General features: G+C 70.5%; 88 protein-coding genes, 3 pseudogenes and 1 riboswitch (2 of these 92 running past the window's edge). Of the genes and pseudogenes, 48 read left to right on the top strand and 43 right to left on the bottom strand.

All coding sequences use genetic code 11. From position 1 onward, the window contains the following. Window positions 1-842, top strand: partial view of an FHA domain-containing protein gene (locus tag AB0C66_RS14560; RefSeq protein WP_362437159.1) — the final stretch only. Its footprint begins 1,783 nt before the window's first position; 842 of the gene's 2,625 nt are visible here — the last part of the coding sequence; its start codon lies beyond the left edge, outside the window; its stop codon occupies window positions 840-842. Window positions 843-931: 89 nt separating this feature from the next. Here the strand turns inward: AB0C66_RS14560 and AB0C66_RS14565 are convergent, their stop codons facing one another. Beyond that, window positions 932-4,453 (bottom strand): cytochrome b5 domain-containing protein, encoded by a 3,522-nt coding sequence (locus tag AB0C66_RS14565; RefSeq protein WP_362437161.1) that lies wholly within the window; start codon window positions 4,451-4,453, stop codon window positions 932-934. Window positions 4,454-5,054: 601 nt separating this feature from the next. Further along, complete coding sequence (locus AB0C66_RS14570) at window positions 5,055-5,213, bottom strand: hypothetical protein (protein WP_362437163.1); 159 nt, start codon at window positions 5,211-5,213, stop codon at window positions 5,055-5,057. Between the two features lie 83 nt (window positions 5,214-5,296). On the opposite strand from AB0C66_RS14570, the gene AB0C66_RS14575 reads away from it, so the two are divergent. Together AB0C66_RS14575 and rox are read left to right on the top strand one after the other, a co-directional pair. After that, entirely contained in the window at window positions 5,297-5,914 is a 618-nt protein-coding gene (locus AB0C66_RS14575) for a TOPRIM nucleotidyl transferase/hydrolase domain-containing protein (protein ID WP_362437165.1), read from the top strand. A gap of 231 nt (window positions 5,915-6,145) precedes the next feature. Then, window positions 6,146-7,573, top strand: a complete 1,428-nt coding sequence (rox, locus tag AB0C66_RS14580; RefSeq protein WP_362437167.1) for a rifampin monooxygenase — start codon at window positions 6,146-6,148, stop codon at window positions 7,571-7,573. 40 nt (window positions 7,574-7,613) lie between these two features. On the opposite strand, the gene AB0C66_RS14585 is transcribed toward rox, so the two are convergent. Then, the gene (locus AB0C66_RS14585) at window positions 7,614-7,883 is read right to left on the bottom strand and encodes an Atu4866 domain-containing protein (RefSeq protein WP_362437169.1); all 270 of its coding nucleotides are present in this window, start codon (window positions 7,881-7,883) and stop codon (window positions 7,614-7,616) included. Between the two features lie 356 nt (window positions 7,884-8,239). Here AB0C66_RS14585 and AB0C66_RS14590 point away from each other — a divergent pair, with 356 nt between their 5' ends. The 5 genes from AB0C66_RS14590 (at window position 8,240) to AB0C66_RS14610 (ending at window position 14,605) form a co-directional block, all read left to right on the top strand. After that, entirely contained in the window at window positions 8,240-9,133 is an 894-nt protein-coding gene (locus AB0C66_RS14590) for an AraC family transcriptional regulator (protein WP_362437171.1), read from the top strand. A gap of 102 nt (window positions 9,134-9,235) precedes the next feature. Continuing rightward, window positions 9,236-10,075 (top strand): MBL fold metallo-hydrolase, encoded by an 840-nt coding sequence (locus tag AB0C66_RS14595; protein WP_362437173.1) that lies wholly within the window; start codon window positions 9,236-9,238, stop codon window positions 10,073-10,075. Between the two features lie 764 nt (window positions 10,076-10,839). Continuing rightward, window positions 10,840-12,252, top strand: coding sequence for a family 2B encapsulin nanocompartment shell protein (locus tag AB0C66_RS14600; protein ID WP_362437175.1), 1,413 nt, complete (start codon window positions 10,840-10,842; stop codon window positions 12,250-12,252). 104 nt (window positions 12,253-12,356) lie between these two features. Continuing rightward, window positions 12,357-13,691 (top strand): family 2 encapsulin nanocompartment cargo protein terpene cyclase, encoded by a 1,335-nt coding sequence (locus AB0C66_RS14605; RefSeq protein ID WP_362437177.1) that lies wholly within the window; start codon window positions 12,357-12,359, stop codon window positions 13,689-13,691. Window positions 13,692-13,708: 17 nt separating this feature from the next. Beyond that, window positions 13,709-14,605 (top strand): geranyl diphosphate 2-C-methyltransferase, encoded by an 897-nt coding sequence (locus AB0C66_RS14610; RefSeq protein ID WP_362437179.1) that lies wholly within the window; start codon window positions 13,709-13,711, stop codon window positions 14,603-14,605. 91 nt (window positions 14,606-14,696) lie between these two features. Here AB0C66_RS14610 and AB0C66_RS14615 read toward each other — a convergent pair whose 3' ends face one another. The 10 genes from AB0C66_RS14615 to AB0C66_RS14660 all read right to left on the bottom strand — a co-directional run bounded on the left by AB0C66_RS14615 (window position 14,697) and on the right by AB0C66_RS14660 (window position 27,598). After that, window positions 14,697-16,061 carry a carotenoid oxygenase family protein gene (locus AB0C66_RS14615; protein ID WP_362437181.1) on the bottom strand — a complete coding sequence of 455 codons (1,365 nt, stop codon included), beginning with the start codon at window positions 16,059-16,061 and terminating at the stop codon, window positions 14,697-14,699. A 51-nt stretch (window positions 16,062-16,112) separates the two neighbouring features. Next, the gene (locus AB0C66_RS14620; RefSeq protein WP_362437183.1) at window positions 16,113-16,553 is read right to left on the bottom strand and encodes an SRPBCC family protein; all 441 of its coding nucleotides are present in this window, start codon (window positions 16,551-16,553) and stop codon (window positions 16,113-16,115) included. Between the two features lie 71 nt (window positions 16,554-16,624). Continuing rightward, window positions 16,625-18,118, bottom strand: a complete 1,494-nt coding sequence (locus AB0C66_RS14625; RefSeq protein WP_362437185.1) for an MFS transporter — start codon at window positions 18,116-18,118, stop codon at window positions 16,625-16,627. Between the two features lie 184 nt (window positions 18,119-18,302). Next, window positions 18,303-20,327: an ATP-binding protein gene (locus tag AB0C66_RS14630; RefSeq protein WP_362437187.1), complete on the bottom strand. Its 2,025-nt coding sequence runs from the start codon at window positions 20,325-20,327 to the stop codon at window positions 18,303-18,305. A 68-nt stretch (window positions 20,328-20,395) separates the two neighbouring features. Beyond that, a complete protein-coding gene (locus tag AB0C66_RS14635) occupies window positions 20,396-21,142 on the bottom strand; it encodes a rhomboid-like protein (protein ID WP_362437189.1) in 747 nt (248 codons plus the stop codon). After that, window positions 21,142-21,960: a serine protease gene (locus AB0C66_RS14640; protein WP_362437191.1), complete on the bottom strand. Its 819-nt coding sequence runs from the start codon at window positions 21,958-21,960 to the stop codon at window positions 21,142-21,144. The genes AB0C66_RS14635 and AB0C66_RS14640 overlap by 1 nt, the downstream gene beginning before the upstream one ends. Before the next feature lie 198 nt (window positions 21,961-22,158). Continuing rightward, complete coding sequence (locus tag AB0C66_RS14645; protein WP_362437193.1) at window positions 22,159-23,943, bottom strand: FAD-binding dehydrogenase; 1,785 nt, start codon at window positions 23,941-23,943, stop codon at window positions 22,159-22,161. A 186-nt stretch (window positions 23,944-24,129) separates the two neighbouring features. Beyond that, window positions 24,130-24,723 carry a hypothetical protein gene (locus AB0C66_RS14650; RefSeq protein WP_362437195.1) on the bottom strand — a complete coding sequence of 198 codons (594 nt, stop codon included), beginning with the start codon at window positions 24,721-24,723 and terminating at the stop codon, window positions 24,130-24,132. A 14-nt stretch (window positions 24,724-24,737) separates the two neighbouring features. Next, window positions 24,738-27,086, bottom strand: a complete 2,349-nt coding sequence (locus AB0C66_RS14655) for a hypothetical protein (protein ID WP_362437197.1) — start codon at window positions 27,084-27,086, stop codon at window positions 24,738-24,740. A gap of 11 nt (window positions 27,087-27,097) precedes the next feature. Continuing rightward, window positions 27,098-27,598 carry a WXG100 family type VII secretion target gene (locus AB0C66_RS14660; protein WP_362437199.1) on the bottom strand — a complete coding sequence of 167 codons (501 nt, stop codon included), beginning with the start codon at window positions 27,596-27,598 and terminating at the stop codon, window positions 27,098-27,100. Window positions 27,599-27,748: 150 nt separating this feature from the next. Here AB0C66_RS14660 and AB0C66_RS14665 point away from each other — a divergent pair, with 150 nt between their 5' ends. Further along, window positions 27,749-28,291, top strand: a complete 543-nt coding sequence (locus AB0C66_RS14665; RefSeq protein ID WP_362437201.1) for an RNA 2'-phosphotransferase — start codon at window positions 27,749-27,751, stop codon at window positions 28,289-28,291. A gap of 112 nt (window positions 28,292-28,403) precedes the next feature. On the opposite strand, the gene AB0C66_RS14670 is transcribed toward AB0C66_RS14665, so the two are convergent. Beyond that, complete coding sequence (locus AB0C66_RS14670; protein ID WP_362437202.1) at window positions 28,404-29,552, bottom strand: hypothetical protein; 1,149 nt, start codon at window positions 29,550-29,552, stop codon at window positions 28,404-28,406. Between the two features lie 289 nt (window positions 29,553-29,841). Here AB0C66_RS14670 and AB0C66_RS14675 point away from each other — a divergent pair, with 289 nt between their 5' ends. Together AB0C66_RS14675 and AB0C66_RS14680 are read left to right on the top strand one after the other, a co-directional pair. Continuing rightward, window positions 29,842-33,681 carry a DNA-binding protein gene (locus AB0C66_RS14675; RefSeq protein WP_362437204.1) on the top strand — a complete coding sequence of 1,280 codons (3,840 nt, stop codon included), beginning with the start codon at window positions 29,842-29,844 and terminating at the stop codon, window positions 33,679-33,681. Between the two features lie 122 nt (window positions 33,682-33,803). Then, complete coding sequence (locus AB0C66_RS14680) at window positions 33,804-35,627, top strand: hypothetical protein (RefSeq protein ID WP_362437389.1); 1,824 nt, start codon at window positions 33,804-33,806, stop codon at window positions 35,625-35,627. A gap of 12 nt (window positions 35,628-35,639) precedes the next feature. Here AB0C66_RS14680 and AB0C66_RS14685 read toward each other — a convergent pair whose 3' ends face one another. Continuing rightward, on the bottom strand, window positions 35,640-38,069 hold the full coding sequence (locus AB0C66_RS14685) for a tetratricopeptide repeat protein (protein ID WP_362437206.1): 2,430 nt from the start codon (window positions 38,067-38,069) through the stop codon (window positions 35,640-35,642). Window positions 38,070-38,141: 72 nt separating this feature from the next. After that, window positions 38,142-39,593 carry an amidase gene (locus tag AB0C66_RS14690; RefSeq protein ID WP_362437208.1) on the bottom strand — a complete coding sequence of 484 codons (1,452 nt, stop codon included), beginning with the start codon at window positions 39,591-39,593 and terminating at the stop codon, window positions 38,142-38,144. Window positions 39,594-39,884: 291 nt separating this feature from the next. Here AB0C66_RS14690 and AB0C66_RS14695 point away from each other — a divergent pair, with 291 nt between their 5' ends. The 22 genes and pseudogenes from AB0C66_RS14695 (at window position 39,885) to AB0C66_RS14800 (ending at window position 68,305) form a co-directional block, all read left to right on the top strand. Beyond that, window positions 39,885-40,229 (top strand): hypothetical protein, encoded by a 345-nt coding sequence (locus AB0C66_RS14695; RefSeq protein WP_362437210.1) that lies wholly within the window; start codon window positions 39,885-39,887, stop codon window positions 40,227-40,229. 510 nt (window positions 40,230-40,739) lie between these two features. Next, window positions 40,740-42,218, top strand: coding sequence for a sugar transferase (locus AB0C66_RS14700; protein WP_362437212.1), 1,479 nt, complete (start codon window positions 40,740-40,742; stop codon window positions 42,216-42,218). Window positions 42,219-42,300: 82 nt separating this feature from the next. Next, window positions 42,301-43,626, top strand: coding sequence for a nucleotide sugar dehydrogenase (locus AB0C66_RS14705; RefSeq protein ID WP_362437214.1), 1,326 nt, complete (start codon window positions 42,301-42,303; stop codon window positions 43,624-43,626). Next, window positions 43,616-44,896 (top strand): glycosyltransferase family 4 protein, encoded by a 1,281-nt coding sequence (locus AB0C66_RS14710; protein WP_362437216.1) that lies wholly within the window; start codon window positions 43,616-43,618, stop codon window positions 44,894-44,896. Before AB0C66_RS14705 ends, AB0C66_RS14710 begins: the two co-directional genes overlap by 11 nt. After that, complete coding sequence (locus AB0C66_RS14715) at window positions 44,893-46,290, top strand: Wzz/FepE/Etk N-terminal domain-containing protein (protein WP_362437218.1); 1,398 nt, start codon at window positions 44,893-44,895, stop codon at window positions 46,288-46,290. Before AB0C66_RS14710 ends, AB0C66_RS14715 begins: the two co-directional genes overlap by 4 nt. Next, entirely contained in the window at window positions 46,287-47,813 is a 1,527-nt protein-coding gene (locus tag AB0C66_RS14720) for a Wzz/FepE/Etk N-terminal domain-containing protein (protein ID WP_362437220.1), read from the top strand. Before AB0C66_RS14715 ends, AB0C66_RS14720 begins: the two co-directional genes overlap by 4 nt. 3 nt (window positions 47,814-47,816) lie before the next feature. Further along, complete coding sequence (gene asnB, locus AB0C66_RS14725; RefSeq protein WP_362437222.1) at window positions 47,817-49,751, top strand: asparagine synthase (glutamine-hydrolyzing); 1,935 nt, start codon at window positions 47,817-47,819, stop codon at window positions 49,749-49,751. Between the two features lie 16 nt (window positions 49,752-49,767). Further along, window positions 49,768-51,948: a bi-domain-containing oxidoreductase gene (locus AB0C66_RS14730; RefSeq protein ID WP_362437224.1), complete on the top strand. Its 2,181-nt coding sequence runs from the start codon at window positions 49,768-49,770 to the stop codon at window positions 51,946-51,948. A gap of 2 nt (window positions 51,949-51,950) precedes the next feature. Next, complete coding sequence (locus AB0C66_RS14735; protein ID WP_362437226.1) at window positions 51,951-53,921, top strand: alginate lyase family protein; 1,971 nt, start codon at window positions 51,951-51,953, stop codon at window positions 53,919-53,921. Window positions 53,922-53,930: 9 nt separating this feature from the next. Then, the gene (locus AB0C66_RS14740) at window positions 53,931-55,451 is read left to right on the top strand and encodes a right-handed parallel beta-helix repeat-containing protein (protein WP_362437228.1); all 1,521 of its coding nucleotides are present in this window, start codon (window positions 53,931-53,933) and stop codon (window positions 55,449-55,451) included. A 1-nt stretch (window position 55,452) separates the two neighbouring features. Continuing rightward, complete coding sequence (locus tag AB0C66_RS14745) at window positions 55,453-56,703, top strand: O-antigen ligase domain-containing protein (protein WP_362437230.1); 1,251 nt, start codon at window positions 55,453-55,455, stop codon at window positions 56,701-56,703. Window positions 56,704-56,705: 2 nt separating this feature from the next. Further along, window positions 56,706-57,986, top strand: a pseudogene (locus AB0C66_RS14750) (glycosyltransferase). Next, window positions 57,983-59,218, top strand: a complete 1,236-nt coding sequence (locus AB0C66_RS14755) for a class I SAM-dependent methyltransferase (protein ID WP_362437232.1) — start codon at window positions 57,983-57,985, stop codon at window positions 59,216-59,218. Before AB0C66_RS14750 ends, AB0C66_RS14755 begins: the two are co-directional and overlap by 4 nt. Beyond that, window positions 59,215-60,009, top strand: coding sequence for a glucose-1-phosphate cytidylyltransferase (locus AB0C66_RS14760; protein ID WP_362437234.1), 795 nt, complete (start codon window positions 59,215-59,217; stop codon window positions 60,007-60,009). Before AB0C66_RS14755 ends, AB0C66_RS14760 begins: the two co-directional genes overlap by 4 nt. Then, window positions 60,006-60,653 (top strand): PIG-L family deacetylase, encoded by a 648-nt coding sequence (locus AB0C66_RS14765; protein WP_362437235.1) that lies wholly within the window; start codon window positions 60,006-60,008, stop codon window positions 60,651-60,653. Before AB0C66_RS14760 ends, AB0C66_RS14765 begins: the two co-directional genes overlap by 4 nt. Window positions 60,654-60,656: 3 nt before the next feature. Beyond that, complete coding sequence (locus AB0C66_RS14770) at window positions 60,657-61,682, top strand: SDR family oxidoreductase (RefSeq protein WP_362437237.1); 1,026 nt, start codon at window positions 60,657-60,659, stop codon at window positions 61,680-61,682. Then, entirely contained in the window at window positions 61,670-62,953 is a 1,284-nt protein-coding gene (locus tag AB0C66_RS14775; protein WP_362437239.1) for a DUF4910 domain-containing protein, read from the top strand. Before AB0C66_RS14770 ends, AB0C66_RS14775 begins: the two co-directional genes overlap by 13 nt. Beyond that, window positions 62,950-64,257, top strand: coding sequence for a hypothetical protein (locus AB0C66_RS14780; protein WP_362437241.1), 1,308 nt, complete (start codon window positions 62,950-62,952; stop codon window positions 64,255-64,257). Before AB0C66_RS14775 ends, AB0C66_RS14780 begins: the two co-directional genes overlap by 4 nt. Continuing rightward, window positions 64,254-65,201, top strand: a complete 948-nt coding sequence (locus AB0C66_RS14785; RefSeq protein ID WP_362437243.1) for a glycosyltransferase family 2 protein — start codon at window positions 64,254-64,256, stop codon at window positions 65,199-65,201. The genes AB0C66_RS14780 and AB0C66_RS14785 overlap by 4 nt, the downstream gene beginning before the upstream one ends. Then, complete coding sequence (locus AB0C66_RS14790; protein WP_362437245.1) at window positions 65,198-66,424, top strand: polysaccharide pyruvyl transferase family protein; 1,227 nt, start codon at window positions 65,198-65,200, stop codon at window positions 66,422-66,424. Before AB0C66_RS14785 ends, AB0C66_RS14790 begins: the two co-directional genes overlap by 4 nt. After that, on the top strand, window positions 66,421-66,972 hold the full coding sequence (rfbC, locus tag AB0C66_RS14795; RefSeq protein ID WP_362437247.1) for a dTDP-4-dehydrorhamnose 3,5-epimerase: 552 nt from the start codon (window positions 66,421-66,423) through the stop codon (window positions 66,970-66,972). The genes AB0C66_RS14790 and rfbC overlap by 4 nt, the downstream gene beginning before the upstream one ends. A 7-nt stretch (window positions 66,973-66,979) precedes the next feature. Further along, window positions 66,980-68,305, top strand: a complete 1,326-nt coding sequence (locus tag AB0C66_RS14800; protein ID WP_362437391.1) for a glutamate-1-semialdehyde 2,1-aminomutase — start codon at window positions 66,980-66,982, stop codon at window positions 68,303-68,305. Between the two features lie 12 nt (window positions 68,306-68,317). Here the strand turns inward: AB0C66_RS14800 and AB0C66_RS14805 are convergent, their stop codons facing one another. Next, on the bottom strand, window positions 68,318-68,953 hold the full coding sequence (locus AB0C66_RS14805) for a phosphatase PAP2 family protein (protein ID WP_362437249.1): 636 nt from the start codon (window positions 68,951-68,953) through the stop codon (window positions 68,318-68,320). Between the two features lie 362 nt (window positions 68,954-69,315). Continuing rightward, entirely contained in the window at window positions 69,316-69,849 is a 534-nt protein-coding gene (locus AB0C66_RS14810; RefSeq protein ID WP_362437251.1) for a CAP domain-containing protein, read from the bottom strand. A gap of 331 nt (window positions 69,850-70,180) precedes the next feature. Here AB0C66_RS14810 and AB0C66_RS14815 point away from each other — a divergent pair, with 331 nt between their 5' ends. After that, window positions 70,181-70,726, top strand: a complete 546-nt coding sequence (locus AB0C66_RS14815; protein ID WP_362437253.1) for an AAA family ATPase — start codon at window positions 70,181-70,183, stop codon at window positions 70,724-70,726. 127 nt (window positions 70,727-70,853) lie between these two features. Here AB0C66_RS14815 and AB0C66_RS14820 read toward each other — a convergent pair whose 3' ends face one another. The 6 genes from AB0C66_RS14820 to AB0C66_RS14845 all read right to left on the bottom strand — a co-directional run bounded on the left by AB0C66_RS14820 (window position 70,854) and on the right by AB0C66_RS14845 (window position 77,584). Then, complete coding sequence (locus AB0C66_RS14820; RefSeq protein ID WP_362437255.1) at window positions 70,854-71,645, bottom strand: enoyl-CoA hydratase; 792 nt, start codon at window positions 71,643-71,645, stop codon at window positions 70,854-70,856. Continuing rightward, window positions 71,642-72,538 (bottom strand): 3-hydroxyisobutyrate dehydrogenase, encoded by an 897-nt coding sequence (mmsB, locus tag AB0C66_RS14825; RefSeq protein WP_362437257.1) that lies wholly within the window; start codon window positions 72,536-72,538, stop codon window positions 71,642-71,644. Before mmsB ends, AB0C66_RS14820 begins: the two co-directional genes overlap by 4 nt. Next, window positions 72,535-73,611, bottom strand: a complete 1,077-nt coding sequence (locus AB0C66_RS14830; RefSeq protein WP_362437259.1) for an enoyl-CoA hydratase/isomerase family protein — start codon at window positions 73,609-73,611, stop codon at window positions 72,535-72,537. The genes mmsB and AB0C66_RS14830 overlap by 4 nt, the downstream gene beginning before the upstream one ends. After that, on the bottom strand, window positions 73,608-74,756 hold the full coding sequence (locus tag AB0C66_RS14835) for an acyl-CoA dehydrogenase family protein (protein WP_362437261.1): 1,149 nt from the start codon (window positions 74,754-74,756) through the stop codon (window positions 73,608-73,610). The genes AB0C66_RS14830 and AB0C66_RS14835 overlap by 4 nt, the downstream gene beginning before the upstream one ends. A gap of 5 nt (window positions 74,757-74,761) precedes the next feature. Continuing rightward, a complete protein-coding gene (locus AB0C66_RS14840; RefSeq protein ID WP_362437263.1) occupies window positions 74,762-76,285 on the bottom strand; it encodes a CoA-acylating methylmalonate-semialdehyde dehydrogenase in 1,524 nt (507 codons plus the stop codon). Between the two features lie 225 nt (window positions 76,286-76,510). Then, window positions 76,511-76,685, bottom strand: a riboswitch (cobalamin riboswitch). Between the two features lie 59 nt (window positions 76,686-76,744). Continuing rightward, window positions 76,745-77,584, bottom strand: coding sequence for an NAD(P)H-binding protein (locus AB0C66_RS14845; protein ID WP_362437265.1), 840 nt, complete (start codon window positions 77,582-77,584; stop codon window positions 76,745-76,747). A 115-nt stretch (window positions 77,585-77,699) separates the two neighbouring features. Here AB0C66_RS14845 and AB0C66_RS14850 point away from each other — a divergent pair, with 115 nt between their 5' ends. Continuing rightward, window positions 77,700-78,668, top strand: coding sequence for an AraC family transcriptional regulator (locus AB0C66_RS14850; RefSeq protein ID WP_362437267.1), 969 nt, complete (start codon window positions 77,700-77,702; stop codon window positions 78,666-78,668). A 14-nt stretch (window positions 78,669-78,682) separates the two neighbouring features. Here AB0C66_RS14850 and AB0C66_RS14855 read toward each other — a convergent pair whose 3' ends face one another. After that, a complete protein-coding gene (locus tag AB0C66_RS14855; RefSeq protein WP_362437269.1) occupies window positions 78,683-79,501 on the bottom strand; it encodes an AraC family transcriptional regulator in 819 nt (272 codons plus the stop codon). A gap of 312 nt (window positions 79,502-79,813) precedes the next feature. On the opposite strand from AB0C66_RS14855, the gene AB0C66_RS14860 reads away from it, so the two are divergent. The 3 genes from AB0C66_RS14860 (at window position 79,814) to AB0C66_RS14870 (ending at window position 83,089) form a co-directional block, all read left to right on the top strand. After that, window positions 79,814-80,188 (top strand): nuclear transport factor 2 family protein, encoded by a 375-nt coding sequence (locus AB0C66_RS14860; RefSeq protein WP_362437271.1) that lies wholly within the window; start codon window positions 79,814-79,816, stop codon window positions 80,186-80,188. 181 nt (window positions 80,189-80,369) lie between these two features. Further along, window positions 80,370-80,903, top strand: a complete 534-nt coding sequence (locus AB0C66_RS14865) for a GNAT family N-acetyltransferase (RefSeq protein ID WP_362437273.1) — start codon at window positions 80,370-80,372, stop codon at window positions 80,901-80,903. 119 nt (window positions 80,904-81,022) lie between these two features. Next, window positions 81,023-83,089 carry a discoidin domain-containing protein gene (locus AB0C66_RS14870; RefSeq protein ID WP_362437275.1) on the top strand — a complete coding sequence of 689 codons (2,067 nt, stop codon included), beginning with the start codon at window positions 81,023-81,025 and terminating at the stop codon, window positions 83,087-83,089. 76 nt (window positions 83,090-83,165) lie between these two features. Here the strand turns inward: AB0C66_RS14870 and AB0C66_RS14875 are convergent, their stop codons facing one another. Then, window positions 83,166-83,813, bottom strand: a complete 648-nt coding sequence (locus AB0C66_RS14875; protein WP_362437277.1) for a TetR/AcrR family transcriptional regulator — start codon at window positions 83,811-83,813, stop codon at window positions 83,166-83,168. A 60-nt stretch (window positions 83,814-83,873) separates the two neighbouring features. On the opposite strand from AB0C66_RS14875, the gene AB0C66_RS14880 reads away from it, so the two are divergent. From AB0C66_RS14880 to AB0C66_RS14890, 3 genes are all read left to right on the top strand, one after another. Beyond that, entirely contained in the window at window positions 83,874-85,211 is a 1,338-nt protein-coding gene (locus AB0C66_RS14880; protein ID WP_362437393.1) for a GH1 family beta-glucosidase, read from the top strand. Window positions 85,212-85,319: 108 nt separating this feature from the next. Continuing rightward, window positions 85,320-85,730 (top strand): DUF6531 domain-containing protein, encoded by a 411-nt coding sequence (locus tag AB0C66_RS14885; RefSeq protein ID WP_362437395.1) that lies wholly within the window; start codon window positions 85,320-85,322, stop codon window positions 85,728-85,730. 4 nt (window positions 85,731-85,734) lie between these two features. After that, a complete protein-coding gene (locus AB0C66_RS14890) occupies window positions 85,735-86,289 on the top strand; it encodes a hypothetical protein (RefSeq protein ID WP_362437279.1) in 555 nt (184 codons plus the stop codon). 678 nt (window positions 86,290-86,967) lie between these two features. On the opposite strand, the gene hpaD is transcribed toward AB0C66_RS14890, so the two are convergent. Genes hpaD through AB0C66_RS14920 form a run of 6 tightly spaced genes read right to left on the bottom strand, consistent with a single transcriptional unit; the run spans window position 86,968 to window position 93,830 of the window. Continuing rightward, the gene (gene hpaD / locus AB0C66_RS14895; RefSeq protein WP_362437281.1) at window positions 86,968-87,981 is read right to left on the bottom strand and encodes a 3,4-dihydroxyphenylacetate 2,3-dioxygenase; all 1,014 of its coding nucleotides are present in this window, start codon (window positions 87,979-87,981) and stop codon (window positions 86,968-86,970) included. Continuing rightward, window positions 87,978-89,465 (bottom strand): 5-carboxymethyl-2-hydroxymuconate semialdehyde dehydrogenase, encoded by a 1,488-nt coding sequence (gene hpaE, locus AB0C66_RS14900; RefSeq protein WP_362437283.1) that lies wholly within the window; start codon window positions 89,463-89,465, stop codon window positions 87,978-87,980. The genes hpaD and hpaE overlap by 4 nt, the downstream gene beginning before the upstream one ends. Beyond that, a complete protein-coding gene (gene dapA, locus AB0C66_RS14905) occupies window positions 89,462-90,403 on the bottom strand; it encodes a 4-hydroxy-tetrahydrodipicolinate synthase (protein ID WP_362437285.1) in 942 nt (313 codons plus the stop codon). The genes hpaE and dapA overlap by 4 nt, the downstream gene beginning before the upstream one ends. Further along, window positions 90,400-91,833, bottom strand: coding sequence for a fumarylacetoacetate hydrolase family protein (locus AB0C66_RS14910; RefSeq protein WP_362437287.1), 1,434 nt, complete (start codon window positions 91,831-91,833; stop codon window positions 90,400-90,402). The genes dapA and AB0C66_RS14910 overlap by 4 nt, the downstream gene beginning before the upstream one ends. Then, window positions 91,833-93,284, bottom strand: coding sequence for a 4-hydroxyphenylacetate 3-monooxygenase, oxygenase component (gene hpaB, locus AB0C66_RS14915; RefSeq protein WP_362437289.1), 1,452 nt, complete (start codon window positions 93,282-93,284; stop codon window positions 91,833-91,835). Before hpaB ends, AB0C66_RS14910 begins: the two co-directional genes overlap by 1 nt. Window positions 93,285-93,326: 42 nt before the next feature. Beyond that, window positions 93,327-93,830, bottom strand: coding sequence for a flavin reductase family protein (locus AB0C66_RS14920; RefSeq protein WP_362437291.1), 504 nt, complete (start codon window positions 93,828-93,830; stop codon window positions 93,327-93,329). A gap of 350 nt (window positions 93,831-94,180) precedes the next feature. Between AB0C66_RS14920 and AB0C66_RS14925 the strand changes: the two genes are divergently transcribed. The 6 genes from AB0C66_RS14925 (at window position 94,181) to AB0C66_RS14950 (ending at window position 101,592) form a co-directional block, all read left to right on the top strand. After that, window positions 94,181-95,527 (top strand): MFS transporter, encoded by a 1,347-nt coding sequence (locus tag AB0C66_RS14925; RefSeq protein WP_362437293.1) that lies wholly within the window; start codon window positions 94,181-94,183, stop codon window positions 95,525-95,527. A 50-nt stretch (window positions 95,528-95,577) separates the two neighbouring features. Beyond that, entirely contained in the window at window positions 95,578-96,117 is a 540-nt protein-coding gene (locus tag AB0C66_RS14930) for a MarR family transcriptional regulator (protein WP_362437295.1), read from the top strand. Between the two features lie 187 nt (window positions 96,118-96,304). After that, window positions 96,305-96,829, top strand: coding sequence for a PadR family transcriptional regulator (locus tag AB0C66_RS14935; protein ID WP_362437297.1), 525 nt, complete (start codon window positions 96,305-96,307; stop codon window positions 96,827-96,829). Beyond that, window positions 96,826-97,518 (top strand): ABC transporter ATP-binding protein, encoded by a 693-nt coding sequence (locus tag AB0C66_RS14940; protein ID WP_362437299.1) that lies wholly within the window; start codon window positions 96,826-96,828, stop codon window positions 97,516-97,518. The genes AB0C66_RS14935 and AB0C66_RS14940 overlap by 4 nt, the downstream gene beginning before the upstream one ends. Continuing rightward, window positions 97,515-99,860 (top strand): FtsX-like permease family protein, encoded by a 2,346-nt coding sequence (locus tag AB0C66_RS14945; protein WP_362437301.1) that lies wholly within the window; start codon window positions 97,515-97,517, stop codon window positions 99,858-99,860. The genes AB0C66_RS14940 and AB0C66_RS14945 overlap by 4 nt, the downstream gene beginning before the upstream one ends. 445 nt (window positions 99,861-100,305) lie before the next feature. Then, complete coding sequence (locus AB0C66_RS14950) at window positions 100,306-101,592, top strand: hypothetical protein (protein WP_362437303.1); 1,287 nt, start codon at window positions 100,306-100,308, stop codon at window positions 101,590-101,592. A 310-nt stretch (window positions 101,593-101,902) separates the two neighbouring features. Here AB0C66_RS14950 and AB0C66_RS14955 read toward each other — a convergent pair. Further along, window positions 101,903-102,344, bottom strand: a pseudogene (locus AB0C66_RS14955) (ABC transporter permease); the annotation flags it as partial. 337 nt (window positions 102,345-102,681) lie between these two features. Here AB0C66_RS14955 and AB0C66_RS14960 point away from each other — a divergent pair. Beyond that, entirely contained in the window at window positions 102,682-103,227 is a 546-nt protein-coding gene (locus tag AB0C66_RS14960) for a hypothetical protein (RefSeq protein WP_362437305.1), read from the top strand. On the opposite strand, the gene AB0C66_RS14965 is transcribed toward AB0C66_RS14960, so the two are convergent. The 10 genes and pseudogenes from AB0C66_RS14965 to AB0C66_RS15010 all read right to left on the bottom strand — a co-directional run. Next, a complete protein-coding gene (locus AB0C66_RS14965; protein ID WP_362437307.1) occupies window positions 103,224-103,757 on the bottom strand; it encodes a hypothetical protein in 534 nt (177 codons plus the stop codon). The genes AB0C66_RS14960 and AB0C66_RS14965 overlap by 4 nt on opposite strands. 45 nt (window positions 103,758-103,802) lie before the next feature. After that, entirely contained in the window at window positions 103,803-103,985 is a 183-nt protein-coding gene (locus AB0C66_RS14970) for a hypothetical protein (protein ID WP_362437401.1), read from the bottom strand. A gap of 557 nt (window positions 103,986-104,542) precedes the next feature. Beyond that, a pseudogene (locus tag AB0C66_RS14975) lies at window positions 104,543-104,910 on the bottom strand (transposase); the annotation flags it as partial. Window positions 104,911-105,304: 394 nt separating this feature from the next. Next, window positions 105,305-105,673, bottom strand: coding sequence for a hypothetical protein (locus AB0C66_RS14980; RefSeq protein ID WP_030895169.1), 369 nt, complete (start codon window positions 105,671-105,673; stop codon window positions 105,305-105,307). 775 nt (window positions 105,674-106,448) lie between these two features. Beyond that, window positions 106,449-107,036: a hypothetical protein gene (locus tag AB0C66_RS14985; protein ID WP_362437309.1), complete on the bottom strand. Its 588-nt coding sequence runs from the start codon at window positions 107,034-107,036 to the stop codon at window positions 106,449-106,451. Window positions 107,037-107,720: 684 nt separating this feature from the next. Next, on the bottom strand, window positions 107,721-107,942 hold the full coding sequence (locus AB0C66_RS14990) for a helix-turn-helix transcriptional regulator (RefSeq protein ID WP_362437311.1): 222 nt from the start codon (window positions 107,940-107,942) through the stop codon (window positions 107,721-107,723). After that, window positions 107,942-108,433 (bottom strand): DUF2975 domain-containing protein, encoded by a 492-nt coding sequence (locus AB0C66_RS14995; RefSeq protein ID WP_362437313.1) that lies wholly within the window; start codon window positions 108,431-108,433, stop codon window positions 107,942-107,944. Before AB0C66_RS14995 ends, AB0C66_RS14990 begins: the two co-directional genes overlap by 1 nt. A gap of 244 nt (window positions 108,434-108,677) precedes the next feature. After that, window positions 108,678-110,588 (bottom strand): hypothetical protein, encoded by a 1,911-nt coding sequence (locus AB0C66_RS15000; protein WP_362437315.1) that lies wholly within the window; start codon window positions 110,586-110,588, stop codon window positions 108,678-108,680. Further along, window positions 110,585-114,280: a DUF5682 family protein gene (locus tag AB0C66_RS15005; RefSeq protein ID WP_362437317.1), complete on the bottom strand. Its 3,696-nt coding sequence runs from the start codon at window positions 114,278-114,280 to the stop codon at window positions 110,585-110,587. The genes AB0C66_RS15000 and AB0C66_RS15005 overlap by 4 nt, the downstream gene beginning before the upstream one ends. Then, window positions 114,277-115,343, bottom strand: the 3' portion of a protein-coding gene (locus AB0C66_RS15010; RefSeq protein ID WP_362437319.1) for an AAA family ATPase. 94 nt of this gene lie beyond the right edge of the window; the window shows 1,067 of its 1,161 coding nt (coding positions 95-1,161); its start codon lies beyond the right edge, outside the window; its stop codon occupies window positions 114,277-114,279. The genes AB0C66_RS15005 and AB0C66_RS15010 overlap by 4 nt, the downstream gene beginning before the upstream one ends.

Raw genomic sequence — 115,343 nt, forward strand, 5'->3', positions numbered from 1 at the left:
CGGCCCAGTTGTGGACCCTGATCCGCCGCTATCTGTCGGTCATCGGCTCCGACAAGGGGTTCATGGCGCTGATGCTGCTCCTCCCGGCCGTACTGGGCGGGGTGAGCTGTCTGGTTCCGGCGACGTACGGACTCGTCCCGCCACCGCCCGACAGCGGTCTCCGCTACAACCAGGAGTCCGGAACCATTCTGCTGGTGCTCGTCCTCGGCATGTGTTTCTCCGGCGCGGCCAACTCCGTACGCGAGTTGATCAAGGAACGGGTGATTTACGAACGGGAGAGAGCCACGGGTCTGTCCCGGTCCGCGTATCTGATGTCGAAGGTGCTCGTCCTCGGTCTGATCACCGCGGCGCAGGGTGCCGTCATCTGCGCGATCGGCTTCTCCGTCCGCCAACTGCCCGCCCGCGGGCTGCTCATGCCCACGGCCGTCGAGGTCTGCGTGGTGATCAGTGCGCTGGGCTTCACCTCGATGATGTTCGGCCTGGTCATCTCCGCACTGGTGCGGACCCCCGAGAAGACCATGCCGCTGCTGGTGATGTTCGCCGTCGTCCAGGTCGTGTTCACCGGTGTCCTCTTCAAGCTCTTCGACTCACCGGGCATCGAACAACTCGCCTGGCTGATGCCCGCCCGCTGGGCGATCGCCGGCGCCGGGACCACGCTCGACCTCGCGCACACCATGCCGCCCTGGAAGCTCGACAAGCCGGACGATGTCGACCCGCTGTGGGCCCACACCGTCTCCCAGTGGGGTATCGACCTCGGTGTGCTTCTGGCCATCGGGCTGGTCTGCGGCTTCGCGGTGGCGCGTCTGCTGCGCCGGCATGAACCCGAGGTCATGCGCGACTAGGCGGTTGCGCTTCGCCACGCGGCCGGGGCCCTCCACAAGGGCCCCGGCCGAACCATGCCAACCCGCCATCACCGCTTGTCGCGGGTGTCTCAGCCCGGAGAACGGAGAGTGTCCGCACCGGACGGGACGGAGCCGGACGGGAGGGAGCCGGACGGGATGGGCCACACCGGGGCCAGCCCACTGAGCAGCGCCTTGTGGTGGAAGCGCACCAGCGCGGGTATCGCGTCGAGGACGGCGATCAGCCGCTCGCCGCCGTCGGTGGCCGCGCGGGCCTCCAGTTCCTCGAACACCATGACACCGTCGCGGATCGCCGAGCGCAGATCCTCGAGAAACGCCATGTCCTGCTTCCGTACCTCGGCGCAGACCGTTCGCAGCGCCGACCAGGTGGAGTCGTCCACCGCGGTGGGGTCGCCGTCGACGGACCGGTACGCGGTCCGGAACTCCTCCGCGAAGCGGGCCGCCGCCAGGGCGTCGGGCTCGGCCATGGTCCGGGTGAGCTCGCCGCCGAGGTCGCGGGTGAGGCCCTGTGGCGCGGCCAGAGCGGTGGTGAGCGCCCAGAGGGAGGGCAGTTCCTCCGTCAGCGCGGCCTGGAAGTAGCTGCCCAGGAAGCGCTGGTGGGCGTTGGAGGCGTACTGCGCCTTCAGCGCGTTGAGCCCTTCCGGATCGTCCCCGCGGGTCATCGCCCCGGTCATGAAACACCAGTCGTTGGCGAGGGCGTTGGACATCGCGGTGAGCAGGTGCAGCAGCCGCACCCAGCAGCGGTAGAGCTCGTCCAGCGAGATCTCGACGGGGTCATGGCCCGGGGGTACGGCGGTGCCGCGCCGGTCGCCGAGGTCCAGGCGCCGGACGGTGCCGATCCGGTACATCGCGAGCATCGCGTTGATCTCGCTGTTCTCGTGGTGCAGTACGGCCCGGTACTCGGTGGTGGCGTCCAGTCCGATGTTCTCGGTGAGGATGCGCGGGCCTCCGGGGTGCAGATGCAGGAACTCCGTCAGGTCGTAGACCTCGCCGTCGAGGATCATCCACTGCCCGGCCTCGGCGGTGGTGTGCCGCGCCACCTCCGAGACGTCGTACACCGGGCCGTCGGCCGTGTCCGGGGTCCATGAGCTGAACACGTCCTGGAGGTAGCGGCCTTCGGCCACCAGTCGGGGCAGTACGGTCTCGGGCCGCTCATCGGGGCCGGAGAAACGGGCGGCCACCTGCTGGAGGGCGGCCATGACACTCCCGGCGAACTCGGCGCGTCCGCAGACGTAGAAGTGGGCCCCCTGTCCACCGTCCTCCTCACCGCGCAGCAGATCCCACAGGGTCCGCTGGGCCTCCGGGTCGTCGGCGAGGACGTCGTGCAGACGTCCGGCGGGGGTGGTGACCGTGCGGGCGGGCCCACCGAATCCGGCGCGCACACCGCCATCCTCGGCGGAGAAGGCGATGTAGAGGGCGAGCTTGCCCTCCGCCACCGCCGAGTGGATCTCCGGCTCACCGTAGACATGGCGGTGGCTCCGGGCGCCCAGGAACAGCCAGTTCTGCCCGGCCGAGGGGTCGGTACGGCGGTGTGCCAGGAAGCCCAGGAAGGCGGAGACACCCACTCCGGCGGCGAACATCACGAGGGGCCGGGAGCTGTCCCGCGGCAGTCCGAACCGGCTGGGCCGGACCAGTTGGAGCGGGACCGCGTCGGACTCCGTCCCGGCCGAGGTGAGGAAGGCGGAGGCGGTGCCCAGCAGTTCGGCCGCCGGTCCGCGCGGGCTGTCGTCGTCGGCCCGGTGGCTCAGTCTGGCGACGGTCAGCCGGACCTCCTCGGAGAGCTCCCCGGCACCGTGTGCCGGGGCCGAGGAGACCGAGTACATACGGAAGTCCTCCGGCGGTACGAGCCGGGCCAGTGACCAGGCGTCCCGGCTGCCCGCGGTCAGCATCCGGTGGAGGGGATGGCCCTCCTCGTTCAGCAGGGCCAGCGCGTCGGACAGCTCCCACCGGGCCAGTCCACGGCTTCCGGCGACGGCTCGCAGACCGGCGGACCCGGTGGTCTTCAGCAGCGGGCCGACCAGATCGCCGGTCAGCGGACGGAGCTTGGCGTAGGACAGGAAGGTCCGCAGCGGCAGGGTGTCCGTGGACAAGGGGTGCCGGGCGCGGTAACGGATCGCCTCCCGCCAGGCGGCGGTCAGCGGTATCTCCTCCTCGCCGGTGGCGCCCAGCGCCCGCAGTGTGGCCTCGACCGTCTCCGGCCGGTTGGTGGGCAGTACCCCGCAACGGTCACCGGGGCGGTAGAGGGCGCCGGTCTCGGAGGCGTCCAGCACCACATGGGTGACCTCGCCCTCCTCGGCGGCCGGTGTCCGGGTGCGTATCCGCGCGTGCTGAACGTGCGGTGGCAGCTCCCGGTAGCGCTCCAGCCTGGTTTCCTCCAGGATCTCGTCGAGGGTCTTCCAGTGCTGCTCCTTGAAGCCGCCGACGATGCCCGTGATGGTCTTGGACCGGCCGACCTTGAAGGCCAGTTCCAGGAAGCCGTAGACCTTCATCCGGTGGGTGCCGAGATAGCCCTTCTTACCGGCGTAGGCGTCGAACAGCGTGGAGAACAGGTTCTGAAGCCGCCGGTCGCCGCTCGCGGCGACGTAGTCGCGCACCGAGACCTCCTCCACCGCCTCGATGAAGGCGATGTGGTGGGGCGGGAACCACTCCCGCAACTCCGCGACCTCCTTGCCGAGTCTGGACTCTTTGTGCTTCCGGCCGAGGAAGGCGTCCATCAGGTGGAAGACCGGGGACGCCTCGCCTCCCGGTCCCGCGGTCCCGGCCTTGATCGGCACCGCCAGCGGGGCGACGGTGTTCGCCCACACCACCTGGTCCACAAAGGTCGCCGAGAGCGGGTTGGGGTCGACCTTCCGGAACGAAAGCTCGGTGATGTCGCGCCAGGTCCGCAGCATCAGCGTCAGCTCGGCGGCGAGGGCGTCACGGTCGTCGCGGGCCACGGCCTCCTGGGCACGCACCACCGCCGTGACGATGGGCGCGGACCGGGCGAGGATCTCGACCTGCGCCAGGTAGAAGCGTCTCTCCTCGCGGTTGTCCACACTGGGTACGAGCAGCTCCATGTTCTCGACCTGGTGGGGATCGGGCAGATTCGCGTCACGCAGCGAGTGGTTGTACACGATGAGGTCGTTGTACGACATATGTGGCTCGCGGCGGCCCAGGCGTTCGCTGATCTGCGCCCAGGGCACGGTGATCGAGGGTGGCAACCCGTCGTCGGGCAGCGTCTCCACACGGACGAAGGCATGGGCGAAAACACTCATCGCCACCGACGCCCGCCAGACGAACGCGTCGGGGAGGTCTTCCGGTCCGGCGCCGAGCACCGGCATCTCGCACAGCGTCTGACGGAGCGTCACCGTACGCCAAAGTTCCGGCATCCGCGCGATCACCACGTCCCATGCCGTATGGCTCGCCGGGAAGGACCGCACGGTGGGGAGCTTGGGGATGAAACCGGACGAGGAGGAGAGGAAGCCTCTCAGTTCGTGACCGTGTGCCGCGTTGTACTCCTCGGCGGACTCCAGCACGCGCCGGCTCGGCACGGCGGGGGCACCGGTGGCGCGGAGGGACTCGGACGGGGTCTGGTGGGGACGGGGGTCGATCATCGCGCGACTACTCTCCGAAGCGGACCGGCGGGTGGTGCGGAACGAGGAACGCATCCCCGCACCGCGAAGCGGAGAAGGCGACCGAATCGCTGTCCGGGGTCTTCGGATGCCAAGGGAAGCCGTCGGATGCGTTGGGTGGCGTGCGGATGCCTTCAGGTGCCTTCCGGGGGGAAGAGTGGCGATCTGTCACATCGGTTGCCCGCGCGGCGGAAAGCCGGAAGGCGCGGACGGTCCGCGCAAGGGCCCCATCACCGCAGGGCAGGGGCCTGGTGGCGGGCGCGGGCGAGGTATGCCGGACCGTCGCACCGACGTCGCGTCAGGGTGGTGTGACCTGGGTGTGTGCGGTATTTCCGGGGTGGTTCGAGGGGGCTCGGGCATTCCCGGAACAAGATCGAAATGGTGCCGGGAGGATGCCCGCGAAAAGGCGGCGGAGCGGTTTCCGGAATCCACGTCTGCCGGTGTCCGGAGGTGCGTGAGTCGCGAGTCGAGGAGGCAGGACCGTCACGCGGAGTGATGCGCTCCGCGTGCTCGCCGCCGACGACGGTGTCCGGCCCGTGCCGTACCGGAGCGCCGCGCTGAGCACCGCGCCTGTGCGCCACGCCTACGCGCTCACCGAGACCGGCGACGGGGCCCGGGAGGACGGCTCGTCGATCCGTACGGAGGGCAGGCCCAGGGGCGGGCGGGCCCCAGGCGGCGGTGCCATCAGCGGGGCGGACAGCCGCTTCGGGCCGCGGTCGGAGCCGACGACGTCGGCCGCCATGGCCGGGTCCTTCATCCGGACCACGGCCTGGCACTGGCGGAAATTCCCTACCGTGAGGGCCGGAAAGGGCGGAGACTCGCCCCATGGCAGGCATGGGGTCGTTCCGGGACGCGGTCACCGCGTGGGCGGCAGGTGGCCCCGGCGACACGGCACGCGAGCTGGCCTCACGACTGTCCGTCCGGGCAGTCGTCCTGCTCGAAGGGCCGAGCGACGCCGCAGCGGTCGGCGCGCTGGCCGCGAGCCGCGGCCGGGACCTGGCGGCCGAGGGAGTCTGCGTCCTGCCGATGGGCGGTGCGATGAGCGTCGGACACTTCGCCCGCCTCCTCGGACCACCCGGCCTGAACCTCCGCCTCACGGGACTGTGCGACGAGGCGGAGCGCCGCTTCTACGCCCGCGGCTTGGACCGGGCCGGTGCGCGGCAGCAGGGGTTCTTCGTCTGCGCGGCGGATCTCGAGGACGAACTCATCCGCGCACTGGGCGTGACGCGGGTGGAGGAGCTCGTCCGGGCGGAGGGGGACCTGCGCGCCCTGCGGACGTTCCTGCGCCAGCCCGCACAGCGGGACCGCACCCCACAGCAGCAGTTGCGGCGCTTCCTGGGCACGAAGAAGGGCCGCAAGATCCAGTACGGCCGCGTCCTCGTCGAGGCGCTCGACCCCGCCCGCACCCCCGCCCCACTCGACGGCCTGCTCACCAGCCTCTGACCGCGTTCGGGAGTGCCGCGACTGCGGGACAACAAACGGACGACAAGCAGAGAACAAGCGGGCGACAAAAACAAAGGCAAGGAGGTCACCGCTCTCCTTGCCACTCTCAACGTATAGCGCATGGGGGGCCTTGCGGCAAGACCCCATTCGTGCAGCACAATCTCCGCCCGAAGCCAGAACCTGGGGAATTGAGAGATTCACGGCATACGTGTGCGTGGAATGGGCGTGTAGATGATTGACGTGATCGTGGTCGGTGCCGGACCGACCGGCTTGATGCTGGCCGGCGAGTTGCGGCTGCACGATGTGGATGTGCTCGTGCTGGAGAAGGAGGCGGAGCCGACCGCGTTTGTCCGTGCGCTCGGCCTGCACATGCGCAGCATCGAGGTGATGGCCCAGCGCGGCCTGCTGGAGCGGTTCCTCGCACACGGAAAGCAGTACGCGGCCGGTGGTTTCTTCGCCGGAATCGACAAGCCCTGGCCCGACCGGCTGGACACCGCGCATGCCTATGTCCTCGGCATCCCACAGCCCACCACCGATCGTCTGCTGGCCGAACACGCCACCGAGCTCGGCGCCGAGATCCGGCGCGGCCGCGAGCTGGTCGGGCTGGGCCAGGACGACCACGGAGTGACCGCCGAGCTGGCCGACGGCACACAGTTGCGCTCGCGCTACCTCGTCGGCTGCGACGGCGGCCGCAGCACGGTGCGCAAGCTGCTCGGCGTCGGCTTCCCGGGCGAGCCCACCAGGGTCGAAACGCTGCTCGGCGAGATGGAGGTGGCCGCGCCGCCGGAGACGGTGGCCGCCGTGGTGGCAGAGGTGCGCAAGACCCAGAAGCGGTTCGGCCTCGGGCCCTTCGGGGAGGGGGTGTACCGCGTCGTCGTACCCGCCGAGGGGGTGGCCGAGGACCGCTCGGTCCCGCCGACCCTCGAGGAGATCAAGCAACAGCTGCGGGCTTACGCGGGCACCGACTTCGGTGTGCACTCACCGCGCTGGCTCTCCCGCTTCGGCGACACCACCCGGCAGGCCGAGCGCTACCGCACCGGCCGCGTACTGCTCGCCGGCGACGCGGCGCACATCCACCCGCCGATGGGCGGGCAGGGCCTCAACCTCGGTATCCAGGACGCGTTCAACCTCGGCTGGAAACTGGCCGCCGAGATCAACGGCTGGGCACCGGAGGCGCTGCTGGACACCTATCACGCCGAACGGCACCCGGTGGCGGCCGATGTGCTGGACAACACCCGCGCGCAGATGATGCTGGTCTCCACCGAGCCGGGTCCCCTGGCGGTGCGCCGACTGATGTCGGAACTGATGGACTTCGAGGAGGTGAACCGACACCTGATCGAGCTGATCACCGCGATCGGGGTGCGCTACGACTTCGGCGAGGGACATCGACTGCTCGGCCGGCGGCTGCGGGACATCAAGCTGGAGCAGGGTCGCCTCTACGACCTGACGCACGGCGGCCGCGGACTGCTGCTCGACCGGACCGGCCGGCTCTCGGTGAAAGGCTGGACGGACCGGGTCGACCACATCGTCGACGTCAGCGACGAACTGGAGGTGCCCGCGGCGCTGCTACGGCCGGACGGCCATGTGGCGTGGGTCGGCGACGACCAGCGGGATCTGCTCAGCCAACTCCCCAAGTGGTTCGGCGCGCCACTCGACTGAACGCACCGCCCGGAACGGAGGATCCATCCGGCACCCCTGGTCAGGAGGCGGGCTGCTCGCGATAGAGCACGAGGTGTTCGTGAAAGAGCACACCGTCGCGGATATCGCCGGTCGCGGTGAAGCCGGTGTCGTCGACGTAGTCCAGGTGGGTGCCGGTGACGGTGTAGCGGCCGGTGTAGGCGCTGGCGCGGTCGCCGCGGGCCTCGTCGTAGCGGCCGTCCGCACGCAGCTCCTGGCGGATGTAGCCGTCCGCCGTCACCCACATTCCGACGACGTCGGCGGGGAGCGTGTGGGGTGCCCGGTCGGTCATGGCGGGAGGTCCTCTCGAAAGCGGTGGGGAAACTGCTTCGAGTCTGGGCCGCGCGCGGGAGGGCAACCAGGACGCTCCCCGCCTGGGTGTACCGCCCCCAGGGAGTCCGGGAGCGCCGACCGGATGATCAGGACCGAGGTGGCCGGTGGAGGGCTCGCTCTCCCCCGCCTCGACCCTCCGCGACGCACGGATCCGAACCGGCACCCGAGAAGCTTCGAAACGGAATACTCGGCTGGAGCACGCGGGAGCACCCGCGTGCCTCTCCTGCTTCTCGATGGCTCTCGCGGGCCCTGGCGGTGATCGGCGGCGTGATGGCGGAGCGGCGGAGACCGGTCCCGAAGGGGCTGGCCAGACGGGTGGCGTACGCACCCCGGCGACCCCTGCTGGTGCGGGCCGAGGCGCAGCGGCTGGACCGGGACCATCCGGCGGTCGGTTATGGGCCGCATGCGCATGACTTCTTCGAGATCGTCGTCTTCACCGCGCCCGGCGGCGTACATGTGGTCCAAGGCATCGCCGAGCCCGTGGGACGGGGGGATGTGTGGTTGCTGGCACCCGGTGTTCCCCACGACCTCGCGGGGATCGGCGAGGCGGAGGGGTGGGTGGTCGTGGCCGGGTTCGACGTGCTGGGGCTGCCGTCCGGCGTACGCGATATGGCGCCCTGGCCGATGAGTCCGCTGGTACGCGCCTTCCAGCAGACGGACACCGCGGGGCGTCCCCGCCCCTTGCACCTCGATGACACCGGGCTGCGGCGCTGGACCGGATGGCTGAGCGACATGGCTCGCGAATGCGCCGAACTCCGGCCGGGCTACGAGCAGGTGGTGGAGGCGCTGCTGCGGATCCTGCTGGTCGACGCCGGTCGGCTGCTGCCGCCGCCCCCGGCCGCGGCGGCGAGGACGGACGCTCTGGTGCAGCGGGCGCTGGAGCTGGTCGACGAGCGCTTCTCCGACCGGTTGTCGCTGGGCGATGTCGCCCGGGATCTGGCCGTCACTCCGGGGCATCTGACCGAGGTGGTGCGCAAGCAGACCGGCCGCCCGCTGGGCGAGTGGATTCTGCAACGCCGGATGGCCGAGGCCCGTCTGCTGCTGGCCGAGACGTCCCGGCCCGTCGGCACGGTCAGTACCGCGTGCGGCTTCCAGGACGTGGGTCACTTCTCGCGGCAGTTCCGCCGCCATCACGCCATGAGTCCCTCGGCCTGGCGCGCCTCGGCCTGGCGCGCCTCGGGGACCGGCGCGGCCCCACGGGGCCGCTGATTCCCCCTTCGGATGCCCTGACACGCGCCGGGCCACAGATCCGACAGGTCCCGCCGCAGATCATCACTACCGGCCCGGCCCCCATGGGCCGACGCTTGAGCCATGAACAGCCCGACCTCCCCGGCCGTCACCACGCTCACCAGCAGCGTCAACGGCCTGCTCAGCAACACCCACCTCATCCACGCGCCCGACGGCATCATCGTGATAGACCCGCCGATGCTCCTCTCGGACGCGCGAGCCGTCCGCGACCACATACGCGACCTCGGGGCCCCGCTGGTAGCCATCATTTACACCCACCCGCACCCCGACCATGTGAACGGCGGTACGGAGATCCGCGGCGACCTCGAGGTCCCGGTGTACGCCACACCTGGGACCGACCGGGTCAGCAGGGAGATCGACGGTCCGAAGCGGGAGTTCTGGACCCCGATGTTCCCCGACGACTACCCGCCGGTCACCACGTTCGCGACCGACCTGGTCAAGGGCGGTGAGCGGGTGACGATCGGCGGCCTGAGCTTCGCGGTCCTCGACATCGGTGCCGGCGAGTGTGCCACCGGGGCCCTGTGGATCACCGGTGATGACGCCTTCGTCGGCGACCTGGCGTACTCGAACGTCCACCCCTGGCTCTTTGAGGCCCGCACCCACGCCTGGCTCCGCCAGCTCGACAGCGCCGGACCCGTGCTGACGGGCAAGCGCCTGCACGTCGGGCACGGCCCCGCGGGCGGTGTCGAGCTGCTCGCCGAGCAGGCGCGCTATATCCGGGTCTACCAGGACACCGTCCGCCAGCTCTCGGGCGGACGGCCCAGCCTCGACGAGCGGGGCAAGGCCGACCTGCTGCGCAGCATGGACCAGTTCTGGCCGGGCGCACCGTTGAGCAACCTCGTGATCATGAGCGCGGACCCGGTGGCGGCCGAACTCGCCCGATCGGCCGAGCTGCCCTCCTGACCGCGAGCGAGTCGGGCCGGAGGCGAGTCGGATCAGGGGCTGCGGCGTGAGGTGCTTCACGAAAGAGGATGAAAGGCGACGAGGCTGGGTACGCGCGGCATGATCACCGATTGAAACATCGATGCGATCGGTACATATAGGGCGAAAAGCATCGCTGGAGAGGAGGCGACATGTCGTCGAAGCGACGTCGCAAGAAGAAGGCCCGTCGCAAGAACGGAGCCAACCACGGTAGCCGCCCCCAGTCCTGACCGGAGGCGCTCCACCGGGTGACCCCGATGGGATGCTGAAGGCCCACCCCCAGTGATGCTGCTGGGAGTGGGCCTTCTCGCGTGGGCCCGGATGTACAGACCTCGCCGGTTCCGGTGGGGACGCTGTCGGGAGGCCCTGAGCTTCGCCTGACCCCCGCGTCAGAGCGGAAGGGGCCGCCGCGGCCCATCGAGGTTCCACTCGGTCGTCATGGCCTGGTCCAGACCATGACGACCGAGTAGCGCGGCCGCTCCCAGAGACCCTGTCAGGGCGAGTTGACTCGGCGCGCGATGCCGTCCGGAGAGCGTCGGCCACCGGGGCAAACCTTGCGTACATCAAGGTCATCTTATCGAGTTAACGCCAATGGCTCTCAGGGCCGATCGGGCGCGGCGGCCGTTAGTGTTCCCGGGGATCTGGACGGATTCCTGGATGTTTGCCCTCCCTCCTTTCCTCTTTCCCGGTGACACGTACGCCCGCCGCACGCCCGGCCACCGCCCTTATGAAGGAGAGCTCGCCCGATGACAGTTGATACCGGTCAGGACGCACAGCTGGAGCCGCCGCGGCAGTCCAGCCTGAGTACGGCGGCTGCCCGCAACCTCGCCACCACGACCAAGTCGGCCCCGCAGATGCAGGGGATCACCTCTCGCTGGCTGCTGCGGACGCTCCCCTGGGTGGAGGTCAACGGTGGCACGTACCGGGTGAACCGACGGCTGAGTTACACCGTCGGCGACGGTCGCGTCGAGTTCGTCCAGGACGGTGCCAACGTCCGGGTGATCCCCCGCGAGCTCGGTGAACTCGCCCTGCTGCGTGGCTTCGAGGACGTGGAGGTGCTGACCGCGATCGCGGACCGGTGCGTCCAGCGGGACTTCCGGGCCGGTGACACCTTGGTCCAGCGTGGCGCACCCGCCGATCAGTTCCATCTGATCGCCCATGGCCGTATCGGTCAGACCTCCGTCGGCAAGTACGGCGATGAGACCGGCGTCGCCGTACTTGGAGACGGCGACAGGTTCGGTGAGAACGCCCTGTTGGACGAGGACGCCCACTGGGATTACACCGCCACCGCCGAGACCTCGGGCACCCTGCTCACCCTGTCCCGCGCGGACTTCGCCGCCGTGGTGTCGTCGGCACCGGGCCTCCAGGCCCATATCCAGCAGTTCGACGCGCTTCTCCGTCAGCGGCAGAACCGCCGTGGCGAGGCCGAGATCGCCATGTCGGCCGGGCACACCGGCGAACCCGAGCTGCCCGGCACATTCGTGGACTACGAGCTGAAGCCGCGCGAGTACGAACTCTCCGTCGCGCAGACCATTCTGCGGATCCACACCCGGGTCGCCGATCTCTACAACGAGCCGATGAACCAGACCGAGGAGCAACTGCGGCTCGTCATCGAGGCGTTGCGCGAGCGCCAGGAACACGAGCTGGTGAACAACCGGGAGTTCGGTCTGCTCCACAACGCCGACTTCAAGCAGCGCATCCAGACCCACTCCGGCCCGCCCACCCCGGACGACCTCGACGAACTGCTCTGCCGCCGCCGCGGCTCCAAGTTCTTCCTCGCCCATCCCAAGGCGATCGCGGCGATCGGGCGCGAGTTCAACTCCCGTGGTCTCTACCCGACCCATGTCGACCTCGGCGGACAGCAGGTCCCGGCCTGGCGCGGGGTCCCGATCCTGCCCTGCAACAAGATCCCGATCACCAAGGAGAACACCAGCTCGATCCTGGTCATGCGCACCGGGGAGGACAACCAGGGCGTCGTCGGTCTGCGCCAGACCGGTATTCCGGAGGAGTACGAACCGGGTCTGTCGGTGCGCTTCATGGGCATCGACGAAAGGTCGATCATCTCCTATCTCGTCTCCACCTACTACTCCGCCGCGATCCTGGTGCCGGACGCGCTCGGCGTGCTGGAGAACGTGCAGATCGCCCGCAGCCACGGTTAGCGGACCGGCGCAGCCCGGCGGCTACGTCAGCCCGGCCCGCCTCCGGGCCCGGCCGAGCACGTCCGGGCTCCGGGACAGCCACCCACCCCACCGAGGAGCCATGGATGCCCGCCCCTGAGCTTTCCCCTCCGCAGTCGGGCCTGCCCGCGGCCGCTTCGCCCACCGGGGCGCACGTCCTCACCGAGGCCGCCGCCCGCGCCCGCGTCGCTCGTGCCCGCGATATCAAGGCCGCCACCGGCGCCCGAACCGACGCGGCTGCCCTGCCCGCCCCGCCTGCCGCCGACATGCCTGCCCTGCCCGCCACGCCACCCGCCGATGTCCCTGCCGCCGGGGCGCGGACACCCGGTGCCGGGCTGGCACGGATCCTGCGTGGCCCCAGCGGTCTGGGCACGGCGAGCCTGCGCCTGGTCCGGTACGAGCAGCCACCGACACCGCTGGAACCACCCGCGGCTCCGGCGGAAGGCAACCCGATCCCGGGCCTCTACTACCACCCGGTGCCGGAGCCCGACCCGGTGCGAGTGGAGGAGGTCAGCCAAAGGATCAAGACCTGGGCGTTGGACGAGGTCGATCTGTACCCCGGGGACTGGGAGGACCAGTTCGACGGCTTCTCGGTGGGGCGCTATATGGTCGCCTGCCATCCGGACGCGCCCACCGTCGACCATCTGATGCTCGCCACCCGCCTGATGGTGGCCGAGAACGCGGTGGACGACTGCTACTGCGAGGACCACGGAGGCTCGCCCATCGGCCTCGGCGAGCGCCTTCTGCTGGCGCACACCGCCCTCGACCCCCTGCACACCACGGAGGAGTACCAGCCGCGGTGGGCGGAGTCGCTCCACGCGGACGCGCCTCGACGCGCCTACCGCTCCGCCATGGAGTACTTCCTCCAGGTGGCCAGCCCCTCCCAGGCCGACCGGTTCCGGCACGATATGGCCCGGCTGCACATGGGGTATCTCGCCGAGGCCGCCTGGGCACAGGCGGACCACGTCCCCGAGGTGTGGGAATACCTGGCGATGCGCCAGTTCAACAACTTCCGTCCGTGCCCCACCATCACCGACACCGTCGGCGGTTATGAACTCCCGGCCGATCTGCACGCGCAGCACGCCATGCAGCGGGTCATCGCGCTCGCCGGGAACGCCACCACCATCGTGAACGACCTGTACTCGTACACCAAGGAACTCGCCAGCCCCGGCCGGCATCTGAATCTGCCGGTGGTGATCGCCGAACGTGAGGGCCTCTCCGACCGCGAGGCGTATCTGAAGGCGGTCGAGGTCCACAACGACCTCATGCGCGACTTCGAATCCGCGGCCGCGGCCGTGGCCGCCGCCTGTCCCGTCCCGAGTGTGCAGCGCTTTCTGCGGGGCGTGGCCGTATGGGTCGACGGCAACCACTACTGGCACCAGACCAACACCTTCCGCTACAGCCTGCCCGACTTCTGGTAAGAGAAATGGACTTATCCATGACCAGCACCGAGCTCACCAGCAACGCCGCCACCGCCGCCGGCACCTCCGTGTTCATCCCGGCCCCGGCGACGCCCTACCAGGGGGACATCGCCCGCTACTGGGATGGCGAGGCCAGGCCCGTGAATCTGCGTCTCGGCGATGTCGACGGCCTTTACCACCACCACTACGGAATCGGCGACGTCGACCACACCGCCCTCGGCGACCCCGACGAAAGCACCTATGAGAAGAAGCTGATCGCCGAACTCCACCGGCTGGAGTCGGCACAGGCCGAACTCCTCCTGGACCACCTCGGACCCATTGAGCGCGACGACACGCTCGTGGACGCCGGATGCGGCCGCGGCGGCTCGATGGTCATGGCCCACCAGCGCTTCGGATGCGGCGTCGAGGGCGTCACCCTCTCGGCCAAGCAGGCCGAATTCGCCAACCAGCGTGCCCACGAACTCGGTATCGCGGACCACGTCCACGCCCGCGTCTGCAATATGCTCGGTACGCCCTTCGAGACCGGGCGGGCCGCGGCCTCGTGGAACAACGAGTCGAGCATGTACGTCGATCTGCACGACCTCTTCGCCGAGCACTCGCGCATCCTCGCGGTCGGCGGCCGCTATGTGACCATCACCGGCTGCTGGAACCCGCGTTATGGCCAGCCCTCGAAGTATGTCTCCCAGATCAACGCGCACTTCGAGTGCAACATCCACTCCCGCCGGGAGTATCTGCGCGCGATGGCCGACAATCGCCTCGTACCGCAGGCCGTTGTCGACCTCACCCCCGCGACCCTGCCCTACTGGGAGTTGCGGGCCACGTCCTCGCTGGTCACCGGCATTGAAGAAGCGTTCATCAACTCCTACAAGGACGGCTCCTTCCAGTACCTCCTGATCGCGGCGGACCGCGTCTGACCGCGCGCGATCGACGGCCCCCGGCGGGGGTCCGGGGGCCGTCGATCGGCGGGGCCTGGCCGACAGGTCCTGTTGTGGACCTCGGAGTCGGTCAGCCCTGGGTGAGCTCCAGATCCCCGTCGGGGATCCAGGAGCCGTGAAGTCCGGCGTTCACCCGCTGCGGCAGATGGACGGTGGCGACGCGGTCGAGGCCGGAGGCGTCGAGGACCAGCAGCTGCGAGGCGTCCTGCTTGAGGTCGGAGATGACCGTCAGGAGGTAGCCGTCGTCTTCGCCGCTGGCTCCGGCCGCCGGGACGAACACCGCTTCGCTGGGCATACGGGCGTCGCCGACCTGGTGGATTCGGCGGGCGCCTGTGGTGCGGTCGTACTTGACGACGCCGTAGCCGCCGAAGCCCTTCTCATCGGGGAAGGAGATGGCGTACTGGTAGCGGTTCTCGGCGCCCAGGTAGTCCTCGTTGAGGGTCGGGAACTCCACCGCGAGATCGTCGATGATCTGCTCGTCGACGGTACCGGCGGCCATGTCGACCACCCAGCGGCGGGTGTAGGAGCGTGCGACGGGCTCCGTACCGCGCCCGGGAGCGCCGATCCACCAGTTCCAGGAGAGGTGGAATCCCTCACGGTCCACGGTGGGGCCTTCCAGGACGATACGGCCCTGGCCGTCCTCGTAGGCGTTGGAGACATGCAGCATATTGCCCGGCTCGATGGAGAACCAGCGGATGTGGCGGTCGCCGTCGTCGCCGCGCGGCATGATGCCGATACGGGAGAGCTGCTGGTCGCTCCAGCCGTAGGGGATGCCGGAGTGGTCGGCCGGGTCGAAGGTGACATTGCCCTCGACGAAGACCACGTGGTGGCGGGTGAGCGCGAAGTCGTGCTTGAGCGAGGCGGTCGCTCCCGGGATCTCGGCGCTGTGGACGATCTCGCCCTTGGCGTCGGAGACGTAGTACGTCAGGAACGGCGGGAAGGGCGAGGAGCCGAAGAAGTGCAGCTCCCCCGTGAGCGGATCCTCCTTGGGGTGCGCGGTCATCGCGGTGCGCAGCTTGCCGCGGAAGTCGTAGGCGCCGACCGTCTCCAGTTCCGGGGTGAGTTCGAAGGGAAGGTTCGCCTCGCAGAGGGCGAGCAGGCGCCCGGCGTGTTCGATGACATGGGTACCGGCGGCGCTGGCGGTCAGATCGGGTCCGCGCTCGGTCATATAGGGGGCGCCGTCGAGTGCGGGGGTGCGCACCCAGCGGTTGCGATACCACTCCGCCCGGCCCTCACGCAGCCGGATCCCGTGGAGCATGCCACTGCCCTTGAACCAGTGCGTCGGGGTGACACCGGGCTTGGGGTTGTGGCCGTTGCGGATCAGCCGACCGGTCAGCTCGGGAGGCAGCGTGCCCTCCACGGTCAGATCGGTGGCGGTGACCTCGTCCGCGACGGGGGTGAAGTGACCCTTCAGATACGGCTTCTCAGCGGCCATGGCAGGAACCTCGTTTCGGTGGATGTGACGCTGTGAGGGTGTGACGCGAGATCAGGAGGACTGTTCGGCACGGGCCTTGAGATGGACGAGCCAGCTCTCCAGGGAGTCATGGAGACCCTTGGCCAGCTCGTCGATCTCGGCCTCGACCGGGGCGCCGCTCCAGGATTCCTCGGTGCGGACGGTGACCTGGCCGCCGTTCTGCTCGAAGGTCCATACGTGGACACCGGTGATGCCGGCGACGTCGCCGCCCCATACGATCCGCTCCCCGGGAACCAGCTCGTACACGGTGGAGGTGATGTTCAGGCCGTGTGTGAGCCAGCTGAACGAGGCACCGGGCAGCAGCGGGCCGTTGCACTCGGTCCGGTCGATGTCCGCGTTCCAGCTGGGCCAGGCCGCGATATCGGTGTGCAGCTCCCACACCGTCGTGAGCGGGGCGTCGATCACGGTGTCCAGTCGGACGATCACGGGGGCGGACTCGTCGATGGTGGCCATGGCTGTGTCTCTTCTCATGAGGGGCATCTGGCTGATCTATCGGTTCGGGACGTTCTGGGGCTTCAGGGGGCTCAGGGGTTTCGGGTGAGGGGCGGGCCGGACGTCGGTCGGGTCGCGCCTGTCGCCACCCGCGGCCCGGTGCGCCGGACGAGGAACAGTGCGAGGAGTGCGGTGGCGGCCAGGACCGCGGCCGAGACCGTGAAGGCGGCGCGGTAGCCGTCGGTGAGCGCCTCCAGGTGCGACTGGTCTCCCCCGGCATGTGTGGTGACGGAGCCGGCCAGGGTCGCCAGGGCGGCGAGGCCGATCGCGCCCCCGACCTGGCGGGTGGTGTTCACCAGGCCACCGGCCAGCCCCGCGTCCTGTGGCGGGACACCGTCCACGGCGAGCGCGGTGAGCTGGACGAAGGCGATGCTCAGACCGAGCCCGACCACGATGCTGGGGCCGAGGATGTCCACGGAATAGCTGCCGTGGGCGCTCATCCGGGACAGCCACAGCAGGCCCACGGCCTCGGTGAACAGGGCGGCCGTCACCGTCGCGGTGGCGCCGATGCGCCGGGCGACGCGGGGCGCCAGGGCCGCGCCGAGCATATTGGCCGCGGCGAGCGGGAGTTGCCCCGCCCCGGTGGCCAGCGGGTCCGAGCCGAGCACCTGTTGCTGGTAGAGCGGCAGGAAGAAGAACAGCGCGATCCACACCGACCCCAGCAGTGCCATCAGCAGATTGCCCGCGGCGACCCGGCCTGTGGTGAACAGGCGCGGTGGCAGCAGCGCGTTCGGTCGGCGAAGCTCGATCACGGCGAAGGCCACGAGCAGCGCGGCGGCGCCGACGAGGGCGCCGAGCACCCGGGGGTCCTGCCAGCCCGCGCCGCGTGCGGTGGTCAGCCCCCAGACCAGGCAGGTCAGGGCGAGGGTCACGGTGACGGTGCCCAGCAGGTCGAACCGCCCGGTCTCCCGCCCACCCCGCTCTCCGGCCGCCCGTGGCACGAGCGCCATGACGGCCACCAGGACCAGCAGCGACCCGAGCGCCACCGAGTGGAAGATCCAGGGCCAGCCCCACGCCTGGGTGAGGACACCGCCCAGCAGGACGCCGCCCGCCCCTCCCGCGCCGGAGACCGCACCCCATACCCCCAGTGCTCTCCCCCGCCCGGGGCCGGCCGGGAAAAGCCCCATCGCCAGGGCGAGCGCGGCCGGGGCGATGGCCGCGGCACCGAAACCCTGAACGGCACGTGCCGCGATCAGCACGCTCGCGGAGGTGGCCAGCCCCGCCGTCAGCGAGGCCACCGCGAACAGCGCGAGGCCCAGGACCAGTACCCGACGGCGGCCCAGGAGATCGGCCGCCCGGCCACCCGCCAGCAGCAGCGCCCCGAAGGCCAGGCCGTAGGCGTTGACCACCCAGGTGGTCCCGCCGTCCGACAAACCCACTCCGTCGCGGATCTGCGGCAGCGCCACGTTCACGATCGACGTGGCGAGCATGACGGTGAACTGAGCCGCGGCCAGCGCCGCCAGCGCGACTCCCGGCCGGGGAGCCTGAGCCGCCGTCTGATCCGTCTGCGTACGTGCAACGTTCATGCCGCACAGACTCGTTTCGGATGGTGTCCACTTTCCAGACCGGACAGACGCGATGACTGTCCACGCCTGTCCACGCCTGTCCACGCCTGTCCACGCCTGTCCATTCGGTTACTCCGAGGGCGTGCCCTCTCCCGGCGCGTTGGCGGCCGTTGATGGCCCACACCCCGCCCGGCCACCACACCCCCTAGCCGGTGGCTTCCGTTTCCCCTCGCGGACCGCCGTGCAGCTCCCGATGCCACAGCGCCTCGCAGAGCAGGTCCAGACCCTGGCGCAGATGGCGCCGGTAGGTGCCGTACGGCAGGCTCAGACGGCGGGCGGCGGCCTCCTGGGTGGGAGCTCCGGAGAAGTAGCCCGCCGTCAGGGCCTCACGGGCGCGCACACCGCGCGGCTCGCGGGCGAGGTCGTCGACGGCCCCGCGCAGCAGGGCACGCAGCTCTTCGACGGGGTCAGTGAGGTCGGCCGCGAGACGGGCGCGCATCAGCGCGCAGGCGGCGAAGGCGCCCGCGTCCCGCCAGTGCGACATGGCCTCGCGTATGGCCTGGTCGAATACCGCGCGCGAGAAGCCCGACGGCCCGGACGGGGCCGGAACGTCGGTGGCGGTGATGAGGTGGCGCAGCCAGGTCTCGACGGGCACTTGGCGCCAGTCGTTGCTGAACAGCCCGTAGGTGTGCGCGCCGACCCGCGGGCGCGCACCGGTGTCGTGCATCACGCCCTTGAAGCGCTCGGCCCAGGCATCGGCGTCCCGGTAGACGACGAAGCCGTGCGCGCGGCCGCGGGCACGGGCGGCTTCCGCCTGCGCCCGGGAGTTGCTCAGGTCGATGACCCGCGAGGGGAGCTGGTAGCGCTCCGGATAGACGGAGAAACGGGTCATGCCGATGTGCTCACCGGGGCTCACCGAGGTGGTGGCCTCGGTGTGCGCCCAAGCGGCCGCGACGATGGGGTCGGTGGCCAGGTCCTGGGGGTCGGGCGGAGCCGGCAGGACGATCCGGGCCGTGAACGCCACGGGGCGGCCGGTGGCGACGCAGCGGAAGACGCTGAACCCCTTCGCCTGGCGCTGGATCCAGTAGCGCACCAGATCCGCGGACTCGGCTCCCTCGGCCTCCTCGGCCATCCGCAGCACGACATCGATGTCAGCCGAGTGCAGGGCGCGTTCGTGCACCTCGGTCTCGCCGGACCACGCACGCAGTCGCGCCAGGCTCTCCAACTCGCGGAAGAGGTAGAAGATTTCGTCGGTGACCACCCAGACGCGCTCCTCGGGGGCCTCGCGCAGCAGCCGCAGATACTCCTCGGCCAGCCGCTGGCGCATCGTGGTGAAGGCATGGGGCGCTCGCCAGCGCAGGTCGGCGGCGAGGGTCTCGCGTGCGGCGTCGTGCGGGTGCAGCCCCCGGTAGGTGGATTCGATGAAGGGCAGGTCCCTCAGCCAGCCGAACAGCAGAGGGGCGTCCTCCTCGGGCAGGACCGCGCCGAGCAGCTCCTCGGAGGTCGAATGCGCCTGTGCCACCACCTCCAGGGCGCGGCGGTGGGCCGCCGACGGCACCTCGCCGATCAGCCCCGCGAGCAGGGTCCGCAGAACGTCGGCCGAGGGCGCCCAGGTCTCCTCGCCGCTCCAGCCCGTGGCCCCCGCGGCGGCCGCCAGGGACAGCGCCAGCGGATTCCCCCCGGCGAAACGGAGCACTCGCTCCCGCAGCACGGCCGGGATCCGTGCCTCGGCCAGGAGGCTCCGGGCCTGCTCATCGGAGAACGGCTCCAGTTCACGGACGGACAAGACCCCGGCCCAGGCCGGATCGGCGGTCCACTGCGGCTGCGGCGCGAGCCGGCCGGCCAGGACCACCAGGGTGTCGTCCGCGGCGCGGGGCAGGAAACGCTGCCACAGCCAGCTCTCCAGCCACTGGCAGTGCTCGAAGGAGTCGATGAACAGGACCGTGCCCGCGACGTCCAGCAGGGGACCGGCCGCACGCTCGAAATCGGCGGGGTCCCGGCTGACGAAGCGACCGTCCAGCTCGAGGAGCAACCGACCCGCCGTCCGGGCCTCGTCCGCCAGACACCGCAGCAGCGAGGACTTCCCGATACCGCCCGGCCCGTACAGATAGAACGCGAACGGCGCCTGCGGATCACCGGCCAACGCCTCGCCGAAACAGCCGAGTTCCTCCTCCCGGCCGATGAAGGCACGTTCCCGCGCCCTGCTCAGTCTCTCTCCCACGGACGCCATGTCCGCCTCTCCTCCCAGGTCCGAGCGCCGAGCGGACGTGCCCGGAGATCCGCTCCCTACAGAACCGCTCAGCTCTCCCTCGCGGCGGGTGCCGCTGTCTTCCTCCGGGTGGCGTTGTTGTGACCCGGCCGGTGGCCGAGGGGCCGCGGCGCACCTCGGCTGAGTCGGTGTGCCACGGACGGCAGCGCGAGGAGGAAACCGAGCGCCGCGGCCAGTACGTGCCCTACGGCGGTGAAGTCGGGCAGCGGCCCGGGCCACTCCGCTCCGGCGATGGGCCAGGCGATCAGGAAGACCGCCCACGGAATCCGGGCCCATCGCGGCATCGCCACCGTGCTGGCGGCCATCACGGTCTGGGCGCCGTAGCTGATGCCGTAGTCGAGCGTGTGGCGGACCTCGTCGGGATACCAGCCCTGTCGCAGCGCCAGGATGATGACACCGGCGGTGAGCAGCGTGGTGGCGATATGCGCGGTGAAGAACACCACGAACGCCCGTAGCGCGCCCCATCGCCGCTCGGCCCAGCTCAGGCAGCAGCAGACGCCGAATCCCAGGGTGATGACGGTGGCGGGGAAGAGCAGCGAGGTGATGTCGGTCAGCGTGCCGTCGAAGAAGAGCGCGCTGCCGAGCAGCGCGACCGCCGGATGGTCGGCCAGGTTGTCCAGATCGGTGCTGACGTAGCCCAGCAGGGTCTGGGCGCGATCCTCCGTCAGGACCCAGGTGACCCAGGCATGGGTGAGCAGCAGGAGGCAGACGTATCCGAAGGTGACCGGCGAGCGGCTCGGGTACGCCCGGACGGCATCGAGCGGGCGTCCGCGCATCAGTGGGTGCCGAGCTGAGCGGTGATCTCCGAGGAGAAGGAGCTGACACGGGTGTAGAGGCCGGGGTGGCCCGGCTTGCCGCAGCCGACACCCCAGGAGGTGATACCGGCGAGGACTCCGTCGACCACCAGCGGGGTGCCGCTGTCGTAGTCGCAGGTGTCGACACCGCCGCGGTCGAAGTTGCCCGCGCAGGTGTACTGGTGGGGGTCGTACGCGTCGTCGTAGGAGCCCGCGCTCGCGCAGGAGGAGTCGGCGGTCACCGGGACGGTCGCGGTGCGCAGCACTCCACCGTCGAGGCCACCGGACGAGGTGGCGCCCCAGCCGAGGATCCGGGCGGTCCGGCCGGGTCGGTAGAGGTCTTCGGCGCCCGGTTCGGCGAGGGGCAGGGCCGGGGCCTTGATCGGCGACTTGAGGGTGAGGACGGCGACGTCATTGCGGTAGCCGGTCTCGCCCTGGTAGGTGAAGGTGGAGTAGTCCGGGTGGCGCCAGACGCGGGCGACGCCCACCTTGGTACCGGCCGTGGACACCATGCGGTCGCGCCCGGAGACCACCTGGAGCAGCCCTGGGACCTTCATGAAGGCGTCCACACAGTGCCCTGCGGTGAGGACCTTGGTCGGGGCGACCAGCGTGCCGCCGCAGAAGGAGAACGGAACGAGCGCGGGCTTCACCGCGACGGCCCAGGGGTAGTCGGCCGCCCGGGCGGGCTGCCCGCCCTGGATCGCGGCGGCCGGACCGGCGGCGCCGAACAGCGTGGCGCACACCAGGGCGGTGGCGGAAAGCGTTCTGACAGCGCGCTTCCGTATGGCGGTGGTCCTCACCAGATTCTCCTTGCATGCACTGAACTTCACCGAGTCTCTTCGCCCTTCCGGTTGGCGAAGGGCGTACCGAGTATCTACGGCGTTGACGGGGCGACACCGGCCGCAACCGGTGCCAACCGCCCAACTCTGGGTGTTTTTACAGTTCTCGGTGAAGTGGCGAACCTGATCCCTCAATCGCCCATACCGCCCCCCGGGGGCTCAGGTGGCGGTCGCGGCCGCCGCCGCCCGGCCCGCCTGGCGGCCGGAGAACAGACAGCCGCCGAGGAAGGTGCCCTCCAGGGAGCGGTAGCCATGGACGCCGCCGCCGCCGAAGCCCGCCACTTCCCCGGCCGCGTACAGTCCGGGGACCGGTTCACCGGAGGCGTTCAGGACACGGCCGGAGAGGTCGGTCTGGAGGCCGCCGAGGGTTTTTCGGGTGAGGATGTTGAGGCGGACGGCGATCAGCGGACCGGCACCGGAGTCCAGGATCCGGTGGGCGGAGGCCGTACGGCTGATCGCGTCCCCGGGGTAGGCCAGGGCGTTGCGGATGCCCATGACCTGCACGTCCTTGGTGTAGGGGTTGGCGATCTCCCGGTCCCGGGCCTCGATCCGGCGGGTGAGGTCGTCCAGCTTGATCAGGTTGTCACCGGTGAGCTTGTTCATCCCCCGGACGAGCTCCGACAGGCTCGTCGCGACGACGAAGTCCACTCCCTGCTTGGTGAACTTCTCGATCGGCTCCGGGGTCTGCCAGATACGGGAGAGCAGCTTCCAGATGTTCTTCTCCGTGAGATCCGGGTTCTGCTCGGATCCGGAGAGCGCGAACTCCTTCGCGAGGATCTTGTGAGTAGTGACGAACCAGGAGTAGTCATAGCCGGTGTCGGTGATCGACTTCAGAGTGTGCAGAGTGTCGTAGCCGGGGATGTCGGGTGAGTCGAAGCGTTTGCCGGTGGCGTCGAACCACATGGACGACGGGCCGGGCAGAATCCGAATGCCGTGGCCGGGCCAGATCGGGTCGTAGTTGCGCAGCCCCTCGGTGTAGTGCCACATCCGGTCGGGGTTGACGATCCGCCCGCCCGCCTTCTCGGTGATCGCGAGCATCCGCCCGTCGACGTGTGCCGGGACCCCGGTGACCATGAACTTCGGCGGGGTGCCCAGCCGGGCGGGCCAGTTCCGCCGGATGAGGTCGTGGTCGGCTCCGATACCGCCGGAGGTGACGATCACGACCGGGGCGCGGAGTTCGAACTCCCCGACGACCTTGCGGGAACTGGGCTTGCCGCGCTGCGCGTTGCTCGGCTCCAGGACCGCGCCGCGTACACCGGAGACCCGGCCGCCGGTGGTCACGATGTCATCGACCCGGTGCCGGAACGTGAAGGTGACCTTGCCGTCCGCCTGGGCGGCCCGCACCTTCTTCTCGAACGGCTCGACGACGGCCGGACCGGTACCCCAGGTGACGTGGAAGCGGGGCACCGAGTTGCCGTGTCCGTCCGCGAGCCCGCCGCCGCGCTCGGCCCAGCCGACGATCGGAAACCACTGCACACCCAGCCCGGCGAGCCAGGACCGCTTCTCACCGGAGGCGAAGTCCACATACGCCTCGGCCCACTTGTACCCCCAGTGGTCCTGGCCGGAGGGGTCGTCGACACTCCGGTCGAACCCGGCCGTGCCCAGCCAGTCCTGCCAGGCGAGCTCCTGGGAGTCCTTGATGCCCATCAGCCGCTGTTCGTCGGAGTTCACGAGGAACAGACCGCCGAAGGACCAGAACGCCTGCCCTCCCAGGTTGGTCTCCGGTTCCTGGTCCAGCAGCAGCACCTTCCGTCCCGCCGCGGCCAGTTCGGCCACGGCCACCAGCCCGGCGAGCCCGTGGCCGACGACGATGGCGTCCGCGTCCTGCGACTCGGCGGCGAAGGCGGGCACGGCCTGGGCCAGGGTCGCCGCGGCGAGGGCGCCGCCGGTCACGGTCAGGGCGTGGCGGCGGGTGAGACCGGCCGGGACTGACGTGTTCTGCATGGGGGCTCGCCTTCCGGGACATGGGGGCATGCGGAGGGAGGGGCGGGGGGGCGCGTGGAGCCCCTGCGACGGCAGGGTGTTACCGAAGGTAGCCCAGGAGGCTTGTCGCGACCAGAGTGCCGCACGCCGAAAACCCCCGGACGGTCGATCCATCCAGGGGTTCCGTCTGACGGCCGGTCGAACCGGTCAGTCGGGCACCGGCGGAACGGCCGAGCACGCCAGGGCGTGGCCGGTCCTGGCCGCCTGCTTGACCATCCGCACCAGGTCCTCGCGCAGCCCCCCGTACTGCTCCCGCCACACCTGCGCCCTGACGTACACGTTGGTGGCGTTGTCGTTGCCCGTGTTCTTGGTGCAGGCGACGTTGAGGCCGGCGGCGTCCTGGGAGGACCAGCTCTTGTCGTAGCCGGGGATGCCCTTGGTCTTGCCGTGCCCCGGGCCCGTGCCCGCCCGACGGGGCTCGTTCACCGAGTTGAGCTGCTCGACATCGACATCGAGCACCTCCTTGCCGTCCACGGTGATGTTGCAATGGGAGTTGACCGAGAGTTTCCGGTAGGTCATCCGCTGCTCGCCGCCCGCGTTACGGGATACGGGGACGACCCTGTCCAGCAGCGACGAGGGCACCCCCCGCAGGACCGTGGGGCAGGTGTCTCCCAGCACCTCGGAGAACTTCTTCGGGTGCTTTCCTTCCTCGCGTCCGACGAGTACGCCGCCCAGCGCCCCCGCCGCGGCCAGGGCCACGGCGAGGACGGCGAGCAGGGTGATGCGGAGGGGGCGGTTCATGTGCATGCGTTCCCTTAGCGCCCTACGGCCAATTGCTTTACTTGCTCGATGGAGGTGAGGAAGGGCGCCGTGGACCCGACCCGGGAGTATCCCTGGCTGAAGCCCTCGGCGGAGTACAGCTTCGCCCAGCTTTCCGAGACGTCGATGCCGTGCTCCTTCCCGATGGCCTTCAGTATCGCCTCGTTCTGCCGCACATCACGCCCGGCCATCTCGTCGTAGACCGCACCGGCCTTGTCCGCCGCCGGGGCGGACTTGTTGCTGTCCCAGTTGTTGGCGTCCTGGTCGCTGAGGGCGGCGCCCTCGGCCCCGATGATCAGGCTCGCGGTGACCGCGGCCCCGATGGGATGCGCGGCGAAGGGCTTCAGCATGCTGGCACCCGTCGCCACGCTGCCGAACGCGGTGTTGCCCCACAGACGGTTGCTGAGCGTGGCGCTGTCGTACTCCTTGTCCTCCCGGACCGCCGGGCCGATGATGCCCTCCTGGGCGCCGGTGGCCAGCGTGCCCGCGGTCTCTCCCGATGTCTTGAGGACCTCGTGCACGATGTCCCGCGCGGGTGCGTGGTACCTCTGATCCGCCGGGACGTCCCCGCCCAGGTGGTGATCGAGCACCTGGGCGGTGTAGAGCTTCTGCCCGGCGGTGATCGCCGCGTTCGCGTCGGGGTCCTGCCCCAACTGCACGAGGAACTTCGTGACATCGCGGTGTTCCAGATCGGCCTGCGCCCCGGACATGGGGAACAGCTTGTCGTCACCCTCCCCGTCCGTCATGGCCCGGAAGAAGTCCGGTACGTACTCAGCCGCGGCGTTACCCAGGCCCTGCTGCATGCCCAGGGCCAGCGGGATGTCCGCTTTCCCGCCCTCCTCGACCGTCCCCATGCCCTTGATGAGCTTGGACATGAGGTCCGCCTGGTCCTTGGTGTGCTCCGCCGGGAGGTTCGCGGGTGCGTCCCAGTCGTGACCGGTGGTCGCCGAGCCCAGCGCGTGGCCGAGGGCCACCCGGGGACCGGAGGGCACCTGGTCACCGAGGTCGGCGCCGCCGCTGTCCGGCAGCCAGGTGCGCTCCCGGAGCACATAGTCGAAGTGCTCCTTGTCCTTGAAGAAGTCCATGGACGCGTCGCCGTTGTGGCCCAGCGCCTCGAAGTATCCGGTGAAGGGGTCCTCGCCCTTGTCGTTCTTCCCGCCGAAGTTGAGGAAGTCCGGCGGATGCAGTCCGTAGGCGAGCCACTTCCGGTGCGTCTGCTCGTCCTCGCGTCCACCAGGTGCGTCGAAGGGCTTCTTGTCCACCTCGACGAGTGTGTCGCCGTACTCGTTCAGGAACTGCCTGTCCCACTTCCCGGTGCGCATCAGATTGCTCATCACCTGGAAGCCGTACGGTGGATCGGCGTAGTAGGTCTGGTGCCCACCGGGCATCCGCTGATAGCCGAGGTCGATGACGTCCTTCTTCCACTTCGTCATCTCCGGCGAGTCGGAATGGCTGGCGAGGCCCAGGGTGATGCCCAGGTTGTCCTGGAGCGCCGCGAGCTGCTTCGTCACCGCGTCCGGGCGTTCCTTGGTCTTGCCCGTCAGACCGTCCTCGTAGTCCGGCTTGGCCGCGTTGTACCAGAAGTCCATAATCCACTTCGCGCCCTTGTTGGTGGCGAACTGCTCGGCGAAGTCGGAATTCCGGGCGTTCTTGGCGAGGAGGCCGTTGAACTCGGCCAGGGCCTTCGGGTTCTTCTTGAAGTCCCCCTTGCTCGCCAGGTCCATCAGGCGGTCGACGTCCTTCTTGGTCTCGGCGTCGACGTCCTTGAGGTGTGCCGCGATGTCGTCGTTGAAACCCTTGCCCGGCGGGTCGATCTGGAGAGCCGTTTGCAGATCGTGGTCCGCGTCGCTCGCGCTGCGGATGGCCTCACGAATCTTGTTGTTGTAGTAGACAATTGACTCGTGGTAGGCCTTCTGGAGCCCCGCGATGTTCTCCACCTCGGGCGGCGGGTCGAGATAGACGACGCCATCCTTCTTGTTGACCTTCAGATAGACCTTGCCGTCGCCGCCCTCCGGCGGGGTGCTCACCGCGGTCTCGACGCCCTGGAGGGCCTTCTTCGCGGACTCGAACGCCTTGAGCGCCTCGGACATCACGGTGCCGATCTTCTTGGCCTGACCGGATGCCTCCGTCATCTGGTGCCGGACGCTGCGGAACCTGGTGAACGCCGCTTCCGCGGTCTCGCCGAACCAGCCGGATGTCTCCAGCGGGGACGAAACGGAACGGGTGAACGTATCGGTGACGGTGTCGATCTTGCCCGGGAGCGCCTGCCATTTTGTCACCGCCTCGCGGAGTGGTTCGAGGTTGGCCTCGCGCACCGCCGTGTAGGTGAGATCAGGAGTGGTCATCGGTGCCCTCCCTAGGACTTGGGCTCGTCGGTGGGCGGGAGCGTCGGCACATAGGGGCCGTACAGGGGCTTGTGGGTGTTCTGCGAGCCTTCGTCCTGCGGTACGTAGGGCCCGTACACCTTGCCCAGGTCCACCCTGCGCCTGATGTCCGTCGCCTTGAAGCTCGTGGCGGCGGTACGGAGCGCCTGGGCGACCCCGTCGTAGAGGCCGTCCAGGTACTTCATCTGCGCACGCCACGTCTTCTGGAAGTCCGCGAACGCCTCGTCGCTCGCGAAACCCTGCATGGAGCCGGACACCTGCTCGGTCTCCCGCATCGTCTCGTTGTCCGTCTTCGCGAAGTCGTCGCTCACCTTGTCGGCGCGACCCGCGTAGGAGCGCAGCACCTGCGGAGAGACCTGAAGGGTCTTCCCACCGTCCGCTCCGCCGTCGCCTGCCCCGTCGAGCCGCATGGAAGTGCTCTGCTGCGAGCGCGCGTCGCTGACCAGGCCCGCCCATTCCTGTTCGAATGACAAAATATTCCCCCCAAATCGTCAGTGAACATCAGCGGATGGTTGATGAATCTACAAGAGGACGGGAGCAGACGTCTCTCGTCAATGGTGAAGATCATGCGAGCGAAGCGGAGACCGTGCCCGGCACCGACGTCCGTACGGCACCCTGAAGACATGAACCCCCAGCGATCCGTGCGCCTCTCGAAGTACCTCGCCAGACATCTGCGGCACGCGCCGGAGCGCATCGGGATCACTCTGGACGCTCAGGGCTGGGTGTCCGTGGAGGAGCTGATGGCCGCGGCCGCGCACCATGGATTCCCCTTCTCGCGTGCGGAGTTGGAGGCCGTGGTGGCCGACAACGACAAGCAGCGCTACACCATCGAGGCCGACCGGATCCGCGCCAACCAGGGCCATTCGGTTCCGGTGGACCTCGCGCTGCCACCGGCCGTTCCACCCGCGTTTCTCTTCCATGGGACGGGGGCCCGCAACGTCTCCGTCATCAGGCGGGAGGGACTGCGGCCCATGACACGGCATGCCGTCCACCTCTCGCCGGACCGCGCCACCGCGACCCGGGTGGGCGCCCGGCGCGGCACGCCGGTGGTCCTGACCGTGGACGCGGCGGCGATGCACCGGGCCGGTCATGGCTTCCAGGTCAGCGCCAACGGCGTGTGGCTCACCGCCGCTGTGCCGACCGCGTTCCTGCGCTTCCCGGGCTGAACGGTTCCGATGGGAATGGCCCGTTGCCGCACGCACGAGAAGAAGGGGATGGGCCCAGGCCGGCCCATCCCCTTCTCATGCGCTTCGTGCGCCTCGTGTGCTTAGTGCGTCGTTACTGGCGCGTGGTCAGGAGCGAGCCCGGACCGACCCACTGGGAGCCCGTGCTCGGGCGCGAACCGACGACGTCGATGGTCCGGCCCGAGACCGAGATGCTGGACGCCGCATACGGCGTGGCGCCGTCGGCGGGCAGTTTCATCGACACCCACTGTCCGCCGGAGTAGCGGAACGCGGTGCTGGTCTCTCTCGTCTTCCGCTCCAGGACGACGGGGCCGCCCTCACTCATCGCGACCTCGACCAGCTCCCTGACCCCGTTCGGCAGCGGGACGTCGACCCACTTCCTGCCGTCGTAGCGCAGCGCCAGCGCCTGTCGCGAGCCACTGGACGTCTGGGTCGTACCCACGGCCCACATCTGCCCGTCCGGCCCGCGGACGATGTCATTCAGCCTCGCGCGCGTGGCACCGAGCCCAGGAACGGCGACCTTGCTCCAGCGTGCTCCGTCGTAATGCAACACCACCGGCTTCTCGGGCTGGGCGAAGCCCGTGCCGCCCACGGCCCACACCTCGTCGGCGGCGACCGCGGTGACGGTTTGCAGATACCACGGGGAGTTCCTGCCCCCCGCGCCGACGTCCGGCAGCTTCTGCGCCTTCCAGTGGGTGCCGTCCCAGTGCTGGAGCGTTCCGGCGTATATGCGGCGGCCTCCGGCCTGTACCTCCGTCCATCCCGCTGCCCAGGCATTCTTGGGTGCCAGGGTGTCGACGGACGTGAACCCGGCCCCCACGGTCCCCCGGGGCACCGGAGCGGCAGCGGACTTCCACGCCCTGCCGTTCCAGCGCTGTGTCACCACACCACCGGCTTCCCCGGTGTAGTCACCGACCACCATGCCGTTGCGCGGCGAAGAGGCATCGACACTGTTGAATCGGAGGTCGTCACCCCGGGGCACGGGCGCCGTCTTCACCCGCTTCCAGCCGGAGCCCTTGCGTTCGTCGCGCTCCCACAGAGTGGGCACCATCTCGGCGTTTTCGTCGCCCGGTGGGATGAACCGCGCCCCCGCCACCCATGTGGTCCGCGCTTCGGGCCGGGTGGTGGCGAGGAGCGTGGCGTCGCTCGGCGTCACCCGTGACTCGGTCCACCCGGCGGCGTGCGGCGAGAACTCGGACGGGGCGGATCCGGTCGCGGAGGCGGCGGCCAGGGCCGGCGTCATACTCGCGGCCAGCGTGAGCGCGGAACACGCCACCACCGCACCGCGGACACCGCGGGTCCCTCGGGTACTGATCGGCTTTCTCACCTTGCTGCCTTTCACGTAGACGTCAGCGGCCGCGCCGTGCGTTTCTCTCCCCACCAGGGGCGCCACGGCGCGACCGCTCCGCCATTCCAGCGGCTGTACGGTTGTTCGGCAGCCCCCTTCCGAACCGCCGAACAATCGTGAAAACGCCGGTGGTTGGGGTGCGGCGGGGTGCGGGACCACACAACGGGGACCAAGAGGAGAACGGGTGGGCCGTCGAGAGAGGCCGGTGGACCCGAGCGCGGGTCCGGTTCAGCGTTTCGCGTACGAGCTGCGCAAGCTGCGCCAGGAGGCCGGAGGGCCGACCTACCGGGCGATGGCGCAGCGGGCGCGGTACTCGGTCACGGCCCTGTCCCAGGCGGCGGCGGGCGAGCAACTGCCCTCGCTGCCGGTGGCGCTGGCGTATGTCGAGGTCTGCGGCGGGGACCGGACGGAGTGGGAGGCGCGCTGGCGGGAAGTGGCGGCGGAGACGGCCGCCGGGGAACGGGCCGAGGACGACGGCACCACCGATCCGCCCTACCGCGGTCTGGCCCGCTTCGAACCCGGCGATCACGAAGGCTTCTTCGGCCGGGACAGGCTCGTCGCGGACGTCGTGGAGCTTGCGCGGAGCAACCGGTTCACCGCCGTGTTCGGCCCCTCCGGAAGCGGCAAGTCCTCGCTTCTGCGGGCGGGTCTGATTCCCGCGCTCCAGAACCCCGGGAACAGTGGCGGTGCCTTGTCGGGGCCACCCCCACCCGCCGTGATCCGGATCCTGACACCGGGTGAGCACCCGGCCCGCACCCACCGCGGGGCGCTGACCGCGAAGGCGGCGGACGGCGACACCTGGCTGATCATCGACCAGTTCGAGGAGGTGTTCACCCTCTGCCACGACCCGGCGGAGCGACGGGAGTTCATCGACGCGCTGCTCGCCGCGCGCACACCGGAGAGTCGGCTGCGCGTGGTCATCGCCGTCCGCGCCGACTTCTTCGGCCGTTGCGCGGGACACCGCGGGCTGACCGCCGCGCTGCGCGGCGCCACGCTGCTCGTCGGCCCGATGGGACCGGCCGAGCTGCGCGAGGCGATCGTGAAACCGGCCGCCGCGGCGGGCCTGATCGTGGAGCGGTCGCTGACCGCCCGGATCGTGGCCGAGGTCGCCGACGAACCGGGCGGTCTGCCGCTGATGTCCCACGCTCTGCTGGAGACCTGGCGCCGTCGGCGCGGACGGACACTGACGGAAGTGGCGTACGAATCCGTGGGCGGTGTGCACGGCGCGATCGCCGCGACGGCCGAGCGGGTGCACGGCGAACTGTCCGCGGACCAGGCGGAGCTGGCCCGCCGGATCCTGCTGCGGCTGATCACGCCGGGCGAGGGCGCACAGGACACCAGGCGTCCGGTGGACCGGGCGGAGCTGGAGGCGGCCGGGACACCGGGGGACGCGTCGGACGACCCGTCGGTGGACACGTCGGTGGTGCTGGAGCGCCTGGTCCGGGCCCGTCTGGTGACGGCGGACGACGGGGTGGTGGACCTCGCCCACGAGGCGCTGATCACCGCCTGGCCGCGGCTGCGCGGCTGGATCGAGGAGGACCGCGGACGGCTGCGTGTCCACCGGAAGCTGACGGAGGCCGCGCGGGCGTGGCAGGGGCTGCACCGGGATCCTGGCGCGCTGTACCGCGGGGCGCGGCTGGCGGAGGCGGAGGAGGCGTTGGGCCCGGACCGGGAGCGGGCCGCCCTCACCTCCCTGGAGCGGGAGTTCCTCACCGCGAGCAGCGGCGGGCGGCGGCGCGAGCGCCGCCGGGTCCGGGCCGTGGTCGGCACACTGTCCCTGCTGCTCGTCCTGGCGATGGTGGCGGGCGTGGCGGCCTGGCAGCAGAACCGCGAGGGCGACCGGCGCCGCGCGGAGGCCACCTCCCGCCGGGTCGCGTCGATCGCGGAGAGCATGCGCTCCGCCGACCCGGTGACGGCGCTGCGGCTGAGCGCCGCCGCATGGCGGATCAGTCACACGGACGAGGCGCGGGCGGCGCTGCTGGGTGCGGTGACGCAGCAGGAGCAGGACGCCTTCACCGTGCCGGGCACGGACGTCCAAGGGGACGAGTACTTCAGCGCGGACGGGCGGACGCTGGTGCGGGTCACGGAAAGCCGGGCACTGCGCTGGGATGTGGTCGGCCACCGCCGGACCGGCGGACTTCGCCTGGCCGATGGCGAGCAGGTGGCGGGCCTGTCCCCGGACGGGCGGCGGTTGCTGGTGGCGGCGGGCGGTCGGTTGACGGCCCGTGACCTCGGCACCGGGAAGCCGGTCGGCCCGCGCCTCACCGGCGTCTCGGCGGACACCTTCGACTTCGCGTACGCCCCGAGCGGGCGCTCGGTGATCCTCGACGGGGACCACTCGGTCCGGCTGTGGGATATGCGGCGCGGGCACCTTGTGTTCCAGCGCGGGGGCAAGGAGGTCTTCCAGCCGGTCGTCAGTCCGGACGACCGGCTCATGACCCTGTGCGTGGGGAGCTCCCTGGAGCTCTGGGACCTCGCCGCGCGCCGTCAGGTGCGCCCGCCCCGCGCGGCGGCGCTGTCCCGCGCCGGCTGCGGCACCGGCACGGGCCCCGACAGCGGCAGGGCGTGGGAGTTCGATCCGCGGGGCCGCAGGCTGGCGGTCGGCAGAAAGCATCTGGTCATCTGGGATCTGAAGTCCGGGAAGACGGTGCGGATTCCGCACGTCGACACGCCGGACAGCGTCCGATTCAGCCGGGACGGACGGTTCGTCTCCACGGTGGGCGACCAGCGGCTCACGCTCTGGCGGATCTCCGCGGACTCCGCCGAGGCGGTCTACTCGCACCGGCCGCTCGACGGGCACGACTTGGACCACTGGCTGGATCTGGACCGGGGGGTGATCCGGGACAAGGTGGGGATCGTCGACGGCACCGGTGCCGTGCGGACGCTGTTCGTGGGCAATGCCACTGCCTCCCCCCGGCGCCGGGAACCAGCCCGGAAGGCCGCGTTCAGCCCCGACGGGCGGCTGGTCGTCACGGCTCGCCTCCACGGCGATCAGATGCGGTTCGAGACACGGTCCACCGACGGTGGCGGCCGGGCGGCCCCGCTGCCGCCCGTCGACTGCGGAACGGTCGGCCGGCCACTGGGGAAGCGCACCTGCTGGGCGCACCTGGCGTTCAGCGGCGACGGGCGGACCCTGGCCTACGGGGTCGGCGCGCAGCGGGTGCGCGACGCCCCTGAGGACCGGGAAGGGCCCGAGGCGTACCCGGAGCGGATCACGGTGTGGGATCTGCGGGAGCACCGCAAGCGTACGGAGCTGGTGCTCGCGCCGGACACCGAGCGGACGGCGAGCGCCGATGCCATCGCACTGAGCCCGGACGGTTCCTCCCTCTTCGCCCTCCGCCAGCACGACGAAGCCGCGCTGGAGCAGTGGGACGCGCGGCGCCGCACAAAGGCGGCGCGGCGTCCCCGGAAGACCCCCAGCACCATCAGCTCCTGGTCGGTCCCTCCGGCCGGCGCCATGGCGATGCGCCCCGACGGGCGAGAGCTGGCCACCACGCACGGGATCGGTTTCACCCTGCCCTCGGCCCACCAGGCCCCGGGCACCACCGGGCAGCTCGGCGCCCGGGCGCTCGCCTACAGCCCCGACGGCGAACGGCTCGCCCTGGGCGGCCACTCCGACCAGGTGACCGTGTACGACCGTAGCCGGAGGCGCGCTCTGGGCTCGTTCTCCGGAACGTACTCGGACCAGGTCCGGGAGGGTGAGCCAGTGGCCGCCCTGGCCTTCTCGCACGACGGCGCGACGCTGGCCGTGGCGGGCACGAAGGGGACGGTCCGGCTGTGGGACGCCGCCTCGGGGCGCCCGCTGGGGACCACGTTCACCACCGCTGCCGATCCCGCCCTGGCGGTCGCGTTCAGCTCCGACGACCGGACGCTGCTCGTGGCCGGGGCCCGAACCCCCCTCAGGACCTACCCCGTCGACCCCGTCCGCGTCACCGCCGCCGTCTGCGAACGCGCGGGCGGCGGCCTGTCGCGCGCCGACTGGGCCACGTACATCCCGGAGGTCCCGTACCGCGATATCTGCTGACCCGCTACCCGAAGCACACGCGGCCCCGCCTCTCCGCGGGCATCTGACGTTGCGTCCCGATACCATCGCGGCAGTTGTCCAGGTCAACAGAGTTGATCGCGTACGAGAGACGGGCCGCGGTGATGGGTGGGGCAGGACGCTTGCGTGTCCCGGTCGGGGCCGACGCGGGCCGGTGGGTCACGCGCGCGGGCTGCCGTCGGGTGCTGTTCGTCGTACACAATGTGACGTCCGCGACGCGCCTGCTGGATGTACTCCCGCTGTTCCACAGCGATCTGCGGGTGCAGATGTTCGCCACGTGCACGGGGTCGTCGCCCTTCCTCGCCGGTGTTCCCGAGCTACTGGCCGAGGCCGGGTTGCCCGTACTGCCGTGGGAGCAGGCCAAGGACACCACGTTCGACCTGGTGCTGTCCGCGAGCTACGGGGGCGAACTCGAGGCGCTCCGCGGTGAGTTGGTGATCTTGTCTCATGGTGTCGGATACAATAAGAGGCTCGCGACACCGGACACCGGACACCGGACACCGGACACCGGACACCGGACCCCTGCCCCGCTGTTCGGCATGTCACCGGAGTGGCTCCTCAAAGACGGGCGTCCGATCGCGACCGCGACCGTGCTGTCCCATCCCGAACAGCTGGAGCGGCTGAGCACATCCTGCCCGGAGGCGGTGTCCACCGCGGTCCTCGCCGGAGACCCATGCCACGATCGGATCCTCGCCGCGCTCTCCCAGCGTGACCGCTTCCGCCGCGCCCTGGGTGTCGCGCCGGGCCAGCGACTGATCGTCATCAGCTCGACCTGGTCACCCCGTTCGCTCTTCGGCGGCACCACGGCGGAAACGGAAACCGGGCCGCGCGAGGAGGGGGATCGGCTGTACTGGCTGCTCTCCCGTCTGGCCTCCGAACTGCCCGTCGACGAGTACCGCACCGCCGCCGTCCTGCACCCCAACATCTGGTACGGCCATGGCGCCGGACAGGTCCGCGCATGGCTGGATACCGCCCGCCGAGCCGGCCTCAGTGTGATCGATCCACTGGAGGGGTGGCGGCAGGCGCTCATCGCGGCCGACTGCGTCGTGGGTGACCACGGCAGCGTGACGTACTACGCGGCGTCCATCGACACTCCCATCCTCCTCGGGGCCTTCCCCCAGGAGGACTTGGACCCGCGCTCCCCGGTGGCCGCCCTCGGCCGCACGGCACCCCGGCTGCTGCGCCGGGGCGGTCTGCGGGAGCAGATCGAGCGCGCCATCGTCGATCACAAACCCGGCATGTACGAGGAACTGGCGGCACAGACCAACTCCTCGCCGGGGGAATCGGCCCTTCTGCTGCGCCGCCTGTGCTACGAACTGCTGGGGATATCCCAGCCCGACAGCCACCCGGCGCTGCTCGACCCGCTGCCGCTGCCTCCTTACGAACCGGGGCGCCGCACCGCCCCGGTCCAGGTGCTGACCCGGGTGACCGGAAGCGATCCGGCTCAGGTGACGGTGGTCCGCTTCGCCGGTTCCGACGGCGAGCCCGGTCCCACGGAGGACGATGCCGCGCTCCTCGACGCGGGGCACACCGTGGTGGACGAGGACACACGGGACGTGGGCCGACTGCGGATCGCGGATGTTGTCGTGCGGCGGGGATCCGCGGACGACCCGCGGATCGGCCCGCCCACCGCGTGGACCTCGGAAGCGCTCGCGCGGTACCCGCATTGCGGGCTCGCAGCCTACGTCGACGGGACGGACCGCTGTGTGGTCCGCACCCGCGGAGGGACCGTCATCCGGCTGACCGCGGGCGCGGACCCGGAGGGACGGCCGGACCTGTGCGATCCCGCTGTGTACGCCTCCGCGCTCTACGCATGGATCACCGGTGGAGGGAACTCACCTCGTATCCCCCAAGAGATCATCGTGCGGACGGGCGCCACCACCCACCGGGCTTCCCTCGAACCCCTCGCACCACCCCCGCGGCGCTGAGCCCGAGCGGTCTCATCCCGCCAACTCGGCCAGCCGTGCCCGTACACGGTCGAGCCCTACGTGGTCCCCGCCCCGGTCATAGAGGGTGGCGGCACTGCGCAGATCGTCCGCCTCCCGCCCCGGCTGCCCCAGGAGGCGGTGGCACCGGGACCTGAGCTCGGTGGCATCGGCGAGCTGCAAGGCCGCTCCCTCGTCACCCATAGTGGCGATGGCCTTGTCCAGACACACCCGGGCCTGGTCGGCGTCGCCCACCTCCACCTGCGCCTCGCCCAGACTCATATACACCCGGCCCTCGTTGTAGCGGTCGCCACCGGGCAAGGCCCGAAACTGCGCAAGGGCGCCGTTGAGACGGTCGGCGGCCTCGGTGACACGCCCCTGACGGCTCAGCGCGCGGCCCAGGTGATGGTCCAGCAGTGCCCGGGCCCGGGGCAGATCCCGCCACCCGTCGTCTCCCTGACGGATACGGCCCAACAACTCCCGGGCGTCCTCGAAACACCGCTGGGCATCGGGGTACCGCCACCGCTTGAGCCGTAGAAGCCCCAGAGCCTCGACCGCGCTCGCCTGCCCCCTCGGATGTCCGCACGCCTCGTCCGCGGCCGCCGCCTCCAGAAGGGCGCCCTCCGCGTCGTCCAGCCTCCCCAACCCCATATAGGCGAAGGCGAGTTGCACCAGAATCCGTCCCACCGCGCGCGGGTCACCGAACGCGGCCGCGCCGCGCCTGGCGGCCTCGACTCCCCGCAGATGTGTGTCGACCCAACTCTCGTGGAAGCCCAGCCTCAGATGCAGACCCCACATCGACTCGCACAGCTGCCAGACCAGGTCGTCGAAACCGTACTGCTCGGCCGCGCGGACCACCGCGGCGAGGTTGTCGCGCTCACCACGCAACTCCTCCAACGCCCGCTTACCGTCCCCGGCTTCCCGCCGCTCCGGCAGGACGAGTCCCGCGTAGGCCGGACCGAGCCGCCAGCGCAGGGGCATCACACGGAAGTCGGCGCCCGCAGCGAACCGCAGATACCCGACGGCCACCCGGCGCACCCCGGCGGCCATCCGACCGTGTCCGTCCTCGGTGGCGGCGCGATCCCGGGCGAACGCACGTGACACGTCATGGAACCGATAGCGTTCCTCACCCACCTCCTGAAGGAGGTGCACCCCCGCGAGATCCTCGAGCAGCTGCCGCGCCTCGTCCTCGCCGACACCTGCCGCGAACGCCGCGCATCTGACGGTGAGGGTGGGCCACGGCCACACCGCGACCGCCCGATAGAAGGATGCGGACCGGGGAGCCAGCTCGCGGTAGGCGACATCGTGCGCGATACGCACCGGATCGGCCCTGTCCCCCGCCTCCCCCGGAGCGGCGTCCTGCATCGCGGTGCCCTCCTGCTCTCCGCGCCGGATCCGTTCGGACAGCTGTCGGGCGACGGTCTCCCATGCCAGATGCTCGCGAACGGCCAGCCGCGCGCCCGTGGTGCACACGGCGAGCGGCATCCCGCCGGTCCCCTCGGCCACGGCCCGGACGCCGCCTCCCGCGGCCGCCGCCCGCTCCTGTCCGACGATGCGGGTCAGCAGCCGTACCGAGTCGGTGGTCGAAAGCGGCGGGAGGGTGAGATGCCGGGCTCCGGTCTCGGCCACCAGACGGTCCAGCCGACGTCTGCTCGTCACGATGACCAGACACCCCTGCGCGGCCGGAAGCAACGGCAGGACCTGGGCGTCCGAATGGGCGTTGTCGAGCACGACCACCATGCGCCGGCCAGCCGTACAGTCACGGTAGAGATCCCCTTGGCGCGCCTCATCCCCCGGCACCTTGGCCGACGGCACCCCGAGCCGCTCCAGGAAGCGCACCAGCGCCTCCGACGGTGCCAGCGCCGTGGCGGCGGACGCACCCGCCAGATCGACATGCAACGCACCGTCCGGGAATCTCTCCTCCAGGGCATGCGCGCAGTGCACCGCGGCAGCGGTCTTGCCGATGCCGCCCGGCCCGGTCAGCACAATGATGGTCGGGGCACCCCGCCGAGGGTCCGCTCCGTCCAGCAGCCGCGTGACCGACGCCAGGACATCCTCCCGGTCCGTGAACGCCGCGGTGGTCAACGGCAGCATCCGCGGCCGTGCGACGCCCGGGATGACCACCCGCTCAGCCGTGGGCGCCAGCCATGCCGCCTCCCGGGCCCACTGAGCCACCGCGTCGGCGAACTCCGGGGAGCTGCGGGCCGCTTCGGCCAGCCGTAAGGCAGCGGTCCGCTGCTCGGCGTCGGTGACGGGGAGCGTGGGGGGCCGTAGTTCGCCATCGGCCGCGGAGGTGGCCGCTCCGTCCTCCTGCGAGCGCGCCCGGCTCAGCAACCCGTACAGCGATTCCGACGCCCGCCGCCCCATCTCCCCGCCCGCCCCGGACAACGCACCCGAGGCGACCGTGCCGACGGCCGAGAGCACCATCCCCGTGAACGGTTCCACGCCACACTCCCCCAAGTTCGCCGCAGCACTCATCGTATAGGCCGGGCCCCGCCCGCGAGCGCCGCTCCGCACCTACTCCGGTATCCGGAATCCGCCGATCTTCCGCTCGAGCAGTTCGGCCAGCCGCAGCGGGGTGTGGTCCTCGAACATCGGACCGATGAGCTGCACCCCCACCGGCAGGCCCTCGGGAGACCGGCCCGCCGGTATGGCGGTGGCGGGCAGGCCGGGCATGGTGGCCAGACCGGCCCACACGAGCTGGTCGAAGTAGGGGTACTCGACACCGTCGATATCGAGCCGCCGCTCCCTCGGATCGGGGTGGTGGTCGTGCGGGAACGCGGGAGTGGGCGTGATGGGACACACCACGGCGTCGAATCCGGCGAAGAGCCGCCGCCAGCCGTGGCGGTGGAGCTCGCGACGGCTGTTCGCCTCGATCCAGTCGCGGTGGTTGAACGCCATGCCGCGCAGCCGCGCCGCATCGAGACTCCGGTCGTCCGCGCCCAGCCCGGCCGCGCGGGTCCGCAGCTGCTCGTAGGCCTCGACGGGAAAGCGCGCGACGGAGCTCGAGAACAGCAACTGCGTGTAGAGCAGCGCGGCTTCGGTCAGATCGGGCAGCAGCGGAGTGTGCCGCTCTACGTGGGCGCCCGCGTCGACAAGCGCGGCGGCCACCCGGTCCACGCCCGCCCGCACGGCGGACCCGGTCGGAATGAGCGGATGCTCGTCGAGGACCAGGACCCGGAAGTCGCGGAGCCGCTCGTGGCGCGCGGGCGGCAGCCTCAACTCGTGCGCCACGCCGAGCGTCAGCGGGTCCGGTCCGGCCATGACGTCGAGCAGGAGCACGAGGTCACGGGCGGTGCGCGCCATCGGACCGACGACGGCGAGATCAGGGGCGGTCGGCAACGCCGGGGTGGTCGGCGGGACCATACCGCGGTCCGCCACCAGCCCGAGTGTCGGCTTGTGCGCGTAGACACCACAGAAATGTGCGGGGGTGCGCAGGGAACCGGCGAGATCGGAGCCGATCGACAGCGCGCCGAACCCGGACGCCAGGGCCGCCGCCGATCCGCCGGAGGACCCGCCCGACGTACGCGCGTGATCCCACGGGTTGTTGGTGGTGCCGTACATCTCGTTGAAGCTCTGCACATCTTGCAGCCCGAAGGGCACATTGGTCTTGCCGAGCACCACCGCGCCCGCCGCCTTGAGCCGCCGCACCTGCTCCGCGTCCTCGGCCGGTATGAAGTCCCGGTGCTCCGGTATGGCCCAGGTCGTGGTCAGCCCGGCGATGTTGTAGGACTCCTTGACCGTCACCGGAACGCCGAGCAACGGCCGGTCCTCGCCCCGGGCGCGCGCCTGGTCGGCATCGCGCGCGGCGGCCCGCGCACGGTCGAAGTCCGGCACACAGATCGCGTTGATCGCCTTGTCGTCCCGCTCGATACGGGCGATCGCCTCTTCGGTCAGTTCCACCGAGCTCACTTCACCGGCGCGCAAGGCAGCCACGAGCTCTTCGGCCGTCTGAAAGATCCATTCCATAAATCCGACCGTAACGGCCTCCCGAGCAGGCCATAAAACACCATTTCGCACAACCGGACGGGCCGCGCCGACCGGCCCGTTGACGCCCTGTCCCGCCCACCGCCCGGTCCGTCGTTTGTCTACACGGAGGTAGACGGATAGCCAGGTGAAGTGTGGACTCTGCGCTATCGCCCATGTCTCCCATCGGGACAACACTCTGTGGACGCGCGCTCATACGCGCGTCCGGACAAGGCTCCGGGAACAGCGAAAGAGGAACACATGCGGCTTCAAGGGATCGCGAGGAAGGCTCTCGTGACCGGCATTGCGGCAATGGCACTGGTCGGGATGAGCGCCGCCACGGCGGCCGCCGGGACCAGCGTCAGCGCCAAGGGCGAGCGCGGTGCGGCGTACTTCCAGCACAACGGAGACAAGCTGACCGTCTACGACTACAAGAAGGACGGCTGGGGAGTCGAAGGCGAGGTCTCCTGGAAGTCCGGCGGGCGGTGGCGCTCCGCCAACGTGAAGCCCGGCGGTGGCGGCCAGCACGCCTCCCAGAGCTTGAACATCAAAGAGGGTACGGAGATCCAGCTGATCCTCTTCTACATCGACCCGGACGGCGCCTACATCAACGGACGGGTCCACACCGGCAGGGCCTGAATCACCTGAGACAACCGCGACCTGGGCCGCCCCGAACACATCGGGGCGGCCTTGTGTCGTTCACGCCCGGCCGTGGCCACCTGACACCGAGGTGGCCGCCACGTCCGTCCGCCACTTCGGGCACGCCGCCGCGGCGCCGCCACCTCGGGCGCCCGTGGGAGGTCACCGACCTGTGGACCCGGTCTCAAAGTTTGAACACAAATTACACACATCCCCTCTACATGCTGGCCCCGATGGTCTAGATTGACCGTGCTTCAGCTGTTCGGGCACGAGGCGACCGGTAACGATCTATAGATCCGGCGCTGGAGAAAGCCAGCAGTCCCATCCCCGTGCCATCTGTGGGGATGATCAATTCTTGGAGCCCGAGAGGGGGCCCTTGGGTGTGGGGAGCACCCGAGGTTTCGACGGGTTCCGGTGCACCTCGAGAGCCTGGCGGTGGGCGCGTCTGCCTGTCGCCAGGGTGGGTGTGTGTGGCGAACACGTCGAACCACTGGGACCTGGGGGGGTTCTGTGCGGCAAGGGGGATTAGTCAGCCCGTTTTCGTCGGCGCGCGGGCGTCCGGCGAACGGGGCAATCAGCCAGCCCGCCATCGAATGGGAGCAGCGGTACCGCCGTACCGTGATCACCAGCGACACCGTGGCCACCGCCTTCGTGGTGGCGGCGATCGGCAACTTCTTCGGGGCCCGGGACGCGGCCAACTGGCATGAGAAGTGGGGGATTCTGGCCTTCGGCACCGAGCTGCTGGTGCTGGGGGCGCTCGCGGTCACCCGGTCGTGGGCGCCGGCCGTGCTCGGCCAGGGCGCCGAGGAATTCCGCCGGCTCGGACGCTCACTGTTCGCGGCGACCGTCGTGCTGGCGCTCGGCGGTATCGCCCTCACCTCGCGCAACATCAAGCTCTGGATCTTCGTCGCGATCCCCGCGATCGCGCTCATCACCATGACCGCGCGGTATCTGCTTCGCCTGTGGCTGCACAAACAGCGGAAGGAAGGACGGTGTCTGCGACCGGTGCTCGCCGCCGGGAGCGTGGCCACCGTGGGCGATCTGATCACCCGGACCCGTAAGTTCCCGCACCTGGGCTGGCGGGTGGACGCGGTGTGCACGACGGACGGTCTCGGGCTCGACGCCGACCGGCTGGACGGAGTGCCGGTCGTCGGCCAACTGGCGGACGTCGCCGATCATGTGCGCCGGGACGGCTACCGTGTCGTCGCGGTGACACCGGACCCGCACTGGTCACCGGACCGGCTCCAGCGGCTGGCCTGGAACCTCGAGGGCAGCGACGCCGAGATGGTCGTGGCCCCCGTGCTGATGGAGGTGGCCGGCCCGCGGCTGCATATCGACGCGGTGCTCGGGATCCCGCTGCTGCGGGTCAGCATGCCCACCTTCACCGGTGGCCGCCGGGCGGTCAAAGGGATTGTGGACCGGATGGGCGCGGCAGTCCTGCTGATGCTGTTCGCGCCGCTGATGGTGTGCGTCGGGCTGCTCGTGCTGATGGACAGCCGGGGTGGGGTGTTCTACCGCCAGCGCAGGGTCGGCAAGGACGGCCGCGAGTTCACCATTCTCAAGTTCCGCACCATGGTGGCCGGGGCGGACAAGGCACGTGCCGGGCTGGCCGCCCGTAACGAGGGCGCGGGTCTGCTGTTCAAGCTCCGCCGGGATCCGCGGGTGACCCGGGTGGGAGCGGTGCTGCGCCGGTACTCGATCGATGAGCTCCCGCAGCTCTTCAACGTACTCACCGGATCGATGTCGCTCGTCGGGCCGCGGCCCCCTTTACCGGAGGAGTCCGCCGCGTACGGCCCGGACATCCGGCGGCGTCTGCTCGTCAAGCCCGGACTCACCGGCCTGTGGCAGATCAGCGGGCGCAGCGACCTGTCGTGGGAGGAGGCGGTCCGGCTGGACCTGCGGTACGTGGAGGACTGGTCGCTCGCGCTCGACACAGTGATCTTGTGGAAGACGCTGCGTGCGGTGGTCTACGGGCAGGGGGCCTACTGATGCGCGGAGGGCTGCGGCGGGGCGGTCCCCCCGGCGCGCGGATCGCAGGCCGCAAGGGCCTGCCTGGGGGGAGGAACGGGTGATGAGAGTCAGCGTTTTCGGGCTCGGCTACGTGGGCTGTGTGTCGGCCGCGTGCCTGGCCAGCATGGGTCATGAGGTCATCGGGGTGGATGTGAACCAGGTGAAGGTCGACCTGGTCAACGACGGCAAGGCCCCGGTGGTCGAGGAGCGGATCGGCGAGCTCACCGCCGACGTGGTGTGGACCGGGGCGTTACGCGCCACCGGCGATGTCCGCGAGGCCGTCATGAGCAGTGAGGTGTCGCTGGTCTGCGTGGGTACGCCCTCGGAGCCCAACGGCAGCCTGTGCACCACGTACTTGGAGCGGGTCACCGAGCAGATCGGTGCCGCGCTGGCCGAGGGGCCTGGGAAGGGGCGCCGGCACACCGTCGTGTTCCGCAGCACCATGCTGCCGGGCACCTGTCTGAACCTGCTGGTGCCGATCCTGGAGAAGTACGTCGGCGGCACGGCCGGAGTGGACATCGGGGTCGCGGTCAACCCGGAGTTCCTCCGCGAGGGCACCAGTGTGCGGGACTTCTTCGATCCGCCCAAGACCGTCATCGGCGAGCTCGACCGGGCGAGCGGCGACGCGGTGATGGCGCTGTACGACGGGTTGCCCGGTGAGGTGTTCCGGGTGCCGGTCCCGACGGCCGAGGCGATCAAATACGCGGACAACGCGTTCCATGGCCTCAAGATCGGCTTCGCCAATGAGCTGGGCGCGGTGTGCCAGGCGCTCGGGGTGGACTCGCACCAGGTGATGGATGTGTTCCTGGCCGACCGCAAGCTGAACGTCAGCCCCGCCTATCTGCGGCCCGGCTTCGCCTTCGGTGGCTCCTGCCTGCCCAAGGACCTGCGCAGCCTGGTCCACGCGGCGCGGCGGGCCGATGTCTCGGTGCCCATCCTCGCCCATGTGCTGCCCTCCAACTCCGACCATCTCCAGCGCGCGGTGGAGATGGTCGAGCGCACCGGCAAGCGCCGGGTGGGGCTGTTCGGGCTGTCCTTCAAACCCGGCACCGACGACCTCCGCGAGAGCCCGCTCGTCGAGCTGGCGGAGAGGCTCTTCGGCAAGGGGTACGACCTGCGGATCCACGACGCCAATGTGAGCCTCTCCCGGCTGATCGGCGCGAACCGCGAGTACATCGAATCCCGGCTGCCGCACCTGGCGCAGCTGCTCGCCGACTCCGTCGACGAGGTGCTCGACCACGCCGAGGTGTGTGTGGTCGGGACCAGGGACCCGGCCGTGCTGTCGGCGCTGCCGCATGGCGACGGTCCGGTGATCGTCGATCTCGTCCACCTTCCCGACGCCGACGCGCGCCGGGCCGAACCGGGGTACATGGGCCTTGCTTGGTGACACATCGTTCGGTGATATGACCAGGGGCTCCGGGCCCGCCCGGCGCGCGCTGATCCTGGTGGAGAACCTGTCGGTGCCGTTCGACAGACGGGTGTGGCAGGAGTGCACGACGCTGCGCGACGCGGGCTGGGAAGTGCACGTCATCTGTCCCCGGGGGGAGAAGCGGGACACCGAATCGGAGGCGGAGATCGACGGGGTGCGGATCCACCGCTACCCGTTGCGCGCGGCCACCGGAGGACCGGCCGGCTACCTGCGGGAGTACGGATCGGCGCTGTGGCATACGGCCCGGCTGGCCCGCAAGGTCGGCCCGGTCGATGTGGTCCACGCCTGCAACCCGCCCGACCTGCTGTTCCTGCCCGCTCTGTGGCTGAAGCGGCGCGGCGCGCGGTTCGTCTTCGACCAGCATGACCTGGTACCCGAGCTGTACCTCTCCCGGTTCGACCGCGGCGAGGATCTGCTCTACCGCGCCGTGTGCGCGCTGGAACGGCGGACCTACCGGGCCGCGGACATCGTGCTCGCCACGAACGAGAGCTACCGGGACGTCGCGGTGCGCCGTGGTGGAAAGCGGCCGGAGGACGTCTTCGTGGTGCGCAGCGCGCCCGCGATCGAACGGTTCCAACCGGTGCCGCCCGAGCCGGAGTTGAAGGGGGGAAAGCCCCATCTGCTGTGCTATCTCGGCGTCATGGGCCCGCAGGACGGTGTCGACTACGCGTTGCGGGCCCTCGCGAAGCTGCGCGACGAGCTCGGGCGGACCGACTGGCATGCGGTGTTCATCGGCTCCGGCGACGCCTTCGACGCGATGGTGGAGCTGTCCGGTCGGCTCGGCCTCTCGGACCAGGTGCAGTTCACCGGGCGCGTTCCGGACGCCGACCTGGTGCGCTATCTGTCCACCGCGGATGTGTGCCTCTCCCCCGACCCGCGCAATCCGCTCAATGACGTATCGACCATGAACAAGGTCCTCGAGTACATGGCGATGGGCCGGCCGATCGTCTCGTTCGACCTCCGGGAGGCGCGTGTCTCCGCCGGTGACGCCGCCGTCTACGCCGCCGCCAACGACGAGGCGGAGTTCGCCGGGCTGATCGCGCGGCTGCTCGACGATCCGGAGGAGCGGGCCCGGATGGGCAAGGTCGGCCAGGAGCGGATCAGCGGACGGCTTTCCTGGCGGAACTCACAGGTCTCGCTGCTCGCCGCCTACGCCGCCGCCTGCCGTGACCACACTCCGGTGTCGGCGCTCGCCCCGGTCCGTACAGGGAAGAGGCAGCGCAGTTGAGTGAGGACGCCATACGCCTGGTCACGATCGGGCGGATGTTCCGTCGGCGCTGGAGGCTGCTCGCCCTCGTCGCCGTGCTGGGCGGGCTCGTCGGCTATGGCGCCTCCCTGCTGTTCCCGCCGAGTTACACGACGTCGACGTCGGTACTGCTGGCGGGGCAGTGGGAGGAGCGCGAGCTGCTGACCCAGGCCGAGATCGCGGCCAGTTCGGCGGTGGTCGACCGCACGGCCGCCACGCTCGGCTGGAGCGGTGTCAGCGGCGGTGAGCTGCGGGACCGGGTGAGCGCCAAGGCCGCCGACGGGAACATCATCAAGATCTCGGGTTCGGCCGAGACCCCGGAGCGCGCACAGCACCTCTCCGACGAGGTGGCCCGGCAGTTCGTCACCTTCGCCGCGCGGATCGCGGGTGACAACACCGACTCCGCCGCGGCGGAGGGGCCGGACGCGCTGCGGGAGCAGGTGGCGCAGACCAACCGCAGCATCACCGACCTGGCCAACGCGGCCGATCCCGGGCGGACCGTCGAGGGCGTCCAGGCCCGCACCGAGCTCGAGAAGCTGCGCACCACGTTGCAGGAAGCCATGAAGAAACTGGACGAGGCCGACCCGACGACCAACAAGGCCAATATGGTCGTCATGGGCCCGGCGGCCCGGCCGACCGGCGAGGCACCGCCGACGAGAACGCAGTTCACCGTCGCCGGGGCGCTGCTGTTCTTCCTGCTCGCGGTCATCGGCCATCTCGCCGCCGCACGGGCGAGCCGTCGGCTGAGCACCGAAGCGGAGATCGCCGCGGCGTTGGGCTCGACGCTGCTCGGCACCGTCGACGTGGCCGGTGAACGGAGCGCGCACCGGCCGCGAGCCCGTGGCCCGCGCGGCTGGATGCGCCGGCTGCTGGGCATCGACACCCGATGGGATCTGCCGACCCCTCAGCCCTCCGGTGGCGAGGCGGCCGGACAGCTCCGCTACCGGAGGGTGTGCGGTCGGCTCCGGAACCAGCTGCCGGGCCCCCGGCGGCTGCTGGTCGTCGTACCGGAGGGCGACGAGATCGCCCGCCGGGCCGCCGGACAGCTCGTCGCCGAGGCCGACAGCGATCCCTCCCCGACCTCTTCGGGCAGGGGCTGCCCCATGCTGCGGATGGTGGAGGTCTCGGTGTCCCGGCCACTGGTGCCGGACCGTGGCGCCGAGTCCGGTGCCCTGGTCGTGCTCAGCGCGGGCAGTTGGACCGCGGCGGAGCTCACCGGTATCGCCGAGGCGTGTGCGGACGGCAGGCATGAGGTCGTCGGCATCGTCATCGCCGGCCCGGTCCGGGCCCGTCCGGCGCGGGCGGCGGGCCCTTCCCCGCGGCACGCCGCGCGGGTGGTCGCGGTGGGCGACGACGCGGGGGGAGGCTCACTGTGACGACGGGCAGCACTCCGGAGTCGTCGGCGGCCACTCCGCTCTTCGATCTCCAGGCGCTGGTGGTGGCGGTGCGCAGACGCCGCCGCCTCTGGTGCTCCCTGGCGCTGCTGGGGCTGCTGGCCGGGGCGGCGATGGCGGTCCTGTCGCCGCCGCCACCGTCCGCGGTGACCAAGGTGCTGGTCGCGCATCAGGACGATCAGCCGAACGACACCGGAACGCTGATCCGTACCGATGTCGAGCTGCTGGGCACCACACGCATCGCCGACCAGGCCCTGAAGGCCCTCAAGTCCCCCGAGGACCCGGAGGACTTCATGGCGGACTACCGGGGTACCGGCCTGACCAACAATCTGCTGCGGATCGATGTGACGGGCGGCAGCGACGCGGAAGCGGTGGCCCGGGCCAAGGCGCTGGCCGACGCGTTCGTCACGGACCATGTGAAGCGGATCCGGGAAGCCGCGAAGGCCGAGTCCAAGGCGCTGCTCGCGCAGCGTGACCGGATGCGGGACGAACTCGTCAAGGTCAACAAGTCGATCGGAAACCGGTCGCCGGACAGCGATCCGCGGGCGTCGGCGAGCATCGAGTCGCTCTTCGCCCGCCGCGCCGAGCTCAACGCGCGTATCTCCGACTTCGACCAGCGCGCCGAGGAGGCGCGTATCGGCACGCCCAAGCTCATCACCGGCACACAGATCGTGGACGCCCCGCGCGCGGTGCGGTACTCCCTGCCCAAGGCCGCGGTCACCAACGCCGGGATCGGGCTCGTTCTCGGGCTTGTCCTCGGGCTCGCGGTGGCGGCGGTCGGCGCGGTGGTGGCGGACCGTCCCGTGCTGCGCCGGGAGATCGCGGCGAACCTGGGCGCCTCGGTCATCGCGGAGCTGCCCCACATACCGCGCGGGCCGACCGGGCCGTGGCGGCGCCGACGGAGCCGGGCGGCACGGACAAGGCTCACCACGACCCTGGCCCGTACCGTGCGCGGCTCCACGGAATCGGTGTCGCTGCTGGAACTGGGCTGTGCGCGCGGTACGAGCGTGATCGCCCTGGATGTCGCCAGGGCGCTGGCGGAGGACGGGCCGGTGGTCGTCGTCGACGGTCTGCCCGGCCCACAGCTCGCCAACAGCCGCCGGAAGCCGGGAGATCCGGAGGTGGTCGGCGGCGAGCGTGCCACGGCCGTATCGCCTCAGGAGCGCCGGCTCGGCGTCGGCTCGGTGGCGCCCGGCGCGGCATGGACCGACCTGCCGTACCTCGGCACGGAGACCGTGCTCGTCGTGCGCGCCGGGCACGGCAGCGCCGCATGGCTGCACACCGTGGCGCGGCAGCTCGCGGACCAGTGCGTTCCGGTGCTCGGTGTGGTGCTGATCGACCCCGATCCGCGGGACCGGACCGACGGCACGCTGTGGGACGGGCTGCATATCGCGCTGCGCGGCCGGAGCGAGCGGCCGACCCGGGAGAACGTGATGGGCCGGCCGCGGACGGAGCGGCCTTCGAGGGCGGTACGCGTCCCGTACAGCGACCAGGAGGCGAGGTAGGACATGTGTGGCATCGCGGGCACTTACCGATGGCCGGACGGGAAGGCCGTGACCGACCGGCTCACCGACACCCTCGCCCACCGCGGTCCGGACGGGGCGGGCCGCTACAGCCACCCCGCCGGTGACGGCGAGGTGGAGCTCGGGCACCGTCGGCTCGCCATCATCGACCTGTCCGGGACCGGCGCCCAGCCGATGGTCTCCGGCGGCCTCGCCCTCACCTACAACGGCGAGCTGTACAACGCGCCCGAGCTGCGTGCCGAGTTGACGGCCGCCGGGGTGCGCTTCCGCGGTACCTCCGATACCGAGGTGGTGCTCGAGGCCTGGCGGCGCTGGGGCACGGACTGTCTGCCCCGGCTGCGCGGTATGTTCGCGTTCGGGATCTTCGACGAGCGAACCGGTGACCTGGTGCTCGTCCGCGACCAGCTCGGTATCAAGCCGCTGTTCCTGCTCCGGCGCGGCGAGGGTCTGGTGTTCGCCTCCGAGCTCAAGGCGCTCGCCGCGGTGACCGGCGGTTCGCTGGAGGTGGACCCCGGGGCGCTGGTGGCATCGCTGCTGTACTACTGGGTGCCGGACTCGCGCTGCGCGTTCCGGGAGGCGGAGAAGCTGCCGCCGGGGAGCTGGATCCGGTGCCGGCCGGACGGCCGGGTGGAGCGCGGCCGGTTCTGGAACCTGAAGGACGTCGCCGCCGAGGCCCGGGGGCGGGCGCTGGACGGCGAGCAACCGGACGTGGCCGCCGTCGTCGAGGAGTCGACCCGGCAGCACATGCTCTCCGACGTACCCGTGGCCACCTTCCTCTCCGGCGGTCTCGACTCCAGCTATCTGACCGCCCTGGCCGCCCGTCACCAGCCCGGGATCTCCGCCTACACGATCGGATTCCGCGCCGAGGACGCCAAGTTCGAGGCCATGCCGGACGATCTGCGCTACGCCCGGCAGGTGGCCGAGCGGTTCGGCGTCGATCTGCAGGAGATCGAGATCGCTCCGGACGTGCTCGACCTGCTGCCCCGGATGACGTACCACCTGGACGAGCCGATCGGTGACCCCGCCGCGATCAACACCTTCCTGATCTGCTCGGCGGCCCGGGAGGCAGGGGTCAAGGTGATGCTCTCGGGGATGGGCGCCGACGAGCTGTTCGCCGGTTACCGCAAGCACCTGGCCAACCTGCTGGCGCTGCGCTACCAGCGCGTTCCACGGCCGTTGCGGCGCGGTCTGTCCAGGGCCGTGGACCGGCTGCCGGTGGCGACGGCCCGCCGGGGGTACCGGTCGGTGCGGTTCGCCAAGCGGTTCCTCTCCTTCGCCGACCTGCCGGAGGAGACCGCGTTCCGGCGCAGCTACACCATGTACGACCAGGACGAGCTGCTCGCCCTGGTCGATCCGGACCTGGCCGGGACGGTCGACGACGTACTGGCCGAACACGCGGATGTCTACCGGGACAACGACCTCGACGACTTCGTCAACCGGATGTGCCTGGGCGACGCCCGGATGTTCCTGCCGGGCCTGAACCTCGCCTACACGGACCGGTCGAGCATGGCCGCGTCGACCGAGGTGCGGGTGCCGTACGTGGACGTCGAAGTGGTCAAGGCGGCGTTCGCGGTCCCCGGTGACCGCAAGATCGTCGGACGGCAGGGCAAGGCCGTCCTCAAGGAGGCGGCCACCTCGATCCTGCCCCGGGAGATCGTGTACCGGCCCAAGGGCCTGTTCAGCGCCCCGCTGCGGGCCTGGATGAGCCGGGATCTGGCACCGCTGGTACGCGAGGTGGTGAACGACGGTGTGCTCGTCAACTCCGGTTTCCTGCGCCGCGACGCGCTGGCGCGGATGGTCGCCGAGGACGCCGCCGGGCAGCGGGACTTCTCCAAACACCTCTGGCATGTGCTGACCCTCGAGTACTGGTACCGCGGCGCGACCTCCGGCTCCGGCCGGAGCACCCACTTGACGGCGTAGAACAACAGGAGTTCCGGTGAAACAGGTTGTACAGAACTACAAGAGTGGCGAGCTGGCGCTGCTCGACGTCCCGGTGCCGGGGTGCAAGCCGGACGGTGTGCTGGTCAGGACCGCCTTCTCGCTGATCTCCACCGGGACCGAGCTCATGAAGGTGTCCGAGGCCGGGATGTCGATGCTGGGCAAGGCCCGCTCCCGGCCGGACCAGGTGGCCAAGGTCATGCAGAGCGTGGCCACCAACGGGGTGCCCGCCACCTACCGCAAGGTGATGGGCAAGCTGGACTCCTACACACCGCTGGGCTACTCGCTGTGCGGGGTGGTCGAGCAGGTCGGCACCGGGATCGACGACGTGAAGGTCGGCGACCTGGTGGCCTGTGCCGGCAATGAACACGCGCTGCACGCCGAGCTGAACTGGGTGCCCAAGAACCTCTACACGCCGGTGCCGAACGGTCTCGCGCCACGGCACGCCGCCTTCGGCACCGTCGGGTCGATCGCGTTGCAGGGCGTGCGCCAGGGCGAGCCGCAGCTCGGCGAGGTGGCACTGGTCATCGGCCTCGGGCTGATCGGTCAGCTGGTGGTGCAACTCCTCGCCGCCGCCGGGGTCCGCGTCATCGGGGTCGACCCCGACCCGGCGCGCTGCGCACTCGCCGACCGGCTGGGCGCCGCGGCCTGCGGCGATCCCGCCTCCGCGGCCGTGGAGACGTCCGTCGCCGAACTCACCGGCGGCCACGGTGTGGACCAGGTGTATCTGGCCGCCGGTGGCGGCAGCAACCAGCCCGTCGAACTGGCCGCCCGGTTGAGCCGGGACCGCGGCCGGGTCGTCGACATCGGCAAATGCCGTCTGGACCTGCCGTGGAACGCGTACTACGAGAAGGAGCTCGACGTACGGTTCTCGCGCTCCTACGGCCCCGGGCGTTACGACCCGGAGTACGAGCTCGAGGGGCGTGACTACCCGATCGGCTATGTGCGCTGGACCGAGCGCCGCAACCTGGCGTGCTTCCTCGATCTCGCCGCCCGCGGCAGCGTCGATGTGGAGCCCCTGATCTCCCATATGGCCGATTTCGACGACGCCGTCGAGACGTACCAGCGCCTGAAGGACGGCGATCTGAAGGCCGTGGCCGTGCTGTTCCGCTATCCCACGCCCACGGAGGAAGTACGGGCCCCCGAGGTGGCCGTGCCCCAGGTGCGGCGCGGCGGCGCGGTGTCCGCCCCGGTCCGGATGGCCACGGACCCGGTGCGGCTGGCGTTCGTCGGCGCGGGGAACTACGCGTCGTCGATGCTGCTGCCGCACCTGGCACAGCGCGACGGCGTACATCTGTCGACGGTCGTCACCACGACGGCGCTGTCCGCGGCCAACGCCCAGCGGAAGTTCGGCTTCGCCGAGGCCACCACCGATCTCGACGCCGTGCTCGGTGACAGGTCCATCGACGCGGTGTTCGTGGTCACCCGGCACAGCTCACACGCCGAACTGGCCCGAAGGGCACTGCTGGCGGGGAAGGCAGTGTTCGTGGAGAAGCCGCTGGCGCTCACCGAGGACGAGCTGGCCGGTGTGCTCGCGGCGGTGGAGGAGTCCGGCAACGACCGGCTCCAGGTGGGCTTCAACCGCCGGTTCGCACCGCTGCTCCAGGAGGCCAGGAAGCGGTTCGGCGCCCGGACCGGTCCGGCGAGCCTCCGCTACCTGGTCAACGCGGGCCGCCTCGCGCACGGCAGCTGGTACCTCCAACAGGGCAGCGAGGGCTCACGCTTCGCGGGCGAGGGCGGACACTTCATCGACACGGCGAGCTGGCTGCTCGATGCCGATCCGGTCTCGGTGTACGCGACCGCCCCCTCCGGCAACGAGGACCTGCACATCGTGCTGCGCTACCCGGACGACTCCACCGCCACCATCAGCTACGTCACCACCGGTCCTTCGAGCTTCCCCAAGGAGACGCTGGACCTCGTCGCGGACGGCAAGGCGCTGCGGCTCGACGACTTCGTCCGTGCCTCGGTGTACGGCGGGAAGCGGTGGGTCAGTTCGCGGCTGCCCAAGGCCCGGGACAAGGGCCAGAACGCCGAACTGGCCGCGTTCATCAAGGCCGTGCGGACCGGCGGGCCGATGCCGGTGCCGCTTCAGTCGCTGGTCGCCACCACGGCGGCCACCCTCGCCGTAGAGACCGGTCTGGCCGGTGGCGCGCCGGTGACCCTGGCGAGGGCACTGTGACCATGAGCGCGGGCTGGTACGTACGGCGGCTCTCCCGGATGGGACCGCGGGAGGTCGGCGGCCGGGCGGGCGACGCGGTGCGCAGGCGGCTGTGGCGGTCGGCGCCGCCGCACTGCCCGGGCGTGACCGGCGCCCGGTTCACCGCGGTACTGCCCGCCGGGACGTGCGCCGCGGTGCCACCGGACGCCGCGAAACGTCTGATCGCCGAGGCGGACCGGTTGATGGCCGGGCACGCCGAGTACTTCGGGGTGGCCCGCGACGACCTGGCCGCCCCGGACTGGTGGTACGACCCGAAGACCGGGCGCCGGGCCCCGTGGGGCTACGCCTTCGATGTGCCGTACCGGAACGAGGACGTGGTCGGGGACATCAAGCAGATCTGGGAGCCGTCCCGGCACCAGTACCTCACCGTGCTCGCCGCCGCCTACGCGCTGACCGGGGACGAGCGGTACGCCGAGCGGGTGGCCGAGCATCTGCGGCGGTGGTGGGCGGCCAACGCGCCGCTGCGCGGAGTGCACTGGATCAGCGGTATCGAACTGGGCATCCGGCTGCTGTCCTGGGTGTGGATCCGCCGACTGCTCGACGGCTGGCCGGGCGCGGCCGCGTTGTTCGAGGACAACCCGGTGGCGCGGAACCAGATCTGGCACCACCAGCGCTGGCTGGCCGCCTTCCCCAGCCGGGGGTCCTCGGCCAACAACCACATCATCGCCGAGGCCGCCGGGCAGTCCGCCGCGGCCTGTGCGTTCGGCTGGTTCCCCTCCTCGGCGCGCTGGCGGGCCGACGCGCTGCGGTCGCTGGAGCGGCAGCTGCGGAGCAACACCTTCGGCTCCGGTCTCAACCGCGAGCTGGCCACCGAGTATCACGGACTGGTGCTGGAGCTCGGCCTGGCCGCGGTGGCCGAGGCGGATGCCGCACAGGTGCCGGTCCCCGCTTCGATCCGGCTGGTGCTGCTGCGGATGACCGACGCGCTCGCGGCCATCGTGGACAACCGGTTACGGCCGCCGCGCCAGGGGGACGCGGACGACGGACACGGTCTGATCGTGGACGGCGCCGGCACCGACCGCTGGGGCTCACTGCTGGCCACCGGGGACGCCGTGTTCGGCCGGCTTCCCTGGTGGCCGACGGTGACCGGAACCGATGTGCGCACTCCGCTGCTCGCCGCGCTCATCCGGCCGTATCCGGCGAAGGACGCCGCGCGGACCGTGTCCCGCCCGGCGAGCCGACCGGCCCACTTCGCCGACGCGGGGCTCACCATCCTCCGTGGCCCGGCCGGGATCTGGTGCCGCTGTGACGGTGGTCCGCACGGCTTCCTGTCCATCGCCGCGCATGCCCACGCGGACGCGCTGTCCGTGGAGGTCCGGCGGGACGGGGTCGATGTGCTCGCCGACCCGGGGACGTACTGCTACCACGGGCAGCCCGAGTGGCGGCAGTACTTCCGGTCCACCCTCGGCCACAACACCCTGCAACTGGACGGCGAGGACCAGTCCGTCTCCGGCGGCCCGTTCCTGTGGACCCGGCATGCCCGCAGCCGCGTCCTGGCCGCGGACACCTCCGGCGCCGCGGACGCCGGGACGGCCCGCTGGTGCGCCGAACACGACGGCTACCAGGGCTCCGTGCACCGCCGCCGGGTGGAGCTGACCGCCGAGAGCCAGGAGCTGACGGTGGTCGACGAGGTGCGCGGCCCGCGCCGGGCCGTACGTCTGGCGTTCCACCTCGGCCCGGCGATCGCCGCCGAGCTGGTGGGGAACCGGGCGGCGCTCACCTGGTCCCGGGACGGAGAGGACCGCTCCGCGGCGCTCGAGCTGCCCGGGCAGCTGTCCTGGCGGGCGCATCGCGGTGAGACCGACCCGCCGCTGGGCTGGTACTCCGCCGGATTCGGGCGCAAGGAACCCACCACCACGCTGGTCGGCACCGGCTTCGCCGACGGCACCGCGCTGTTGGGGGAGTTCACCACCGTACTCAGGTTCCACGGATAGGGAGGATGTGTGGGGATCAAGTGGCGGCACCGGGGGTTACCGGCGGCACCGCTGGCGCTGGCCCTGCTGGCGATGACCGGCTGTGACAGCACACCGGCCGCACGGCCACAGCCGACCGCCGCGCCGTCCACGTCCGTGGCCCGGGTGTGCGCCAAGCCCGCGGCCGGGCCGGCGAAGGCACCGGCGGGCGCGGTGACGGTCGACCCCGCGGTCGCCGGTGACCTGGCCGCGAAGACCAAGAGCAGCCCCGCGCACACCACGTTCTGGCTGCGACCGGGCAGGCACCGGCTCGATCCGGACCGCTACGCCCAGGTCATCCCCAAGGAGGGGAACCGCTACCTCGGCGCACCGGGCGCGGTGCTCGACGGCCGGAAGACCAACCAGTACGCGTTCGGCGGCACCGCCGGGGACATCACCATCCGCTCCCTGACCGTGCGGAATTTTGTCGCCCCGCATAACGAGGGCGTGGTCAACCATGACTCGGCCGACGGATGGGTGATCGAGCACACGACGATCGAGAACAACTCCGGTGCCGGGCTGATGGCCGGTGCCCGCCAGCGGGTCCGTGCCAGCTGTCTGCGCGACAACGGTCAGTACGGCATGAACGCGTACAAGGCCACCGGCCGTATCAGCGGTCTGGTGGTCGAGGGCAACGAGATCGTGGGCAACAACACCGGCGACTGGGAGCGGCGGCGGAAGGGCTGCGGCTGTACCGGAGGCATCAAGTTCTGGGCCGTCGACGGCGCCGACATACGCGGCAACTGGGTGCACGACAACCGTGGAACCGGGTTGTGGGCGGACACCAACAACAACGACTTCCGCATCGAGGACAATCTGATCGAGGCCAACGACGGTGCCGCGCTGATTTACGAGACCAGCTATAACGCGGTCATCCGGAAGAACACCATCCGGCGGAACAACTGGGCCGAGGGCCGCAAGGCGGCCGACCGCGGCGACAACTTCCCGTTCGGGACCGTCTATCTGTCCGAGTCCGGCGGTGAACCACGGATCCGAGCCCGTACGGACAAGATCGAGATCTATCGGAACGTACTGGAGAACAACTGGTCCGGGATCACCCTGTGGGAAAACGCCGACCGGTTCTGCAACAGCCCGGCAAACACCTCGTCCGGCGACTGCACCCTGCTGGTGAAGAAGACCCGCCGCTGCGCACGGCCGGCGATCGCCACCGCACCGCTCTACGCCGACTGCCGGTGGAAGACCCAGCGGGTGGACATCCACGGCAACCGCTTCGTACTGGACAAGTCCGTCGTCGAGTGCACGGCGAAATGCGACCGTATGGCGGTCCTCGCCAACTACGGCACCTATCCGGACTGGTCGCCCTACCAGGGCGAGCGGGTGGCCGAGGCGATCACCCGTGAGCAGCACAACCGCTGGCACGACAACGTCTATCTCGGACCGTGGAACTTCGTGGCCCACGACCCGAGCCGGGTGCTCGACTCCACGCAGTGGCAGGGCACGCCGTACCAGCAGGACGCGGGCAGCACCTTCCGTGCACCGGACGGTGGTTGAGATGAGCCCGGACCACACGGACCACACGGACCACGCGTCGAAGATGGTCGGGACGGCCTGGGGGCTGCTGATCCTCAACACGCTCGGCTCGGCGGGGGCGAAGACCATCGTCCCGCTGCCCCGCTCCCTCATCCAGATGGCCACCATGGGCGCACTGGTCGCCGCCTTCGCCCTGGCGCTCGCGGCCAATCTCCGGCTGCGCATCCGCGCCAGCGCCTTTCTGCTCCTGCTCACCCTGCTGCTGGTGCCGAGCATGATCTCCAGTGTGAGCGTGGCGTCCGGGCCCGGCGCGCTGTTCCGCTGCACCCGCCTCGCACTCTTCATCAGCACGCTGTGGCTGCTCAGCCGCTGGTGGGACGGCGGCCAGACATTCGTCCGGCACCACATCCGGATGTACTTCGTGGTGCTCGGGTCGGTGGCCGCGGGGCTGGTCATCTCACCGGGCGCGGCCATGCCGGAGCTCTACGGCGGGCGGCTGGTCGGCGCGTTGTGGCCGCTCACCCCGCCGCAGATCGGACAGTACGCCGCGGTGATCATCGGGCTCACCGTGCTGCTCGTCCTGGGGCGCCGGACCGACGGGGTCAGCGCGGCGGTGGTCATCGTGCCGTCCCTCGTCCTGCTCGCGCTGACCCATACCCGGACGGCCACGCTCGGCCTGTTCATCGGCCTCGCGCTGGCGATCGGCTCACTCATCCTGACCAGCGCCGCCGCACGCCGGTTCTTCACCTGGACGGTGCTGTGCGCCGTGGTGGCCGCGGTGGGGTTCGCCTCCGCGCTGCGGGCGTGGTTCCTGCGCGGACAGAGCCAGGAGAACTTCTCCAACCTCACCGGTCGGGCCAAGGTCTGGGACGCCCTGCTGGCGGCCCCCCGGTCGGCTTCGGAGCAGCTGTTCGGCATGGGCCTGGGCGACAAGTCGTTCGGCGGGCTGCCGATAGACAACAGCTGGCTGGCCGTCTACTCCGAGCAGGGTCTGACCGGTGTCGCCCTGGTGGCGGCGATCATCATCGTCCTCGGCGGTGTCGCGCTGCTGCGGCCGCCGTCGCTGTCGAGGGCCTGCGCGATCTTCCTGATCAGCTACTGCGCGATCGCGTCGTACACCGAGGCCGGTCTTGGTGACGCCTCGCCGTATCTGCTGCATCTGGCCGTGGCCGCCTCGCTGTTGGCGGTACCCGCCGCGGCAGCGCCCCGCACAGCGCGCGAACTTCCTCGACGACGTGTCCCGCGCTGGGCCCGGAGATCGGACGTGATCTGAGCATGCGCATCCTCGTGGTGCACAACCGCTACGCCTCGGCGCAGCCGAGCGGCGAGAACAAGGTCGTCGACCAGGAGGTGGAGCTGCTGCGCGCGGCCGGCCACCGGGTCGAGATGTTCGAGCGGCGCAGCGACGACATCGCCGCCCGCTCCCTGCTGAGCAAGGCCGCGGTACCGCTGCTGGTGCCATGGAACCCGGCGGTCCGTACGGAGCTCGCCACCCGTCTTCGCACCGAGCGGCCGGACGTGGTGCATATCCACAATGTCTTCCCGCTGCTGTCGCCCGCGGTCCTGGCGGCCTGTGCCGACGCCGGTGTGCCCGCCGTCGCCACACTGCACAACTACACCCAGATATGCCCGCCCGGCACACTCCAGCGGGACGGCCGGCCGTGCACCGCATGCGTCGGGTCCGCGCCGCTGCCCGCCGTCCGGCACGGCTGCTACCGGAACTCCCGGCTGGCGACGGTGCCGCTCGCGGTCAGTCTCTCGGTCAACCGGCGGCGGTGGTGGTCCGGTGTGGAGCGGTTCTTCTGTATCTCCGCGGCGCAGCGCGACGTCCTGGTGGGGGCGGGTATGCCGGCCGAGCGGCTGGCGGTGAAGCACAACTTCGTACCGGAGCCGGGCGCCCGCCGCACGGGCGACGGCGAGCATCTGCTCTATCTCGGCCGACTCGCGGAGGCCAAGGGCGTACGGCTGCTCATGGCCGCGTGGGAGGCGCTCGCCGCGGACGGCGGTGTGGGCGTGCCGCTCGTGATCGCGGGCGCGGGGCCACTGGAGCCAGCGGTGACCGCCTGGGCGGCGGGCCGGGCCGATGTGCGCTACGTCGGCCTGTACGACGTGGCGGAGTGCCGCGAGGCCATCGCGCGGTCGGTCGCCGTAGTGGCTCCCTCGACATGGCTCGAGGCGTTCGGCCTGGTGGTCGTGGAGGCGATGGCGGCCGGGGTGCCGACCGTCGCCGCCGGTCATGGCGCCTTCGTCGAGCTCGTCGAGGACGGGGTGACCGGACTGCTGCACCGGCCGGGCGAGGTTGCCTCGCTCGCGTCCCGCATACGCCGGATCGCGGTCGAGCAGGACCGCAACCGGGAGATGGGCCGGGCGGCCCGGCGCCGTTACGAGCAGGGGTTCAGCCCGGCCGTCGGCCTGGAGCGCCTGGTGGAGGGGTACCGCACCGCGATCGCGGGGCGGTCCGGCGAGGCGGGGACAGCCCGCCGCCGGTAGCGAACAACAGCACTGACTCGTGGCGGGGACACCCGCGCGAGCAGGGGGGATGGGGACAGTAGATGACACGATGCCGACTCTGCGGCTCGGAAGCGATGGCCAGCGTCGTCGATCTGGGGGCGACGCCGCCGTGTGAGAGCTTTCTCGCCGCGGATCAACTGGACAGGCCGGAGCCGACGTACCCGCTGCACCTGCGGGTCTGCGCCGAGTGCTGGCTCGCGCAGATCCCGCCGCTGATCACACCGGAGGAGACCTTCAAGGAGTACGCGTACTTCTCCTCGTACTCGACCTCCTGGGTGGAGCACGCGCGCACCTTCGTCGCCGACGCCGTACGGCGGCTGGATCTCGGCTCCGACGCCTTCGTGGTCGAGGTCGCGAGCAACGACGGCTACTTGCTGAGGCACCTGGTGGACCGGGGGATCCGCTGTCTCGGCATCGAGCCGTCGGTGAACGTCGGCGCCGCGGCGCGGGACGCGGGTGTGCCCACGCTCACGGAGTTCCTGGACCCGGCCACCGGCTCGGCCGTCCGCGCCGAACACGGCCCGGCGGACCTGGTCGTGGCCAACAACGTGTACGCGCATATCCCCGATGTGGTCGGGTTCACCGAGGGGCTGCGCGCCCTGGTCGCCGACGACGGCTGGGTCTCCATCGAGGTGCAGCATCTGCTGACCCTGATCGAGGAGAACCAGTACGACACGATCTACCACGAGCACTTCCAGTACTACACGGTCGCCTCCGCGATCCGGGCCCTCGCGAGTGGCGGACTCGCCCTCGTGGACGTCGAGTTGCTCCCCACGCACGGCGGCTCCATCCGGCTGTGGGCACGCCCCGCCGAAGTGGCCGGTGAGCCGTCGGAGCGGGTGACCGAGGTGCTGGACCGGGAGAAGGCCGCCGGGCTCCAGGAGCTCTCCGGGTACACCGAGTTCTCCGCCCGGGTGGCCAAGGTGCGCCGGGAGCTGCTGCGGTTCCTCATCGAGGCGGCCGACCGCGGCGAGACCGTCGTCGGCTACGGCGCCCCGGGCAAGGGCAACACCCTGCTCAACCACTGCGGCATCCGGCCCGACCTGCTCGCGTACACGGTCGACCGCAACCCCTACAAGCACGGCAGGTTCACCCCGGGCACCCGGGTCCCGATCCTGCCGCCCGAGCGGATAGCCGCCGACAAGCCCGACTACGTCCTCGTCCTCCCGTGGAACCTGCGGGACGAGCTGATCGAGCAACTGTCCTTCGTCCACGCCTGGGGCGGCCGACTGGTCTTCCCCATCCCGGAACTGAGCATTGTCGAGGTAAAGCCATGAAGGTCGTCCTGTTCTGCGGCGGTTACGGGATGCGGATGCGCAGCGGAGCCGCCGACGATGTGCCCAAGCCGATGGCGATGGTCGGCCCGCGGCCGCTGATCTGGCATGTCATGCGCTACTACGCGCACTTCGGGCACACGGAGTTCATCCTGTGTCTCGGGTACGGGGCGCACCACATCAAGGACTTCTTCCTCCACTACGAGGAGACGACGTCCAACGACTTCGTACTGCGTGGCGGCCGGACCGAGCTGCTGTCCACCGATATAGCCGACTGGACGATCACCTTCGCGCAGACCGGCATCGAGTCCCCGATCGGCGAGCGGCTGCGCCGGGTGCGGCACCACCTGGACGGCGACGAGATGTTCCTCGCCAACTACGCCGATGTGCTCACCGACGCCCCGCTGCCGGAGATGATCGACCGGTTCGCCGGGCGCGACGCGGGGGCGTCGATGATGGTGGTGCCGCCGCAGTCGTCGTTCCACTGTGTGGACCTGGCCGAGGACGGCCTGGTGGGGGGCATCACCGCGGTGAGCGATATGCCGCTGTGGGAGAACGGCGGCTACTTCGTACTCCGCCAGGAGGTCTTCGACCACATCCCGGAGAACGGGGATCTGGTCGCCGACGGCTGCGCCCAACTGGCCAAGCGCGGCCGCCTGGTGGCGCACCAGCACCGCGGCTTCTGGAAGCCGACCGACACCGTGAAGGAGCGGGCCGCGCTCGACGACGCCTACGCCCGGGGCGACCGGCCGTGGGCCGTATGGGAGCGGGACGGCGCGGGGGTCGGCGCATGATCCGGCTCGGGGCCGGGCCCCTGGAACGGATCGTCGCGGTGGGCGCGCACTGCGACGACATCGCCATCGGCGCCGGTGGCACGCTGCTGACGCTGTGCCGCGCACGGCCGGGTATCCGCGTCGACGCGCTGGTGCTCTCCGGCGGTGGCGGCGAGCGGGAGCAGGAGGAGCGGGCCGCGCTCGCCGCCTTCTGTCCGGCTGCCGAACTGCGGCTGACCGTACTCAAGTTGCCGGACGGCCGGATGCCCGCACACTGGGAGGAGGCCAAGGCCGCGGTCGAGGAGCTGCGCGAGCGGACCGACCCGGATCTGGTGCTCGCGCCGCGTACCGATGACGCGCACCAGGACCACCGCGGTCTGGCGCGGCTGCTGCCCACTGCGTTCCGCGACCACCTGGTGTTCGGCTACGAGATCGTCAAGTGGGACGGCGATCTCGGCCGTATGGGGGTGTACCAGCCGCTGGCACCGGAGATCGCCGAACAGAAGGTGCGGCTGTTGCAGGAGCACTACCCCTCGCAGCGGCACCGGCCCTGGTACGACCGCGAGGCCTTCCTCGGTCTCGCACGGATCCGCGGCATCGAATGCCATGCGCGCTACGCCGAGGCGTTCGCCGTCACCAAACTCACTCTCGACCTGGGGGAATGAACCTTGCGCGTACTGCTGACGGGACATCAGGGCTACTTGGGCACCGTGATGGCCCCGGTGCTCGCGGCCGCCGGGCACGAGGTCGTCGGCCTTGACTCCGGCCTGTTCGCCGACTGTGTGCTGGGCCCGCCGCCCGCGGACCCGCCGGGGCCCCGGGTGGACCTGCGCGACGTCACCGCCGAACACGTGGCCGGGGTGGACGCCGTGATCCACCTGGCCGCCCTGTCCAACGACCCGCTGGGATCGCTGGCGCCGGAGCTCACCTACGACATCAACCACCACGCTTCCGTACGGCTGGCCCGCCTCGCCCGCGACGCCGGAGTGCGGCGCTTCCTGTACGCGTCGACGTGCTCGGTCTACGGCGCCGCCGGCGGGGGCGACCTGGTCGGTGAGGACGCCCCGCTGCGCCCGGTGACGCCGTACGCGGAGTCCAAGGTGCGGGTGGAGGACGATCTGCACGCGTTGGCCGACGGTGACTTCAGCCCGGTGTTCATGCGCAACGCCACCGCCTTCGGCTACTCGCCCCGGCTGCGCGCCGACATCGTGCTGAACAACCTGGTGGGCCACGCGCTGCTGTCCGGTGAGGTGCTGGTGATGTCCGACGGCACCCCGTGGCGCCCGCTGGTGCACGCCGCCGATATCGCACGGGCCTTCACGGCAGCGCTCACCGCGCCACGGGAAGCCGTGCACGACCGGGCGTTCAACATCGGCAGCGAGACCAACAACGTCACGGTCGCCGAGATCGCCGAGCAGGTGGCCGACGCGGTGTCCGGCGCCAAGGTGGTGATCACCGGGGAGACCGGCGCCGATCCGCGGTCCTACCGGGTGGACTTCTCCCGCTTCCGTACCGCGATACCCGGCTTCGACTGCGCGTGGACGGTGAAACGGGGTGCACTCGAACTCGCCGACGCCTACCGGGAATTCGGGCTGACCCGGGAGGACTTCGAGCAGCGTTTCACCCGGCTCGCCGTGCTGCGCGCGGCGTCCGACACCGGCGCCGTCGACAACACCCTGCGGTGGCGCCGGTGACAGCGGTCGGCGAAGAGATGCACGCCCTGGTGGAGCGGTTGTATCCGCTGTGCCGGAGCATCACCGGCGACGGGGTGCGCGCCACCCTGGACATCGTCGGCGAGTACCTCCCGCTCCAGGTGTACGAGGTGCCGACCGGGACGCAGGTGCTCGACTGGACGGTGCCACAGGAGTGGAACATCCGGGACGCGTATATCGCCGACTCCACCGGCCACCGGGTCGTCGACTTCGCCGCCTCCAGCCTGCATGTGCTCGGCTACAGCGTGCCGGTGTCGAGGACCATGCCGCTGGCCGAACTGCGCGAACACCTGCACACCCTGCCGGACCACCCGAGTTGGGTGCCCTACCGCACCAGCTACTACCAGCCGGAATGGGGGTTCTGCCTGGCCCAGGAGACCTTGGACGCGCTGCCGGACGGCGAGTACGAGGTACGCGTCGACTCCACGCTCGCCGACGGCCACCTCACCTTCGCCGAGCATGTGATCCCGGGGCAGGTCTCCGACGAGGTGATCGTCTCCTGCCATGTCTGCCACCCGTCCCTGGCCAACGACAACCTGGCGGGCATCGCGGTGGCGACGTTCCTGGCCCGGGCGCTGGCGCGGGAGACTCCGTACTACACCTACCGGTTCATCTACGCGCCCGGCACCATCGGGGCGATCACCTGGCTGGCCCGCAACGCGGAGCGGATCGACCGGGTCAAGCACGGGCTGGTGCTGGCCTGCGCCGGGGACACGGGCCAACTGACGTACAAACAGAGCAGGCGCGGCGACGCGGAGATCGACCGGGTGCTGCGGCATGTGCTGGACGCCTCCCAACGCCCGCACCGTGTCACCGAGTTCACTCCGTACGGGTACGACGAGCGGCAGTACTGCTCCCCCGGGTTCGACCTCGGCGTGGGCTCGCTCAGCCGGACCCCGTACGCCGGGTACCCCGAGTACCACACCTCGGCGGACAACCCGGACTTCGTCTCCCCGGAGGCGATGGCGGACACGCTCGCCGTCTGCCGCGAGGCATTCGCCGTGCTGGACCGCAACCGGCGGTACGTCAACCTCAGCCCCTACGGCGAACCACAGCTGGGCCGACGCGGGTTGTACGACTCGCTCGGCGGCCGCAGCGACGCGGTCCAGGCCCAGATGGCCATGCTGTGGGTGCTCAGCCTCGCCGACGGCGCGCACGGTCTGCTGGACGTCGCCGAGCGGTCCGGGCTGCCGTTCGACACCGTCGCCGCCGCGGCCGACGCCCTGCACGGCGCCGGGCTGATCAAGGCATGACACCGATGACCACCGAGGGGGAGAATCCGCGGAAAACGGCGCCGGCGGCCGGCTCCGCCCGGCGGGCGCTCGTCGGCCGACTGTCCTGGGGACTGGCCGACCAGGCGGCCTCCAGCGTGAGCAACTTCGTGGTGGGCGTCTATGTGGCCCGCTCGCTGGGGGTGACCGCGTTCGGCGTGTTCAGCCTCGCCTGGGTGACCTACGGCGTGGTGCTCAACATCTCCCGCGGGCTGGCCACCGATCCGCTCGTGGTGCGCTTCAGCGGTGTGCCGGACGCGTCCTGGCGGGGGGCGGTGGCCCGGTCGACGGGGACCGCACTCGGCGTCGGTACGGCCATCGGCGCGGTGTGCCTGGTGGCCGGGCTCGGCGTCGGCGGCCGTGTGAGGCTCGCCTTCGCCGCCCTGGGTGTCATGTTGCCGGGGCTGCTGCTCCAGGACGCCTGGCGGTTCTCCTTCTTCGCCGCCGGCACCGGGCGGAAGGCGTTCGTCAACGACGTCGTATGGGGTGTCGCCCTCGTCCCGGCCATGGTGGTGGCGGCCCGTGTGGGCAGCGTGGCCGCGTTTCTGCTCGCCTGGGGCGCGTCCGCCACGGTGGCGGCCGGGTACGGCTGCCTCCAGTCCGGCATCCGGCCCCGGATGACCGAAGCGCGCGGGTGGCTCCGCGAACAGCGCGATCTCGGCTACCGGTACCTGGTCGAGAACGTCAGCCTCAGTGGCGCGAGCCAGCTGCGGGCATACGGGCTCGGCGCGATCGTCGGGGTCGGCGCGGTGGGTGCGGTGCGGGGCGCCGAGCTGCTGCTGGGCCCCTTCCTGGCGGTGCTCATGGGGCTTTCGCTGGTCACCGTCCCGGAGGCGGCGCGGGTGCTGCGGCAGGCCCCGCACCGGCTCTCCACGTTCTGCCTCCTGCTGGGCGGGGGGCAGGCCGCCGGCGCGCTGCTCTGGGGCTCCGCGCTGCTGCTGATGCCCGGCCGACTCGGCGAGCTCGTTCTCGGCGGCGTCTGGCACTCCGCCTCGGAGCTCATCATGCCGGTCACCCTCGGCGTCGCGGGCGCGGGCCTCGGCACCGGGGCGGCGGCCGGGCTGCGCGCGCTCGGCGCGGCCCGGCGCAGCCTGCGCTGCCAGCTGTTCGCCTCCGCCTGCTACGTCGGCGGCGGGCTCGGCGGGGCGGCCGTGGCCGGCACGGTCGGCTCGGCCTGGGGCGTCGCCACCGCGACCGTCTGCGGCTCGGCCGTGTGGTGGCTGCAACTGCGGTCCGCCCCGCGCGAGCGCCACCAGAACCCCATCCCCGAAGTGAGGACGTCATGACCGCCCAACCCCGGCTGAGCATCGGCCTGCCCGTGTACAACGGCGAGGAGTACCTGGCCGAATCGCTCGACGCCCTGATCGGCCAGACCTACGAGGACTTCGAGCTGGTCATCTCCGACAACGCCTCGACCGACGGGACCCAGGACATCTGCCGCCGGTACGCCGCGCGGGACTCGCGTATCCGGTACCTCCGGCTGCCGCGGAACATCGGCGCCGCGCCGAACCACAACCACGTGTTCACCGAGTGCCGCGGCGAGCTCTTCAAGTGGGCCTCGCATGACGACCTGTACGCCCGGGACCTGCTGCGGCGCTGCGTGGAGGCGCTGGACGAGCGGCCGGACGTGATCCTCGCCCACTCCGGCCAGGCGGTCATCGACGGCGACGGCCGGGTGAAGGTCCCGTACGAGTACGGGCTCGCCACCGACTCGCCGCACGCGCCGGAGCGCTTCCGCAGTCTGCTGTTCGAGCCCGGAGGCGACGACTTCTACGGGGTGATGCGGGCCGATGTGCTGCGCCGGGTGAAGCCACACGACAGCTACCACCACGCGGACCGTACGTTCGTCGCCGAGATCACCCTGCACGGGCCCTTCCACCAGGTGCCGGAGCTGCTGTACTTCCGCCGCGACCACCCCACCCGCGCCGAGCGGGCCAACCCTTCCAAGCGCTCCCGGTGCGTCAACCTGGACCCGCGCCGGGCGGGCCCGCTGCACCCGACGCCCCGGCTGCTCGCCGAGTACGTCTGGGGTTTCGCCTCGGCGATCCGGCGGGCACCGCTGTCACCCGACGACCGGCGCGCGTGCTACCGCCACCTGGCCTCATGGATGACCAGCCGGGTCCGGCCGGGCGCGGGCGAGCGGGTCGAGGACCGCGCGCCGGTCGCCCCGGGCCGACTCACCGTCTCCGTCGACGCCCTTGTCGCGGGCCGTGAGGGGAGGCAGGCGTGACGCCTGTGCGGGTCGGGGTGTTCGGCCTGCTCGGCTCCGGCAACCTCGGCAACGACGGCTCCCTCGAGGCCGTGCTCGGCTACCTCCGCGCGCGCCACCCGGAGGCGGCCGTGGACGCGCTGTGCGGCGGACCCGAGACCGTGACGGCCCGGTTCGGGATCCCCGCGACGCGGCTGCACTGGTACCGCGGCGAGTACCGCACCGCGTCACGTGCGGGCGCCATCGCGGGAAAGGGCCTGGGCAAACTCGTCGATGTCTTCCGCACCGCCTCCTGGGTGCGGCGGCACGACGTGGTGATCGTCCCCGGCATGGGCGTCCTGGAGGCCACACTGCCGCTGCGGCCATGGGGCTTCCCGTACTCGCTGCTCCTGCTCTGCGCGAGCGGCCGACTGCTGCGCACCCGGGTCGCGCTGGTCGGCGTCGGCGCCGCCCCGATCGGCAACCGGCCGACCCGCGCACTGGTGCGCTGGTCGGCGCGGCTGGCCACCTACCGGTCGTACCGGGACACTCAGTCCCGCGACGCGATGCGGGAGATGGGCGTGGACACCGCGCGCGACGAGGTCCATCCGGACCTCGCCTTCGCCCTGCCGACGCCACCGGTGAACGGACCCGACAAGCTCTCCGTCCCGCCGGGCCACGTCTGCGTCGGCGTCATGGCCTTCCACGGCGGCGACGACGACCGCGCCCGGGCCGAGGAGATCCACCGGCGCTATCTCGACGGGACGACCCGTTTCGTCCGCGCGCTGGTGGCGGACGGCAGGCGGGTCCGGTTGCTCACCGGCGACCGATGCGACGCGCCGGTGGTCGCCGCGATCCTCGACGCGGTGGACTCGCCGCTGGTCACCGCGGCCGAAGTCGCCTCGCTGGCCGACCTGATGACGGAGATGGCGGCCGCCGACAGCGTGGTGGCGACCCGGTACCACAATCTGATCTGCGCGCTGAAGGTCGGCACGCCGACGCTCGCACTCAGCTATGCGGCGAAGAGCGACGCGCTCATGGACCGGATGGGCCTCGCCACGTACTGCCACCCCGCCCGCGAGGTCGACGCCGACCGGCTGCTCGACCAGTTCCGGGCGCTGGAGAAGCACTCGGCGGAGCTGCGGCAGACCCTCGCCGAGCGGAACGTGACCGCCGCGCGACACCTTGAGCACCACTTCACCGCCTTGACCACGGCCCTCTTCCCGACGGCCGACCATGCCCACACCTCGCGGAAGGCCCCATGAAAGCGACCGAAGTCCCGGAGATCACCGGTGCGTACCTCTTCGAACCGACGCCGTACGCCGATGAGCGCGGCTTCTTCTGCCGCACCTTCGACGCCGATGTGGTCCGCGCGGTGGGCCTCGACCCGGACGCCTTCGTCCAGGACGGCCTGTCCCGTTCGGTCCGGGGCGTGCTGCGCGGCCTTCATCTGCGCTCCGGCGAGGGCGAGGCCAAGCTGGTGCGGTGCTCGTACGGGAGGGTCTTCGACGTCGTCGTGGACCTGCGGACGGACTCGCCGACCTACCGCAACGTGGCCACCTTCGAGCTGTCCGGCGAGACGCAGATGACGCTGTACATCCCGGCGGGGTGCGCACACGGTTTCCAGGCGCTGACCGAAACCGCCGACACCTCGTACCGGATCGACCGCCCGCACGATCCGGCCGAGGACGTGACGATCGCCTTCGACGACCCGGAGCTCGCCATTCCGTGGCCACTGCCGGTCACCTCGATGTCCCGGCGGGACCGGGAGGCGCCAAGCCTCGCCGAGGCCCTGAAGCAAACGGAAGGGTGAAGTGAACGTGGACACCGAGGAGTTCTCGCTGCCGCGGTCACATGCGGCGAACGAACGGCTGCACGCCCTGGTCCCCGGCGGCGCGCACACCTACGCCAAGGGTGACGACCAGTACCCGGAGAACCTGGCCCCGGTCATCAGCCATGGCCGGGGCGCCCATGTGTGGGACATCGACGGCAACCGCTATCTCGAGTACGGCTCCGGCCTGCGGTCGGTCAGCCTCGGCCACGCCCACCCACGCGTGATCGAGGCGGTGCGGCGCGAGCTCGACCGCGGCAGCAACTTCGTCCGGCCGTCCATCGTGGAGGTCGAAGCCGCGGAACGCTTCCTGGCCACGGTGCCGACCGCCGAGATGGTGAAGTTCGCGAAGAACGGCTCCGACGCCACCACCGCCGCGGTGCGCCTCGCCCGCGCCGCCACCGGGCGGGCGCGGGTGGCCCTCTGCGCCGACCATCCGTTCTTCTCCGTCGACGACTGGTTCATCGGCACCACACCGATGTCCGCAGGTGTTCCGGCGGCGACCAACGCGCTCACCGTGGCGTTCCCTTACGGGGACCTGGCCGCCACGGAGGAGCTGCTCACCCGGTACCAGGACGAGGTCGCCTGCCTGATCCTGGAACCCGCCACCCACACCGAGCCGCCGCCCGGATACCTCACCGGTCTGCGTGAGCTGGCCGACCGGCACGGCTGCGTACTGATCTTCGATGAGATGATCACCGGCTTCCGCTGGTCCGAGGCGGGCGCCCAGGGCCTGTACGGCGTCGTCCCCGACCTCTCCACGTTCGGCAAGGCGCTGGGCAACGGATTCGCCGTCTCGGCGCTGGCCGGGCGGCGCGAGCTGATGGAGCGGGGCGGGCTGCGTCACCCAGGCGACCGGGTGTTCCTGCTGTCCACCACGCACGGTGCGGAAACGCACTCCCTGGCAGCCGCGATGGCCGTGCAGACCACCTACGTGGAGGAGGGCGTCACCGCGCGGCTGCACACCCTCGGCGAGCGGTTGGCCGCCGGTGTCCGCGAGGCCGCCGCGAGCATGGGCGTCGGCGACCACATCGCCGTCCGGGGCCGGGCCAGCAATCTGGTGTTCGCGACTCTCGACCAGAACCTGCGGCCGTCGCAGGAGTACCGCACCCTGTTCCTGCGCCAACTCCTCGCGGGCGGCATCCTTGCGCCGTCGTTCGTGGTGAGCAGCGCGCTCGACGACGCCGACATCGATCACACCGTCGACGTGGTGGCCCAGGCGTGTGCGGTGTACCGGAAGGCGCTGGACGCCGGTGACCCCACGCCGTGGCTGGCAGGACGACCGGTGAAGCCGGTGTTCCGCCGCCTGGTGTGAGGTGACATGACGTCAGCGACGCTTCCACCAGCCGGCGTCGGCCACCCTGTCGACCAGCCACGCGGTCGCCGGTATCACCGCCAGCGCCGTGCACCAGCCGCCCAGGACGTCGGTCGGGTAATGCGCGCCCAGGGCGACCTCCGCCCAGCCCATGGCAGCACCGGCGACCAGCGCCGCGGCGAGCACGAGTGATATCCCGGCCGTCCTGCCGAGGCCGAGCCGGGTGCTCGACAGCAACGCCACCACGAGGGCGAACGCGGTGGCGAAGGCGGTGTGCCCGCTCGGGTAGGAAAGGTTGTCGGCGCCGTGGATGGTGCGTCCCACCAGGGATTTGAGCAGCGTCGCCGTCCCCACGGTCATGCCGACACCGACAACGACGAACACCGCCGCACGAGGACGCCGAAGCAGCAGGCAGCCCGTCACGGTGGCCACGACCAGCGTCGCGGCTCCCATGGGCTCCCCCAAGAAGTCCGTGGCCAGGGCGACCTGCCGCCACGGCGGCCGCACACCGTCCACCGCCACCCCGATACGCGCGTCCACCCTGCCGGGCTCACTGTCGTCGGCATACCGGACCCCGAGCCCGACGACCACCAGCGCGGCGAGGACCGCGATCAGCCCGAGCCACACGCGCAGCGATGGGGGCAGCACCCGGCGCCAACTCCCCACCAACGAGCCCCCCGTCGTATCCGATACGTGGCCCGCCCGGCCAAGGGCATCGGAATCAGTCCCTGCTCGCCACCCTAGCCAACAACGCGGTCGCGCGAACTGCCGTCGGCGGGTTCCGCGCGAACCGACGGGACGCGGCCCGGGGATTACTCCGACCCACCCAGTGGATCGCGGTACCCCCCTGCCACCCCTGATCTGTGGTCGGCGCCCGGATCAGGGGAGGAAACGTGCCTAGCATGCCGGGCCTGGTGAATCGGGTGATGGTGTCCGACCTGCTGCTCAGCAGCTCATCGGCGCGTGGCGACAGCTGCTGCCGCCCCTCCGCCGCTACGGCGACAGGGGCGTCACACGTAGCCGAAGTTCTGCGTCCACACCGGTCCGTGCTCGGAGAGGTACACACCCACGCCGATGACTCTGAAGTCCGCGTGCAGGATGTTGACCCGGTGCCCCGGGCTGTTCATCCAATCGGCCATCACCACCACGGGGTGTGGCTGGCCGGCGGCTATGTTCTCCGCGGCGGGGAGCGGGTATCCGTGCGCCACCATGCGGTCGGCGGGCGACAGCCCTTCGGGCGTGAGGTGGTCGAAGAAGTGCCGCCGCGCCATGTCCTCGCTGTGGCTCCGCGCGGATTCCCGTAGACGCTCATCGCTGGCCAAGGAGACGAGTCCACGCCGGTCGCGCTCTTGGTTGACGAGTACGGCGACGGCGTTCTCGAGCAGGCGCTCAAGGGAGCCACCCCCGACGGAGGAATCTTCCGTCTTCGGACGGGAAGCCGCTTCCTCCCGGCCGCCCGCCCTACGGAAGCGCAGGTTCGTTCCGGCGTCCGGATCCCATTGCGGGTCCCAGCCCTCTTCTTCTTCGAGCCAGTCCTGGTCCAACTCTCCTCGCCTCTCGAAGGAGCCCGCATGACCCCGCGGACGGCCCCTCGCCCGACACGCGTCGCCGTTTTGGTGACCCTACCGGCATCGCGACCGTGGCGGGCGTCCCGGGGTTCAGCACGGAATCGGCGCCGGAGCCACCGCCCCCCTCGCGGGTGGCAGCGTGTGCTCCGGGAAGGTACATGCCCTGGTCCGGGTTCAGCATGTGGATGCGGGAACTCACCGAAGTTCCACCGGCGTGCGACGAGACGTCGATGCTAGCTGAGCGACGTCTCCGGTCACGGGGAAGACCTGTGCCCGGCACGGCCGGGGTAAGCGCGAGGGAGAGCGTGTGATTGTCTGGGTGAACGGCGCGTTCGGCAGCGGGAAGACCACGCTGGTGAAGGAACTGGGCCTGCGCTGGCCGGAGGCGTTGGTATTCGACCCTGAGATGGTCGGATTCGTTCTGCGGGAGATCGTGGAGGTGCCGACGGGTGATTTTCAGGACCTGCGGCAGTGGCGGCGCCAGGTCGCGAGTATGGCCGCGGGGCTGGTTGAGGAGTACGCGCGGCCGGTACTGGTGCCGATGACGCTGGTCAATCCCGCTTATCTCGATGAGATCTTCGGGGCCCTGAGCCGAGCGGGCATCGACGTTCACCATTTCTTCCTGGATGTCCCGGAGGACGTGCTGGTCAAGCGCATCGACGGGCGGAGCTTCACACCCGACGACCCGGCAAGGGACGAGCAGGTCCGCGCCTGGTGCAAGAGCAAGATCCAGACATGCTCGGCAGCCGTCGACGCCATGCCCCGGAACACCATGCTCTTGGACGGTCAGTTGACGCCGCAGGAGCTGGCAGATGCGGTACTTGCGCGAGTTGGTGCTGATGCGCGCCGGTGACGGGGTCGGCGTCCTGTCCGCGGACCAGCCCGTCGACCGCGGGGCATGACGCTCCGCCACCGGCTGACTGCTGCGATCCGCGGCAACCTTCCACGCGGTGGAAGGTTGCCGCGACGGCAGGGCGGCCTCAGCGGTGGGTGAAGCGGGGAGGTCGTTTGTCCACGAAGGCGCTCATCCCCTCCTTCTGGTCCTCGGTCGCGAACACCGCGTGGAAGAGGCGGCGTTCGAAACGGACGCCCTCGGCGAGAGTGGTCTCGAAGGCCCGGCCGACGGCCTCCTTCGCCATCATCGCCACCGGCAGGGACATCCCGGCGACGGTGTCGGCGACCGTGAGCGCCTCGGCGAGCAGGTCGTCGGCGGGCACCACCCGGGAGACGAGCCCGGCGCGCTCGGCCTCGGCCGCGTCCATGGTGCGTCCGGTCAGACACATCTCCATGGCCTTGGCCTTGCCGACCGCCCGGGTCAGCCGCTGGGAACCACCGATGCCGGGGATCACGCCGAGCTTGATCTCGGGCTGGCCGAAGACGGCCGTGTCGGCGGCGAGCAGGATGTCGCAGAGCATGGCCAGCTCGCAGCCACCGCCGAGCGCGTATCCGGCGACGGCGGCGACGGTCGGCGTGCGCAATTGCCCGAGCCGGTCCCAGGCGGCGAACCAGTCGGCGAGGTACATGTCCATGGAGTCACGCGGCCGCATCTCCTTGATGTCGGCACCGGCCGCGAACGCCTTCGCCGAGCCGGTGATCACGACGCAGCCGCACTCCGGATCCCGGTCGAGGGCCTCGGTCGCGGCGACGACCTCGTCCATGACCTGGAGGTTCAGCGCGTTGAGAGCCTTCGGCCGGTTGAGCGTGAGCAGCGCCGTGCGGCCCTTGCGTTCGACGAGGAGCGTCTCGTACGCGTCCGTGGGTGCGGGGGTCATGCCTGTTCTCCGTTCTGATCCCTGATCGTCCGTACGATGCCGGAGAAGTCCTCCCCGGCACCCGGCCCCTCCGCGTACGCGGCGTACAACTCGGCGGCTCGGAGGCCGAGTTCGGCACGCACTCCGCTGGAGCGGGCGGCGTTGGCCGCCAGAGTCAGGTCCTTGGCCATCAGTGGCGCGGCGAAGCCGGGCCGGTAGTCGCGGTTGGCGGGGCTGGTCGGCACGGGGCCGGGCACCGGGCAGTTGACCGTGAGCGCCCAGCACTGTCCGGACGCGGTCGAGGCCACGTCGTACAGTGCCTGCGGGGACAGGCCAAGGCTCTCGCCGAGTACGAACGCCTCACTGACGGCGATCATCGAGATGCCGAGGATCATGTTGTTGCAGATCTTGGCGGCCTGACCCGCTCCGGCCGCTCCGCAGTGGACGGCCTTCTTGCCCATGGCCGCGAGCAGCGGCTCCGCCTCGGCGAACTCCGCCGCTCCACCGCCCGCCATGAAGGTCAGCGTGGCCTGCTCGGCACCGACGACCCCACCGGATACCGGCGCGTCCAGGGCCCGCATCCCGGCGGCGACGGCCTGCTCGTGGGCGGTGCGGGCGTCGGCGACGTCGATGGTCGAGCAGTCGACGAAGAGGGTGCCGGGCCGGGCGGCGGCAAGAATCCCGCCGTAGAGGTCCAGGACATGGCCTCCGGCGGGCAGCATGGTGATCACCAGATCGGCGTCGGCCACAGCCGATACCGCGGATCCGGCGGCCTCGACCCCGGCTCCGGCTGCGGCCTTCAGGGCCGCGGGCACCAGGTCGTAGCCGCGCACCGAGTGGCCCGCCGTCACCAGGTTGGCCGCCATCGGGCCGCCCATATGTCCCAGTCCGATGAACGCGACGGTCCTGCTCACCAGGGCACCTCCTGTGTCACGTGGGGTGTGGCGAGGCCGAGTTCGCGCTCGCCGAGAGGGGTGAAGAAGCGTTCCACGTCCGCCTCGGAGACCTCGTCCAGCGTGGCCGGGGACCAGCGCGGCATCCGGTCCTTGTCGATGACCTGGGCGCGGATGCCCTCCACGAGGTCGGGTGCGGCGAGGGCGGCGCAGGACACGCGGTACTCCTGGTCCAGCACCCGCTCCAGGGGGCCGAGCCCGGGGGCCCGGCGGAGCGCCGCCAGGGTGACCTTGACCGCGGTGGGCGACTTCGCCAGCAGGGTCGCGGCGGTCTCCTTCGCGGCCGGGTCGTCCGCTGCCAGCAGCCTCCGGACGATTTCCTCGGCGGTGTCCGCGGCGTAGCAGGGGTCGATCCAGTCCCTGTGCGCGGTGAGTTCACCCGGCGGAGGCTGCGCCACATGGCGGGCGAGGGCCTCGTGTACCGGTGTGTCGGCGAGGTCCTCGATCAGCCGCGGCAGGGCGTCGGAGGGGACGAAGTGGTCGGCCAGTCCGCACACCAGGGCGTCACCGGCACCGGCTTGGGCACCCGTCAGGGCCAGGTGGGTGCCGAGTTCGCCGGGTGCGAGAGCGAGCAGATAGGTGCCGCCGACGTCCGGGATGAAGCCGATGCCGGTCTCCGGCATGGCGATCCGGGTCCGCTCGGTGACGACACGGACACCGGCGTGCGCCGAGACCCCCACGCCGCCTCCCATGACGATCCCGTCCATGACGGCGACGTACGGCTTCGGGTAGCGGGCGATACGGGCGTTGAGCCGGTATTCATCACGCCAGAACGCGGCCGAGGCCGTCCCGTCGCCGTCCCGGGCGTCCTGGTGGATGGCGCGGATATCGCCGCCCGCGCACAGGCCCCGCTCCCCCGCGCCGGTGAGTACGACGGTCTCGACGGCCGGGTCGCTCTCCCAGGCGGTCAGCGCCTCCTCGATCCGGCACACCATGGCGTGGGTGAGGGCGTTGAGAGCGCGTGGCCGGTTGAGGGTGACATGGGCCGCCCGGCCCTCGGTGCGCAGCAGTACGGAGTCCTCGTCGCGGGTCATCCGAACGCCTCCGTCAGGCCACGGGCCACGATGATCCGCATGATCTCGTTCGTTCCTTCCAGGATCTGGTGGACGCGCAGGTCACGGACGATCTTCTCGATGCCGTACTCGCTCACGTACCCGTAGCCACCGTGCAGTTGGAGGGCGCGGTCGGCGACGGAGTATCCGGTGTCGGTGGCGCTGAGCTTGGCCATCGCGCACAGATACGGTGCCTGTGGATCGCCCCGGTCCAGGGCCTGGGCGGCCTGGTGGACCAGCGCGCGGGCGGCGGCGAGTTCGGTCGCCATATCGGCCAGGCGGAACCGGAGCGCCTGGGCGTCCAGCAGCCGGTGGCCGAACGCCTCCCGGTCGGCGAGGTGGGCCAGACTGCGGTCCAGGGCGCTGCGGGCGCCGCCGAGGGAACAGGCGGCGATGCCGAGACGGCCGCCGTTCAGGCCGTTCATCGCGATACGGAAGCCGTCCCCGGTACGGCCGAGGAGCCGGTCGGCGGGCAACCGCACGTCCTCCAGGACGACTTGGCGGGTGGGCTGGGCGTTCCAGCCCATCTTCCGCTCGTTCGGACCGAAGGTGAGGCCGGGGTCGTCCTTGTCGACGAGGAACGCGGAGATCCCGTCGGCGCCCTCGCCGCCGGTGCGCGCCATCACCACATACACCTGGGAGGCGCCCGCACCGGAGATGAACTGCTTGACGCCGGTGAGCACCCAGTCACCGCCGTCCCGGACGGCCCGGGTGGTCAGGGCCGCCGCGTCCGAACCGGCGCCCGGTTCGGTGAGGCAGTAGCTGGCGAGGTCCTCCATGGCGCACAGCCGGGGCAGCCACCGCTCGCGCTGGGCCGCGTCCCCGTAGTGGTCGACCATCCAGGCGACCATGTTGTGGATGGAGAGGTAGCCCGCGATGGACGGGCACCCCGAGGCGAGGGTCTCGAAGACCAGGACGCCATCCGCCCGGGCCAGTCCGCAACCGCCGGACGCCTCGCGGACGTAGACCCCGCCGAGCCCCAGTCCGGCGGCCTTGCGGAGCACATCGAGCGGGAAGTGTTTGTCCTGGTCCCATCGGACCGCGTGCGGGGCGAGATGGTCCTGGGCGAAGTCGAGTGTGGTCTCGACGAGGGCTTGCTGCTCGTCGGTGAGCAGGGTGGTGGTCATCGCGCTCATCCCATCGTGGGAATGGTGAAGCTGGCCCCCTCGCGCAGCCCGGCGGGCCAGCGCGAGGTGACGGTCTTGGTGCGGGTGTAGAAGCGGATGGCGTCCGGGCCGTGCTGGTTGAGGTCGCCGAAGCCGGAGCGCTTCCAGCCGCCGAAGGTGTGGTAGGCGACGGGTACCGGGATGGGCACGTTCACGCCGATCATGCCGGTGTTCACCCGCCGGGTGAAGTCGCGGGCGGTGTCGCCGTCCCGGGTGAAGATCGCGACGCCGTTGCCGTAGGCGTGTTCACTCGGCAGGCGCAGCGCCTCCTCATAGTCCGCGGCGCGCACGACACAGAGGACGGGGCCGAAGATCTCCTCCTGGTGAACGCGCATCCCCGGGGTGACCCGGTCGAAGAGCGAGGCACCGGCGAAGAAACCGTTCTCATGGCCGGGCAGAACGAACTCCCTGCCGTCGACGACGAGTTCGGCGCCCTCCTCGACACCGAGGTCGACATAGGACCGCACCCGGTCGACGGCGTCCCGGCCGACCAGCGGGCCGAAGTCGGCCTCAGGGTCGTCGCTGCGGCCGATCCGCAACGTGCTGATGCGTTCCTTCAGACGGGAGACGAGGGCGTCGGCGGTGTCCTCGCCCACCGGGACGGCGACCGAGATCGCCATACAGCGCTCACCCGCCGAGCCGTATCCGGCCCCGATCAACGCGTCGACGGCCTGGTCCATATCGGCGTCCGGCATCACGATCATGTGGTTCTTGGCGCCGCCGAAGCACTGGGCGCGCTTGCCGTGGGCGGCGGCGGTGGCGTAGACGTGCGCGGCGATGGGCGTGGAGCCGACAAAGCCGAGCGCCGCGACGCGGGGATCCTCCAGGAGGGTGTCCACGGCCTCCCGGCCACCGTTGACCACATTGAGGACACCGGGCGGCAGACCCGCCTCCAGGAACAGTTCGGCCAGCCGCAGCGGGACGGACGGGGCGCGCTCGGAGGGTTTGAGGATGAAGGAGTTTCCGCAGGCCAGGGCCGGAGCCGCCTTCCACAGAGGGATCATCGCGGGGAAGTTGAACGGGGTGATCCCGGCCACCACACCGAGGGGCGCCCGCAGCGAGTGGACGTCGATGCCGGTACCGGCGTTGTCGGTGAACTCGCCCTTCAGCAGATGCGGGATGCCCGCGGCGAACTCCACGACCTCCAGTCCGCGCTGGAGGTCGCCATGCGCGTCGGCGACCGTCTTGCCGTGTTCGGACGACAGCAGCCGGGCCAGGGTGTCCTTCTCCCCCTCGACGAGCTGGAGGAACCGGAGGAGGACCCGGGCGCGGCGCTGAGGGTTCCACTCTCCCCATGCGCGCTGCGCGTGCGCGGCGTCGGCGATCGCCGCCTCGGTCTCCGCCCGGCTCGCGAGGGGGACACGGGCCTGGATCCCGCCGGTGTTGGGGTCGTACACCTCGCCGTAGGACCCCGAGGTGCCGGGGGTGTGCTTGCCGCCGATGAAGTGGGTCAACTCACGTGTGTGCGGGGGGTGTTGCTCGCGGACCATGAATGCCTGCTCTCGTCAGGTGATCCGGATGGCGCGCCGTCCCGCCGCACACGGACGCGGGGCGTACGGGTGCGAGGGCGGCGCGAGATCGCGTATGGCGGTGAACCGTCAGGTGGTGACGGCCGGATGCCGGAGAACTCCTCGGCGCGGCAGCGCCCGCAGGGCGGTTCCGCCGGGATCGTGAATGCGCACCGGTGCCATGCGTGTCAGCTCCATCCTCGTGGAAAACACGGAACATCCCGCGGCCGGTATCCTGACTCCCGGATCAGCGCGCGCCGTCCGCCTTCCCGACATCCAGCTCGTCAGTGGCGTTCTGCTCGACGGCGTACTCCCCGGTCACAGTGGCGGGACCGCGCCGGAATCACACCGGCTTCCCTGCACCGCGGGCCTTCCCCACGACTATATAGTTGGACGTCCTAGTAAATCCAGCACATCCCGCACACCGGCCGTCGGCCCGGATCAGTGCGGCGCGTACGCATCGAAGTCGGTGCGGGCGACGTACGCGGAGAAGTCGCGGGGCGAGCGGCCGAGCGCCTTGTACACGCCATCGGTAACCGTCGCCCCGCGCTCTTCGCGGATGTGCCGGAGCACGGTGATCACTTCGTCGGCCACCGAGTCCTGGTATCCGGCAGTGGCCAGGTCGGCGCGGTAGGCGTCCTCGGTCACGGGGACGAAGCGCAGCGGCCGACCCGCGGCGCGGGCGATCTCCGCGACGGCCTCGGCGAAGCTCAGCGAACGCGGTCCCGACAGGATGTAGGTCTGCCCGGTGTGCCGGTCGTCGATGAGTGCCTCGGCCGCGACGTCGGCCAGGTCGTCGAGGTCGACGAAGGGTTCCCGGCCATCACCGGTGGGCAGCCGGAGCTCGCCCTGCTCGCCGAGGAGGGGGGCGAAGAAATCGAGCTCGGTGAAGTTCTGCGCGAACCAGGTGGGGCGCAGGATCGTCCAGCGCAGCCCGGAAGCGGTCACGGCCTCCTCGGTGGCGAGGTGTGCGCCGCCCATTTCGCCCCACGGCCGGGCGGAGAGCAGCACCAGGCGTCGGACTCCGGCGCGGCCAGCCGTGGCGGCGAAGTCGCGGACCTCGGCCGGTGCGCCGGGGCCTTGCGAGTCGACGACATAGACGGCGTCGATGCCGGTCAGGGCCGGCTGCCAGGTGGTGCGGTCGGCCCAGTCGAAGCGGACCGGGCCCCGCCGTGAGGCCACGGCGGGTTCGAGACCGCGCCGGCGAAGAGCGGCGGCGACGCGGCGGCCGGTCTTACCGGTACCACCGAGGACGAGAACGTGGGGAAGGTTTGTCGTCATGTCTCCAGCACACCTCGCTGGTGCGGCACAAGCGATGGCTGATGCGATCGATTCGATGTCCGCCCGTCTCATCCGAGCTGGTTTCCCGCCCGGGACGTCCGTACGCTGGGACGGCATGGATGATGTGTTGTCCGGACTGCTCCAGGACATCCGCGCCCACGGCGGGCTCTTCGACCAGTCGGCCCTCGTCCCTCCGTGGTCCCTGCGTTTCGGTGACGGGGCGCCGCTGTCCCTGCTGACCACGGTCCGCGGCGACGCCTGGCTGACGCCGGACGGCGAGGAGGCCGTGCCGTTGCGACAGGGCGATGTGGCGATCCTCGTGGGGCCCCAGCCCTACGACGTCGCGGACGCGCCCGGCAGAGCTCCCATGGTCTTCCAGAACACCGACAACCGTTGCACCGCACCCGACGGGACCCCGGTCACCGCGGATGACCTGCCCATGTGCGCGGAGCTGGAGGACCCCGAGGCCGGTGCGGTCCTGCTCAGGAGTGCCTACCCCGTTCAGGGCCAGGTCTGTGACCGTGTCCTGACCGCACTCCCCCGGCTCGCTCTGGTGCCCGCGGCACCGGAGCGCCCACTCCCCCTCGCGATGATCGAAACAGAACTGCGCAAGGATGTCCCAGGGCGACAGGTCATCCTCGACCGGCTGCTCGACCTGCTGCTGCTGTCCACGCTCCGTGACTGGTTCGACAGGCCCGAATCCCGTGCCCCTGCCTGGTATCGGGCGCATCGCGACCCCGCCGTGGGCCGGGCGCTGAAGCTCATCCATGGCGACCTCGCCCGGCCGTGGACCGTCGCGTCGCTCGCCGCCGAGGCCGGTATGTCCCGCGCCCGCTTCGCGCAGCGCTTCCACCGGCTCCTCGGGCAGCCGCCGATGGCGTATCTCACCGAGTGGCGGATCTGCCGCGCAGCCGACCTGCTGGCCGGCACTGACGCGACCGCCGACGCCATCTCCCGCCAGGTCGGTTACGCCAACGCCTACGCGCTCAGCGTGGCCTTCAAGCGCATTCTCGGTATCCGCCCCACCGAACATCGCGCCCTCGCCCGCGCCGGAGCCACCTCGACCGCGTCGGACGCCGGGTGACATCCACGTGGGGCTCACCCCGCCACGTGGTGGAGCCGTGCGCGGTAGGCGAGCGGGGACTCGCCGTAGTGGCCTTTGAACGCACGGGAGAAGTACAGGCGGTCCTGGATGCCGACACGTGCGGCGACTTCCCCGACCGGCAGGTCCGTGAAGCGCAGCAGGCGCGCGGCCTCGAGCATCACACGTTCGGTGATCAGGGTCCGCGGCGGATGGCCGGTCGCCTGAGACAGCGCTCGCCACAAGGTGCCGGTCGAGACATGGAGTTCCCGCGCGTAGTGGCCGACGTCGTGGTGGTGGACGAAGTCACGCTCGAGCAGGTCGTTGAAGCGCCGGGCGAGCCGGAGATCGGTGGTGGATCCCGGCTGCCGCGGCTCGTCGTCGCGGTACCAGCGCTGAGCCCAGGAAATGAGCGCCATGAGCAGGTGCCGATGGATGTCCGAGCTGTACGCGTCGGTGAGGTGGCGGGTCTCGGCGGCGAGCGCGCGGACCACGGAGTCGAAGCGGTCCGCGTCCTCGGGCGGCACCTCCAAGGTCGACACACCGCGCCCGGTGAACATGCGGGCCGGGTCCGACGACGAGCCCTGGCCGGTCTGGAGGAGTTCGGCACCGAAACGGATGACGGCTCCTGACAGGTCCTGTGCCTTTTCGAAGTGATGGATCTGGCCCCGGCCCGTCAGCATCACGGTGTTGGCACCGACGAATGAACGCTCGCCGTCCAGGAGGTGCTGACCGGTACCGCTCTTGGTCCAGAACAGCTCGTGGAACGCGTGGCGGTGGGGGCTGCGAATGGGGCATGCCTCGTTGGTGAACGTGTCGTTCTGGAAAAGGATCACTTGAAGTGTCGGGTCCCCCGGAGGAAGTCGGTCGGTGGCGAGGTCGCGGGCATCGTGACCACCGACGGGCGGAACGGCTCCGGGCTCGGTGTGCAAGGGGAGCTCCTCGTCGGTCCGGTTTCCACAGGAAGAACGCGGCCATGCTACGTCCGCCCGCATGCCACTCCTTCTCGTCGCGTGTGGCATGCGAAGAACATCCATACAACCGCGGCTTCTGTCTATGGCCGCCGTTCCGCACGGGCCGAAGACTGTTGGCATGCCCTGGTTCGAGAGCCGGGGCGCACATGCCGATGGAGAAACAGAGGAAAAGCAGTGTCCAACAACGGTGAGCTCGTTCGGAACGCATTGACCGCCCTGTTCGTCAACCGTGACACCAGCGCTGTCGAGCGGTACTGGAGCGAGAGCTACCTTCAGCACAACCCCGAAATGCCCGACGCACGCGATCACCTCGCCGGTATCGTCGCCGCCCTGGGTGACGACTTCCGGTACGAGCCTGGTCTTGTCGTCGCCGAGGGCGACTACGTGACCATTCACGGCCGTTACACCGGCTGGGCCGAAAAGCCCCTGCTCGCGGTCGATATCTTCCGGATCGAAGACGGCAAAATCGCTGAGCACTGGGATGTGTTGCAGGAAGAGGTTCCCGCGGAGGCCACGAAGAGCGGCCGTTCCATGTTCACCGGCGACTGAGCGCCCCCGCCCCTCGGGTATTTCCCCTCGGGTATATGAGGTGGCGGTGCGGTGACGAGCGCGCAGAACGTGTGCGTGGCGAGCCGCACCGCCACCCGGCCGCGAAACGGCCGTCACCACGCCATCGCGCGGGCGAGCGCCGGATTACGGATGAGGCGCTTGCCTTCGGCAGGATGGGCGCATGACTGAGATCCGCACACCCCGCCTCCTCCTCCGCAGCTGGCACGACGACGACCTCGCGCCGATGGCCGACATCAACGCGGACCCACGGGTGATGCGCTGGATCGACGACGGCTCGGTGCGCGACCTGGACCACACGGCGGAGGACATCGAGGGGTGGGAGGAGGAGTGGGACGAGGAGGGCTTCGGACTCTTCGCCGTCGAGCTGCTGGCCTCGGGCGAACTGATCGGCTTCACGGGCCTGTCCGTGCCCGAGTTCCTGCCGGAGGTGATGCCCGCCGCGGCGATCAGCTGGCGGCTCGGCTCGCAGTTCTGGGGCCAGGGGTACGCGTCCGAAGCCGCCCACGCCACACTGGAGTTCGCGCTCCAGGACCGCGGCCTGGACCGCGTCATCAGCATCAGCCGGGTGGGTGACAACGCCTCCGAGAACGTCATCCGCAAGCTCGGCATGGCGCCGGAGCGGGAGACGGCACACCCGGTGTACGGCTACCCGCTGCGCGTTCACACCATCGATCTCACCGAGTTCCAGGCGTGAACCGGCCGAGCCGTCGATCATCACCGAACGTGAACGACGCCAGGGGGGTTGGCCTTGCGGGCTCGCGTCCCTAACGTAGAGCGGAATATGAGCCCCGCTCACCTTTAAGGATCTACGCGATGGTCATCGTTCAGTCCTCGCGCCGCAGACTCAGGTCGCTCGCGGTGGTGTCGCTGCTCCTCGCCCTGACCGCCCTGGCGCTCGGTCCGGTGCCCAGCTCCGCGGCGGAGTCGAACTGGTGGGATCCGTCCGCGAGGCCCGCACCCGACTCGCAGATCGACGTCACGGGCGAGCCCTTCAAGGGCACCGACGCCCAGGGCCGCGTCAGGGGCTTCGTCGACGCCCACGACCACATCATGTCCAACGAGGGCTTCGGCGGCCGGCTGATCTGCGGCAAGCCGTTCTCGGAGCAGGGCGTCACCGACGCGCTCAAGGACTGTCCGGAGCACTACCCCGACGGTTCGCTCGCCATCTTCGACATGATCACCAAAGGCGGCGACGGCAAGCACGACCCCAACGGGTGGCCCACCTTCAAGGACTGGCCCGCCCATGACTCGCTGACGCACCAGCAGAACTACTACGCCTGGATCGAGCGGGCGTGGCGCGGCGGCCAGCGGGTGCTGGTCAACGACCTGGTCACCAACGGCGTGATCTGCTCGGTCTACTTCTTCAAGGACCGCGGCTGTGACGAGATGACCGCCATTCGTCTCGAGGCGAAGAAGACGTACGACATGCAGACCTTCGTCGACAAGATGTACGGCGGCCCGGGCAAGGGCTGGTTCCGGATCGTCACGAACAGCGCACAGGCCCGAAAGATCGTCGAGCAGGGCAAGCTGGCCGTCGTCCTGGGCGTCGAGACCTCGGAGCCGTTCGGCTGCAAGCAGATCCTGGACGTCGCGCAGTGCGGCAAGGAGGACATCGACCGGGGCCTGGACGAGCTGAAGGAACTGGGCGTCAGCAGCATGTTCCTGTGCCACAAGTTCGACAACGCCCTGTGCGGGGTGCGCTTCGACTCCGGCACGCTCGGTACGGCCATCAACGTGGGCCAGTTCCTGTCGACCGGCACGTTCTGGAAGACGGAGAGCTGCCGCGGCCCGCAGCACGACAACCCCATCGGCAACGCGGCGGCACCGGAGGCGGAGAAGCGGCTCCCGAAGGGGGTGGCGGTCCCCTCGTACGCCTCGGGCGCGCAGTGCAACACCCGCGGGCTGACCGACCTGGGCGCGTACGCGGTGCGCGGCATGATGAAGCGCAACATGATGCTGGAGCTCGACCACATGAGCGTCAAGGCCGCCGACCATGCCTTCGACATCCTCGAATCCGAGGCGTACCCCGGCGCCATCTCCTCGCACAGCTGGATGGACTCGAGCTGGACCGAACGCCTCTACAAGCTCGGCGGGTTCGCCGCCCAGTACATGAACGGCTCCGAGGCCTTCAGCGCGGAGGCCAGGCGCACGGAGGCGCTGCGCGAGAAGTACAAGGTCGGCTACGGCTACGGCACGGACATGAACGGTGTCGGAGGCTGGCCGGCTCCACGGGGCGGGGACACCCCGAACCCGGTGAAGTACCCCTTCCGCAGCACGGACGGCGGCTCGGTGATCGACAAGCAGACCACCGGCGAACGCACATGGGACTTCAACACCGACGGCGGCGCGCACTACGGCATGGTCCCGGACTGGATCGAGGACATCCGGATCGTCGGCGGCCAAGGCGTCGTCGACGACCTCTTCTCGGGGGCCGAGTCCTACCTTCGCACCTGGGGGAATACCGAGAAGTACCAGGCCGGGAAGAACCTCGCCACGGGCGCGGGCGCGACGGCGTCCTCGTCGGAGTGGTGGAACCCGGTCGTCAGCTTCAAGCCCGGGAAGGCGGTGGACGGCGACACAGGCACCCGCTGGGCCAGCGAGTGGAACGACGACCAGTGGCTGCGGATCGATCTCGGATCCGCGCAGCCGGTCAAACGCGTCACCCTCGACTGGGAGCGGGCGTACGCGAAGTCGTACCGCCTCGAGCTGTCGGAGGACGGCACGGACTGGAAGACGGTGTGGTCCACGGCCTCCGGTGACGGTGGCCTGGACACGGCCCGTTTCGACGGAGCCCAGGCGCGCTACGTACGCGTCAAGGGGCTGGCGCGCGGCACCCAGTGGGGGTACTCGCTGCGCGAGGTCGGCGTCTACGCCGACTGAGGCACCGACGAGGCGGTGTCCAGGGCCCGGCCCCGGTGGAGCGATCGTCGACAGCTCCGTGCACCGGGGCCGGCCGCTAGGCCCGCTGACTGGTCGCCAGGAGCCGGACGCGATCGTTCAGATAGCTGTTGAGGACCCGTTTGCACTCGGCGATCAGCTGGGGGTCGCCCTGCGGATCCGTACGGAAGGCCAGTTGCAGCACGCCGTCCGCGCACTCGAGGGCCACCCGCACGGCGATCTCGAGTTCGGCGTTGTCCTGGACACCGGCCAGGGAGGCGGTCAGCGCGCGCAGCGATCCGGCGACCGCGGTGTTGTTGTCCCGGTTCGGCTCCAGGACGTGGTCCTCTCCCACCGCGCCGAAGTCGACCACGCCGAATCCGGTGATCGTCCGGCGCATGGCGACGAACTCGTCGACGGTCACCTCCACGATGCCCACGACACCGTCGGGCGCCTCGCGCTCCAGCCGGTCCGCGACCCGCGCCAGGAAGGACTCCAGATTGCGGGTGGCGAGCGCGCCGATCAGCCCCTCCCTGTCGGAGAAGAACTGGTAGAGAGTGCCGATGGGCACCTCGGCTCTGCGGGCCACCTCCTTGGTGGTCAGCTCGGCGTAGCCGACCTCGTCCAGGAGTTCGGCGCAGGCGTCCAGCAGCCGCTCGAACCGTTCGACGCTGCGCTTTTGGACCGGCAGCCGACGCAGCGCCCCTGCGGTGCGGTCTTGATTCATGCTTCCCATCATCCCACCGGAGCGGCTAACGTGAGCAGCACTCATGTTCTGGGGGTGTACATGACACTGGACCATCTGCCCGCGGACTTCATCTGGGGTGCCTCGACGGCGTCGTACCAGATCGAGGGCGCCACCGAGGAGGACGGTCGCGGACCGTCGGTGTGGGACACCTTCACCGCCCGCCCCGGCACGATCCGCGACGGACACACCGGTGACGTGGCCTGCGACCACTACCACCGGTACGAGGACGACCTCGCGCTGATGGCCGAGGCGGGCCTCACCGGCTACCGCTTCTCCATCGCCTGGCCCCGGATCCAGCCGACCGGCGAGGGCGAGGTCAACCTCCGGGGTCTGGACTTCTATGACCGGCTGGTCGACGGCCTGCTGACACGCGGCATCGAACCGGTCCCGACCCTGTTCCACTGGGACCTCCCGCAGGGCCTCGAGGACGATGGCGGCTGGCTGAACCGCGACACCGCGCACCGCTTCTCCGAGTACGCCGCCGTCATGGCCGACAGGCTGGGAGACCGCGTCCAGAAGTGGATCACGCTCAACGAGCCGTTCATCCACATGGTGTGGGGCTACGGCCTCGGCACCCACGCACCGGGCCGCACCCTGTTCCTGGACTGCCTGCCGGTCGCCCACCATCAGCTGCTCGGTCATGGCCTGGCGCTGAGGGAGCTGCGGGCGCGCGGCCTCCAGACAATGCTCTCCAACAATTGCACCCCGGTCTGGCCCGCCTCGGACACCCCCGCCGACCGCGCCGCCGCGCGGGCCTATGACAGCCTGCACAACCGCCTGTTCAACGATCCGATCCTCACGGGCACCTACCCCGACCTGTCGGCCTTCGGCCCGGACGCCACTCTCGGCGGCTCCGTCCTTGACGGCGATCTCGAACTGATCTCGGCCCCCCTGGACGCGCTCGGTATCAACTACTACAACCCGACCCGGATCCGAACTCCGGCGTCCGAGGGGCTGCCGTTCGAAGAGGCCCCCATCGAGGGCTACCGCCGCACCGCCTTCGACTGGCCCGTCGTCCCCGACGGTCTACGGGAACTGCTCGTCGGCCTCAAGGAGCGCTACCCGGCACTCCCGCCGGTCTACATCACGGAGAACGGCTGCTCGGCCGAGGACGTCGTCGCCGCGGACGGCACCGTCGTGGACCTCGACCGCATCGACTACCTCGACACCCACCTCCGGGCCGTCGACGCCGCCGTGGCCCAGGGCGTGGACGTGCGCGGCTACTTCACCTGGACCCTGATGGACAACTTCGAATGGGCCGAGGGTTTCCACCAGCGCTTCGGACTCGTCCACGTCGACCACGACACCCAGGCGCGCACCCCGAAAGCGTCCTTCGCGTGGTACCGCGACCTCATCCGCGCACAGCGCCGGGGTTGAGCTCCCGGAACAGGGCCGCGGCGCGGGCCGGGCAGCCACAACTGAGAGGAATGGCAGCGCAACCCCGCCCGTGCCTCCGGAGAGCTCACGGCCGGGCTGCTGCCGGCACTGGCCACCGGCGAGATGGTCATGTCGGCCACCGACGTCACCCTCCCCGGAGTACTGCCACTGATCCTGGAGCGGCACTACGTCTCCGGGCACCCGTGCGGCGGCACGGCACACCCACAGCCCGCTGACTCAAACTCACCGCGACCTGGGCGCCACCCGCCACTACGCCGTCATCTCGATGTCAGCAAGAACGGCGTGCACATCGTCGTACACGAGTACGACGTCGACAAACCAGCGCACGCTCATGTCACGGGCCAACCCGAGCTCACGCGCCGGAAGCAACAAGCGGTAAAACGTGACAAGTCGGAGATCAGGAGAGCCGTCAAAAGGCTCGGCAGGCGGAATCACGCGGAACAGGAAGAAGAAAAGCGGCGCAAGGCCGCAAAGGACCAAAAGTGCGGTAAGGGATAAAGCGATGACATTGCATTCCGATGTGGCCGAGCTGCTGGCGGGGGCCGGCATCGTCGACGTGGACGTCGACGATGCCGTCGCGGACGAGCATGTCCGATCGTCCGCGTACCAACGCGTCGTCTCGGTGACCGCTTCCTCACGGAGCCGCGACCGAGACCGCGCGATCGTGGCCACGATCCTGCGTGACCCCCTCGACATCGTGTCCAAAACGGCGGTGGCGGCCCTCGTGGACACGATCGCGATGAAGGTGACCGGTCCCGTCGAGTTCCGGCAGTGGTCGGCCGAACTACTGCCGGAGATCGACCAGCTCGAGTCGGAGGCGTACCGCGAGTTCATCCGCCGCCGCATCGACGACTGGCTGTTCCACCTGTCCATCGAGGACGGCCATATGCCGACACAGGCCGAGTTGGCGAAGGCCACGGACTGGATGCAGCGCCGCCTCGCCGAGGAGTCGACCTCGCCGGCGGTACTCGCTCTGCTCGCCGAGTCGGCCAGAACCAAGAAGACACGGAACATCGCGAAGAACCGAGCCGGAAGCAGCCAGCTGAGAACGGAATGAGTCGGTAGTGGCAAGCAAGGGACACTTGTGTCGGCCCTGGCTCGACACGGTCGCGAGTGTGGTCGCACTCCTGAAGGGGTGATTGCGAGCCCGTTGGCACACTGTTCTGCGGCCGCGACATGCGCATGTGCAGACCACCGAGCGTCGGCGCCTGTCGCCACGACACGGATTCATGGCGACCCCCAGCCAGGATCGGGCCCATGGTTTGGCCCTGCTCAACCTGCCCTTACACATCAGGCGTTGTTCACGAGGGCTGGTGACTGCGAGCGTGATGATCTCCCGTTCCCCCCTTCGAAGGGTTCTGTCATGCCCGTATGTGAACAGGTGGGCTTTGCACGGCGACGCGGGCAAGCTCGCCGGTCATCTCTTTCTGCCCGATGCCGACGAGACCGCCCCCGTGGCGGGCGAGGACGGCTTCTGACGGGCTCGAACACACCGCACCGCCGTAGCGACGTCCGGGCCGTGCGGAAGAGTTGACCGACTTGTAGCCGCCCCCACTTCAGGCACCCCAGGGCGAAAGGAGTCATGGCCATGCGGGAAGGACGCGCGTGTCCGGAGTGGCCCCGGCCCGTGAGACCCGTGGGATCGGCATCCGGCGACCGCGTGGCGGCGGTCATGACAACCGCGCCGAAGTCGTCTGCGGATCGGGGCCCCATGGCTCGGGGCCCCGGGGGCGACTCAGCCGAGTCCGTCGGCGCCCACCTGCACCGTCGATTCGTCGAGCAGGGCGTCGGAGACGGGCTGCGGGCGCCCGTCGAGGTCGAGGACCGGAGTGGCCTCCTTGTACCAGGACTCGATGACGGCGTTGCCCCAGAAGTCGCGGCGGCGGTCGTCGTGGACGTTCCAGCGGTAGGTCTCGTGGTCCGGGTCGCCGGTGTAATAGTCGGAGGTGTAGATCTCGACGCGGTGGCCGTCGGGGTCGCGCAGGTAGAGGTAGAAGGCGTTGGAGACGCCGTGGCGCCCGGGGCCGCGTTCGATGTGGTGTTCCTTGCGCAGGGAGCCGAAGATGTCAGCGGCCCGCAGCACCTGGTGGGATTCATGCGTGGCCACGCCGAGGTGGTGCAGGCGAGGGCCGGCGCCGCCCGTGAACGCGACATCGTGGACGGTCTGCTTTCGGTACATCCAGGCGGCGTACAGCTCGTGCTCGTCGCCTTCGATGGTCTCCGAGCAGCCGAAGCCGAGGGACTCGTAGTGGGCGTAGGCGGCGGGGATGTCGGGGGTGCAGATGTTGAAGTGGTCCAGCCGGGCGATCTCGGCGCCGTGCCGGATGTCGTAGCGCTGGATGAGGCGCTCGCCGCGGTCGATCTCGTGGAAGAACTCCACGGGAAAGCCGAGCGGGTCCACGACGCGGACGGCGTCGCCGACGGCCCGCGTGCCTTCGCCCTTCCTCAACCGCCTGACCGGGCGGCCGAGTCGGCGGAAGAACTTCTCCGCCTTGTCGACGTCCTCGGGGGTGCGGACGCGGTAGGCGATGTGGTCGAGGGCAGCGATGTCGCCCTCGCGGAGCACCAGGGAGTGGTGGGTGAGTTCGTCGGTGCCGCGCAGGTACAGGGACTCCCGGTCCTCGTATTGGACGTAGAAGCCGAGCATGTCGACCCAGAACCAGCGGGCGGCCGCGAGGTCGGTGACGGCGAGCTGGGCGTAGGCGGACCGGATGACGTCGGGGGCGTCGGGGTGGGGGTGTGTGGTCATGGGGTGACTCCGAAGCGGGGGGTGTGGACGTCGCCCAGGGCGACGTGGACGATCTTCGATTCGGTGTAGAAGTCGATGGAGTGCGCGCCGCCCTCGCGTCCTACGCCGGAGGCCTTGACACCGCCGAAGGGCGTGCGCAGGTCGCGGACGTTGTGGGAGTTGATCCAGACCATGCCGGACTCGACGGCGTACGCGATGCGATGGCCGCGCTTGATGTCCGAGGTCCAGATGTAGGCGGCCAGCCCGAACTGGGTGGCGTTGGCCAGCTCGATCGCCTCCGCCTCGTCGTCGAAGGGCGCGACGGCGACCACGGGACCGAAGATCTCCTCCTGGAAGATCCGGGCATCGCGCTCGACGTCGGCGAAGACGGTCGGCTGGAGGTAGTTGCCGTCCGCCAGATGGGCGGGCCTGGTGCCCCCGGCGACCAGGCGCGCCTCCTTCTTGCCGATCTCGACATAGTTCAGGACGCGTGCGTAGTGCTCGGGGTGGACCAGCGCGCCGACCTCCGTGGCCGGATCGGAGGGGAGACCGACGCGGACGTGGGCGGCTCGCTCGGCCAGCCCGCGGGTGAACTCCTCGTACAGCGGACGTTCCACGAGGACGCGTGAACCGGCCGTGCAGCGCTCGCCGTTGAGGGAGAACACGCCGAACACGACCGAGTCCAGGGCGGCTTCGAGGTCGGCGTCGGCGAAGACCACGACCGGGGACTTGCCGCCCAGCTCCATCGAGGTGGTCTTCAGATGCCGGGCGGAGGAGCGGATGATGTGGCGGCCGGTGTCCGTGGAGCCCGTGAAGGAGATCAGCGGTACGTCCGGATGATCGACGAGGGCCTGACCGGCCTCCTCGCCGACGCCGTGCACGATGTTCACCACGCCGGCCGGGACACCGGCCTCGGCGAAGATCTCCGGCCACAGGGACGCCGACAGCGGGGTCCACTCGGCGGGCTTGAGCACGAGCGTGCAGCCGGCGGCCAGCGCGGGCGCAAGCTTCCAACTCTCCAGCATGAACGGGGTGTTCCAGGGAGTGATGAGACCGGCGACGCCGACCGGCCGGCGCACGACATAGGAGAACTGCTCCTCGCCCTGCCGGAATGCCTCCTCGCCGAGGGCGACGATGACGTCCGCGAAGTAGCGGAAGTTCTCCGCGGCACGCCGGGCCTGGCCGCGTGCCTGGGTGAGGGGCAGCCCGGTGTCGTGCGTCTCGAAGGCGGCGAGTCGGTCGTGGCGGGCCTCGACGGCGTCGGCGACACGGTTCAGGGTGTGGGCGCGCGCCCGGTTGGACAGCCCGGCCCAGCCGGGAAAGGCGGCACCGGCCGCGCTCACCGCACGGTCGATATCGGCCGCCGCGCCACGCGCGGCCCGGGTGTACGTGCTGTTGGAGACCGGGTCGGAGACGTCGAAAGTGCGGCCGTCGGCGGCGTCCACGAGTTCGCCACCGATCCAGTGCCGGATGACCGAAGGCAGGCCCTCAGGAGTGGTGCTCATGTGTCGGCTCCGATCTGTTCGGTGAGGTCGCCGCCCTCGGCGAGCAGCGCGCGGATCTTCGCCAGGCCGGTCTCGGTGGGGGAGACGAGCGGCGGCCGGACGAATGCCGAGGCGATACGGCCCTGCCTGGCGAGCACCCACTTGGCGGGCGCGGGATTGGTCTCGACGAACAGCAGGTCGACCAGCGGATGCAGCCGGTAGTGCAGTTCGCGGGCCTGGTCCATGCTGTCGGGGTCCCCCGCCTCCCACAGCTCGTACATCCGCGCCACCGCGCCCGGCGCGAGGTTGGCCACGGCCGAGACGAAGCCCGCACCGCCCAGCGCCAGCAGCGGCAGGCACAGCAGCTCGATCCCCGACCACACCAGCAGAGAGCGGCCGCAGGCGTGCAGCACACGGGAGAAGTGCTCGAAGTCCTTTGTCGTCTCCTTCACCCCGACGAAGTTCTCGAAGTCGGTGAACAGCCGCTTGACCGTCTCCGGCGCGATGTCCACGGCGGTGCGGGAGGGCACGTTGTAGGCGACGATCGGCAGGTCCGGGAACTCCCGGGCCACCGTCGCGTACCACCGGTACAGCGCCTCCTGCGTGGGCCGTGCGTAGTAGGGCGTGATGACCAGCGCCGCGTCCGCACCCAACTCCCGGGCGGCCGCGGTGATTTCGAGGGTCTCGTCGAGCTTGTGGGAGCCGGTGCCGGGCAGGAACGGCACCCGGTCGCCGATCTCCTCCACCGCCGTGCGCATCCCGGCGATCCGCTCGGTGACGCTCTGCGCGCTCGGCTCACCGGTCGACCCGCCGAGCGAGATGCCGTGTGAACCGGCCTCCAACTGGAAGCGGATCAGGCCGCGCAGGCTGTCGTGGTCGACGGCCCCGTCCGCGGTGAACGGTGTGACGACCGGGGCGATGGACCCGCGAATGGCGGACGGGTCGCTGCGGAACTTCACTGTGTCTCTCCCTTGCGCCAGTTCTCGTAGGCGTCCCGCCAGGCCGGGCCCAGCGGATAGAGGCCGTCGACGCTCGCGCCCGCGGCCACCTGCTCGGTGATGAAGCGCTCCTGCCGCTCCTGCTCCCGGCAGTCGGCGATCAGCTCGTCGGCGAGGTCGGGCGGGACGACGATCACACCGTCCGCGTCACCGACGACAAGATCCCCGGGCTGGACCAGGGCCCCGCCGCAGGCGATCGGCACCCCGGTGTCCCACGGGACGTGCCGGCGCCCGAGGACCGATGGGTGACTGCCCGCCGCGTAGACGGGCAGTCCCAGCCCGGCGATGGCCGCGCTGTCGCGGAGCGCTCCGTCGGTGACCACCCCGGCCGCTCCCCGTCGCCGCGCGCGCAGCGCGAGGATGTCGCCGATGGTGCCCGCGGTCGGGTCGCGCCGCGCGTCCATCACCAGGACATGGCCGGGGCGCACTTCCTCGATTGCCCGCTTCTGGGCGTTCATACCGGAGCCGTACTTCTTGAACAGGTCCTCCCGCAGCGGCAGATACCGGAGCGTGTGGGCGACGCCCACCATCGTCCCGCCGTCGGGCCCCACCGGACGTACACCGTCGATCGACATGTGCGGCAGCCCTCGTGAGCGCAGTTGGGCGCTGAGCGTGGCCACGGCGACCGATCGCAGCCCGTCGGCGAGCCGGACGTCGAGCACCGGCTCCGGCTCGTACGCCGATCCGTGGGCGGCCTCCCGTTCGGCCGGGTCGGCCCTGGGCATGGCCCCGTACGGCTCCAGCGCCGGGCCGTGGGCGATCGGATTGCGCAGCCGCCCCGTGGACAGTCCGTCGCCACTGACCTCGACCTCGACGACGTCACCGGGACGGACGACCGACGCGCCCGCCGGAGTGCCGGTGAGGACCACGTCCCCCGGCTCCAGTGTCATCAGCCGCGACAGGTCGGCGACCAGCTGCCCGAAGGGGAACAGGAGCGTGTCGGTGGTGTCCTCCTGTACGAGCTCGCCGTTGACCCAGGTGCGCAACCGCAGTGCGGCCGGGTCGAGTTGGCGAGCGTCCAGCAGACGTGGTCCCAGCGGTGTGAACCCGTCGGCGCCCTTGGAGCGAAGATTGGAGCCGCGGTCGGCGTAGCGCAGGTCGTACACGCCCGCGTCGTTGGCGGCCGTCACCCAGCGCACATGCGACCAGCCGTCGTCCGGCGTCACATGCCGCGCCCGCGATCCGATGACGAGTGCGATCTCGCCCTCGAATCCGAGGAGGTCACAGCCGGTCGGCCGCTCGATGGCATCCTGCGTCCCCGCCAGCGACGACGGCGGCTTGAGGAAATAGGACGGCTGGGCGGGTACGCGGACGCGCTCCTTCGCCCGGCTGGGGTAGTTCAGATGAACCGCGACGATCTTCGTCGGTGTGTTTCCGAGCGGGTGCGTCATCAGGAACGCTCCAGGAACGCCTGCACCTTGGCCTTGTACGGCTCGCGGTCGTACGACTTCACATACGCGCCCGCCATCCGGACCGGGTCCCCGAAGAAGTAGTACTCGTAGAGCGCCTGACGGCTGGAGAAGGCGGAGATACAGGTATCCCACACCAGGCGGAACAGCTTGACGCGCTCGGGACCGGTCAGGGTCGCGGACTGGAGGTAGGCCGCGATGTCCTCGGCCGCCGGACCCGTGATGTCCAGCTCGGTCGGGGTGGCCATCAGACCGGAGGCGCCGAGCTTGCGGAGGATCTGCGGGAAACGCTGGTAGAGCTTGGGATACAGGTTGCGGGCGGCGTTCAGCGGGGCGAAGGCCGGGGTGAGCACGCCGTACTCGTTGACCTCGGCGTCGGCCTCGGCGGCGCGCAGGAAGGCGCGGAGCATCTCCAGGGTGGCGATGATCTCGGCGATGTCCTCCTGGACGTGCTGGAACTGCTCGATGCCGATGGCCTCGGTCAGCAGCGACACCAAGCCCAGGACGTACTCGGTCTTGGCGGTGGTGCGGGTGACGACCTGGTGGGTCATATGCACCACGGACGACGTCTGCGAGTAGAAGCCGTTGCACAGTTCGGCGTCGCCGAGGGCGAAGCAGCGCTCGTAGGGCACGTGCACGTCGTCGAAGACGACCACACAGTCGGACTCCTCGAAGCGGGAGGCCAGAGGGTGGTCATGGCGCGGGCGGTCGTAGTCGAGGGGCTCGCGGGCGATATAGCGCAGACCGGGGGCGTCGTTGGGGACGGCGAAGGCGTACGAGTACGGCTTGTCCTCGGGGGTGCCGCGCAGCACGGTCGACGGGAAGACCAGCATCTCGTCGGCGAAGGGCGCGATGGTGGCGAGCATCCGGGCACCCCGGATGACGACCCCGTTGTCGTCCTCCTTCACGATCCGCGCCGCCAGTTTCCCGCCCGCCTGCTGGGTGCCGGCGACAGCCCGGTTGACCTGCGGGGGAATCAGCGTGTGCGTGCACAGGAGGTCCTCTTCACGGACCTTCTCGTAGTAGCGGCGGATGTTCTCGCCGAAGTCCGGGTCGGCCTGCGCGAACCAGTCGGCCGCCGACGCGAGTGCCATGAGCGAGCTGTTCATGTAGTCGCCGGTGCGGCCGAGCATGCCGTTGCTGTGGTCGGCCCATACCTTGAAGGCCCTTCGCCGCTTGACCAGGTCGTCCGGGGTCTTCGGGGTGAGGAACGACGAGCCGACCGGCTCGCCGGACGTGGGGGACGTGTAGGTGAGGACGTCCTTGTGCTCGGCGGAGTGCTGGAGGTCGTACAACTCCGCGTAGGTGCGCACCACGTTGCGGAAGGCAGGGTGGTCCTGGACGCCTCCGGTGACGGTCCGGCCCTGGATGTGGATCGTGGGCCGGGAGGCGGAGAGCCGCTCCAGGTATTCCTTGCCGGTGCGTGCGGCCATGTTCGGGCTCCTGAGATGTGGTGCGGACCGGGGAGGGGCAGGTCAGATGAGGTGTTCTATGCCGTCGGTGGCCTCGGCCGCCGTGCCGAAGCGGCTCCAGGCGTAGGTGAGGGCGTCGCCGTCGCGGTGGGCGAGGCCGGTGACCTGGCCCAGGACGAGGGTGTGGTCGCCGCCGTCGTACGAACGCCACGGGTCGCATTCGACCCAGGCGAGGGGGTGCGCGAGCCGTGGGACGCGTGCGCCCGCCGCCCACCGCGGTTCGGCGGCGCCCGGCACTCCGGCGAACTGCCGGGCCAGCGGCTCCTGTTCGGCACCGAGGACGTTCACGCAGAACGGCCGGTCGAGCAGCTGGTCGTGGCAGCGCGCACGCCGGGCGACGCTGATGAGCACCAGTGCGGGGTCGGCCGAGACGGAGGTGAAGGAGTTCATGGTGGCCCCGCGCGGGCCGCCGTCTCCTTCGTAGGTCACGACGGTCACGCCGGTGGCGAAGCGGGACATGCAGGCGCGCAGGGCGCCGGGGCTGGGGGGAGCGAGGGCTTCGGGCATGGATGACTCCCTTGTCGGGGCCCGGCCGGGCATCGGGCGGGATGCCCGGCCGGGAGTCCGATGGCCGCCCCATGAACAGGGCGAATCAGGGGATATGTGGATCAAAGCATGTAATCAAAGCTTTGATTAGTTTGGGACCGTACTCCCGAGGGAGGAGCTTGGGAAGCCCTGTCGACGAATTTTCTCGCTACCCGTCCCCGACCTTGCCGGGGCGGCGCCCGCCACATACCTTGTGCCGCACGCGGCGCCGCGTGACCACTTCCGGGTCCGGACCGCGTCCTCCGGACCGTGGGCGGACGGGCCGGCCTCCCCCTCCCCGCGCCGATGCGCACGTCCCCCGGGAGCCCCCCTTGCCCCGCACTTCCCCACGCCCCGACGCGCCGCGCGGTCTGCGCCGCGTCGCCACCGCCAGCTTCGTCGGTACGGCGGTCGAGTGGTACGACTACTTCATCTACGGCACGGCCGCCGCCCTGGTCTTCGGCCCGCAGTTCTTCCCGCAGTTCTCGCCGACGGCCGGCACACTCGCCTCCTTCGCGACCTACTCGGTCGGCTTCGCCGCCCGTCCCGTCGGCGGCATCGTGATGGGACACTTCGGCGACCGGATCGGCCGCAAGGCGATGCTGGTGCTCTCCCTCACCGTGATGGGCCTGGCCACCGCCTGCATCGGCCTGCTGCCCACCTACGACGCGGTCGGCATCTGGGCGCCCGTCCTGCTCGTCCTGCTCCGCTTCGTCCAGGGACTCGGCGTCGGCGGCGAGTGGAGCGGCGCCGTCCTCATGGCCGTCGAGCACGCCCCACCGGGCAAACGCGGCTTCTACGGCAGCTTCCCGCAGATGGGCGTCCCGGGCGGTCTCATCCTCGCCAACCTCGTCTTCCTCGCGACCTCCCACGGACTCGGCACCGCCGCCTTCGCCGACTGGGGCTGGCGCATCCCGTTCCTCGCGAGCGGCGTACTGGTCGCGGTCGGACTGGTGATCCGGGCCAAGGTCGAGGAGAGTCCGGAGTTCGAGGCCCTACGGGAGAGCGGCCCCGCCGACCGCCCCGCTCGGCTGCCCGTCCTCGAAGTCCTGCGCCACCACTGGAAGAACGTCGTCCTGGCCGGCGGTACCTTCATCGGCAACAACGCGGTCGGCTACGTCTTCATGGCCTACACCCTCGCCTACGGCACCCAGGCGCTCGGCTTCAGCCGGGACACCATGCTCGTCCTCATCCTGATCGCCGCAGCGGTCTGGCTCGGCACCACCGCGTGGTCCGCGGCACTGTCCGACCGGCTCGGCCGCCGCAGGGTCTTCGTCGCGGGTGCGGTGGGACTGGTGGCCTGGTCCGCCGTCTTCTTCCCGCTCGTCGACACGGCGTCCACACCGCTCGTACTGCTCGCGCTGGTCGTCATGGCGGTCGTACTCGGCTTCACCTACGGACCGCAGGCGGCCCTCTTCTCCGAACTCTTCCCGCCCAGGCTCCGCTACAGCGGCAGCTCGCTCGGCTACCAGCTCGGCGCGATCCTCGGCGGCGGCGTCGCCCCCACCGTCGCCACCGCCCTCTACGACATCGATCACACCACCTGGCCGATCACGCTCTACCTCGTGTGCGTCACGGCGTTCAGCCTCGGCTGTCTGCTGCTGCTCACACGACGGCCCACCGCCGCGGACGCACCCCCGCGAAGCGAACGGCGACCCGTCGCCGAGAGGAGCGTGTGACCACGAGGTGGTCGACCCGCCCGGGGGCGCATCCGGCCTACACTCCGGATGTGCCCCAGGAACAGCCGGACAACGAGCAACTGCACTTCTGGTCGTTCATCGACCATGCCCTCTCGCGCACCACCCGGGAACTGCCGGACGTGGACCCGCTCGCCATGCGCCTGGTGCTCAGCCTCCACCGTGCCGCGAACATGCTGGTCTACGACCTGGAATCCACCGTTCACCGGCCGCGCGGCTGGTCCTGGCCCGGCTTCCGGGTGCTGTTCGTCGTCTGGCTCACGGGCCCGGTCGAGGCCAAGAAGGTCGCCGAGCTGTCCGGTATGAGCCGCGCCGCCGTCTCCGCACTGGTCGCCACCCTGGAGCGGGACGGCCTCCTCACCAAGGAGCGGGCCCCGCACGACAGACGCGCCGTCCATCTCGGCCTGACCGACCAGGGCAGGGACGCCATCACCGCGGCCTTCCGTGAGCACAACGCCCGCGAGAAGGAATGGGCGGGTTCACTGAGCGCGGACGAACAGGCCACGCTGGTCGCCCTGCTGGAGAAGCTCACCGCGCACTCCGTGCACTTCGACGCGCGCCATCGCGCCTGAACCGCGCCTCGCGGCCGCGTACCACGCGATCTCCGCTGTCAGCCCATGACGGCTTGGCACACTTTTTCATGAGGGCGGTCGAGCCATGCGGCCCGTGGGTCAGCCGCGGCCCGCCCACGACCTGCACTCCCGGAGTATGCACACCGCGTATACATGGCGCGTATACATGCCGTGTATAGTACGGGTCATGTCCATCGGTCACGCCCTTTTAGGGCTTCTGGAGGCCGGCCCGCGCCACGGCTACGACCTCAAGCGGGCCTTCGACGAGAGGTTCGGTCACGACCGGCCGCTGCACTACGGCCAGGTCTACTCGACGATGTCCCGGCTGCTGAAGAACGGTCTCGTCGAGGTCGACGGGATCGAGGCGGGCAGCGGTCCCGAGCGCAAGCGCTACGCGATCACCGACGCCGGCATCACCGACGTACAGCGGTGGCTGGCGACACCGCAGAAGCCGGAGGAATACCTCCAGTCGACCCTCTACACCAAGGTCGTCCTCGCCCTGCTCACCCGGCGCGACGCCACCGAAATCCTGGACACCCAGCGCTCCGAGCATCTGCGCACCATGCGGATCCTCACCGACCGCAAGCGCAAGGGCGACCTGGCCGACCAGCTGATCTGCGACCACGCCCTGTTCCACCTGGAAGCCGACCTGCGCTGGTTGGAACTGACCGCCGCCCGGCTCGACAAACTCCGTGAGGCTATGACCCGATGACCACTTCGCCCCCCGAACCCCTGCTCACCGCGCACGACCTGCGCAAGGCGTACGGCCCGACCCACGCGCTGGACGGTGCCGAGTTCTCCATACACCCCGGCGAGGTCGTCGCCATCATGGGCCCCTCCGGGTCCGGCAAGTCCACGCTGTTGCACTGCCTCGCGGGGATCGTGCCGCCCGACTCCGGGTCGATCACCTACAACGGGCGTGAACTGACGAAGATGAGCGATGCCCAGCGCAGCGCGCTGCGCCGCTCCGAGTTCGGGTTCGTGTTCCAGTTCGGTCAGCTGGTGCCCGAGCTGACCTGTGTGGAGAACGTCGCCCTGCCGTTGCGGCTGAACGGCTCCGCCCGCAAGGACGCCGTGCGGACCGCGCTCGGCTGGATGGAGCGCCTGGAGATCGACGACCTCAAGGCCAAGCGTCCCGGCGAGGTCTCCGGCGGCCAGGGCCAGCGCGTCGCCGTGGCCCGCGCGCTGGTCACCGGACCGCGCCTGCTGTTCGCCGACGAACCCACCGGCGCGCTGGACTCCTCCAACGGCACACGCGTGATGGAGCTGCTGACCGAAGCGGCCCGCGCGACCGACGCCGCCGTCGTCCTCGTCACCCACGAGACACACGTGGCCGCCTACGCCGACCGCGAGATCGTCGTCCGCGACGGCAAGTCCCGCGACATGGAGCGCGCCGTATGAGCCCCCGCCAGTGGGCCAGAGACCTGGCCATGGGAGCCCGCTTCGCCGTCACCGGCGGACGCGAGGGCTGGGTCCGGATGACGCTCACCGCCGTCGGCGTCGGCCTCGGCGTGGCACTGCTCCTGCTGTGCACCGCCCTGCCCAACGTGTTCGCCGCCCGCAACAAGGTGGAGGACGCCCGCTACGACAACTCGTACTCCGAGAAGGCCCTGCCGAAGGCCGACAACACCTTCCTGATCGCCTCCACCGACACCACCTGGCACGACGACGACGTCCGCGGCCGCCTCATCGAGCCCGAGGGCAAGCGGGCACCGTTGCCCCCGGGGGTCGGCAGCTTCCCGGGCAAGGGCGAGATGGTGGTCTCTCCCGCGCTCAAGGACCTGCTCGCCTCGGACGGCGCCCAGCTGCTGCGGGAGCGGCTGCCCTACAAGATCACCGGCACGATCGGCGAGAGCGGACTCATCGGCTCCCACGAACTGGCCTACTACGCGGGCGCCTCGGGGCTGAAACTCACGGAAGTCTCCCCGGTGCACCGGCTGAGCGAGTACGGCAACCCGGAGGAGAAACCCGAGAAGACCGACCCGGTGCTGCTGCTCATGGTCCTGGTCGTGTTCGTGGTGCTGCTGACCCCGGTCGCCGTGTTCATCGCCGCCGCCGTCCGCTTCGGCGGTGAGCGCCGCGACCGCCGGCTGGCCGCGCTGCGCCTGGTCGGCTCGGACAGCCAGATGACCCGGCGGGTCGCGGCGGGCGAAGCACTCACCGGAGCCCTGCTCGGCCTGGTCGTCGGCACCGGCTTCTTCCTCCTCGGCCGTCAGACGCTTGGCTCCGGCGAGTTGCTGGGCGTGAGCGTCTGGCCCAGTTACCTCGACCCCTCCCCCGCGCTCGCCGCGCTGGTCGCGGTGGCGATCCCGGTCGCCGCCGTACTCGTCACACTGCTCGCGATGCGCGGCGTGGTGGTGGAACCGCTCGGTGTCGTACGCGCGGCCAAGCAGCGCCGCCGCCGGCTGTGGTGGCGGCTGCTGCCGCCGCTGGCCGGCCTCGCGATGCTCTACCCGATGATCGGCAAGGGCCACAAGAACGGCGACTTCAACCAGTACCTCGTCATCGGCGGCGTGCTCCTGCTGCTGATCGGCATCACCGCGCTGCTCCCCTGGGTCGTGGAGGCGGTCGTCGTCCGCCTCGGCAAGGGCGCGCTGTCCTGGCAGCTCGCGGTACGACGGCTCCAGCTGAGCAGCGGAACCGCCGCACGCATGGTCAACGGCATCGCCGTCGCGGTGGCCGGAGCCATCGCCCTGCAGATGCTGTTCACGGGAACGCAGAGCCAGTACACCAAGGACACCGGCAAGGACCCCGGCCGGGTCCAGATGCAGGTCGACTTCAGCGACCCCAAGCCTCTGTCCGGTGTCGAACGCGAATTCACCGGTACCAAGGGAGTACGGACCGCGGTGGCCCTGGCCACCGCGGAGTACGGGGAAGCGCGTCGCGACCCGGAGAACGGCAACAGCCTGACCGTGGGGAGCTGCGCCGCCCTGCGCGAACTCGCCAGGCTTCCCTCCTGCAAGGACGGCGACGTGTTCGTCACGCGAACGAGGAGCCACTACACCGACCCCAGCAACGCCGACGAAATCGCCTTGGTGAAGCCCGGTCGGCAGCTCTACATCGACCCGACGTACGACGAGACCGAACGCGGTACCGAGGCGCGCTGGACCGTTCCGGCGAACGTACGGGTGGTGGACGCGCGCAAGGACTCCCTGCAAGACGCCAACAGTCTGCTGGCCACCCCCGCCGCCCTGCCTGCCAAGGCCGCGCCCGCGTTGTTCTCGGACGGGGTCTACCTGCGTCTGGACCCGTCGGTGCCGGACTCACGCGAGTACATACGCAACGTCGCCGCCCGGATCGACCCCCTGGCAGGCGCCTACAGCTGGTCGGCGACCCAGGAGGACGTCAAATACACCTCCATCCGCACCGGCCTGTTCGTCGGCTCCTTCTTCGTGCTGGCACTGATCGGCGCGAGCCTGCTGGTCTCCCAGCTGGAGCAGCTGCGCGAACGCAGAAAGCTGCTCTCCGCGCTGGTCGCCTTCGGCACTCAGCGCCGCACGCTGAGCCTGTCGGTGCTGTGGCAGACGGCCCTCCCGGTCGGACTCGGCCTCGTACTGGCCACATCGGTGGGTATCACCCTCGGCACGTTGCTGCTGAAGATGACCAGCACACCGGTGGCCATGGACTGGGCGAGCGTCCTGACCATGACCGGCGTGGGCGCGGCCGTGGTCGGCGTGGTCACACTGCTCAGTCTGCCGCCGCTGCTGCGGATGATGCGCCCGGATGGCCTGCGCACGGAATAGCTCCTCACGCATCCCCCGAACGGGCTCCTCCTGCCAGGAGGAGCCCGTTCGGCATCAGCACGGTCACCGTCAGGGGCGCCGCCGCACCGGCTGCCCCTGCACGTCCTGCGACGACTACGGCTGCACGTACGCCCCGACACGGTGCTGCGTGACAATGTGCCGGTATCGACGTCGCGCACACCGGTGGACCTTCATCGAAGCCATCTCTCAAGCATCCGGTGGTCCCACGGTTCTTGCGGATTTCACAGTATGACGAATGGCCTCTTCGGGTGAACGTTGGCCACGGACATTTACATGTGCTCGGGCTGTGGCCTTACTGAGGGGATCCGGCTCAGTCGTGAGTCGGTCGGTCACCACCATGAACGGATGCACGTCCCATCCGTTCCGGTTCAATGCCTCACTCCCATCGGGAATGAGGACCCCTCACGCGCGCAAGGAGACCCCAATGACGCTGAGCGAAAGGCCGATTCGAAAACCGTGGCGGCGGTGTGGAAGGGGGTGGGTGTCGATGACGGGAGTGGCGGTACTGGGAGGTGCCGCCCTCGTGGCGGTACCGGCCGCGGCGCCCGCGTACGCGGCCTCGGTACCGTGCAACGACGCGGCGCTGGTATCCGCGGTGGCGGGAGTCGCGACCACAGGTGGGTCACTGAGTCTGTCACCCGGATGCGTGTACACGTTGACGGCCGCCGACAATCCCGGAAACGGTCTGGCGGTCATCACCGGGTCGGTAACGATCACCGGGAACAATGCCAGGATCGTGCGCAGTTCGGCCGCCCCCGCGTTCCGGATCTTCGAGGTCGGCAGCGGTGGCTCCCTGTCGCTCACCGGCCTGACCCTCCAGGGGGGCTCGGCCACCGGCGATGGCGGCGGGGTCCTGGTGGACAATGGTGGGACCCTGAACACCACCAGGACCACCTTCACCGGCAACAACGCCACCGGCAACGGAGGTGGCGCGAGTGTCTCCGCAGGAGGCACCGCTACCTCCAGCAGTGACAGCTACACCAACAACGAGGCGGACACGGCCGGCGGAGCGTTCAACTCCGACGGGACGACCACCATGTCGAATGCAACACTGACGGGTAACCAAGCGCTCTACGGCGGGGGCTTCGAGAGCGGCTGGAGCAGCAACGCGGCCGATGTCACGATCAGCGGAAGCAGTTTCCTCCGCAACACCTCCACCGGCGGCGAAGGCGGCGGAGGCGACTTCGAAGCGGGAACCACGCGGATCACGAGCACCTCCTTCACCCTCAACGAAGCCAGGAATACGTCCGGAGCAGGGATCGCCGGAGCCTTCTACAACAACGGGTCCATGACCGTGTCGGGTTCCACCGTCAACCGCAACAATCTGACCGCAACGGGCATCGCCCAAGGCGGAGGCATCTACAACGACCAGACCCTGACGCTGACCAACACCACCGTCAACGCCAACGCCGCCAGTGGCAACGCACTGAGCGACTCCGGTGGCATCTACAACGACGGCACCCTGATCCTGCAAAGGGCAACCGTCAACGGGAACACCATGACCAACGGCTCCGCAGGTGGCATCTACAACCACGGGAGTGGCACGCTCACCGCGACCGGCAGCACCATCAGCGGGAACACCTCCACTCTCGCGCCCGGCGGCATCGCCAGCACCAACACAAACGTCACACTGAGCGGCTCAGTCGTCGCGGGCAACAAACCCACCAACTGCAACGGCAGTCCCGCACCCATCACGGGCTGCACCGGCTGACCCCAGGGAGGGGGGTCGGCGGCGCTGTGGGTGCCGGGAAACTATGTCACCCGGACTGACCTGCTGCTTCGGAGCTACCAGACCTCACCTGGTGACAAGCCGCTCTGAGGCGGCAGTTCGGTCATGGTGATACCGCTGATCTACCTGCTCGCCTGCCAGACTTTCCGTTGGCTTGCCCTGTTCGCTCGCTCGAGTGCAGCGAAAGATGCAGAGATCTTGATGCTCCGGCATCCTCACTGAACACCACCGACCGCACCGCAGCGCGTCGGGCATACCTGTCGTGCGTGTGGCCATCACCCCGGGAGCCGGGTCACCGCTCGGCGGACATCAGGGCGGCCTGCGGCGCAGGACGGAACAGACGGTGCCGAGCGATGAGTTCGACGGTCACGGCAACGGCAACGGCCTGCACCGCCATCAGGGCGATCAGCACAAACAGCTGAACGGCCCCGGCCATAAGCGGACTCGCCCCGCCCAGGAGCATGCCCACGAACGCCCGGGAAGCGTCACCAGCCCCACCGTCCGTGTCTGGTCCAGCCCCGGCAGCAACGCGTCGGACGCGACCGGCCGTGCGATCTCCATCCGCGCGTCCCGGTCGAGGAAACCCAGAGCCATCGCCGCCTCGACCTCGCCGCGGCGAAGTTCCAGTTCGTCGAGGGCTCGTCGGCCCGCGAGCACCGTTACCGTCAGGGCCACCAGGTGCGGTTGCTGGTCAGCCGTCGGCCCGCGGTGCGCACGGCGACGCCGAACATCACGGGGCAGACCACACCCTGGGTCTCGGCCGCAATATGCAGAAAGCCATCGACGACGGCCACATCGATCGAAACCGAGGCCATCGCTGGTTTACCGGCCTTTCCCGGGGGCCGTTCTACGCATCGTTCACTCTCGTCAGCGTGATCTGTTCCCGATGATTGAACTGGCCTGAGCGGGCGCCTCGGGCTCGGGCTCGGGTGCTGGCGAGTCGGCAGGAGCCGGTGCCGGTGCCGGTCTCGATGATCGTGCCGTTGAACGTGAGGCGGTCGACGATGGCCGCGCAGAGGCTGAGGTCCTCGTTGGTTCTCGCGGTAGCACTCCGGTTTCCAAGGTGCCGCCTTGACCGTTCAGGTGCGAGGAAGGTGTGCCGGTGGCCTGCGGGTCATCGCGGGTGGGGCCGTCCTGCAAGAACCGCTGGTGACGGGCCCCTGGCAGTTCCGGACCGCATGCGTCGATGCGTTCGTCGCCTCGTGGCGGGCCCGCGGGTTCAGCCCGGTGACCATCGACAACGACATCGGCCTGCTGGAGCGAACCCTCGCGGTGAAGGGCCGGGCGACGTCGACCCGGCACGAGTATGTGCAGATCTTCAAGGGGTTCCACCGGTTTCTGCGGGCCCGCAAGGCGGCCGAGATCGAGGCCGCGTTCGACGTCCGGCTGGTCTGCCCGGTCGAGGAGTTCAACGCCTCCCGGCATGTCGGCGACGACTCTCCATCCTTGGCGCCGCCGCCGACACCGGAACGCATGGCAGAGTTCGACCTGGTGGACACCATGGATCCCAAGCTCGTCGCCGCCGCCTTCGGCATGGACCCTCAGGCCACCCTCATCTACCTTGCTGATCACATCGACCCAGGGCGACTTCCGGATCAGCACGAACGGACACCCTAGGTCCGGGTGCCGGGGACCTGCTCGTCCGCAGCCTCGGCCATGACGAGACTGGCGCTGACAGCCTGCCTGTCGTCGATTCCGACGTGCCGGAGGTGGGCCCACCGGTCCAGCTGAGTACATGCCCAGTTGGGGTCGTATGCCGCGGTGGGCAGCTGCGGGATGCGCTTGCGACCGGTTTCATCCAGTCGATACGGCTCCTCGAACGCTCTGTTCCACGCCTGGACAGCGGGGGTATACCGCTGTTCCGCCTCCTCGGCGCTGATCTCCAGGCAGGCCGCGATATGCGCCCAGGAGCTGCCACGTTCGACTTCGTAGATGACAGCCGATTCCAGAGTCCGTTCGGCCAGGTCGACGAGTTGCCAGGCTTGGCTCACTCGACCACCGAATCCGGTGTCGGCATCGTTGCGGGTGCCCACCAGCCCCGCGGCACCGTCAGCCACCTCCGTAGCCTTGTCGGCGAGTACGAGTCGGGCGAGCCCTTCGCGGGAGTAGGCGGCTCGGTCGTGGTCGTAGGGGGTGGGCTCACTCATGAGGGACAGAGTCCCATGTCCGTGACTTCTGCGGGTACCGAGTATTCACGGTCGGTGCCCCACTGCGGCCCGCCGAATCACACGGGCCTCGCGCGAGCAGGAACCTGCCCCGCTTCGGCGCCGCCTGGCACAGGTTCGCCGGAACATGTGCGCTTTGCCGAAGAACTCGTCGGACGCGATGGCGACGCTGTTCTTCTCCTCCCGCTCGGTCAGCACTTCGTCGAACACGCCGCCACTCCGAATCCATGATCCACATGGCGCAACCCCGCAAAGAACCTCTGACCACGGATTCCGGGATGAACTACGAGAGAAAACGACCTCTGAGGATCCGGAGCCCTGTCACGGCAACACACCAGCGCATCCAGATCCCCCGGCGGCGGCCTGAGCGCGTAGCCATGCGGGCAGGTCTGGCCGTCCTTCCCCTCACGCCCGTCGGCGCCGTCCCAGCCGCCCTCACCAACAGGCCCTGCGGACCGGCCGGACCGGCCGGGCCCGGCTCGCCATGGTGACCTCACCAGCACCCACCTTGTACTGCACCGCCGAACACCGACCACCTCGAAGATCGGGCCGATGACGTTGCGCTTGAGCGTCCTCCCGGTCCTCCCGACCATGAGCTGCGCACCGGGCGAGCCGGTGCGGATGTACCGCGGCCACACCATGATGCCGGGCACGGTGTTGGAAGAGCGGACCGCGCCCTCCCACAGGTTCCCGCAAGCGGTCGCCAACCGTACGGCCTCGCGCTGCTTGCCGACCAGAGGAGCGATCGTCGCGGGTCCCCCTGGTCCTGCCAACTCCGGCTTGGTGGCGAAGACGGTGTCCTCGGCAGGGCCGGCTGCGCGGCAGCGGTCGGGGGCGGAGGTCCAGGAGCGCGGAACGTAGAGTTCCCGGTCCACTGCGGCATGACCACACTGACCTGCGCAGATCAGGTAAACGGCGACTTGGGAGTTCTCGATCCGACGTCGTCACGGACGGCGTCGGCGTCCCATCGTGCCCGGCCCAGCAGGTGCTGCATGCCGCCCGGAGTCGCCTCTCCGGCCCACTCGGCAATGGTCAAGCAGTTCTTGCGCGGCAGGTCCGACAGCAGCCCGAGCATGAACCGCCCCGCCCGGCGCCGGAGTTCGACCCGCACGAAACGGCCCGCGATCCGGCTCATCAGGCCCGCGAACGCATACCGCCAACGGGCGAGAACGATGCTGTGACCTGTGGCCACCGTCTCTTCGTTAGTCCACACAAACTCACGATGATCAACGGTTGCCGCACCCATGTCCGCACCAGCCCCGACCAGCAAGATCACGAAAATCGACTGGAGTACTGGGGTCTGCCGCGGAAGTGGATCTTGGTGGTGGATGATCACGCCCAGATGCCATCGCCGAGGTGGCCTGCCTGACTCGCGCCGGCTGACGCCCGCAGGTGACGGCGGCGCGCGGGCTCCCGCCACAGGCCGAGTCGGCCAGGTAGAGCACGGCCGGCAAGGCCACGGCCACCATCCCCGATGCCCGGTCCGGCCTGCTGGGCCGGGCATCGGGAGCTATTAGGGACTGCCTGGGTCACGCCTCGGCGACTTGGAGCAGCCAGCTGACCGGGATGTCGTCCTCGGTGTCGCTCGCGCTCTTCCTGACGCGGCCGATGGCGATCTTCTGCGTACTCGTCGGGAGCTTCGCGCCGTTGTGGACCCGGCCGCCTGCCTGCGTGACGTTCAAGTCCACGGCAGCGCTCCAGTTGGAGCCGTCGTGCCAGTTCACCTTGATCTTTGCATCCCCCCAGGCGGAGCCGAAACTGATCCACATATCGCCCGACCAGCCTGCCTGGTTGGCCGCCGGGACGGCCAGGACGATGCCGTACTTGTAGTGGATGAGCCCGCCGCTCTCAGTGAACGCGAAGCCGGGGGGAATCTCGCCCGTCTGGAAGTTCGCCATTCAGTGCCCCTTGTCTGCCACTGCTCCGGTGCCGCGGGAAGCGACGCCGCACCGCAGCCCGCAGACCACGGCACGAACCACGCTAGGGACGCGTTCGGGTCCCTTCTCAACTCCCCAGGCCAAACCATCAGTTGAGGGGTAGTGCAAGCACGCCCAGCTCATCCGCTCCGCTCCTGCGCTCCCGGATGCCCCCTGCCGCACCCCAGGGAGCGGCTGACTCCTTCGGCTGCCCGCCGGGGCCCAGGGGCTGCTCCGGAAGCGGATCTTGGTCGGAGATGATGACGCCTCGTGGGGCATGGCGTTCTGACGAGCCGGCAGTGGGCCCGGCGCGAGCCGATGTTGCCGCAGGACATCAAGCCGGGCCGTCCACCGGTGTGGGCGCGGCGGCAGCTGATGGACGGCATACGCGCCCGGACCGGGTGCGGGCCGACAAGGCGTACGACTCCCGTCGCAACTGGGCTCACCTGCGAAGACGCGACATCAAGGCGACCATCCCGGTCCTAGCGGACCGCGTCCGCGACCGCCTCGGAACTCGGGTTCCGAGGCGGTCGGCCGCCGAAGTTCGACAAGACCGACTACCGCGAGCGTCACGCGGTGGAGTGCGGGATCAACCGCCTCACACGTCACCGGGCCGTGGCCACCAGATACGACAAGCTTGCCATCCGCTACGAGGCAACCGTACTGATCGCAGTCCTCGACGAGTGGCTGTGACCAGCACTTTCCCAACAGACCCTAGCCCACCTCGCCGGATGAGGGGGCGAGGCCATCACGGCGATCACTCCTCGGGTTTGATCTTCGAGGCCACGAAGAACAGCCCTGCCGTTGCCGCGATGAAACCTCCGGCCAGTTCTTCGTAGCCCTGGAAGTAGCTGAGGGGGATGGCGATGGCGCAGGCTGCTCCGACCAGCTCGATGAAGCCCCCGGTCAGCCGCCGGGAACGGCCCGGCTGCGGAGGGTGATGGGGGTTCGGCGGGCTTCGCCAGTAGGGGAGGGGGCCCGACCTGGGCTTCCAGTCCTCTTCCCGGAACCGCAAATACTCCGGGTGGTGGCGGGCGTAGCCCAGACGACGGGGCGCCAGGCGCCGCCACGACAGCCAGCCCTGCCGGATCGCGATCCATACGAGCCCCGGCAGGCAAGCGACGGCCGCCCAGATCGCCGCGACTGTCCGCTCTGCGGCCGAAGCCGACAGAATGCCGAGCAGCCGGTCCAGCTGGCCGCTGGCGGCGTAGGCGATCAACGCGGCCATGGAGAGCACCGCCGCGGTCTGCTCTATCTGGTGTCCGGTGTGGCAGCGGGCACAGCGTGGCACGGACACGATTTCCTGACGCCAGGTGGTGCGCAGGACAACGATCCATGGGGTCATGGTGGTTTCGGCATCCTTGTGCAACCCCAGAACGCGATCGTGCCATGACGCCGGTGTGACCTCCCGGCAGAACCAGCACTCCCGCACCACGAGTCCCCTCTCCCCGGCCGTTGCGCGATCGTGGACGGCATTTTAGGCGTTGCCGCGCAAGGAGCGTGAGTTGTCTGTTGTGGAAGGGCCGTGAGAGTTGCGGTCGCCATCGACGCCAACGGCCCGCCGGACACCGTCCTTGGGCTCTGAGCCGAGTTCGGCGGAGACCCTCGCCCCGCTTGCCCGCCCATTACCACGGCGGCGCGGACGTGTTCAGACCTGGTGCCGTGAGCGCACAGGTTCACCGGGTCGCTGGTGGCTTCCTGGGAGTGACTGGCCAGGAGGGCCAGTAAGTGCAGCGGATCGTGCGCCGGAGCGGCACCAGCACGGTGCGCTACCGGCGGGCGATGATGCGGCGCCCTCGGCCGGCGGCGAGCCGACGAGCGAATCGGACGGACCAGAGCAGATCACGACTCCGCAGCGCCGCAAGCCAGCTGCAACTGTCCCGTCTCAAGGGATCTGGTCCATGTCTCAGCCGATCTGGTCCGTGGAGAGCGGGACGGTGCTGCGGGTGATCGGCGATCCACGTCCATGCGGTCCGGGTGCGGTGTCGCGGGCCGGTGGTGCCAGGCGTTTTCGCGCCCGCCGGGGACGTCATGCGCCCGCGGCGTCCTCGGCCTCCCAGCGCAGCAGGTCGCCCGGCTGGCACTTGAGCACCTCGCAGAGGGCGGCGAGCGTCGCGAAACGCACCGCCTTGGCGCGGCCGTTCTTGAGTACCGCCAGGTTGGCGGGTGTGATCCCTATGCGGTCCGCGAGGTCTCCCACGGACATCTTCCGCCTGGCCAGCATCACGTCGATGTCGACGACGATCGGCATCAGATCACCTCCTCCAACTCGGCCTGCATCTGTGCCGCTTCGACGTCGCGCGCGACGGCCTGGGCGAGCAGCATCCGCAGCACGAACACGATGAGTGCGACCCCCAGGATGGCCACGCCCACCCCGCTCATGATGACGGTGACACCCGGGTCGGCCCGCTGGCCCGGCGCGTTGAGGGCCGTGACCGCGAACCATAGGAGGGCAGCCGCCACGATCGCGCCGATCACGGCGTCCACGTACCGGAAGGCGGCATGGGAGAACACGGTTCCGCGTCGCACCATCGTCACCAGTCGCCATACGCTGACCAGGGCGACCTGGGCCGAGCCCATGCCCAGGATCGTGATCACGCGCAGTGGGGTCAGTGGGAGCGACCCGTCCTCCGGGTCGCTCCCACTGACCAACACCCACACCATCAATGCCTGCACGAACACGGTGCCGACGAGCACCACCACGAGCACGGCGCGAAGCGCACGCACTGCCAGCTGTCCCATGCTCCATCCTTCCATCGAGTTGCGATGGGAATCTATCGAATATCGATAGATACATCAAGAGTGAGGCGCAGGGTGGGCGGTGGACTGCGCCGAAGCCCTGGTCCGGGAAGCCGGACCTCGCATCCTCCTGACTCGGACCACATCACCCGAGATTCCTGGCATCCCACGTCTCGAGCACATCGACGTGATGATCACGGACCTCGATACTCTGCGGCACCCCCAACGGCGGCCGGGTTGGCCGGGGTCAGGTGGTCGAGTTCGGTGGCTGCCAGGTGGCCCGGACAAGGGCTCGTTCGGTGCCGGCGAGATAGACGGCCGTGGCGAGCCACACCCGGGCGTAGCGGTCCGGGTCGACTTCCCTGGTGCGGCCGAACACGTCACGGGTGCGGCGATCAGCCTCGGCTGTGAGGCTGATCGCCAGGTCCGCGGCCGTACGGAATCCGCTGTGCCGCAGGACCGGCTCACCGCCGGCCCGGCTGTTGGCCCGTACGGGTTCGGCGACGGCCCTGCGGCCTCCTGACACGGCGGCCTCGACCATCCGCCTCAGCCGCCACAGGGGGGCATCGACCAGTGGGTCCGGCGGGAGTTGCAGGGAGCCGTCCATGGGAGGAAGGGCGCCCGGTGGCGGGAAGTGGACGCCTTCGAGGCGGTCGTAGCCCAGGTCGGCATGGCCCCTCCACGCCGCGGGCAGCCGCAGTGTCGCCTCGCCGTCCGGCACCGGGGCGACCGCGAGAGGGCGGAGTGTGGCGGCCCGGTCGGGGTCCAGACGGCCGATCACGCGGAGCCGCAGTCCCGGCCGGGAGGCGAGTCGGCGGACGTTGGACACATAGGTGAGGTCGGGGTGGCTGTTGGGCGGTGTCAGCCGGATCAGGATGCCGCCGGTGTCCGGTCGTCCGGCGGGCAGTTCGCGGGCGATGAGCTGATCACCCGCCGTGCCGACGAGCACCAGGTCACAGCCGATCAGCGTGCGGGCCGCCTGGTCGGCGCCGTCCGGGTCGCTGGTCGCGGACGCCGCGAGCCGGTCGGTCACGGCCTCGGACAGCGGGCGGGCGAACAGGGCGGCGAGCGGACCCGAGGTCCAGGACAGACCGGGGACCGGAGTGGCCCGTACGCCCTTGCCGGAGCCGAGGCGGCCGTCCGGGGAGAGGGTCGCGCCGGATATCAGCAGCCCGCCACGGGCGAGTTGGGCGTGGTTGAGGTTGCCCGAGCCGGGTGCGACGGTCGCGGTGGCGGCGCCCCGGGCCCGGGTCGGACCGCCGGGTTTGACGTCGGCGACGGAGAACCAGCGCCCGTCGTCGGAGACGAGGTGGGTGACGACACCGCCGTAGCCGGTGGCCGAGACCACCGGTTCCGAACACACCCCATGGACGCGCAGGCTGCCGCCCGGCCGGTAGCCGCGGCGGGCGACGCCCACCAGAGCCGGGTCGGGATCGGCCGCCACCAGCAGCCCGGTGGTGAGCAGCAGGTCCCGCAGGTTGGCGACCAGGTCGGCCAGCCGGTGGCCGTCGTGGCGGGCGCGGGCGCCACGCAGTCCGCGGACGACCCGAAGAGCGGCCGCCTCGGCGCGGTACAGCCCGGCGAGCCGGGCCGTGTGCGCGGCCCGCAGCAGCTCCGCCTGAGGCACGGCGCCAGCGGCGGGGATTCCGGCGGCGAGCACGGCCGCGGCGGCGGACCACAGTCCGGCCGCGGCGGCCACCTGGGCGGTGCCGGGCTTGGCGGGTTCGGAGGGTTCTGTGGGTGGTGAGGCCGGTCCGGCGGTCAGCGGGGCGCCGGTCGGGCCGGCTGCCACGGCATCGGCCCGACCATCGGGCACGGTCGCGCTCTCGGCACCGGCCGCCGCGGCCGCAGGCTCGGGCTCCGCGCCGTCGGCCACCGGGCAGGCTCCGAGCACGGCGGCGCGGTGCAGGCACCTGGGTGCGAGCAGGCAGCTGCACCGCACCTGCCCGGCGTCCCGGACCGTGCCGGAGGCACCGGGCACGAGGGTGACTTCGGCGTCTTCGCCACACCGGACGCGTCGGGTGGCGCCGTCGGTGGTGACCGGCGCGGCCGCGTACACCTCGATCGCGGCGTCCAGCCTCTTGCGCAGCCGGGAAGTCAGGCTCTCGGCTGCGGCGGCGACCACGTCGGGCGCCACAGGGGGGAGTTCGGGGTTCATCGGGTCTCTCCGCGGAGGCGGTCGCCCACCCAGCGGGCGAGGGCGAGGGGACTCAGGGCCGCGACGGGCATACCGGCCGCGACGAGCTGGCGGGCGATGGGCACCGCGTAGCGCGGGGTGCCGGTGTCCTCCAGGGCGGCGCATCCCATGAGGTGCGCTCCGGAGCTCGCGAGGGCGCGTACCTCGCCGAGGAGTCCGCCCAGCGGATAGCCCTCCTCGAAGTCGCTGACCACCACCACCAGCGTCCGGCTGGGCACGGTGATCAGGGACCGGGCGTGGGCGAGCCCGGCCGCGATGTGGGTGCCACCGCCGACCCTTACCTCCAGCAGCAGCGACAGCGGATCGTGGACCCGGCCCGTCAGGTCGATCACTTCGGTCGAGAACGCGAGGAAGTGGGTGGACAGTGTGGGCACCCCGCCCAGGACGGCAGCGGTCAGCGCCGCCCAGATGACGGATGCCTCCATCGACCCGGACACGTCGACCACGAGGATCAGCCGCCAGTCCGCCTCCTTGCGGGAGCGGGTGCTGAACACCGGCCGTTCCGGGACGACCAGGGTGCGGCCGTCGCCGGTCCGGCGGGTGTGCGCCAGGTTGGCCCGCAGGGTGCGCGGCAGGTCGATCCGGCCACCGGGGCGGTGGGTCGGACGTGGCGTGGACAGCCCTGTCAACGCCGGGCGTGTCCGGGTGGCCAGCTCCTTGGCGAGTTCGTCGACCAGACGGCGCACGAGTGGGCGCAGCCGGGCCAGTTGCTGCTCGGGCATCCCTCCGGCGTGGGACAGTACGGAGGTCAACAGATCGACCGAGGGGCGGACCGCCTTGGGGTCGAGTTCGGCCAGTACGTCGCCACGGCCCTGGTCGGCGGCGCGTGCCAGGACCTCCTCGCGGACCTCCGTGCCGAACAACGCGTCCAGTTCATCGGCCCATTCGCGGGCCGTGGGGAAGGACGCGCCCTGGCCACCGCCCTGGCCGGTACCGCCACCCCGGCCGGTGCCGCCGTCCTGACCGGTGCCGCCGCCCCGGCCCGGGCGGTGGCACCGGCCGAGGTCCGAGGAGCCCTCGCCCCGGCCGGTGCCGTACAGCTCCTCCAGCGCGTGCGCGTAACGGCGGGCGTCCTGCGGCAGCTTGTCGCTCTCCCGGCCGAGGAGCAGCCGCCACCGGTCGATGGGGGCGAGCCGCAGCGCGAAGCGCGCCATGGGGGCGGGGGCCCGACCGGGGCGGGGCGCGGGGACGGGCTCGCCTCCGGCACGCGCAGGCGCGGCGGGGCCCGTGGGAATCCCAAAGTCCTGGCGCGCCGTCAGATCCGTCCCGAACAGCGGCCGCAGGGAGCCGATCTCCGCGAAGCCCGCCCTGTCCGCTGCCGTCCAGAGGGCCAGCAAGTGTGGAGAGGCGTCCAGCGCCAGGTCGAGGCGGTCGCCGAGACGGTCCGCCACACTGTGCAGCAGCCGATCACGGCCAGCCGGGCTGAGGGTGTCGAAGCCGCCGCGCAGGGCGGGCAGCCGGTCCAGGAATCCCTGGTCGGTGAGGGTGTCGATCCGCTCGAGCAGTGCGTCCAGGGCGGCCGGTGACGACTGGAGCAGCGCGGCGGCACCACTGAGCAGTCCCACGAAGCGACGGGCCAGTTGACGGCGGCCGTCCGCGCTGGTGGCGGTGTCGATCCAGCCGACGGCACGCCTGCTGAGAGTGTGGACGTCGTCGAGGTCGAGCAGGACCCGGGCAGCCAGGGAGGCTCCCTGGACGAGCGGGGAACCGGTGCGCGCCAGGGTGGCCAGGGCGTCGTCCACACGCAGTCCCAGGCGGTGTTCACCGGCCCGCGACGCCAGCTCGACCAGCGCTGTCGCGTCCTCCGGCTCGTCGCTGCCCGCCAGGCCGGGAAGGGCCCGGACCGCCGACTCCAGCAGGACCGCGGCGAGCCCGGCGGCGGTGTGCCGCCCTTGTGGTGTGATGCCGGGCAGATGGCCCCGGCGCAGCGCCTCCAGCAGATCGAGCGCGGTGAGGAGTTCGGGGAGCGTGGCGGCCAGGGGAAGCACATCGGCCGCGTCGGCCAGCCGCTCGGCGACCAGCGCCGGCAGGTCGCAGAGGGCGGCCGACCGGAGCCCTGCGAGAACGAGGGTGCAGGTGGGGCCGCCGTCCGCGGACTCCGTGCGGAAGGTCTCCCGCAGCGTGCCCTCGGCGGCCAGGGCCGCCGTCACGCCCCGTATCCCGGCCAGTTCGAGCCGCACGGGGACGGCCGGGGTCCACGACAGCCGCCACCGGGTGGTGAGGGCGGTCGCGTCGCCCGTGCCGGACACGGCCACGGCCTCGCCGTAGTCCGCGCCGCACACCGCGAGGCGCTGGAGCAGGATCTCGCGGCGGCCGTCGAGGGCGGATCGGAGCGGATCGAGCCGTACCTCACGCGCGGCGGGGTCGTCAGGGCCGGGCAGCCGCAGCCCGGCCAGCTCCGCCTCCACGGACGGACCGAGCCCGCAGCGCGGGGTGCCCGGCGCGATCCGGCCGCGGTCGGTGCCGACCAGAACGACCTCGAGAGCCCGCGCGAGAGCCCGGCCGCGGCCGAGCGGTTCGCCCTGTGCCATGACGGTCGTCAGCGCCTCCAGTACCTCGCCGCGTCCCGGAGCCGCGAGCCCGCGCAGCATGGCCAGGTCGCACGCCACGCGCAGGGTCTCGGTGGCCTCCCCCGTCCCCGCCGTGTGCCCGGCCGCGCGCAGCTCCCGGCACACGTCGGTGATCGCACGCGCGGCGGCGTCGTGCACTGCCCCGGGGTCGCCGCCGGCGGTGAACACCGCCTGCTGCCAGCGCGGGTCCCGGATACCGGCCGGGTAGCCGGAACGGGAGTCCAGCAGGTCGAAGGCGTAGGGGACGAGGGACGTGATGACAGGCGGGGGCTCACCGGCGGGGGCACGGCCGATGGCTGTCGACGCCCCGCCGTTCTCGCACGGGCCCGCCACCGCCGGGTACGGATCGGCGGTGGCGGCCAGCGCCGGGGCGTGGAACGCGCCGATGACGGCCGCGACCCGGCGCCCGCCCACGGCGGCGTGGGCGATCGCCTCGCGCATATGGGCCTCGCGGGCGGCGTCCACCGGCGACGCGCCACCCGCCGATTCGGCGTCACGGCGCAGCGCCCATCCGATGCCCAGGGCGGCCCGGCGGATCGCCTCGGGGGTGCAGCCGGGCGCGAGGACCTCCACACAGCGGTCCCACAGGTCGTCACCGTCACGGCCGGTTCCGGCGGCGGCGAGCGCGGCCGCGAAGGCGGTGGGCGTGCCCACCGCGGCGACGTCGGCGACCGCGGTCCGCGTGTCGTGGGTCGGGGCAGGACCGGCGGGGCCCTCCGTGTTCCACCGCGGATCGGACATCGGCAGATCACAGCACACGACCTCCGCCCCCCGCTCCCGTGCCCAGCGGACCGCGGCGAGTTCGGGCGAGAAGTCGGCGAACGGATGGAAGCCGAGCCGCCCGCCCTCGCCGACACCGGCCAGCGCGACGGGCGCGACGGTGCCCGGTGCGGCCAGATGTGTGATCCACGGCTGGAAGTCGGCGGGCAGTTCCACGCACACCACCTCGGCGCCGGAGGCGTCCAGCAGGGCGGGCACCGCCCCGGCCAGCGCGGGGCTGTGGTGCCGGATGCCCAGCAGGTACGGCGCCATGGAGTCGGCGAGGGCGGTGACGGCCGCCTGCGGGTCCTGAGCGGGCGTCACCGAAGGCTCTCCCGCAGGTCCCACAGGCGCCGCCAGATCGCCGAACCGTCCTCGGCGCGGCGGCGCACCGGGCCGTCCCAGTAGCCGAGCAGACGCGCGTGGTCGGCCGGATCGTCCTTGCGGACCACGCCCAGGAGATGGCCCGGGACCAGGTCGAGCGAATCGTTGCCGGGGAGATAGGCGGCGGCCACCCCGAGGGAGACGGCGACCTGCACCGCCTCGGCGGTGGACATCACCGTGCCCGGCCGCTCCACGTCCCAACCCTCGGCGGACCGCCCGGCCCGCAGGTCACGGAAGACGGTGACGAGTACGTCGAGCACCGCGTCGTCGACGCCGTAGGCCGCGCCCGCCCGCTCGACGGCCGTGGTGGCCTGCCGCCGGACGAGCGCGGTCTCGGCTTCGACGTCCGCGATCGGATGCACGGTCTCGAAGTTGAAGCGGCGCTTGAGCGCCGCGGACATCTCCGAGACACCGCGGTCGCGCAGGTTCGCGGTGGCGATGACGGTGAACCCGGGTGCGGCCGCCACCTGGGCGTGGTCCGTGCCGGACAGTTCGGGAACGCTCATCCGCCGGTCGGACAGGATCGACACCAGGGCGTCCTGTACCTCGGGCAGACAGCGGGTGATCTCCTCCACCCGCGCCACCCGGCCGGAGCGCATGGCGGCGAGAACCGGCGAGTCGACCAGTGCCTGCGGGGTCGGGCCCTGGGCGAGCAGCAGGGCGTAGTTCCAGCCGTAGCGCAGGGCGTCCTCGGTGGTGCCCGCGGTGCCCTGCACGGTGAGCGCGCTGGTGCCGCAGACCGCGGCCGCCAGCAGCTCGGACAGCATCGACTTGGCCGTGCCGGGTTCACCGACGAGCAGCAGGCCGCGCTCACCGGCGAGGGTGACGACACAGCGTTCCACCATGGCGCGTTCGCCGACGAACTTGGCGGCGATCACCAGCCGGTCGGGCAGCGTCTCGTGGGGCTCGGTCAGTTTCAGGGCCTCGCCACCGCTGCCGCAGACGAAGGTGATCACGGAGCGCGGGGTGAGCCGCCAGCCGGGCGGGCGGGGCCCTTCGTCAT

Source organism: Streptomyces sp. NPDC048636 (assembly GCF_040650655.1).
Lineage (GTDB): Bacteria > Actinomycetota > Actinomycetes > Streptomycetales > Streptomycetaceae > Streptomyces.

Excerpts from the sequence above, each read along its gene's own strand:
- AB0C66_RS14830 (WP_362437259.1), bottom strand. The coding sequence starts at position 73,611 with ATGACCCGCGACGAGGACTCCGTACTGCTGCGCACCGAGGGCCGGGCG.
- AB0C66_RS14670 (WP_362437202.1), bottom strand. The coding sequence starts at position 29,552 with ATGACGCCGGCCCTGGCCGCCGCCTCCGCGACCGGATCCGCCCCGTCC.
- hpaE (WP_362437283.1), bottom strand. The coding sequence starts at position 89,465 with ATGAGCACCACTCCTGAGGGCCTGCCTTCGGTCATCCGGCACTGGATC.
- AB0C66_RS14780 (WP_362437241.1), top strand. The coding sequence starts at position 62,950 with ATGACACCGATGACCACCGAGGGGGAGAATCCGCGGAAAACGGCGCCG.
- AB0C66_RS14655 (WP_362437197.1), bottom strand. The coding sequence starts at position 27,086 with ATGACCACTCCTGATCTCACCTACACGGCGGTGCGCGAGGCCAACCTC.
- AB0C66_RS14610 (WP_362437179.1), top strand. The coding sequence starts at position 13,709 with ATGACCAGCACCGAGCTCACCAGCAACGCCGCCACCGCCGCCGGCACC.
- AB0C66_RS14570 (WP_362437163.1), bottom strand. The coding sequence starts at position 5,213 with ATGGCGGCCGACGTCGTCGGCTCCGACCGCGGCCCGAAGCGGCTGTCC.
- AB0C66_RS14600 (WP_362437175.1), top strand. The coding sequence starts at position 10,840 with ATGACAGTTGATACCGGTCAGGACGCACAGCTGGAGCCGCCGCGGCAG.
- AB0C66_RS14980 (WP_030895169.1), bottom strand. The coding sequence starts at position 105,673 with ATGGCGAACTTCCAGACGGGCGAGATTCCCCCCGGCTTCGCGTTCACT.
- AB0C66_RS14635 (WP_362437189.1), bottom strand. The coding sequence starts at position 21,142 with ATGCGCGGACGCCCGCTCGATGCCGTCCGGGCGTACCCGAGCCGCTCG.
- AB0C66_RS14605 (WP_362437177.1), top strand. The coding sequence starts at position 12,357 with ATGCCCGCCCCTGAGCTTTCCCCTCCGCAGTCGGGCCTGCCCGCGGCC.
- asnB (WP_362437222.1), top strand. The coding sequence starts at position 47,817 with ATGTGTGGCATCGCGGGCACTTACCGATGGCCGGACGGGAAGGCCGTG.
- AB0C66_RS14690 (WP_362437208.1), bottom strand. The coding sequence starts at position 39,593 with ATGGAATGGATCTTTCAGACGGCCGAAGAGCTCGTGGCTGCCTTGCGC.
- AB0C66_RS14755 (WP_362437232.1), top strand. The coding sequence starts at position 57,983 with ATGACACGATGCCGACTCTGCGGCTCGGAAGCGATGGCCAGCGTCGTC.
- AB0C66_RS14665 (WP_362437201.1), top strand. The coding sequence starts at position 27,749 with ATGAACCCCCAGCGATCCGTGCGCCTCTCGAAGTACCTCGCCAGACAT.
- AB0C66_RS14870 (WP_362437275.1), top strand. The coding sequence starts at position 81,023 with ATGGTCATCGTTCAGTCCTCGCGCCGCAGACTCAGGTCGCTCGCGGTG.
- AB0C66_RS14965 (WP_362437307.1), bottom strand. The coding sequence starts at position 103,757 with ATGAGTGAGCCCACCCCCTACGACCACGACCGAGCCGCCTACTCCCGC.
- AB0C66_RS14595 (WP_362437173.1), top strand. The coding sequence starts at position 9,236 with ATGAACAGCCCGACCTCCCCGGCCGTCACCACGCTCACCAGCAGCGTC.
- AB0C66_RS15000 (WP_362437315.1), bottom strand. The coding sequence starts at position 110,588 with ATGAACCCCGAACTCCCCCCTGTGGCGCCCGACGTGGTCGCCGCCGCA.
- AB0C66_RS14760 (WP_362437234.1), top strand. The coding sequence starts at position 59,215 with ATGAAGGTCGTCCTGTTCTGCGGCGGTTACGGGATGCGGATGCGCAGC.
- AB0C66_RS14880 (WP_362437393.1), top strand. The coding sequence starts at position 83,874 with ATGACACTGGACCATCTGCCCGCGGACTTCATCTGGGGTGCCTCGACG.
- AB0C66_RS14935 (WP_362437297.1), top strand. The coding sequence starts at position 96,305 with ATGTCCATCGGTCACGCCCTTTTAGGGCTTCTGGAGGCCGGCCCGCGC.
- AB0C66_RS14745 (WP_362437230.1), top strand. The coding sequence starts at position 55,453 with ATGAGCCCGGACCACACGGACCACACGGACCACGCGTCGAAGATGGTC.
- AB0C66_RS14785 (WP_362437243.1), top strand. The coding sequence starts at position 64,254 with ATGACCGCCCAACCCCGGCTGAGCATCGGCCTGCCCGTGTACAACGGC.
- AB0C66_RS14735 (WP_362437226.1), top strand. The coding sequence starts at position 51,951 with ATGAGCGCGGGCTGGTACGTACGGCGGCTCTCCCGGATGGGACCGCGG.
- rox (WP_362437167.1), top strand. The coding sequence starts at position 6,146 with ATGATTGACGTGATCGTGGTCGGTGCCGGACCGACCGGCTTGATGCTG.
- AB0C66_RS14585 (WP_362437169.1), bottom strand. The coding sequence starts at position 7,883 with ATGACCGACCGGGCACCCCACACGCTCCCCGCCGACGTCGTCGGAATG.
- AB0C66_RS14680 (WP_362437389.1), top strand. The coding sequence starts at position 33,804 with ATGGGTGGGGCAGGACGCTTGCGTGTCCCGGTCGGGGCCGACGCGGGC.
- AB0C66_RS14875 (WP_362437277.1), bottom strand. The coding sequence starts at position 83,813 with ATGAATCAAGACCGCACCGCAGGGGCGCTGCGTCGGCTGCCGGTCCAA.
- hpaB (WP_362437289.1), bottom strand. The coding sequence starts at position 93,284 with ATGGCCGCACGCACCGGCAAGGAATACCTGGAGCGGCTCTCCGCCTCC.
- rfbC (WP_362437247.1), top strand. The coding sequence starts at position 66,421 with ATGAAAGCGACCGAAGTCCCGGAGATCACCGGTGCGTACCTCTTCGAA.
- AB0C66_RS14630 (WP_362437187.1), bottom strand. The coding sequence starts at position 20,327 with ATGGCGTCCGTGGGAGAGAGACTGAGCAGGGCGCGGGAACGTGCCTTC.
- hpaD (WP_362437281.1), bottom strand. The coding sequence starts at position 87,981 with ATGACCACACACCCCCACCCCGACGCCCCCGACGTCATCCGGTCCGCC.
- AB0C66_RS14940 (WP_362437299.1), top strand. The coding sequence starts at position 96,826 with ATGACCACTTCGCCCCCCGAACCCCTGCTCACCGCGCACGACCTGCGC.
- AB0C66_RS14945 (WP_362437301.1), top strand. The coding sequence starts at position 97,515 with ATGAGCCCCCGCCAGTGGGCCAGAGACCTGGCCATGGGAGCCCGCTTC.
- AB0C66_RS14625 (WP_362437185.1), bottom strand. The coding sequence starts at position 18,118 with ATGAACGTTGCACGTACGCAGACGGATCAGACGGCGGCTCAGGCTCCC.
- AB0C66_RS14705 (WP_362437214.1), top strand. The coding sequence starts at position 42,301 with ATGAGAGTCAGCGTTTTCGGGCTCGGCTACGTGGGCTGTGTGTCGGCC.
- AB0C66_RS14615 (WP_362437181.1), bottom strand. The coding sequence starts at position 16,061 with ATGGCCGCTGAGAAGCCGTATCTGAAGGGTCACTTCACCCCCGTCGCG.
- AB0C66_RS14820 (WP_362437255.1), bottom strand. The coding sequence starts at position 71,645 with ATGACCCCCGCACCCACGGACGCGTACGAGACGCTCCTCGTCGAACGC.
- AB0C66_RS14840 (WP_362437263.1), bottom strand. The coding sequence starts at position 76,285 with ATGGTCCGCGAGCAACACCCCCCGCACACACGTGAGTTGACCCACTTC.
- AB0C66_RS14995 (WP_362437313.1), bottom strand. The coding sequence starts at position 108,433 with ATGGGACAGCTGGCAGTGCGTGCGCTTCGCGCCGTGCTCGTGGTGGTG.
- AB0C66_RS14650 (WP_362437195.1), bottom strand. The coding sequence starts at position 24,723 with ATGAACCGCCCCCTCCGCATCACCCTGCTCGCCGTCCTCGCCGTGGCC.
- AB0C66_RS14835 (WP_362437261.1), bottom strand. The coding sequence starts at position 74,756 with ATGACCACCACCCTGCTCACCGACGAGCAGCAAGCCCTCGTCGAGACC.
- AB0C66_RS14565 (WP_362437161.1), bottom strand. The coding sequence starts at position 4,453 with ATGATCGACCCCCGTCCCCACCAGACCCCGTCCGAGTCCCTCCGCGCC.
- AB0C66_RS14645 (WP_362437193.1), bottom strand. The coding sequence starts at position 23,943 with ATGCAGAACACGTCAGTCCCGGCCGGTCTCACCCGCCGCCACGCCCTG.
- AB0C66_RS14890 (WP_362437279.1), top strand. The coding sequence starts at position 85,735 with ATGACATTGCATTCCGATGTGGCCGAGCTGCTGGCGGGGGCCGGCATC.
- AB0C66_RS14765 (WP_362437235.1), top strand. The coding sequence starts at position 60,006 with ATGATCCGGCTCGGGGCCGGGCCCCTGGAACGGATCGTCGCGGTGGGC.
- AB0C66_RS14920 (WP_362437291.1), bottom strand. The coding sequence starts at position 93,830 with ATGCCCGAAGCCCTCGCTCCCCCCAGCCCCGGCGCCCTGCGCGCCTGC.
- AB0C66_RS14575 (WP_362437165.1), top strand. The coding sequence starts at position 5,297 with ATGGCAGGCATGGGGTCGTTCCGGGACGCGGTCACCGCGTGGGCGGCA.
- AB0C66_RS14850 (WP_362437267.1), top strand. The coding sequence starts at position 77,700 with ATGGATGATGTGTTGTCCGGACTGCTCCAGGACATCCGCGCCCACGGC.
- AB0C66_RS14620 (WP_362437183.1), bottom strand. The coding sequence starts at position 16,553 with ATGGCCACCATCGACGAGTCCGCCCCCGTGATCGTCCGACTGGACACC.
- AB0C66_RS14985 (WP_362437309.1), bottom strand. The coding sequence starts at position 107,036 with ATGACCCCATGGATCGTTGTCCTGCGCACCACCTGGCGTCAGGAAATC.
- AB0C66_RS14865 (WP_362437273.1), top strand. The coding sequence starts at position 80,370 with ATGACTGAGATCCGCACACCCCGCCTCCTCCTCCGCAGCTGGCACGAC.
- AB0C66_RS14950 (WP_362437303.1), top strand. The coding sequence starts at position 100,306 with ATGACGCTGAGCGAAAGGCCGATTCGAAAACCGTGGCGGCGGTGTGGA.
- AB0C66_RS14990 (WP_362437311.1), bottom strand. The coding sequence starts at position 107,942 with ATGCCGATCGTCGTCGACATCGACGTGATGCTGGCCAGGCGGAAGATG.
- AB0C66_RS14910 (WP_362437287.1), bottom strand. The coding sequence starts at position 91,833 with ATGACGCACCCGCTCGGAAACACACCGACGAAGATCGTCGCGGTTCAT.
- AB0C66_RS14845 (WP_362437265.1), bottom strand. The coding sequence starts at position 77,584 with ATGACGACAAACCTTCCCCACGTTCTCGTCCTCGGTGGTACCGGTAAG.